This is a genomic window from Neobacillus canaveralius (assembly GCF_047237705.1).
GTDB classification, from domain to species: Bacteria; Bacillota; Bacilli; order Bacillales; family Cytobacillaceae; genus Neobacillus; species Neobacillus niacini_K.
In genome coordinates this window covers 5,353,528-5,468,870 of the sequence record NZ_JBDFLL010000001.1, presented here as the reverse complement: position 1 = coordinate 5,468,870, position 115,343 = coordinate 5,353,528, and the positions used below count along the sequence as shown (strand labels likewise).

The following is a 115,343-nucleotide window of genomic DNA, read 5'->3' as shown; positions in this document are numbered from 1 at the left end:
AGGGTAAGGGTGATATCGGTATCTTCTGCTAGTGTATCCTCTTGAAAATAGCCTGCTTCTTCTACCTCCGTCTTTCTCCATGCACCGATCGCTCCTGGTACAACTGTAATGCAATTAAGCACGGCAAAGGCCCTTCTTTCTAAGTTAAAGCCTGTCACATATTCGATATGCTGCCAGTTAGTCAGGAGGTTCCCCTTATTACCGACCTTTACATTACCGGAAACAGCCGCTACATTTTCGTCTTTAAAATGACTAACAAGCAAGGAGATGGCATTTTCAGCAATGAGTGTATCAGCGTCAAGAGCCACCACAATTTCCCCGTTTGCCTCTTTGAAACCAAGATTAACAGCAGAAGATTTTCCCCCATTTGGTTTTTTAATTAATCTAACAAAAGGTTGGTTGGTATATGCTTCTTGGACCACTAGAGCTGTATCATCCTTGGATCCATCGTCGATAATCAGTATCTCAAAAGCTGGGTAATCGCTGGATAAAATCGAATCAATTGTTTTGCGAATGACCTTTTCCTCGTTATAAGCAGCAATCACAACACTGACAAAAGGGGTAAAGCTAGGGTCAATCTCAGTTTTTTTATATCTTTTTACTTGTTTTCTCGAAAGGATTACTAGGATAAACAACCGCAAGATTCCAATAAGGATAGCGGAGTAAAACAGGAAGATTAATCCTTCGCGCCAGCCTTGTATGACCATAAACACAGCCTTGTCATAGACCAAATAAGGGTTGTCCGGGTCAGTAACGGGCATGATCTGATGATTACTTTTTTCAATGAGATCTGCAACAGTGGTAAATGTATAGCCGCGCTTTTTCAATTCGGTGATAATAATAGGCAGGGCTTTTACCGTGTTGGAGCGGTCGCCGCCTGAATCGTGCAGCAAAATGATATTACCTTCTGGAAGTTGGTCGAGTACCTCATTGACAATTTTATCACTAGAATAACCTTGCCAATCCTCGGAGTCGATTAATTCTCCGACCATGGTATAACCTAACTTCTGAGCTTGTAACATAGGCAGCAATTTGTCACTTGAGTTCGGTTCGGCATCAGCCACATATGGCGGTCGGAACAGAGTCATCGAATGACCTGTAATACCTTGAAATAAACGTTGATTCGCATTTAACTCCATTCTTGTTTGAAACGATGTGATGGATTCAATGTCTGGATGGGTAAAGGTATGATTGCCAATTTCATGGCCTTCATTATGAATCCTTTTAACAAGTTCGGGATGCAACATCGCATTCTCCCCAACGATAAAAAAGGTTCCTTTTATCTGATTCTTGTTTAAAATGTCCAATATTTGTGGTGTATAGGCTGGGTCTGGGCCGTCATCAAAGGTAAGGACCACTTCCTTTGATTCCGATTTACCATACCGACCCACAACTAAAGGCATTGGTATTTTCCTGTAGGTTTCGTTTTCTATCAAACCATGTGCATCCACTTGAATTGTTCGTTTCCCATTTTCTGATGGGGATATCATTTTTAAAATCTCTCCAGACCCTGTATAGTGCACGGTCTTAGGACTGTCGATGGTTTTAAGGGCACTGGAGGGATTGTCCATTTCCTTTGGTTTCTTAATGAAATTCCAGATAGAAGGATCTTCAGAACCGAGACGCCAAACGGCTATTCCGCTGGAGCCTATATTAAAAGCTAATTTCATTTGATTGTAAAATGTAGCAGCATCTAAAAACCAGACCGTATGGTTTTTTCCATCTTTTTTGTAACGTACATACGGGTTGCCTACTTGTTTATTCCAATGGATTTGAAGATTTGTCCCGATTCCCAAATCCATGACATCCCCAAACGTCATTGGATTTGCTGGTTTATTGGAGTTTTCTTCCCAGTCGTAACCGTAGCTTCCCAAACCTACAATCAATTTTTCGGAAGGAATTTGAAGCTGATTTAAACTTTCTATTACCCAATCAGTAGCTGCAACGGGTCCAGGTTGACTGATAGAGTGGTGCTGGTCATATAGCATGACAATCATCCGATCAACATTCGCTACCAAAGAAGCATAGTCATAACTATTGTTATTTGGCGGGACATCCATCGATACCATGAGATCTTGTTGATGAAATGCCTCATAGACCTTTTCCATAAAGTCAGTGAAATTCGCTTTATCTTCTGGATGGATTTCTTCAAAGTCTATGTTGATACCGTCGAAGTCATTGGTTTTCACGTACCCCAACATATCTTTAATAAACAGATCCTCAGCGCCTTCAGTAGTAAATAACTTGTGTAGGATTTCGCCGTCCCATTTATCATTTATAAAATTATTAACTAATGGGAGAATCTCAATATTATGTGATTTTGCTTCTTCAACAATAGAATGGTCAGTGCTGTTTTTAAGGGTTAGGTCAGGAGTAAGCTGCAGCCACTCCGGTATTAATGTTGTAATAGAATCACTATTTTTTTTGAAAGAAGTTTTGCTGTTTTCATCCCAATTGACGTAAAAACCATAGATTTCTTGTTTGTTTGCCTTTTGTGTATTTGCCCCATCCTCAATTTCCTGTATAACAAGCGAAGGATTCGTTTTTTGAATCTGGGAATCAAGCTCTTCTTCAGTGAAATTTGTGTTAACTGGCTCGATTGCGCTCTCTGCTGGGCTCTCATTCAATTGCAGCTCAGGAAATACTGGATTCGTATTTAGGCTTTCAATAAAAATGGTTGATACTAACACTATTAAAATAGCAAAGCCTGCGCACATTCGTTTAATGATTGACCAGCGTCTTTTGGCTGGGTCAAGAAAAACATGCTCCAGATTTTGTTCCCTTTTTTTTAGGCCCAAATTGTAAAACCAGTGGAAGAAAAAATAGCAGACAAGTCCAATCAAGCCTCCAAAGGCACCTGATGTAATGATTTGTGAAGACTGTATTTTATTTTTTAAGGTAGAAAATATCCAGAAATCTTCCAAAAAGCTTAAATCCTGAATCGGTAAATGACGCAGGTTAGGAATAAAAATCGTAATCAACGTGCCAAGGAATAGGGCGATGATATTAAGCCGGAACAATAATGAAAAAATAAACAATAATGGAATTCTTAAATTATCTAAAGGTAAAAAGGCCAGAAAAAAACCAAGTGTACTCGCAACTGCTCCGGCATTCCCCGTAACAGGTGCAAATAATGATTTAACGATCCACCTAAAAATACGATCCATTTTAGACTCCTCCCTCTAGGTGTAATGGCGAAAAATATTTTAGTAGATTGATTAATTTTTCGACAAAAAATGACTAACATAAAAAACTTAGGTAATCGTTTTTAGGTTTTGGGGGTGGATTAAAAAAATTTAAATTTTTTTAATGGAAATTGAGGAGAATTAGAGGGAAAATAAAAACCTCCTTTTTATATTGAACGTTGAACCGTATCATAAGTAAATGATTTTTTTGAAATATTGTATTTGAAGACTTGTAAATTAAGGTTTCCTTTTTATAGGTATTTTGTCAGAGAATATTGAACTGCTTAGTAAAAGATAGTTTTCTGATAAAAGGAGGGATAAAAATTGGAATGGTCTAAATGCAATGAAGATTTCGTAACTGGTAAAATACAAAACTGAAGAGATAGTAATAGAAATAAAGAATCATTCCTATAGGAAAGTATAAAAAGCTAAGAGACACATTGAGTTATTTAAATAGGTGTCTCTTTTATTTTGAGAGGGTATCCTTTACGGTGAACAATACCACAAATGGTATTGCATAGAGTAAGCGAACAGTGCCTAGCTCTAATCGCGTTTTTTATGGGCAAAATGTTTTTAACTCTCCTGTTTAAATCTATAATTAAATTATTCAACAATCTAGAAAAGAGAGTGAAAGATAATGGCAATTTTAAAAAATGATTGGGCTCCTTTATTGGAAGAGGAATTTGAAAAAACGTATTATCAACAATTAAGGGGAAAATTACAGACGGAATATCAAACGAAGGTCATTTATCCCGATCAACATGATATTTTTAATGCGCTCCACTACACATCCTATAAAGATACAAAAGTAGTGATTATCGGCCAGGATCCTTATCATGGCCATGGACAAGCCCATGGTTTAAGTTTCTCCGTTAAACCGGGAGTGAAAATCCCTCCATCATTACGTAATATTTATAAGGAACTTCAGGATGATGTGGGGTGCTCAATTCCTAATCATGGTTACCTAGTGGAATGGGCCAAACAAGGGATATTAATGTTAAATGCGGTCCTCACTGTCCAGGCTGGAAATGCAAACTCTCATAAAGGTCTGGGTTGGGAGTTGTTTACTAATAGAGTTATAGAAATATTGAATCAGAGGGAGACACCTATCGTATTCATCCTTTGGGGGAATTTTGCGCAGCAGAAACAACAATTGATTACTAATTCCCATCACTTTATTATTAAATCTCCTCACCCAAGCCCATTTTCTGCTCATAATGGATTCTTTGGCAGCCGGCCGTTTTCCAAAGCTAATAGGTTTTTGAGGGAAATTGGGAGTAAGGAGATAGATTGGCAAATAAATAATATACAGGGGGAAAGATAATGCAAAATCTATAAAAAAACTAATACAATTAGCGCCCGATATTATATGGATGGTAGTGAAATACTGATTAATCAGGTTCCTGATAAAAATCCAAGGAAGTTAACTCCAAAAGAGTGCGACCGTTTACAAGGATTTCCAAAGAAGTTTTTAATACCAGTTTCAGATACCCAAGCTTATAGGCAGTTTGGGAATTCAGTAGCAGTACGAGTGGAGGAGTTAATAGCCCATAATATGGTTGGTGCAATTGAAAATAGTGTTGGGTTTCAATATATTACTAATCAACAAGAGTTGGTACACAAAAGATAAAAACAAAAAGGATTCCTTCAGTGAGGGAATCCTTTTTGTATTATAAACTCTTATGATTTTTAAAATTTGTACAACCCCAAAAATAGCCATTGTTCCATTTGGCAATTTCCCTAAAACCACTACAACCAATTCTAGTGCAGGATTCTCTTGCTATATTAGTAGTATCTATATGTTGTCCTACTATTATCTGTGTATTTATAAATGAGTTGGCAGATATTGGAATATAATCAACGGGTTTTTTACCTGATATATTAGTTTCTTTAGGTGCAGTAACATGGTTAGTTAATAGCTCCGAACTGGTTAATTGTTTATACTTCCAATAAAAAATATTACTAACCTTAGCACTATTAATTACATCAAATATTCCGTACTTCTTATCGCCGGTAGGATTATCTGCTATATAATGATAAACATTGAATCCTAAATTCATTAACCATCTAAATAATGCTGCCTGACCTTTGTTTATACCATAATGACCGCCACTGTCAGGATACTTAAATTTAATTTCCAAGACTGCAGGCCCGTCATCAAAAATAATAAAAGCATCAAGATTAACAGGGTAAGTATCAAGGCAAACAGTTAAAAAATAGTTGGCAAAGTAACGTTGTAGAGCAACTTCCTCAAGAAGATTTTGTGACTCAAAAAAAGAAATTGCTCTTTCCTGGTTAAAGATATTTCTTGTACTTTCCTCTGCTAAAAGTATATCTCTGTCTTGAGAATTTGAACCGTATTTTTCAAGAAATTCTGATTTGCTTATATAATTGCTCTTATCAATCTGTGTATCAAGGTTATATGGCAATAAATCTAAAAAATATAAATCGTTATTAACTAATAGTACATGGTAACATTGAATATTTTTCTGTGATAGTAACTTATAAATTTCAATATCAGCAGTTAAAGGGAAATAGCTGGATACATGAAACAAAATATATTGGCCAAAGTTAAAGGGGTTTCGAATACTCCACCAGCCTTTACTCATCCAGGGATTCCAATTTTTTGGTGAAGCGATATCTTCCATAAATAATTCTTCTACAACCATACCTTCAAGCAGTTTGTGTTTATCACGCTTTAAGAATTCTCTAATACTATCTTTATCTTTAAAATTAAGATTCATTAGTTCATAACCACCTATAATGATTTATTTTAGGCCGTAAATCTTCAAGTAAGAAGATATATGCAAAAACAATTTAAATTTTAAAAACTGTATTAACAAAATTATACAATTAAACAATAATTTCTAGCTATGGAATTTTTTATTATTCTGTATAAAGTGGACTTCCAATAAATCCTATACCTTTTTACTAGTAAATAATCAGTTTTTAACCTTGGATATATACATTTTTAAAGGAATATGTTTGAAGAAATGACATAAAAAAAGCAATACTAATATTACCTGGGTCTATTTGAAAAATACAAAAACCTATATAATGGAAATATCTTTACAATATGGAGGAATGTAAGTGCTTAGGGATCTAAATGAACTTGCTATGATGACAAGAGAAAATTATAGTAATACATTTTCTAACAACGATTTTAAACTTAGCAGAGATTTTAAAGAAAGATTTAGCCGGGTTATGGAAGTTAAAAATAATGCTATACAGTATTTTGACTATTCTGCTGAGATAACTATCAATACAGGAAATAAAATCTTTTGTCCTAACCAGTGGTTTTACCTAGCTACATTCGTTGTTACATACCTTAATGAGCTTTTTAATTATAAAAGGATATTAGAAGAATTGGCTAATAGTGGTGTAGACGGTATGGCAAGAGGAAGATTTATGGAAAAAGTAAAAAATGTAAAGGGTAAAGATATTGATGAAACTTCTCCTCAAATAAAAGAGGCAATTATCAATTATTTCGGTGAAGACACAATGAGTGCAGATTTTCTATGCAATTTTTTAACAGATTATGATTGGTGGTTAGGCAGCAAGACAATTGACAGAACCGACTTTTTTTATTCCCCAGTACTTAATTTACTAGGGGTTGTGAATGTGAGTCAGAGTTATATTGCAGAGATTGCCTCGTTTTTGGCCTCCGATTCAGAACTGATGAACAGCGCCCTGCATTTACAGGAACAGGAGTTTAGCCGTTCTGATGTCCTTCCGGGTGAAAACTTAATAGTTTATGGTGCACCGGGAACAGGAAAGAGCCATTATTTGCGAGAAAATTTTCCAAACAGTACCAGAGTCGTTTTTCATTCTGAGTATTCATATTATGATTTTGTTGGAAGTTATAAACCTGTTCCGGTTTACTTGCAGACAGACATAACTATTAGAAGATTAAATGGTGAGTCTTTTGGCAATGGTGAGCCAAGAATCGACTATCAATTTGTACCTGGTCCCTTCATTAAAGTATTATTATTTGCTGTACGGAATCCTAATCGTACATTCACTCTTTTAATAGAAGAAATAAACAGAGCAAATGCGCCGGTCGTTTTTGGTGATATTTTTCAGCTACTGGACAGAAAAATAGATGGAAGCAGTGAATATCTTATTCAGCCAAATCAGGATCTATATAATTATTTACTCTCACTTGAGGATATTGGTGATGTTTTTGCAGAAGGTTTATTTCTTCCTGCAAATATGAATATAGTTGCTACTATGAATAGTGCGGATCAGGGAGTGTATGTACTTGACTCTGCCTTTAAACGCCGGTGGAAATTTAAATACATGGCAATTAGAGAATTGGGATTTACACATGAAAATCACTTAATATCTTATGCAGGTGATACATTCCCATGGAGAGTTATTCTTTCGTCTATTAATAAAAAGCTAAAAGATCTTCAAATAAACGAAGACCGTCTAATTGGCCCATATTTTATTAGTCCGGAAGAGATTGAAGATAGCACTAACTTTTCATCGAAACTTTTAATTTATCTTTGGGATGATGTTGTCCGATACAAAAGGAGAGAATTCTTTAATCAGGATATTAAAACATATTCTGATTTAGTTGCAAAATTCTTTAACAATGAGGATATTATGAATATCGCAGAAGATATGTATCTATTGCTTAGTGAAGGACAAATTCAAGCAGAACTGGAAATTGAAGGAGAACAAGAGGATTTAGAAGGCCGCTCGGAAGATGTGATATCGGAATGAGGAAAGGACTCACATATGGCGGTGAAATAGAGTGGCAATAGAAAATTCATACCATATTTTTATTGAATATGAGGAATACCAAAATACTTTTTCAGAAGAACTCACCAGTATCTGGGCGAAAAAAGGCATTTGTGTTTTGCAAAGGGAGAAAATTATATTTAAAGTTACTGGACTGTTGGTTTATAACAACACATTTTTTGTTATTTTTCCGAAATCCTATAAATTACCTGCTTTGGTGTCAGAAGAAAAAAGTCATATTGAGGTATTAACGAAAGTCTTATTAAAATACAGAAAAGAAGCTGTATTAGAACCGCTGGAATCCGAATTGTTAGACGGGAAAAAGGGCCAAAACAGAGGAAACATTATTACAGTGTATCATCTCATTCAAGATTTCCTACAAAACGGATATTTAAAAAAGGAAATTTACGTAAAGGTGCCAAACCAGAACGGTAGGATTGATTGGCCATCAACTATCAACAAAAAACAGCCAGCTTTGTCGGGGAACTCTGTAATATATATGGATCCCATCTATAAGAAAACAAAGGTTGACCAGCAAAATTTATTGTTAAAACTACACAGATATTGTGTTTACCAAGGAATCAAAAAGTATGGTTGGTTATTGGGTTTATCTCCGGATTTTGTTGAACCAGAGAATGATGTACTGAGTAATTATGACTTGAGCTTTATATTGAGCTTTTTGAACAAAGAATTGAATAACACTTTTATTGAGAGAGAAATTAATGTATTAAATCTGCTTGTCCTATATTTTGCTGGAATCAACCCAGAGAACCCTGAAGAAAAACTTGAGACATTGGCTACACCTTACTTTCAAAATGTTTGGGAAGCAATGTGCAGTGTTAACTTTAGTAATCAATATAATTTACTCAAACAATTAATTCCTAAATTAAAATGGGAAATCGAAAGTCATGCACCTGTCCAGTCACAGAGGCCGGATTTAATGATTATAAGGGAAAAAACATTATACATACTTGATGCAAAGTATTATAACATAGAGAAAAACCTTCCAGGCTGGGGTGATATTGTTAAACAGTTGTTTTATGCTTATACTATTTTTACTAATATAAAGGCCAAAAAAAGCGACTTGCCCCACTTAAAATTGCATAATATCACCACAGTTTATAATGCTTTTTTGTTTCCATCGAGTGATTCAGAAGCTATAAGCTATACAGGAAAAGTTGAAGTTGAGGGTAATAACCAGCTTGGTAACATAAAGGCATTTAAGGTAAATACCTTTTTAATGATGAAGTGCTATATAGGGGTAGAAAAAATCTCCTATATTAATAATTTTATTAAAGTAAGCATGGAAATAACTTGAGTTGAGATATTTACCCATTGAATAAAGGCACTTGATATAATTGAAGGAGAAAGTCATCTTCTTAGGCCCTCTCCCTCCTGTATAATAAAAAAATCCATCGTACCAAAATGTTTTAAACATAAAAGCCCGAAATCATTTAATGACTTCGGGCTGCACTTATTTAAAATAATGAACATCCAAATTTGATACTGTTTTAACAAGTAAGGAGCGGTCTAAGAATCGATTGGTATGCTCTGCGCAAAGCGGGTCACCAGAACAAAGTCTTGCTTCATTAAGTGCTTTCCACAGGACATTGTGAAAAAGCCCTCCAAGACTTCCTTCTGCATCAGGAGTAGCTGTATAGATTAATATACCAGCCATACTTTCTAAAAATATCTGATATCGAATTTTTCTGTCCAACTCTGAGGATGGTAACAAGGTAGCTTCTATTAAACGGTTGAAAATGGACTTTATATTCTTTTAGATTAATAAAATGGTAGACAGAAGAATGAATGTTCGGTATAATTGTGTCAAAAAGAGGACAAGCTGTCCTTAAGGAGACACAATATGATTATTCAGGGAATTAAAGAAAAACGAGAACGCTTGGGTCTTACACAAAAAGAATTTTCAGATGCGCTTGGGTTAGGTAGAAATGGTGAAAGAACATTAAGAAGGTGGGAAAATGGTGAGTCCCATCCATCCCCATTAGAGTACAGGAGAATAATGGATTTTCCTGAAGAACCTCGTTTTCCTGCACCTGACAATCCCCGGTTCACGATGATCGATTTATTTGCGGGGATTGGCGGTATACGTTTGGCATTTCAAAGACAGGGAGGTAGTTCTGTTTTTGCATCGGAATGGGATAAACACGCTGTTAAAACTTATAGAATCAATTATGGTGAGGAGCCAAGGGGCGACATTACACAAATTCCAACCGCTGAAATCCCTGAACATAATATTCTTCTCGGTGGGTTCCCTTGCCAACCATTTTCACAAGCAGGCTTAAAAAGGGGTTTTGAGGATACAAGGGGAACCATTTTCTTTGAAATTGCACGTATTCTTAGGGAAAGAAGACCTCAGGCTTTCTTATTAGAGAACGTTAAGCAATTGAGGGGGCATAATAAGGGAAAGACATTAGAAACCATTCTTCGAGTTTTACAGGAGGACCTAGATTATACAGTGTATTATGAAGTACTGCGTGCAGGGGATTTTGGTGTGCCTCAAAACAGGGAGCGAATTTATATTGTTGGTTTTTATAATCCTCTTGGCGGTAGGGATATACCGTTTGCTTTTCCTGAACCAACTTATGAAATTACACGGGTTGGGGACATTTTAGTTAATAATCCGGATGAAAAATATACAATTTCTGATAGGTTATATCAGGGTCATCTAAGAAGAAAAGAGGAACACAAAAAGAAGGGGAATGGGTTTGGTTTTTCATTATTTAACGAAAACAGTCCTTACACCAATACAATAAGTGCCCGCTATTATAAGGATGGTAGTGAGATATTGATTAACCAAGGAGAAGGAAGAAACCCAAGGAAACTAACACCGAGAGAGTGCGCAAGATTACAAGGGTTTCCTGAGGAATTTGTTATACCAGTATCTGATACACAAGCATATAAACAGTTCGGAAATTCAGTAGCGGTTCCAGTGGTCGAAGCAATCGCAAGAAAAATGGTTAATGCAATTGAAGAGAGTGTTGGGTTTCAATATATTACCGACAAGGAGTCAATAACTGCAAGATAATATGCTCCTAATTCCCTTTAAATCGTTGCGGAATAAACTAACATAATACTACAGTGACTAATTAGAAGGACTGGATCACGATACCAGTCCTTTTTTCTAGGGTCAAATCACTTTTAATAAGCTCATGGACTTCCCAAAAAAATTCTTTATTTAGGCTAGGAGTTGTAAGGAGTCAAAAACATCAAGTTCTTTGCTAAAACTTGGATTTATGGCAATGTAATGGAGAACTTTAATATTAAGGTTTAATGCCCATTTTAAATACTATGTTAACGCTCAAAATAGTAGATACTAAAATTTTCAATTCTAGCAATTTCACCAATAAGTCTTTGGTCAAAATCATCGGTTATCGAATCTAAAATTACAACCTTTATATTGTTGGGAGTGGGAGGGGAATTAATAAAGCTATATAATTGACTTCTGTCATTATAAGAATCGGCAATTACCGCAACTATTTCATAAGATTCTTTGATAAGACTTTTTGAGTTTTCTATACTATTTATAAAATCATCTATAGTCTCATTTTCCTTTTGTCTAAAGTATATTACCGCAGTTTCCATGTGATTCACCACTTATTTCACTAATATTAAGTAGTGTTATTATAACTTACCTTTTAACTTAATTAAACCAAAACTAAAATTCTACCGATAATATCCTTATTAATATCTATGGGTTTGATTTTTTAGCCTTATGGGACTTTCATTGATTTACAACCTCCTCATCCGAACATCTCCTATTTAGATTTTTAAAATATGAATTTAAAATCAGGCAGTTACTTTCGTTGGTATTTAAACAAATAAATGGTGAGTCTGTATATGATTTCACATTAAGTTAAATACTATCGAAAAAAGCGATACAAGGGGTTATCATGATAGCACTTAAACCGATTAATTTAAGTTCACCAAAAACAGACATTACGGAAAGATTGACGTCAGCAGAAATAGCAAAACTTTGGGCAACTTATATGGGAAACAGTATGGCAAAATGCATTTTATCGTACTATCTACAACACGTAGAGGATGAGGATATTAAAACCTTATTAGAAAATGCATATCATTTAACTATGGATTTCATGAAGACAACGGAAGAAATCTTTAACCAAGAAAATTTCCCGATTCCTAAGGGCTTTGATGAAAAGGAAGATGTAAACCCAGGTGCACCTCGTTTATTCGAAGATCAGTTCTATGTCCATTACTTAAAATATACTGCAAAAGCAGGAATGAGTATCTATAACGTAGGATATCCACTTGTCTACAGGAAAGATGTAAAAGATTTTTTTAGGTATTGTATGGAGTCCACTATGGATTTAATGGACCAAATCAAAGCAATCTTAATGCATAAAGGATTTATAATGAAACCACCCCTTATTCCGGTTCCAGAAAAAGTTAAATTCATCCATAAGGATTTTTTAAATGGTTTCTTCGGACATGTACGACCGTTACATGCTTTGGAGATTACCCATTTTTACGATAATATTGAGAATAATGTTACAAGTAAAGCACTCATTATGGCATTTGCCCAAGTAGCAAGAGATGAACAAGTTCGGCAATTGTTTGAAAGAGGGAGAGACCTTACACAAACAAATTTAGAACGGTACATGCAAAAACTACACGATGAAAATTTGCCTTCTCCACCTCTTTTAGACCATTTAGTAACAAACTCAACGTTTTCTCCTTTTTCTGATAAGATCATGTTATTTCATAAGGCAGATATGTTTTCCATGAAATTAAGGGCATTTGGAAATTCAGTGGCTGTTAATGGAAGACATGATGTTGGGTTAATTTATACTAGATCGTTTGCAAAAATCTCCTTGTTTTGTGAAGAGGCAGCTAAACTCATGATCGAAAATGGCTGGATGGAGCAGCCTCCGTATGCAGCAGAGAGATAGAATTAAGATAATGATTTATTTCTTTATGATTTTAAGTCATGAAAGTGCCCCAAAAATGAATATTAGTAACAGTTGAAATCGCACTTCAAATACCAATAAAAGCGCTAAGAGTTAAAGTCCTCTGAGCGCTTTTATTGGGACACCTATTCTATTAAATCTACGTTCGCTGAACTTGTCATTATTTATTAAATTTTTTGTACTCATCAATATAGAAAGCTACATAACCGCAATTTGGACATACAGATGCTTTAGCCTTTGCAGAAACACTTTTGAAAAGTCCTTTCCCCTTTTGACTAATCTTAATTCCAGAAAAATCACCTTCAACAGTTACTTTACAATCTGTTATCATTTCAGTTTGGCATTGATGACAGATCCTTTTCATTATTAAATCCCCTTTTAAATCAAATTAAAGCTAAACCGCTTCGTTTCATCTCTTTACAATTTATATACCTATTTTATCATTTAATTACAATTTCACTTAATCCTTTCAAGTTGAAAGTCAATTGACAATCATTTTAATAACCCAAATAACAAGGTGACAATAGTTATTGTCACACTGTTATTTAGTGTGATATATGCTCTGTTATTTTGTGTGTCAAAAATGAATAAACGTTGAAAAGTAAGATTTTTTGAGGTATTAATTGTAGAATACTTATTGAAAAGTATTTTCAAAATTAGGAGAAAAACTAATTAAACGATTAATTAAATCAGGTGGTAAACTAATCAGACGTTTGATTAAGGGGTGTGAGACCTTGGTACAACAGGTTTTGAAAACTAATCAAACGTTTGATGAACAAATTCACCGGTCAAAGGACGGAAGGGACTATCATGAAAAAATTACAAACTTTTACGAAACAGTATCAAAAAGAAATGGGATGGGAAATTTCTGAGGAGAGCTATGCTAAGAGCAGAGATTCTCTTTTAAATAATTACATGCTGCTAACGACGGAGGTTGCCGAGGTAGCAGAGGAGCTGAGGAAAGCTTTTAATTTAACGGCTGCAAATGTTGAAAATGGTATGGACGAAGAACAGGCATTTGAGTTAGCAAAGAATCAGATTAAAGAAAATGTAGGCAAGGAGCTGTCAGACTGTCTGGCTTACATGCTGAAATTTTATAATTTTTTTGGAATCGATGCAGAAGAAAGCTTTTACGCCAAAATGAAAGAAGTTAAACACCGGAAGAATAAGGATTTGGTTAAACCAACGAAATAAAATCATTCACTTGGGACCACGATTTACTTTGAAAATGACCTATTTCAAGCAAGATACAAGAAAGGCTATCCAAATAAGCGATATTCATTACTAATCAAACGATTAATTAAATCGGTTGATAAACTAATTAAACGTTTGATTAAACAGGCTGAAGCCTTGGTACTGCTGCTTCTAAAAACTAATCAAACGTTTGATTAAAACTTTCTGACCGAGATAGACAATGTTACGCGAATTAAAAAGAGATGATCTTAGGTAAGACCACCCCTTTAACAAGTTGTTTAAACTGTGAGTTTCAACAACTGATCATTTTGTTCTACTGTTTCGCTTGTAGTCGCTTTAACGTCAATATATTGATCAGTATTTGTAATAACGACCAATGTAGTTGTTTCATATCCCTCAGCTTTTATTTGGTCCATTTCAAATTCAATGAGCAGGTCGCCTTGCTTGACATGATTACCTTGTTTTACATGTGGTGTAAAGTATTGTCCTTTCAATTTTACTGTATCAAGGCCAATATTAATTAATACCTCAGCTCCATCTTCAGACGTTATACCAACGGCATGTCCTGTAGGGAATTGGGTTGTGACCACGCCATCAACAGGTGAGTAAATTTTGCCCTCTTCCGGTTCAATGGCAATTCCCTTCCCTACCGTTTCGGTTGCAAATAATGGGTCGTTAATAACACGTAATGGAATGACTTTACCTCGTAAAGGACTCTTAATGATTTCCGGCTTTACCCCAAAAATATGTTGGGTAAAACCATCATCAACCTTTGAATTCTTGCCTTCATATCCAAGGAGATACGTTAAAAGGAATCCGATGACAAAAGCAGCGCCAATCCCAATTAAATATTCCCAAACTGGTGTAAACGCTGGAATAGAGAGTACACTTGGAAGGACAAAATCGTTCATCACAACTCCAACACTTCCATTGATCGCACCGCCTATTGCGGCAGCAATGATAACATATATCATGGTTTTGCGATAACGAAGGATGATTCCGTAATTAATCGCTTCGGTTGTTCCCGCCAATGCCCCAGGAACGATTCCACTTGCTGCTAGAGCCTTCAAATCTTTATCAGGTGTCTTCAGAAAAACTGCAATGCCTATTCCCACTTGAGCAAACGGAGCTGCCGCTGCCATGGCAATAATTGGGTCAGGACCAGTTGCGAGATTGACGATAGCTAATGGAATAATGGTCCAATGCAGTCCCATAATCGTCAGGAAAGTCCATGAAGCACCTAAAACTGCCCCTGCTAAAAGCCCGCTTTTTCCGCTTAGGAAACTAATCACCGAACCTAATCCTTCTCCCAAAAGTGTCCCAATAGGACCAAATATAAGCATGGTTAATGGAACGAGAACGATTAATGAGATCATAGGAGTGATAAACATTTGGATATCTTTATAAATAACTTTCTTTAAAAATCGATCTAAACCTGCATAAACAAACATGGCAATAAAGATTGGAAAAACAGTAGAAGAATAATCTGCTAATAAGACGGGAAGGCCAAAAAAGTCGAGAGTCTTCACATCGTTTTCTACAAGGTGCATAATTTCAGGAGTCAGTAAAGAGGCACCAATAACACCGCCTACATATCCGTTGGCACCTAGTTTAAGCGCAATGGAAATCCCGAGAAACAATGGCAGAAAATGAAAAATAGCATCTCCTGCAGCTGATAAAATAATATAGGCACCGCTTTCATTTGACAGCCAGCCGATTGTGTCTAAAACCGATAACATTGCTTTTAAGAGTCCAGCACCAGCGAGAACGCCGATAATTGGGGCGAAACTTCCTGAGATGATGCTTAACACTTTCGCCAATTTCGTTTTTTTCGATTGATCAGGATGATTTTGTTTTTGATTGCTCATAGTTGTTTTCACACTCCCATATCTTTTATCATTTGCTTTAGGTTCCTATTTTAATTTCAACTTAAAAAATACTTTTTACCGCTTTCATTTTCACTGTCATTGATTGAAACGGTCATGCAATATTAGTATAATGAATACAAAAATTTATCAGTAGGATTAATTTGATAATATCTGGACAGAAATAGTTTTTTTGCAACAGTCCATTTGGAGGAAGACACGCTGGAACCATTGAAGATCATCTCAACGGCAATGAAACTACAACATATAACCAATTTAAATACTTATGTATTGAATCAAAAACGGGAGCTTGTTTATTATCAGGAATTGATTTCGATCCCAGCATTCTTGCCAGGTTCAGGGGAGAGGGATGTTTTATTTTTGTATGACAAGGTGGAACAGCGAGGAAAGCTATATTCCTATATAAATGAATGGGACCTTCACTATTTCGGATATTCCTTCAGCCAAAAGGAGGAAGCCTATACCGTTATTATTGGCCCTTATTTTGATAAGACACCGAATCTATTCCTTTTGTCAAAGAATTATCGTCTCTCAAGTACACAACATGAAGATTTAAGGCTGATTGCAAATAAAATCTATATTCTAACTGTGGACCAGGCAAGCAGTTATGGAAGTGTCCTTCAGCAGTTTACAAACATGATGGAGCAGGAATTGGCCCCATTCGTTATTGTTTCTAATAAAATCAGCGGTTCTGTTAATCAGGAGGACCACCTTCACGTAGATGAAGAAGCTGACATAGTTAAATTGAGGTATAAGACAGAAAAAGATTTTATGTATGCTGTTGAACGTGGTGATAAAAATACAGCGTTAGCACTCATCAATTCCAAAAACATGCTGTTTTCCTTTTCGGAACGGTTTCCCAATCAGCCGTTACGCCGACTCAAAAATGTCGCGATAATCTTAAATACCCTGTTGCGTACGTCTGCGAGAAATAGTCAAGTACCGGCAATCATGATTCATCGAATCTCAGAAAAATTTGCTTATGAAATTGAAAATGCAAATCAAGTAGAAACACTGCAGCAATTAGAAGATCGCATGATTGAGGAATATTGCGATTTAGTTATCTCAAACACATTAAGTAATTACACATACATAACTCAACAGGTGATTGAGTACATCCATAGTTTTTATAATAAGCAAATCAATAAAGAAGAGTTGGCAGCAAAGCTGTCTACTCATCCTAGTCATCTCGCCCGAAAATTTAAAGAAGAAACAAAGATGACCTTAACGGCTTATCAGCAGATGTTACGAATAAACCAAGCTAAACACATGTTAAAGACAGAGAATCTATCCGTTGAGGAGATTGCCTGGACGATAGGCTACGAAGATCCTTCTTACTTTGCAAGAGTCTTTAAAAAAGAAACAGGCAAGACTCCCTCCCAATTTCGAGATGAAGATGGAGAATAAGCAAAGTAAATTAGAAAAACAAGTTATAGATCGAATAGGGAGATATATCATGAAATCGCTATTTTAAATAGCGCTCTAAATTTTTCCCTATCTTCTGCTGTAAACGGTTTTGGCCCCTTTGTACGCTTTCCGCTTTTTCGAGCCATCGCACTCAAATAGCGTGTTTGTAATAATTGGTCAATGTTTTCATTTGTATAGCTATACCCAGTATGGTGCAGAACCGTACACCCTTTTGCTAAACCTAGCGAAGCCAGACCATAATCCTGCGTAATGATTATATCTCCCTTTTTTGCTAACTTCATTATCCGATAATCCGCAGCATCAGCTCCAGAATCGACATAAATGGTTTCTACACCAGATGGTTGTTCCGCACTAGAAAAATGAGAAAAGCTAGTAACAAGAATAACAGGAATATCAGCATTCGTACCTTCGGAGATAATAATATCTTTTACCGGACAAGCGTCGGCATCAACATAAATTTTCATCATAACCACTCCTGTAATGATCGTTTAGAAATGCATTTTTGATGGAGGATAAATCGCGATTTAATCATTCCACCTTATTCATTTAATATACCACTATAGAATGAAGAAAAGTATTTCACGGTATTTGGAATACGACATGGAGTGAATTTTTTAGACAATGGACAAATTATCAGTGAAGTTATCAGCTTCGTTGAAGGGGGAAAAAGCATGAATGAAAAAAAACAAGTTGGAGAAAAAGCTGTAGAGTACGTGAAAGATGGGATGGTAGTGGGACTAGGTACAGGGTCAACTGCATATTACTTCATTTCAAAACTCGGCGAATTAGTCCAGCAAGGACTATCCATTAGGGGAGTCCCTACTTCTATGCAGACAGAACAACTGGCCAAAGAGCTAGGCATCCCCCTTGTTTCGTTCAATGAGATTGAGAAAATTGATGTAGCCGTCGATGGAGCAGATGAAGTCGATTCAGAGTTAAATCTCATTAAAGGAGGTGGCGGTGCCCTTTTAAGAGAAAAAATTATCGCTGCCTCAGCTAAAACTTTTATCATCATTGCGGACTCACATAAAAATGTAGATACATTAGGAGCTTTTCCATTGCCAATAGAAGTGGTCCCTTATGGATTTGAAATGACAATAAAGCATATCCAAAATCTTGGCGGGAGAACGAAGTTACGACAGTATCAGGGGAATTCGTTTTTAACAGATAACGGAAACTTTATTTTGGACACCAGTTTTCAAGAAATTAAGCAGCCAAAAGAATTAGAGAAAGATCTAAACCTCATACCCGGTGTAGTTGAGAATGGTTTATTTGTTGGAATGGCAGATGCTGTTATCACCATTATGGATAATTGTATTATAACTCAAGTCCGTAAAGAGCTTTAACTGACTGCCCAAAAAAGGTGCGAAAGTCCACTTTTTCAAAAATAAATGGCTGATGAAATTGACTGAAATTGCTTCGGTAGAATTATCAAAATTATGAAGAAATAAAAGGGGTTCTGCTATGCATTAGTGTAGAAAAATGCTTCAGTCGATACACTTTGTTCCTGTAAAAAGCAACACCAGTCATTGCAATGTCCTTCATAATACGCTATCGTTCTTTAGAGGAAGACGCTTTACTAGAAATTGTAGAAATATTAAGTTTTTGTGGACAAGCTGTCAAAAAGAGTTAAAATAAGCATATATTTATCAAAATTGGAGGAAAAAGCTAATGAAATTTTTTATCGATACTGCAAACCTAGAGGAAATCAAAAAAGCCTACAAAATTGGTGTATTATCAGGAGTAACAACTAACCCTTCCTTAGTAGCGAAAGAGGGCGTTAAATTCGAAGATCGTATTGCAGAAATCCTAAACGCAGTTCCAGAAGTTGAGTCCGTTTCTGCTGAGGTTACACCGAATGCTTTGACTGCTGAGCAAATGATTGCGGAAGCAAACGAGCTTATTAAAATTAACGGTGGCGATAAGAATATCACCATTAAATTACCAATGAATTTAGATGGGTTAGAGGCTTGCCGCTATTTAACAAAAAAAGGTGTTAAAACGAACGTTACCCTTATTTTTAGTGTGAACCAAGCATTGCTTGCTGCACGTGCAGGAGCTACATATGTTTCACCATTCTTAGGTCGTTTAGATGATATTAACGAAGATGGTGTAGAATTAGTTGCAAAAATCGCAAAAATGTTCCAAGTTCAAAACTTAGATTCACAAATCATTGCTGCATCAGTTCGTCACCCTGACCATGTTACACGTGTAGCATTGGCAGGAGCTCATATTGCAACCATTCCATTTAAGGTAATTGAGCAATTATCAAAACATCCGTTAACAGACCAAGGTCTTGAAAAATTTGCTGCTGACTGGAAAACTGTTTAAAAAAGTAAAAGGGGCTATCCAAAAGTCAGGTAAACTGACTTTTGGAAGCTCCTCTTATTTTTATAATAATATTTGCTGTTGACAAATCTAGAAAAAGATATACAATAAAAATATCTCAAATTCAAGATACTCTGATTCAAGACACGGTGTTTTAAGATAGTTGGGAAAGCTGTTAGATATAAGTCGAACAGACAAAAAAACAATAAGGGAGTGTTAATAATGGTGACTTTATATCTATCACCTAGTTGTACTTCATGCCGAAGAGCAAAAGCTTGGTTCGATGAACATCAAATTCCTTACAAAGAAAGAAACATTCTTTCTGAAAAACTCTCAGCTGATGAGATTAAGGATATTCTTCGTTATACAGAAGATGGCACTGATGAAATTATCTCGACAAAGTCAAAAGCTTTTCAGAAACTAAATATCAATATTGACTCTCTATCACTTCGAGAATTGTATAAACTTATCAATGAGAATCCTGGCTTATTAAGAAAACCATTAATTATGGATGAAAAAAGATTACAAGTTGGATTTAATGAAGAAGAAATAAGAAGTTTTCTGCCACGTAAAATGCGTTTATTCCAACTGGATGAAGTCTATAACTTTGAAGGGGCTCATTAAAGAAAAATAGCGATAAAAGCAAATTAATAAGTACGTATTGACAATATCTCGAATTCAAGATATATTGATTAAGGATATTTAAACAGGAGGTGTAAATATGGAACGGATATGCACAAACCAGCCATTTTTGCTGCTAATGCAAACCTCAAAAGCCATACAGGAACGGCTAAGAGATGAAATGTCCAAAAATAATCTAAGTATTACGGAGTTTTCTGTTTTAGAGGTACTTTACTACCAAGGTAAACAAACCATTCAGCAGATTGGAAATAGAATCCTGATCTCAAGCGGATCGATGACGTATGTGATAGATAAACTTGAACAAAAAGGAATCATAAAAAGAAACGACTGTAGAGAAGACAGACGAGTTATTCATATAACTTTAACGGCTGATGGAATGGAAATGATGGATAATATCATGCCGATGTACCAAGACATTGTTGATTCCTTTTTTGTAGATTTAACTGGTGATGAATCACAGTTGTTGGTCAACTATTTAAAAAAGGTTTGGAACAGAGTGAAGTAATAAATTTTTTTAGATTAATATCTCGAAATCGAGATAAATAAAAATTGGAGGAACATAAAATGATGAGTATTGGATTATTGATTATTAGATTAGTGATTGGGCTTTCATTCATGGCTCATGGTGCACAGAAATTATTTGGTTGGTTTGGCGGTTACGGCTTAAAAGGCACAGGAGGCTGGATGGAGTCGCTCGGGTTGAAACCAGGTGTAATGATGGCTCTTATGGCAGGATTAGCAGAATTAATTGGAGGATTATTGTTTACCTTGGGGTCCCTTACTCCTCTAGCTGGAATTATGATTGCAGCTACAATGGTAATGGCAATTGCTAAGGTTCATGCTCCAAACGGTTATTGGTCAACACAAAATGGATATGAATATAATTTAACAGTTATTGCCGTTGTCATTGGAGTAGCATTCATTGGACCTGGACAATATGCGTTGGATGCTTTTTTATTCTAAAACCTCTTGAATTAGAGAATCTCAATTTAGAGCATTTATCGATAATTTAATTTAGAAATAGACATCATACTATAAAAAAGGAGTGTTTTTAAAATGAGCAAGAAAACAATGGGTATTCATCATATCACTGCTATTGTAGGTCATCCTCAGGAGAATGTTGATTTTTATGCAGGTGTATTAGGATTGCGCTTAGTGAAACAAACGGTAAACTTTGATGATCCTGGCACTTATCATCTTTATTTCGGAGATGAAGGAGGAAAACCTGGAACCATCATCACATTCTTCCCTTGGGCTGGAGCCCGTCAAGGTACGATTGGTGACGGTCAAGTAGGAGTAACTTCATATGTTGTTCCTAAAGGTGCCATAGGATTTTGGGAAAATAGATTAGAAAAGTTCAAAGTACCTTTTACAAAAATGGAACGATTCGGTGAGCAATTTTTGGAGTTTGATGATCCACATGGCCTTCACCTTGAAATTGTTGAAAGGGATGAAGGGGAAATAAATAATTGGAACTTTAGCGGGGTAGCACCAGATGTTGCTATCAAAGGTTTTGGCGGAGCCACTCTATTATCTACACAGCCTAATAAAACTGCGGATTTGTTAGAGAACGTTATGGGACTTGAATTCGTAGGAAAAGAAGGAGATTTCGCCCGTTACCGTTCCGCAAGCGATATCGGAAATGTTATTGACCTAAAAATAAATCCAATTGGACGTGGCCGAATGGGTGTGGGAACTGTGCATCATATCGCTTGGCGTGCTAGTGATGACCAAGATCAATTGGATTGGCAAAAATATGTGGCAGCGAATGGTTACGGCGTAACTCCAGTACAAGACCGGAACTATTTCAATGCGATATATTTTAGAGAACATGGGGAAATTTTATTTGAAATTGCAACTGATCCTCCAGGCTTTGCACATGATGAATCTCAAGAAACAATGGGAGAGAAATTAATGCTGCCTGCACAGTATGAACCACACAGAGAACAAATAGAACGCGGTTTGCTGCCATTTATAGTAAGAGAATTAGACTGATTTTACGAAAGGGAATGATTTCTTTGCTTTCAATTGATCCAGCCTCTTTGTCTGAAAGAGAAAATTATAAATTTCTAGTCGGCAGTATTATTCCAAGGCCGATAGCTTTTGTTACCACGCTTTCGAAAGATGGAGTATTAAATGGTGCACCTTTTAGTTATTTTAATATTGTTTCGTCAAATCCCCCGATGATTTCGTTATCGGTTCAGCGAAGAGAGGGGCAGCCAAAAGATACGGCAAGAAATATTCTGGAGTCAAAAGAATTTGTGATTCACATAGTTGATGAACAGAATGTAGAAAAAATTAACCAAACAGCGGCAAGTCTTCCTCCTGATGAGAGTGAAATAGAGTTAGCTCATTTAACATCAGTAGAAAGTGTGAAAGTTTCCGTACCTGGTGTAAAAGAGGCCAAAATTCGAATGGAATGCTCTTTGGAGCATTCCATAGAATTAGGCGGTTTGGATTCTCCAGGGTGTGATTTTTTAATAGGGAGAATTGTTCAGTTTCATATTGAACAGGACATTTATGAAAAGGGAAGAATTGATCCTAAGGGGTTAGCCGCAGTAAGCAGGTTGGCTGGGAATAATTACGCCAAAATTGGTGAGATGTTTGAAAACGTACGACCTAATTAATTTCTATGTTGACTTTAATGTGTGCGTAGGTCACATGAAGGGGAGAGAAATAAATGCAGAAGACAGCAGGTATCCATCATATTACTGCAATGGTCAATGATGCCCAAAGGAATATCGACTTTTATGCTGGCGTGCTTGGGTTAAGGCTTATTAAAAAGACAATCAACTTCGATCGTCCTGAAGTGTATCACCTCTATTTTGGAAACGAGACAGGTGACCCTGGAACGGTTATTACCTTCTTTCCTTGGGAGAAGCAGTTAAAAGGAAGAATTGGAAAAGGGCAGGTTGGAGTAACGAGTTACATTATCCCAAAGGGAAGCCTTCCATTTTGGGAGAGTCGATTGAAAAAATTCAACATTGAAACGCAGGTCTCCATTCGCTTTGGAGAAAAGTATCTTAAATTTCACGACCCAGATGGCTTGCAGCTTGAACTTGTAGAAAGAGATGAAGGACCAATCAATCTTTGGGAATTTGGCGGTGTTCAAGCAGAGACTGCCATTAAAGGGTTTGGCGGTGCGATTCTCTACTCTGCTCAACCACATAAAACAACAGAAGTACTAGAAAATGTGCTGGGATTAGAATGCATTGGTCAAGAAGGTGATTTCCTAAGATTTAAGGCAGAGGGACATCTCGGAAACACGGTCGATATACAGCTGAATCCGACTGTCCGGGGTTTAATGGGGGCAGGTACTGTCCACCATATTGCTTGGAGAGCAAAGGATGAAGAGGATTTACTCAGATGGAGACTACTTCTTCAAGACAAAGGATACTATCCAACTGAAATTCGAGATCGAAATTATTTTAAAGCCGTGTATTTTCATGAAGAAGGGGGCATCCTCTTCGAAATCGCTACCGACCCGCCAGGCTTTTCAGTGGATGAACCGGTTGATGAACTTGGGGTAAAACTGATGCTACCATCTTGGCTAGAGTCAAAACGAGAAGAATTAGAAGAAACCTTACCGCCTGTTGAGTTAAGAGTTCTGGAAGGGGATAAATAATGAAACATATATATAATAAGGGTCAGAATCCTAAAAAACCAACGTTGTTACTGCTTCATGGTACTGGAGGGAATGAATTAGATCTGCTGCCGCTTGCAGGAATGATTGATGATGAAGCAAATGTATTAAGTGTTCGCGGGAATGTACTAGAAAATGGCATGCCTCGGTTTTTTCGCAGATTAGCTGAAGGTATCTTTGATGAGGAAGATCTTATTTTTCGAACAAAAGAATTAAACGAGTTTCTAGATGAAGCCGCCGAAAAGTATGATTTTGACCGCGATAATATTCTTGCAATTGGCTACTCAAATGGAGCAAATATTGCTGCGAGTTTATTATTTCACTATCAACATGCCCTAAAGGGTGCAATTCTTCATCATCCTATGGTGCCGCGAAAAGGAATTGACCTTCCGAATTTAACAGGGAAATCAATATTTATTGCAGCAGGGACAAATGATCCCATTTGTTCACCTATGGAATCTAAAGAGCTTCATTCTTTATTAGAAAAGGCACAGGCGAAGGTAGAACTTCATTGGGAAAATAGAGGACATCAACTAACTAGAGAAGAAGTAGAGGCAGCTGCAACTTGGTATCGACAACATTTTATTACTAAATAATAGAACTTAAAGGGGAATTACGAAAATGTTAAAAAATGAAATTGGAGCTCTTATTTTACGCATTACATTAGGAGCAATATTTTTTATTCATGGAGTTGTAAAATTTCAAGGCGGAATAGAGAACACAGCTGGCTGGTTTGAAAGTCTTGGCTTACCAGGAGTTACGGCATATGGAGTTGCTTTACTCGAAATGATTGGGGGCATCCTATTAATCATTGGATTGGCAACAAGACTAGTATCTGCCTTGTTCGCCCTATTAATGATTGGAGCAACAGTAAAAGTGAAACTTGCAATTGGGTTTTTAGGAAATGGTCAAATGGCAGGTTATGAATTAGATTTAGCGTTTTTAGCTATTGCGATATATCTTGTCATTAATGGTAGCAAGCTATTCTCACTAAGTAAATTAATCTTTCATAGGGATTCAACGAACGCAAAAGCACTTTAAAATAAATAGAAATTTAAAAACAGGTAAATTATAGGTGGTGTTACAAAATGGGTTTCTTATCTAACCCGTATGGAACAAGTGTGACAGTTGGTCAAGATGGTAAAATGATTGAAGATGTTCAAGCTGCTGTAAAACATCAGCAAAGCGTACTGTTACAGTTGCAGAATGGGTAAAAAAAGCGAACCAATAAATTTAAATCAATTAAAAAGCTAATCGGAGCCATTCGATTAGTTTTTTTACATAGAAAATACTTTTAAATTCGAAGGAATAGTAAATAATACCTAAAGAAATAATAGGGAGGATAATATATTTAAAGTATGGTTTTTAGGTCACTTTTAATAAATCTTATCGTGCTAACATTTTACAGTAAAGGAGAAAAACGATGACGATACAAGAACCTTTATTTACGTCCTCTGCAATCGCTGTTGGGGGAATTAGAGGTATTTGAATAACTTATATCGATTAGTTTTTTTGGAGGATGTTTTTATGGAAAAGAAACTGTTGAATTTACTTACTGCTTTGTGTTTAGTTTCCTTGCCGTTTTTATTTAAAGGAACTAAAATGCGAGAAAATCTAGTTATTTTCTTTTCAAAAGGAGTTATTGCGATTCTAATTGATGCTTATGTTGTTGGTACTAAAAAACTAGAATATCCAGTCCGTCCTTTTCCAAAGATTTTTAAGACTAACATCATTTATACAGTATTGTTTTTTCCACTTTTAAGTGTCATATGGGTTAAGCTGTCTTATAACGATAAGTTAAGTAAAATTCTTTTGAAAAGCTTACTATTTAGTGTACCCATGAGTATTGGTCAATGGTTCTTTGAAAAGAATACAAGGTTATTCAAATGGAAAAAATGGTCACCATTTCATACTTTTGCAAGTGTAAATTTTACTTTGTTTATTATAAGAGGTTTAGTTGGGTTATTAAAAAAATTAGATAAAGTAAAGAGTGCATAAATTTATCAAAAAGCAGCGTAAAACCCCTAGCTTTAGATATGGGGATATAAGCTGTTTTTTCTTGGTTAATTAGCTATGGGGATACTCATAGAGAGCTAAATCAAAGGAGAAATGAGGGAGAATGAAATTACTAGTCTTATTTTTACAGAAATACTAGGCTGGACAATCGAGGAAATGGAGGACATGGAACCATCGATTGAAACTGCTAATAAAAAGGGAGAACAACTTGCCTTATTGTATATGGATTCGGACAAGTTCAAAGAAGTAAATGATACTTTAGGGCATGAAATGGGAGATGGGCTCCTTAAAAAATTTGCTAATAGATTAATAAATAATGTAAGGTTAGCAATTATATATAAATCAGGAAATAACTTCTAAGCGTGTTTCATTGACAAGAATACTAGATTAATATATTATTAATTCGAGATATATGATTTGTAAATAATGAGATTAAAGATAAAAAGGAGAAATATATAAATGAATGTTTTAGTAGTCAAAGCAAATAATCGTCCAGCTTCAGAAGCTGTATCAAGTAAAATGTTTGAAACTTTTATGGAGAACTTAGAAGGTGTGAATGTCACAACTTTTGATGTTTTCACTGAAGATATGCCTTACTTTGGCCAAGATTTATTCAACGCTTTCGGTAAATTAGAATCAGGCGAAGAAATGACGGACCTAGAAAAACGTCTTCTTGCTGCAAAACAAAAAGCAATGGATGCTCTAACAGCAGCTGACTTGGTTGTATTAGCATTCCCATTATGGAACTTAACAATCCCAGCACCATTACAAACTTTCATTGATTATGTATACCAAGCTGGTTTTACTTTCAAGTACGATGAAAATGGTCAAGCAGTACAATTAATGACACACAAAAAAGCAATTATCCTAAGTGCACGCGGCGGCGTTTATTCAACACCGGAAGCAGCACCAATGGAAATGGCTGCAAATTATATTAAAAACGTTGTTGGCGGCGTATTCGGTATGGAAATTGTAGACGAAGTTATTATCGAAGGTCATGCTGCAATGCCAGCTCAAGCTGATACGATTATTGCAGAAGGATTAGAAAAAGTAAAAGATGCTGCAAAGAAATTATCACCGGTAGCTGTATAATATAAGGTAAACAAAAAGAAAGGCGCTAGGATATCCAAGCGCCTTTCTTTTTGTCTTTTATTCGAAATGTCGATTAATATTTTGACATGTTTTCATAAGGGGAGAAACAAGCTTTTCCTCATTCCCATAAAAACGTGCAGATGGAAGCGGAATGGAGACTGCACTCAGATTTCCCAATCGGTCTACTACAACAGCCCCGACTGCACATATTCCTTCGATATGCTCTTCTCTTGAAAAAGAAACTCCCACTTTACGAACCGTTTCTAATTCTTTTAACAGTTCATCCCGATTCGTAATGGTTTTATCTGTGTATCGTTTTAGCTCTGTCGGCAGCAGGTTTTCAACCTCAGTTATAGGTAGTGAAGCGAGAATGGCTTTTCCGTTTGCTGTGCAATGCAAAGGAAAAGAGGTACCAGGCTGTGAGGTTGCTTGTAGCGGGTGAGCCGCAATAATTTGATCAACAAATAGTACCTTCCCTTTATCTAATATAGATAGGTCGACCGTTTCATTAATCATATTAGATAGCTGAATTAAAAATGGTCTCAATTCTTCTCTTAAATCACTATGTACAGCGCCAGCAAGCCTCGCAATCTCAGGGCCAAGGCGAAATCCGCTGTTAGCAGATGCCGCTGTAACAAGGTTTTCTTGCTCTAATGCAGCAACAATTCTTTGGACCGTTGACCTGGCCAGGTCTACTTCTTTTGAAATCTGTGAAAGGCTTAATCCTTTTGGGTGCTCTCTAAGCGTCCGCAGTATGTTAGCAGCACGCGTAATAACTTGGATACTTGATGTTTTATTTTGATTTTGGTCATTGTCATTCAAGATATACACTCCATCCTTTAACCGATCTTATATAAAATATAAATTTAAAAATTTCAATATTAGCAAATACAAAAAAAGCCATACAACTATTTATAATAACAAAATTAAGAAGAAAGAATAATTGACAGGTTCTTTAATTATCATCTACACTATAATTAACCGCTACACGGTACAAGTGTACCACATTGTGGTTAATTATATGCTTTATATCTTTGTTAATCTGAATATTAATAAATATGATACTGAAATTATAGGGAAGTTTATTTGAGGGAGAGCGGTTAGAATGAAAAAGGAATTCGGGTTTGCTATTGTCGGAACTGGGCTAATTAGTGCTACGCATTATGAGCAAATTTCAGCGATTGAAGGAGCAAAAGTCGTTGCTGTATATTCCCGAAACGAAGAAAAGGCAAAATCACTTGCGGAAAAAGCAGGTGCAGACTGGTATACCGATTATCAAGAAATGCTAAAGAGAAAAGAGATTGATATTGTATCAATTATTACTCCAAGCGGCACTCATGCTGATATGGCAATAGAGGCTGCTCGTGCCGGCAAGCATGTAATTGTTGAAAAGCCAATGGATATTTCCCTTGAGAAAGCACAGCAAATGATCGATGTATGCCGTAAACATCATGTTAAATTAAGTGTTGTTTCTCAACATCGATTCGATCCATCATCCGTTAAGATTAAAGCAGATATCGATTCAGGCCGATTTGGAAAAATGGTCCTTAGGCAAGCCGCTGTCAGTTGGTATCGTCCTCAAAGCTACTATGATACTAGCAAGTGGCGGGGAACTTTGGAAATGGATGGAGGCGGCGTCTTAATCAATCAGGCCATTCATACGATAGATTTATTTCAGTACTTCATGGGAGAAGTGGAAAGTGTATATGCACATACAGCTGTATTAGCTCATGAAAGAATTGAAGTGGAGGATGTAGCTGTTGCCACGGTGAAATTTAAAAATGGCGGACTAGGTACAATTGTTGGAACCACAGCTGCTTATCCAGGTCTGTCAGCCCGCTTGGAGATGATCGGAACACTTGGTACCGCAGTGATTGAGAATGATCAATTAATGAAGCATTATCTACGAAACCCAAATAATGAAAGTGAGGCTATCAATTTAGCTAGTGTTGAAAATTATGATGGGGAAGATCGTGAACATACTTCAGTTGACCCTGCAGCACTAGATGGTGCTTCCCATCGTTTACAGTTTATTGATATGATGAATGCCATTCGGGAGGATAGAGAGCCGCTTGTAAATGGTGAGGAAGGATTAAAACCGCTAAAAATCATATTAGCTATTTATCAATCCGGACGTACTGGTCAACCTGTAAAAATGGAAGATATTTAACAAGTAATAGAAAAAGTATGCCAAAGTGCGTGCATTAAAAAATGTAATTGTTCCCTTGGACAGCAAAAATGAGGGTTTAAGGGAACAATACTTGGAGTATCGTTCCCTCCAACGGCGAAAGCTAGGGTTCAAGGGAGCGATAGTTGGAGAATCGTTCCCATCAACGGCGAAAACTAGTATTCAAGGGAACAATACTGGTTGGATAATGATCATCCTTTCGCTTTTCCTAACTAAAGTGTGCTATTATTTTCCATAATAACATGTAGGAAAGGATGGACAGGATGTCAATCGAAAGTGTAAAAGCCCATTTCAGGCAATGGGTCAGAGAACAAGATGTGATGGAATTTGACACATCCAGTGCAACAGTGGATTTAGCAGCTGAAACAATTGGAGTTATCCCAGCCCGAATTGCAAAAACTTTATCTTTTAGAGGAGAAGGGGAAAAAGCCCTTTTGATTGTCGCTGCTGGGGATGCGAAAATTGATAACAAGAAATTTCGCCATGCCTTTGGGTTCAAGGCCAGAATGCTGACTCCGGAAGAAGTGCTGGAGCAAACCGGCCATGCAATCGGTGGAGTTTGCCCATTCGGATTAAAAAATGAACTAGATGTTTTCCTTGATGTTTCCATGAAAAGGTTTGATACTCTTTTCCCTGCATGTGGCAGCACCAATTCAGCGATTGAACTAACGAATGAAGAGATTTATCGCTATTCATATGCAAAAGAATGGGTGGATGTTTGTAAAGGTTGGGAAGAACCTGAGCATGAAGAGAAGGTTAGCGTTTTTCAAACCTAGTAATAGATAGTCATTAGGGACAGGATCTGAGCATTCTGTTTGTCCAAGTATAAGTACTATGTACACACACCGCTGTGTTTCTGTAAATATCCTATTCTTATGCTTCTGTTAAACAAAATTACCTGTCATTTCACTGTCCTATTTTTTTTATATAAAATTGCTTGGGTGTCATACCAGCTATCTTCTTAAAGACTCTAGTAAAATGACTTTGGTCATGGAAGTTAAGTATTGTTGAAATTTCTGATATAGAATGATTTGTAAAGGTCATAAGGTTTTTAGCTTCCTCCACCTTTTCACGATGGATAAATTCACTTATAGAAAATCCCACCTCTTTTTTAAATAAAACAGATAAATAACTCGCATTCATTCCCACCAATTTAGCTAGTTGGGATAGTGTGATTTCTTTGTATAGATTGGCGAAAATATAACTCTGGCATGTGCTTACGGGTTTTGAGTATTTATGCTTTTTCTTATTTTCAACTAACTCCGCAAACTTAAGAAGAGACTTTCCTGTAAACTCTCCAACACTTTTGAGATCATTTAATTCCTCAAGGTTTTGTATTAAAGAATCACTAAGGTTATAGGCAATAATTTCGTTAAGCCCGCCTTCCACTGCAGCTCTTGTTGCCAAAGTTATACCAGCAATGGCTAAATTTTTCATATTCCTAATATAACTTCTTTTGGATAGTTGTCCGGATTCCATGTCGTATTGTGTAGTAAGAGTTTGTAAAAGTTCATCTTTCTTCCCTGCTTTAATTAAGCTAAATAACTTCTTCTCGGTTAGCGTATTTATAGTTGCTTTTTCATTTTGCCGCTTTTCTGATATTTGTACAATTGGTTCTTCGATTTTTACCTCATTCGTTTCTTCTAGATTTTGCTTTCCAAATACCTCGGCAATATCCACTTTCTTTCCGTAAATCATGTAATAAAGAGCACAACTCATATGAATAAAATCAATTTTTTTGATGACTGGCAGTGAAAGATAATATATTTTAATTTCTTGCCTTTTTGCCATTTGGTAAAAGTCATTCTCCATACTAATAATCGCTTCATCGGATAATTTCATATTCAGAACTGGTCCGGCAATTAAGAACCCATCGCGCAGACCATTGGTTGGAAGGGAAATGGAGAAATAATTTTCAAGGTATGGACTTTGGAAAAATGCAGGCATATCGGGTTGTTTTTTTTCACTGTGTACTTCGTATAGCCAACTGTTTTTTTGTGTATAAAATGGACTTTCAATATTTTGATTGGGAACTTGAAAGAGTAATGTCCCTTGATGATCGAAAATAAACAAGGGGATGTTAAATAACTCAAAAAAAAGCTTAGTTATATATTCTAAATCATCCAAATTTGTATTTTTCATTTTTCTTCTCCTAAATAAAAAAATCCAAAAATCATGCAATTTTTCCATAAAATATACCATAAGGAAACAAAATCTAGCAATATAATTTCTACATGGAAACGATTTCTTGAAAAAAAGGAGAGATAGGAATGAGTAGAAATATTAAAGCAATCATTTCTCAAATGTCGTTAGAAGAGAAAGCAAGTCTTTGTTCAGGATTAGACTTTTGGCATACAAAAGGGATTGAGCGCTTAGGGATTCCTTCTGTTATGGTTACAGATGGACCGCATGGACTTCGTAAACAGAAGGAAGGATCTGACCATCTAGGGATTTTTGACAGCGTACCTGCAACATGTTTCCCTTCCGCTGTAGGATTAGCAAGTACATGGAATAAAGAATTAATTAATAAGGTTGGAGTTGCATTAGGCGAAGAATGTCAGGCTGAAGATGTAGCCGTTTTACTTGGACCAGGGGCAAACATTAAACGGTCTCCACTTTGCGGAAGAAACTTTGAATATTTTTCAGAAGATCCGTACCTATCCTCTGAAATGGCAGCAAGCCATATTAATGGTGTACAAAGCCAAGGTGTTGGGACCTCATTAAAGCACTTTGCCGTAAATAATCAAGAGCATCGCAGAATGTCCACGGATGCCATTGTTGATGAAAGAACATTACGGGAAATCTATTTAGCAAGTTTTGAAGGCACTGTCAAGAAAGCGCAACCATGGACAGTAATGTCAGCCTATAACAAAGTAAATGGTGAATACGCATCAGAAAATGAATATTTGTTACATGATATTTTAAAAGAGGAATGGGGATTTGAAGGCTTTGTCGTATCAGACTGGGGAGCAGTAAATGAACGAGTGGATGCTCTTTCCGCTGGATTGGAACTAGAAATGCCGGCAAGCAATGGTATCGGAGAACAAAAAATTATTGAGGCAGTAACAAACGGAGAGCTTTCGGAAGAAAAGTTAGATCGAGCAGTAGAAAGATTTTTAACCATTATTTTTAAAGCTGTAGATAATAAAAAAGAAAACGCTGTCTATGATATAGAAGCCCATCATCATCTTGCTAGAGAAGTGGCAAGAGAAAGTATGGTTCTATTAAAAAATGAAGATAGTATCCTTCCTTTGAAGAAAGAAGGTACAGTTGCTGTTATCGGTGAATTTGCCAAGGCCCCAAGATATCAAGGCGGCGGAAGCTCTCATATAAAGCCTACAAAATTAGAAAATATTTTAGAAGAAATTGAAAACGTGTCAGGTGAAAATACCAATGTGTTATTTGCAAAGGGATACCAGCTTGATAGTGATGTTGTTAATAACGAACTAATCAATGAGGCCAAAGAGGTAGCTACTGGTGCAGATACAGTAATCCTTTTTGTTGGACTGCCAGATCGTTATGAGTCAGAAGGGTATGACCGCCAGCATTTACAGCTGCCAGAAAACCATGCTCACTTAATCGAAGCCATCGCAGAAGTAAATCATAATATTGTCGTTGTATTAAGTAATGGTGCACCGATTGAAATGCCATGGATTTCGAAAGTAAAAGGACTATTAGAAGGATACTTAGGCGGACAGGCACTTGGCGGGGCAATCGCTGATCTATTATTCGGTGATGCGAACCCAAGCGGAAAATTAGCAGAAACCTTCCCAAAACAATTAAGTGACAACCCATCTTTCTTAAACTTTCCAGGTGAGGGAAATAAAGTGGAATATAAAGAAGGCATATTTATTGGTTATCGATATTACGACAAGAAAAACCTGGAGCCGTTATTCCCATTTGGGTACGGTTTGAGTTATACAAACTTTGAATATAGTAATCTATCAATTAGTAATAAGGAAATCAAAGATACAGAAACCGTTACTGTGTCAGTAACTATAAAAAATACTGGAAGTGTGACTGGGAAAGAAATTGTGCAGTTATACGTTAGAGACATAGCAAGCACTGTAATCCGACCAGAAAAAGAATTAAAAGGCTTTGAAAAAGTGGAACTCGAGCCAGGTGAGAAGAAAGAAGTAACATTCCTTTTAGAAAAAAGAGCTTTTGCTTACTACAACGTTGAACTGAAGGACTGGCATGTTGAAACCGGAGACTTTGAAATTTTAGTCGGGAAGTCATCCCAGGATATAGCTCTTCGAGACAGCCTGCATGTCCAATCTAGTGTTCTACTTAAGACATCAGTTGATAGGAATACAACAATTGGAGATTTATTATCTGATCCACTACTTGCACCAATCGCTCAGAAGATGCTGGCAAAAATGAATGAGGGCAGCCCGCTGGCAAATGCAGCTCCAGCTGATGGTGCTGAAGCTGATATGATGGCAGCGATGATGAAATATATGCCATTACGAGCTATGGTTAATTTCAGTCAGGGTGCACTTACCGAAGAAATGCTATCAGGGATTATTCAGCAATTAAATAAACATCTGTATGAGGTAACTGTGTAAATCTCTTATAAATCTACCTCGATCCGGGTAACCGAATCGAGGTAGGAAAAAAATTAGCTTGAATCTTTTAAATTAAAAAATTTATTGGAGGAAAAAAACATGAAAACTGCAGTTACCCCATTTAAGCGTCTCGTTTCAGCGTTAACCATTTCAAATCTGGGTCTTTACGTAGCACTTATTCCCCTAATCATGTTATTACTTACTTTAAAACTGCAGGAAATCGCGCCTGACAACGTAGAGAGTTCAATGGGTACCGTTTTATCCATTGGAGCACTTGTTGCTATGATTGCAAATCCAGTGGCTGGTGCAATCAGTGACCGGACTCGTCTAAAATTCGGTCGTCGCCGCATTTGGATTTTAATAGGAAGTATTTTAGGTGGAGCTTCCATTTTAGGAGTAGGCTTAAGTAATGAGGTGTGGCAGGTTGTATTAACGTGGTCAAGTGCACAATTGTTTTTTAACTTTGTCTTAGCTGCCAATAATGCTTTAATTGCTGACCAAGTTGAAGTAACACGACGTGGTTCTATTTCAGGAATTTTAGGTGCTCTTAGTGCAGTGGCAGCCATTATTGGTATTACCTTAGTTAACAGCTTGGGAGAAGGTTTATTAAAATGGATCGTATTAGCTATTATTCCGATTATTTTTGCTCTTATCGCCATTAGTATGATAAAAGATTCAGGCGCAATCGTTTCTAAGGATAAAAGAAAAGAAAAATTTAGTTTTTCAAAAGTTATCCCTAATCCTAGGAAATATCCAGCATTTGGATATGCTTGGTTAGCTAGATTTCTTGTATTATTTGTTTCAGCAGTGGGTTCATTCGGGACATTGTTCATGGCACAACGCTTTCAGTTTTCCCCAGAAGAGTTAGGTAGTAAAGTGGCATTGCTGACGTCAATTAGTACAATTTTGATGATTATATCTAGTATTGGTGGAGGGCTTATATCCGACTATTTCAAACGCCAGAAACCATTTGTTATTGGAGCTGGCATTATAATGGGGGCAACTTTGATTTTACAAGCATTTACCTCCAATTTTACCATCTATCTCATTTTAGCTATTGTGTCAGCCGTTGGTACAGGTGTTTTTATGGGAGTGGATATGGCTCTTCTTACACGAGTGCTTCCAAATCAGGAAGACGCAGCAAAGGATTTAGGGATATTAAATATTGCAAACGCTTTACCCCAATCCATTGTTCCGGCGATATTACCGTTATTAATTGGAATTGGCGGGTATGAATTAGGGTTTTCTGTGCTCGGCGTATTGGGTATCTTAGGAGCGATTGCAGTCATAAAAGTTCCTGAAATGTCATCACAAGGAAAAAAGGCGAAGAACGTAACAGATCAAGCTGCTGAAGTAATCTAAATAATCCTTTCTTTATAAAAAATAAACCCGCTTACTAATGGTGCGGGTTTATTTATTAGACTACGTTTAGGGCTTATTTAAAAATAGTATCTTTACTTGGAGGGAAATGAAGAAATGCTAGGAATATGGAATACAGTTTTACAAACCCCATTTGCAAAAATGAAATTTGTTTTTACTATTGAAAAAGAGGATATTTATACTTTTGCCGTTAAGGAACCCGCTCAGTTAAACATGGTATTTGAAACGGTGGCGGTTGAAGGAGAGAAACTTCAAGCGAGGGGAAAGTACGTACTGCTATCAGAAGAGACAGTAGAGATTACACTTACCTTTACAGATGATTCGTTTAAGGGCTTCATAAATCTTCAACCTTTGGGAAATCTTCCGATTGAGGGTCAAAAGGGAGAAGGAGTCTCTTTAACACACGCACTACTACAAGAGGTAGAAAAATATAGAAAGTCTGAATCGGTAGTTGAAAGAACAGAACAGGAGATTCAGATAGAAGTTGAAACCATTTTAGGTAAAATGACTGTTCAGGAAAAAATCGGACAAATGAGCCAATGTATGGCATCCAATTTTTCCTTTGGGGGAGATGTAGAATCTGAGCCTGCTGAGAAGTTAGTAGCAGAGGGCAGAACGGGTTCTATTTTAGGTGCTTTTGATATTAATAGAGTTTTTGAGTTGCAAAAAACAGCTGTAGAACAATCACGGTTAGGGATTCCTCTACTTTTTAATGCAGATATTATTCACGGTCATCAAACTGTGTTCCCTGTGCCGCTGGCTTGGTCATGCAGCTGGGACATGGAAAGTATAAAGAGAGCGTGTGCCATTGCAGCAAAAGAAGCGTCTGCATCAGGCATTACTTACAATCATGGACCGATGGTGGACATCACACGAGATGCCAGATGGGGAAGAGTGGTAGAAGGTGCGGGTGAAGACCCATACCTGGGATCGTTAATTGCGAAAGCTCAGGTTGAGGGATTCCAAGGAGATAGCCTTCTTAACGAGGAAACAATTATCGCATGTTTGAAACATTTTATTGCCTATGGTGCTGTAGAAGGCGGACGGGACTATAACACTGTGGACATTTCAGAAGGAACATTAAGGAACGTCTATCTTCCGCCCTTTAAAGCTGGATTGGAAGCTGGAGCAGGCTCCGTCATGAACTCATTTAATATCTATCAGGGAATCCCAGTCGCAGGAAGCAAAGGGTTATTAAAGGATCTGTTAAGGGATGAACTTGGGTTTAATGGCATTTTGATTTCAGACTATGGAGCTATAGATGAAATTGCCGTTCACGGTGCTGCAAAAGATCAAAAAGATGCCGCTAAAATGGCTGTTGACGCTTCGATGGATATTGAAATGGTTACGACTGCTTATTTAAATCAGTTGCCTGAACTTCTTGAGGAAGGAAGAATAGATGAGAGTCAGTTGGATGATGCCGTAAAAAGGATTCTTACCTATAAGTTTAAAATTGGAATTATGGATGACCCTTTCCGTTATATTAGACCAGACAAAGAAGAGGAATATCATTTCTGTCAGGAGCATTTAAAAGAGAGCCGGGAACTTGCCAAAAAATCAATCGTACTCCTAAAGAATAATGGCGTTCTTCCTTTAAGAAAACAAAACGGAAAGGTCGCTGTTATCGGACCGTTTGCTAACAGCAAGGATTTACTGGGTCCTTGGCAATTCTCAAGATACAGTCAGCAAACAGTAACGTTAATGGAAGGAATAAAAGAAAAAGCTATTAATAAGGAAAGTCTGCTGTATGCGGAAGGCTGCAAAGTGGATGGTGAGATAGAAGGAGGTTTTGAGGAAGCACTTAGGCAGGCAAAGCAAGCGGAGATCGTCGTACTTGCTTTAGGTGAAAACAGTGAAATGTCCGGTGAGGCAGCTTCGAGAATGGATATTGAGCTTCCTGAAGTCCAAAGACGACTAGCAGAAGAAATGGTCAAATTGGGCAAGCCTACTGTCTTGGTTTTGACCAATGGAAGACCGTTGGTACTTGAATGGTTTGAGAAAAATGTAGATGCAATCGTAGAAACATGGTTCTTAGGCTCCGAAGCCGGTCATGCTATTTCTGATGTACTCTTTGGGGAATATAACCCTTCTGGAAAGCTTACTATGAGTTTTCCATACAAAACTGGACAGGTCCCTGTGTATTACAACCACTTTAAAACAGGAAGACCAGTAACAAATAAAAATCAATCAGAGAAGTTTATATCCAAATATCTCGATGGTCCAAACGAACCGCTTTATTCATTCGGTTATGGTTTAAGCTACACTTCCTTTAGTTATTTAGAAATGGAATTGGATAAACATCTAATGACATTTGATGATGAAATCCAGGCAAGCGTAATCGTAACGAATAACGGAACCCTCTCTGGTGAGGAAATCGTTCAGCTTTATATTCAGGATCTTTACGGAAGTGTTGTTCGTCCTGTAAAGGAACTTAAAGGATTTAAAAAGATCTATTTGAATCCTGGTGAATCTAAGAAAGTGACCTTCACAATAACAGAAGAGCACTTGAAATTCTATGCCTCCGACCTGAGTTTTAAAGCTGAATTAGGAGAATTCAAAGTATATATAGGTACTAATTCGAAAGAATTGAAAGAGGCAGCTTTTGAATTGGTAGAATAAACAATGGAATAGTTATCAGATAGGGGAACTTTTGAAACGCTTATGATTTTCAGAGTATGAGTTGTATTCTACGGATAAAATAGGTACAAGGATTTTTTGGGAAAACAAGTATATTAATTCATCGGTTTAACAGATTAAAGTATAAATTCGAATATCAGATACTACCTAAAAGTAGTGTTTGATGTTCGTTTTTATTTAATCATTAAATTTACTCGGCAGAAAGAATGTGAAATATTACACTTAAACTCCCTCAGTTTAATACGATTTTCTCCCGAATACTCGCTTATTCGCAGGATTTCATACCCGTTTGATTAGGTTTTACGGTTAAATGATATGATATCAGACCATTTTGGCTTCGTGAAGGCATAGTGAAATAAAGGAGTGCATTACTACTCCATATTTTACCATATGATGTACATGCTCCACGCCGTCCCTGGAGGCTTTCCCTCCCATGTCTCAACGGGTCAATTGCCCTATCATTCCTTCGTCATGCCTATCCAAGGGGTGGAGGCCAGTTTTGCTATAGGAATGGGTCTGTGCCCTTATGTTTAAGTAATCTGGTACTCCGTACATATTTTAAATCCTACGAATAAGACAACATTCGGTAAATTTAAGTTTACATTTGATCCAAAAGGGGATGACTAATCTACAATTCGGTAAGTTTATTAGGTGATAATAGTTTAAGTTTATCTGCACTATAAGATTCATTACGTCTAGAAATACCTACAAAAATCCTAGCCAACTTGCCAATTATCTTCATAATTGATTTCATTTTCTTCATTATCTTCATTTTCTTCAATTTAACATTATGAGTGTGTAATGCTTTAAATTCTGGATTATTCGCTACTAGACTCATGGTTGCCAGGAAGAGGAAACGCCTTAATCTCGACCTTCCACGCTTCGAAATAACAATTTGTCCTTTCCACTTACCCGAACTTGCTTCGGCTAAGTGTAATCCCGCATGGCGAAGTAGAGAATTACCATGGGAAAAATTACTTAAATCCCCAGCCTCACCTAATATGCCAGCTAAAGAAATTTCACTTATTCCTTTAATGGTAAGTAACTTCTTAGAGAATGGGATTTTATTTAATTCTTCGGTTACTTGTTTTTCAACTCACTCGAGTTGTGTTACAGATAAATCATATTCCTCTAATAGTTGTTCAAGGTGAAATTTATACGCATCAAGTGCTTGTCTAGTGCCTACGGATCTCCTGGCTACTTGGAGGAGTAATATGGCCTTTCTTAATCTAGGTTGCCTCTTCATGATTGATTTCCAACCTGTGATAACATCATGAGGCTGCATAGTTTCTAATTCCATTGGGGTTGGGAATAATCGAAGGGTTGCGATCGCACCTTTAGCTTTAATATCTTTGAATACCTGTCGTAGTTCTGGGAAAACAATATCTACCCAACGATTTAATTGATTAATAGAACTGACAAAGCGTTTAACAACTACATCACGGTTAGACATAAGAACCCTAAGTTTTTCGAATGCTTCCGATGTGTACCTAACTTCAGAGTAGTAACCGTTCTTTACCATATCAGCGATAACTAAGGCATCTTTTTTATCACTTTTTGATTGAGTATTATCACGATTTTCTTTATTCTTTTTTACTAAATGTGGATTTACCGTTACTACTTCAATATCTTGATTAGAAAGCCATTTTGAAAGATTAATCCAGTAGTGTCCAATAGGTTCCATACCAACGATAGCTTCATCTAGGTTATTTAATCTTTGAAGATTTTTAATCCATTTTAATAAACTAGCAAATCCTTCTTCATTATTTTTGAATGTAAGTGGATCTCCGACAATAATTCCACGGAAATTAACAGCTCGTGCTACATGTAATTGTTGAGCAATGTCCACACCAACAACGAGATGTTTAACGGAAATTCTTTCTATTAGTTGATTTTGATTGTTTTGCATTTTAAACTTCATAGTAGGGTTCCTCCTAAAGTTGTGAGTTAGAGTGGTGTCTATACTCATATCTTACTGAGGAGCCCTATTTTTTTCAAAGTCGAAAAATAACGATCTACAGGAATGCTAAACCAGCCAATAGTGTGTCAATATTTTTCAATAAAATCATAAATCTCTCATGCTATACTGAAAATGTGCATGCCAAATAACCCTCGTTAGTTTGAATTTGGAAGGTTTTGTGTTATTTAATTAGATATAGGTTTTAAGCTATATCTTGGAAAGGCATTTTATTTCTTAGTAGGGCAAATATCCAATGTAAAAGCTTATTTACACAGGCAATGACAGCTACTTTAAAGGTTTTTCCTTCTTCACGTTTCTTATCATAGAACTCTCGTACTTTTTCCTATCACGAGGAATGATTTCATCGCTTTGTTTTGCTCTTGCTACAGTCTAGTATCATAGAGGTTAAGTCGCATGATTTCTATCAGTTTCTGATAGGAAAATATAATTGACAGCGTTATCTTTTTCTGGTATTTTAAAACTAAAGGAACGTAACTGATTATACAGGCGTAACCAAAGAGCAAACACACTATCTATTTTGTGTGCCGCTTTTTTAGGTTGCGTCTTTTTTGTTGTTAATTTACCTAAAAGAGAGGAACTTCACAATGAAGGTCGTTAAAGTTTTTAACAATAATGTCGTTTTGGTAGAAAACAATAATAATGTTGAAGAGATAGTGACGGGAAAGGGAATTGGATTTGGAATTAGGGAAGGTGATGATCTTAAAGATATAAATATTACACAAAAATTTGTATTAGAAAGTAAAGATACAGTACATAAACTAGAAAAGCTTCTTAAACGAATAGAAGTTAAAGATATAGAGCTAGCTAGCGAAATTATACAATTGTATGAAAATGAAATAAGCAATAAAGTGAACGAAACTGCTTTATTAGCATTAGCTGACCATATTGGTTTTGCTATTACGCGAGCAAAGGAAGGGATGATTTTTCGGTCACCCTTAGAGTGGGAAATCAAACAGCTATATTCTAAGGAATACTCAACTGCACTTAAGGCTGTTGGATTAATGCAGGAAAGGACAGGAATTGAGATTCCAGAACAAGAAGCAGCATTTATAGCTCTGCATTTTGTAAATGCTTTAGATACAAATGATAGAGTGGAAGAGACAATCTTTATGACAAAGGTCATCCAGAGTATATCAAATATTATTAAATATCATTACGGCTTTGAGTTTAACGAGAAATCATTTTATTATACTAGGTTTATTACACATATAAGATACTTTATTAAGCGTCAATTAAATAATGAAGTAGTAACAAAAGAGAACTCTTCATTATTAAATGTTATCAAATTACAATATGAATATGACTATAATTGTGCAGTTAAAATTAAAGGTTTTTTAGAAAAACATTACCAATGGAAGATTTCTAATGAAGAAGTAGTTTATTTGACTTTACATTTGTATAAATTATCATCTGAAAAATAGGGTCGTAACTGGTAGAGCAGGCGTAACCTAAAGATTTAGTAAATGATTAGCTTTTATGAGCTAACACTTATTAAATCTTTTGGTTACGCCTTTATTTTTTTAAGGAGAGGAATTTAATTATGAGATATGAGAATGAGAGTAAAGAAATTATTGAGTTAGTTGGTGGGAAAAAGAATATAACCAACTTGGTTCATTGTGCAACAAGATTAAGGTTTAGCTTGAAAGATACTAGCAAGGCTAATAAAAAAGAAATTGAAAAATTGCCTTATGTTTTATCGGTAGTGAACAGTGGTGGGCAATATCAAGTGGTAATTGGCAGTGCAGTTTCGGATTACTTTTCCACTATACAGCAGTTGACGGGTCTTACTGACAGTTCAGATCAAGGGAAGAAAGAAAAGTTTTCACTTAATTCAATTTTTGAAATCGTTTCTGGTGCATTTTCTCCTTTAATACCAGCCCTGGCCGGTTCGGGAATGATTAAGGCTGTTCTTACGGTATTAACACAGCTTAACCTGTTGTCTGACGCTAGTTCTACTTATGCCGTATTAAGTGCTGCTAGTAATGCTATTTTTTACTTTTTACCGATCTTTTTAGGAATTACCCTTGCTAAAAAAATGGGGGGGAACATGTATATCGGTGGTACCATAGGTGCTGCTTTATTAGAGCCATCGTTTACGGGTCTTCTTGAAAAAGGACAAACTGACTTTCTCGGAATACCGCTTGAAGTAGTAAGTTATGCAACAACCATCTTTCCCATTTTTATCGCTATGGCAATTTATGTTTATGTTGATAGGTTCTTGAAGAAGATAATTTTTAAAGATATACAGCTTTTTGCAGTTCCTATGTTAGCTTTAATGATTATGGTTCCATTAACAGCTATTATCTTTGGGCCTTTTGGAACAGATATAGCCAATGCATTAGCTTCGGGTGTTACGTGGTTAATTGATAGCAGTAAAGTATTATCTGGTTTTGTTCTAGGTGGAGGTATGACATTTATGGTAATGTTCGGCCTGCACTGGGGGTTCACGCCAATAACACTTGATAACCTCAATAATCTTGGAGGAGATCCAATTGAAGGGATGGCTGTAGCAGCTGTATTTGCTCAAGTAGGTATCGCAATTGGATTTTACCTAAGAGCTAAAAAACACTCAAAAATGCGTGCTTTAGCAGGTCCAACGGCTATTACAGGTCTTCTTGCTGGTGTAACCGAACCAATTGTTTACGGGATTATTCTACGTTATAAACGCTTATTGCCGATAGTGGCTATTTCTGGTGGTTTTGGTGGAGCAATATGTGGAGTTACTAATGTAACTATGAATGCTTATGTTTTTCATAATGTTTTCTCTATACCAGTCTACACACCAACATTTGGTTATTTAGCTGGAATACTAACGGCTTTAATTTCCGGCGGGTTATTATCTTATTATTTCGGAGTAAAAAAAGAGGAGATGGAGGACTTCTCCTCTGAAAGTAAACCAAATGAAAAGATGCAAGATGTTGAAACAAATGTAACCTTGGTACATTCACCTGTAACGGGGAAAGTCATTCCTTTAGAACAGGTTGAAGATGATGTGTTTTCAAGTGGTGTGGCAGGTAAAGGTGTAGCGGTTATTCCCGAAGATGGAAAGATACTAGCGCCATTTGATGGAATAGTGGTCGTAGCCTTCCCATCCAAACATGCAATAGGGTTAAAATCAACAGCTGGTACGGAATGTTTAATTCATGTAGGTATTGATACAGTAAATTTAGAAGGAAAATACTTTGATGTATTAGTTTCAGCAGGTGATAAAGTAAAACGAGGTCAAGCCATCCTAACTTTCAATAAAGAGCAAATCTTAGCTGAAGGATATAAATTAACCACACCTGTCATTGTTACCGACCCGGAAAGCATGGAACGTATTAGCTATAAGGAAAAGAATGGTGATATTAATCCAAATAATCTGTTATTTACAATTGGTGCATAGGTAAAGGAGGAGCTTGTGATGAAAGATAACTTCTTATGGGGGGGCGCAATTGCCGCCCATCAAGTAGAAGGTGCATGGAACGTAGGGGGAAAGGGAGTAAGCATTGCTGATGTTATGACTGCTGGAACGAAGGATAATGCTCGTAAAATAACAGATGGCGTTATACCTGACACTTACTATCCTAACCATGAAGGAATTGACTTCTATGGACATTATAAAGAAGATGTAAAAATGTTTGCGGAGATGGGCTTTAAGTGCTTGAGAACTAGCATCGCTTGGACAAGAATTTATCCGAATGGTGATGAAAATACCCCAAATGAAGAGGGGTTAAAATATTATGATGAGTTATTTACAGAACTTTTAAGTTATGGAATTGAACCAGTTGTGACATTATCACATTTTGAAATGCCATACCATTTAGTAAAAGAATATGGAGGATGGAGAAACCGTAAATTAGTAGATTTCTTCAAAACGTTTTCTACTACAGTAATGGAGCGGTATAAAGATAAGGTTAAATATTGGCTCACATTTAACGAGATAAATAATCAAAGAATTTTAGATAACCCTATTTATTCTTGGACGAATTCTGGGATTATCTATACAGAGAATGAAAATAAACTTGAAACGATGTATCAGGCAGCCCATTATCAGTTCGTGGCAAGTGCATTAGTTGTAATGGAAGGAAAGAAAATTAATCGTGACTTCCAAATTGGTTGCGTATTAGCAGCAACGCCTAATTATCCATTAACAAGTGATCCAGAGGATATTTTGTTAGCTCAAAAAGAAGATGACCAACAGCTATTCTTTACTGATGTTCATGTTCGAGGTCATTATCCAAAACGTTTCGTAAAAGAGTGGGAAAATAAAGGTTATCAGTTAGACATAACTGAGAAAGATCTAAAAATTCTAAGTGAAGGAACGGTTGATTATATAGGTATTACATACTATCTGAGTAATACTGTTTCTGTTAGACCAGAAGCAAAGCGTTTAAAAGATGCCCTACTAGGAAATGATACGCTTGTTGAAAACCCATATGTTCAGGCAACTGATTGGGGATGGGCAATTGACCCAATCGGTTTCCGATATTACTTAAATATGCTTTATAACCGTTACGAGTTACCGATTTTCATTGTGGAAAATGGTTTTGGTTACTCTGATAAATTCGAGAATGGTCAAATTCATGACAAAGAGCGGATAGTATATTTACAACAGCATATTGCTCAAATGAAATTAGCAATTGTTGAAGACGGTGTTGATGTAATTGGATACACAGCTTGGGGTTGTATTGACCCGATATCGTTTACAACCGGAGAAATGAAAAAACGCTATGGGTTTATTTATGTAGACCGTGATAACGAAGGCAATGGGACGTTAAATCGATATAAAAAAGATTCATTTAAATGGTATCAACAAGTAATAAAAACAAATGGTGCAATCCCACGCGCTTGAGGATTAGTTTCGAAATATAATATAGAGCTTTAAACATAGGGCCCATACCTGCTAACCGTCTAATATCAAAATGAATTACCGTATCTTCAAACCACCCAAAGTTTTTTGTAGTAAGTTCCGGTTTCACTATTAACGCTACTTAATGAATGAAAAAACGTCTCACCCTTTGGGATAACTGGGGTGAGACGTTTTTTTATTCGTTTAAATGCTGTGCAAAACTTATATTAACACTAATGAATCTCTCTAAACATCATGTATCCACTGAAAGTACTCTAAACCAGCATAGTATGAGAAACTTTAAAACTCTTATGGAATGGTTTGCCTTTATCCACAAATGCCTGAACCTGACTTTCCCCTTTTGAAACATCTAGACCAATGAATGGATTCGTTCTAAACTAGAAATTTGCCAGTACCCCTAATTCCTCTATGTAGTGTCGCACTTTAATATTAAATAAAAAAAAGAGCATTGGTTTGCAAAACCAACACTTGTTTAAGATCTTTTCCGTACTATCGAATGAAGGAGGAGCTATCACTCAAATGTGAAGCTCGTCCGATTGATCGAAGCAAAGAATCGTACAGGATATTCAATCCTCCGACAAGTTCTGACAATATTCTCTAATTAATCTGGCCGCATATGTTTGACTGATTTGCAAATCCTTGGCCACGCGCCTAGAGCTTTTATTCACTTTATAGGATTTACGAACCATCTCTTTTTTTGCCAATTCGACTGCCTCATTAAGGGTAGTGGGGGCAGTATTTTCAATTCGGGCCAGTCCTTGGTTATAAATGCCTTCGGGCAGGTCATCGATACCGATGACATCATTGCTTACAATGACAAGCTTTTCTATTAGGTTTTCTAATTGTCTAATATTTCCGGGCCATGAATAATGGGTAAGCCATTCGAGGCAATTTTTAGAAATCAATTTGTTCAATTCAAAGATTCGATTAAATTTGTATAAGAAATTATAGATGAGCGGGACTATATCTTCTTGCCTTTCTCGAAGCGGAGGCATTTTGATATCCACTACGTTCAGCCGATAGTATAGATCTTCTCGAAACATTTTACTTTTTACCATATTGCTTAAATCTTTATTGGTCGCGGCAATAATCCGGATATCGACTGACTTTTCTTTATTGCCGCCAATGGGAATGAATTTTTTCTCCTGAATAACCTGCAGTATTTTAGCCTGAAGAGGCAAAGGCATGTCCCCTATTTCATCAAGAAACACCGTCCCCCCATTCGCGCATTCCAGTATTCCTTTTTTACCGGAACGGTTTGCATTCGTGAAAGAACCAGGTGTATAGCCAAAAAGCTCGGACTCCATTAATTCTGCAGGGATTGCAGCACAATTGATGGTTAAAAATGGGCCGTTCCTTCTATTTCCGTTTTCGTGAATATATTGGGCTAAGAGGCTTTTACCTGTTCCGGACTCACCTAGAATTAATATAGTAGAGTTTGCAGCTGCCACCTTCTTGGCAAACTTCAACACATTTTTCACCTTTTCATTATTTGTAATAATGCTGCTGCCAAATGGATCTTCAGCTTCTTTACTATTTTTTGAATCGTTTTCATTTACTTTCAGCATTTTGTAGCTTTGTAGTTCCCTTGCTGTCGTTACGATTAATTCTACTTCTTTTTGATCATTTAAAATAGGGACGACAGAGGTGAGCAGTTCAGCACCAAGGATTGTGGTTTGTTTAATCGTAATTGGCTCTTTTCTTTCCAGAACATCAGGGAAAATAGAGGGATACCAATAGCCTTTATCAGCTAATTCCATGCTCGCTTTTCCTATAACGTCTTCCTTATTTAACCCATAATGCTTCTTACACGCATCATTTACATAGATAATTTTCTTATCTTTATTTAAAACAAAGATTTCGTCAGAAGAATAATCTAAAATTTTTAAAAGCGCTTCCATATTTAAATCCAAATCGGTTAGAAAATTGGATAATGTCATGAAGTGACCTCCCGAAAATCATAGTCTGAGTTCAATGGAACTCAGATTGAGTTTGGTTGTATTCAGAAAAGTGTTACAATAGGCAAAAGTGTGATTATAATCACATCCACTCTAATAGTAGTCGAAATATTTTGAATTGTAAATAGCCGAAAAAGTGGCGGAAATAGGAAAATATCCTTGGGAAAGTCAGCCGGTGAACACAAATGGACTCACTTTCCCCTTTTTAAAACCTATTAATCTAGGCTTTTTAGATAAAAAGATAGTTGGCACGAAAATTGCAAATAATAAATTATGAAAAATACTTTAAAGGATTTGAATGACAAAAGGAGGAAAGACAAATGAAACCGTTAACAGGGAATACCCTGGAGCACACTCTCCCGTACGAAAATTATGTGAATCCGCAAATATTTGAAGAGGAAAAGAAAAAGATCTTTCAAGACAGCTGGATTTTAGCTGGACATACAAGCCAGGTGGAAAAACCGGGGGATTTTTTTACTTTTGATATAGCAGATCAGCCATTAATCATTAGCAGGGATAAAAACAATGAATTGAATGCCTTTTACAACATTTGCCCGCATAGGGGAACCAAAGTGGAAAAAAACGAGTGTGGAAATAAAAAGGTTTTCACCTGTACTTATCACGGCTGGACATTCCACATGAACGGGAAATTAAATAGGGCGCCAAACTTCGCTACAAATGAATTAGGAAACCATAGCTGTATGCCACAAGTAAAGCTTGAAGTATTCCAGTCCATGATCTTCATAAATTTGAACCCAGAAGCAAGACCAATGGAAGAAACGTACGGAGAATTTATGGCCAATCTGGAAAGATACACCTTCCTGGAGTCTTTGAAAAAGGTTCGGGTAAACCAAAGGATTATTGATGCTAACTGGAAAGCGGTTATTGATAATTACCTGGAGTGCGATCATTGTAAGATTGCCCATCCTGAGTTTTCAAAAACATTTGATATGAAAAATTACCACATCGATTTACATGGCAATTTCTCGTGTCAATATTCAGAGTTAACCAATAAATCGAATGAACAACAAGAAGATCACGCCAATTTCTATTGGGTATGGCCCAACTTGATGGTGAGCATTTATCCTGGAAAAGAAGGAAATATGACAATAAGTCAAATCTTGCCGCTGGCACCAGATAAATCACTTGCCATCTATAGCTACTACTTTAAATCGGATGAAATTAGCAAAGAGCAAGAGGAACTGATTCGTTTTGTAGATCAGGTAAGATTAGAGGATTTCGACCTTGTAGAGTTATTGCAAAAAGGTTTCCATACGAATGCCTTCAAGCATGGAGTGTATTCACCGACTGAGTATGCACTCAAATTTTTTCACAACCTTTATGAAGAAGCTATGAACGTGAAAGAAGGAATGCTTTAACGTAACCCTTCGTTTATATGAAAATAGATTTATATAGAAATATATTACTAGACATATTTGGAGGATGAAAATGAATAATCAAACAGAATTCACTGCAGTTGCAGAACCCAATGTTAAAGGTTACCAAACAGAATTCACAGTTGCGGACGCAATTGTAAAAGAGCTCTTGCAAGCAGGAGTGGAAGCAGTATTTGGAATCGTTAGTATTCATAATATGCCAATCTATGATGCGATCCTTAGGGAGGGAAACATCCGTACCGTTACTGCCCGTGGTGAAAGCGGAGCGGTCAACATGGCTGATGCCTACGCCCGTGCTACAGGGAAATTAGGCGTTGTCATCACTAGTACGGGTACTGGAGCGGGTAATGGTGCAGGTTCCTTGTCAGAAGCATGGAATTCAGGGACTCCTGTTCTGCACATTACTGGGGAAGCAGATTCCAATTACATTGGAACAGACCAACGTTATATTCACGAAGCTAAAGATCAGTTAAAAATGATGGAGGGTGCGAACAAAGCAGCATATTTATTGAAGCGTCCTAAGCAAATCATTCCGTTTATGCGTAAAGCGATCAAAGAAGCGCTCACTGTACCAACAGGTCCGGTAACGGTCTCTATCCCAACGAATTTTCAGGCACAGATTATTCCTAACAATCAATTGATTGAAATGGAAACGCCTCAAAACAAGGAAGTAAAGCTCAACATTCCTGCTGATGTTGTTGAAAGGATTGCCTTAGCAAAAAGACCAATCATTTGGGCAGGAAATGGGGTGATTGCTTCAGGTGCATCAGAAGAACTGCAAAAGCTGGTAGATAAAATTCAGCCTGGAGTCGTTACAAGTGAATCCGGAAAAGGGTCTATCCCGGAAAGCCACCCGCTTTGCATTGGTAACTTTGCGTTTTTCCCTCAAGTGGAGGAACTATTGAAAAAGTCGGATTTACTTGTTAGTGTCGGGGTCCGTTTCCGTGGTAGTGAAACGAATGGATGGACACTTCCGGTACCGGAAAATCATATCAATATTGATTTGAACCCTAATGCCTTTAATCGTAACTTTGATACATTGTATACACTGAACGGAGATGCGAAGGCAGTTTTACAAGAGATTAATAGTCTTTTGGCCAATAAGGAGATCCATCCTGAGGCAGATTATGTTGATGAAGTGAAATCAGTCCGTCAGGCTGTACGTGATGACCTTCGAAGCCAAATTGAGCCTTATGGTGAAGTGGCGGATATTATGCGTGAACAGCTGCCTGAGAATACCGTTTTGGTGACGGACGTAACGATCCCTGGATACACGTGGGGGAATAAATTGTTCGATATTTATGAACCAAGAGACTACCTCTACATGACAGGCGGCGGAATCGGACAAGGATTGCCAATGGCGATTGGCGCCCAAATTGGTCAGCCGGAAAAGAAAGTCGTCCTTATTGCTGGTGATGGTGGATTCATGGTGAATTCAAGTGAGATGATCTCAGCGATACAGGAAGATGCGCCGATTATCATTCTATTATTCGATGATGGGGGATATGGAATCTTAAGATACTATCAAGAAGCGGCATATGGCCGGCGTATATCTGTAGACTTGAAAAACCCTGATTTCGTCATGCTGGCAAAATCAATGGGATTCGAATCCGAGAAAGTTCGCTGTGTTGAAGAGTTCAAAGCAGGATTAGCAAATGCAATCGCAAGCAAAAAGCCTTATATGGTTGTAGTAGATGTAGAGGCAGTTGGAGTATTAGAATACAAGGATTCGGACGAATACATCGCCTCTTTCCGTCCAAAACAGGGATAGATTTTCGCCGTATTTAACGTTTATCCCCACTTCTAAAGCGGGGGGTGTAAGCCATACTGGGAGGTACAAAGCTATGACAAAAGAGTTAAAACACTATATAAATGGGCAATGGGTAGACTCAAGTAACCCGAACAAACTTAATATTATTAATCCCGCTACACAGAAAGTCATTGCCAGGGCACCGAGCGCTACTAAGGAAGAAACAGAAGAGGCAATCAAAATTGCAAAAAGAATGTTTGAAAGTGGTATATGGTCTGATCAATCTCCCGTAGCGAGGGCGGCTGTTTTACTTCAGATTGCAGATCTAATACAGGAAAACCTGGATGAATTAAGAGATTTAGAAGTACAGAATAATGGAAAAACGAAAAGAGAAGCAGAGTCAGATGTTGAAGAGGCCGTGAATACATTTCGTTATTATGCAGGTCTGCTTAATATGCCTAACGGCCAGGTTTATGAAACCTCCGGAAATATGCAGACATTAATCATTAAGGAACCGATCGGAGTTGCGGGATTAATTGTCCCTTGGAATTTCCCCTTATTAATGAGTGTATGGAAGATTGCACCGGCGCTTGCGGCTGGTAATAGTATCCTTTTAAAACCTGCGGAAATTACTCCGATGACAGCAGTAAAATTGTTTGAACTGATCGATCAGTCCGATTTACCAAAGGGAGCAGCTACCCTCATTATGGGAGATGGACCGGTTGTTGGCCAGACGATTGCTGAAAGTGTTGATGTAGATATTGTTTCCTTTACTGGAAGCACAGGAGTCGGCCGCCATATCATGCAGGCCGCGGCCGGTAATATGAAAAAAGTGTCCCTTGAGCTGGGAGGGAAATCTCCGAATATCATCTTTGATGATGCCGATTTGGAAACAGCACTTGATTACTCTTTATTTGGCATTTTCATGGGATCTGGTCAAGTTTGTTCTTCTGGAAGCCGGATTCTTGTCCAAGAAGGACTTTACGATGAGTTTGTTCAGAAATATATACAAAAGGCCAAAAAGATTAGAGTAGGTCCTGGTCATGATGAGCACTCCCAAATGGGGGCTATTGTTAGTGAAAAGCACTTTAAGAGTATTTTAAATTACATCCAGATTGGTAAAGAAGAAGGTGCGAATCTTGCTCTTGGCGGAAGTAGAATCGAGGGTAACGGTTTAGAGGATGGATTTTTCATTGAACCTACGGTCTTTACCGATGTAACGACCGATATGCGGATTGTCAGGGAAGAAATCTTTGGACCAGTTGTTACGATCCAGAAATTCAAAGATGAAGAGGAGGCAATCAAGATTGCCAATGACACAGAATATGGACTTGCAGGTGCTGTTTTCTCTACAGACCAAAACAAAGCCTTACGTATCATTAAAAAGGTTCGTGCCGGGATCACGTGGGTAAACGCCTACCATCTTACAAATATTCAAGCGCCATGGGGAGGATATAAACAAAGCGGTATTGGCCGAAGCCTTAGTACGTATGGGTTGGATGAATACCAGGAAACAAAACAGATTAACATTAATCTGGATCCTGCGCCTATTCGCTGGTTTGAATAGTAACTTATTTTTTTAAGGTATTAACAACATATTCATAGTGTTAATTGAATTTTTAATAGTGGCTGGATGGTGCTTGAAAGAAGAAATTCTTAGGAGGTATGGGAATGTCTAAACCATATTTAATTATTGAGTGGAATGATACACAAACGGACGCACAGGGGTGGCTTGTTGTTCATAATTTCGTGAAAGGATATACAGGCGGCGGTACGAGAATGCATCCGACCGTAACAAAAGAAGAGGTTGAAAGATTGGCTGAAGCAATGGCTTATAAATATGTAGCTAGTGACAGCGGAACGACTGGAGGATGTAAAGCTGGTATTAAGTATGATTATAAAGCTCCAGATGCGTATGCGGTCTTAAGAAGGTTTTTAATTGCCATGATGCCTTATATTGATAGCGGGGTATCTTTAGGAAGTGACCTAGGTACGAAGTACGAAGATGTACTAAAAATCTTTAACGAATTCGGCATCGACATCCCGCTAACCAATTCAATGAAACAAAATCCTGCGATCCTTCAGGGGATCAAGGATTTTGATGGACTGATGAAAACAAGAATTGATGGGTTGCTTTTAAATGATGCTGTCACAGGGTATGGTGTTGCATTTTCAGCCGATGAGGCTTGGAAGTTTAAAAATGGTAAAGACGGCGCGAAGGTTGTCATCCAAGGCTTTGGTTGTGTAGGGGCAAGCTGTGCATTAAAACTTTCCCAATTAGGTTACAACATTGTCGGCATTTCAGATGCGAACTTGTTAGTCACATGCGAAGAAGGATTGGATATTCAAAATCTTATTGACCATAAGAATATATATGGAGAAATGGACCAAGATTATTTTGAACCAAACTATACGGTAAGGCCGAACTCTGAGTGGATCGATGTGGATTGCGATATTCTTATCCCCTGTGCATTAGAGGACGTGATCAACAAGTCTAATGCTGATACTGTTAAAGCGAGTTTGATTGTTGAAGCGGCTAATATACCAGTATCTTCTGAAGGAGATGAAATCATTAAACAAAGAGGAATTGACATCGTTAATGATTTTGTTGCGAACCTAGGGGCAATTAGATTTTACGACGCTGTTATTTTTGGACTGGTCAAACCAGACCCGCAGGCAGTGATGGATGATATTGAAAAGCTATGCCGAAAAAATACCCATCAACTATTTTCAGAAGCGAAGAAACAAAACAGATATCAGCGGGATGTTGCGTATGAAATTTTTAAACCTGAGATCAGTGATTTATTAGAGTGTACAAGCATGTCTGAAAAGGAAGTCGTCAGATAAGCAGGTAATAAAATGGGTCATGATTTACCCTATTTCTTATGCGGATAGAAAAAATACAGGGGGAATTGGATGAAACCAGAACAAGGAAGTCAACCAAAAGAATTAAAACGTTCGATGAAAAGCAGGCATTTATTTATGCTTTCCATAGGGGGAGTCATTGGAACGGGTCTTTTCCTAGGATCAGGGTATGCGATTGGCGAGGCGGGGCCTTTCGGAGCGATTACCGCCTATTTATTCGGAGGCTTGCTTATGTACTTGGTCATGGTTTGTCTTGGGGAGCTATCCGTCGTAATGCCGGTTTCGGGGTCATTTCAAGCTCATGCAGAGCGGTTTATCGGCCCTGCCTCTGGGTTTATGATTGGCTGGACTTACTGGCTAAGCTGGGCCATTTATGTAGGACTAGAGTTTATTGCAGCCGGTTTGCTGATGGCCAGGTGGTTTCCAGATGTACCGGTATGGGTATGGTGTGCCGTTTTCTCCTTACTTTTATTCGGTATCAATGCCTTGACTACAAGAAGCTTTGCTGAGATGGAGTACTGGTTCTCTGCCATTAAAGTATTAGCTGTTCTCTTTTTTATTGTTGTTGGCGGGGCAGCGATCTTCGGTTTGGTTCCTATAAAGGGACAATCGGCCCCCCACCTTTCAAACTTTTTCGGTGACGGATTATTTCCAACAGGTTTCATTGGGGTCTTTATCTCAGTGATGACAGTCGTTTATTCTTTTATGGGTTCAGAAATTATGGGAGTTGCAGCGGGTGAGACAGAGGATCCCGAAAAGAGCATCCCAAAAGCTATCCGGAGTATCATCGTCCGTATTTTACTTTTCTATGTACTGGCCACTTTTGTCTTATCAGCCATTGTTCCTTGGAAACAGGCGGGGGTGCTCGAAAGCCCATTTGTTACTGTATTCGATATGACAGGAATTCCTTATGCGGCTGATATTATGAACTTTGTTATATTAACAGCGATACTTTCAGTGGGAAATACAGGTTTGTTTGCTTGTACGAGAATCCTTTTTTCACTTTCCCAAAGCGGTCAGGCTCCGCTGGCATTCGGTAAGGTAAACAAACGCGGTGTTCCTATGAATGCCTTGCTTGTGACACTCGCCTTTGCTTTGCTTTCCTTGCTTACTAGTATTATAGCTGAAGAAACATTATTTGTTGTCCTGCTTGCGATCAGCGGTGTTGGGGGAGTTGTTACATGGATGGCCATTGCGTTTGCACAGTATAAATTCCGCAAACAGTATATTGCGGATGGCGGAAAGCTTGCGGATTTGAAATTTAAAGTTCCTTTCTTCCCGCTGGTTCCAATTCTCTGCCTTATCATGTGTCTAGGAATCGTCGTGTTTACTGCTTTCGATCCGGCACAGCGGACATCACTGTATATAGGATTCGGCTTTGTTGTCGCCTGTTATGTTTTTTACTACTTTAAATTTACAAGAAAGAAAGTGGCTGCAACCGTCTTAACAAATGGGGAGCCTGATAAGATAGTGCAATAGATTTTAAAAAGTCTTAGTGGTGTATGGGTAAAAAATGGGCAACCAAAGATCAGAAACCTTTCCATTTCAAAGAGGAAAATGGTTTCATAGAGTTTTAATTATCAGAAGGTTCAAATATCGGCTCTTCCAAATAAAACATATCTGTTTACTGTATTACATTTATGTATTCTAAACTGGGATGGTGAAATATGAAGAAGGTTGTTTTTCTATTAACTTTAATACCAGCCTTGGGTTCACTTTTTGTCATTAATCGGGTGGAACCCTATGTATTTGGATTGCCATTTGTCCTTTTTTGGTCTATATGCTGGGTTGGAATGACATCTTTATTCTTGATCGTTGCTAATAAGCTGGATCCAGCGAATAAGGAGGAGGAAGAATTATGAACGCAGCCCTTCTAGTTATCCTCTTTTTCCTGGGATTGTGTATTTGGTTAGGGCTGCAAGCCCGAAAAGGGAAAGAAATGACTATCGAGCAGTGGTCTGTCGGGGGACGGGGTTTTGGAAGTCTTTTGATGTTCTTTTTATTAGCGGGTGAGATGTTTACCACCTATACATTTCTAGGAGCAAGTGGTGGTGCTTATCGATCCGGCATGCCTCCCACCATATACGCTTTTAATTGTTTTTACTTTGTAATCGCTTACTGGCTGCTGCCTCCTATTTGGAAGTATGCGAAGGAAAATAAAGTCCTATCCCAATCAGATTTTTACGAGAAAAAGTATAACAGTCAGGCACTTGGTATTCTCGTAGCGATCATTAGTGTTGTTGCTGTTATCCCTTACTTAGTAATGCAGTTAAAAGGCTTAGGAATTATTGTATCTGAAGCGTCCTATGGTTCTATTTCTCCTCACATGGCAATCGTCGTAGCCGTCATTGCTGTTACCATTTATGTAACAGTATCTGGGATGCACGGAGCCGCATGGACAGCCATTATTAAAGATATCTTAATCTTAGCTGTTATGGTCTTTATGGGATTTTATTTCCCTTTTCATTATTACGGCGGCATTGAGCCGATGTTTCAAGCAATTGATACCGCCAAAACTGGATTTTTACTATTCCCCGAACAAGGATTAAGCATTTCGTGGTTTGTTTCGGCTACGATTATGACAGCGCTGGCATTTTACATGTTTCCACATATGATGGCGGGAATATTCTCGGCTAAAAGTGGAAAATCGCTGCGTATAAATGCAGGGATAATGCCCATCTATCAGGTAATTATCGTTTTTTCTTTGATTATCGGTTTTTCTGGTGTTTTACAAGTGCCAGATTTAAAGGGGCCAGATACTGATTTAGCCTTATTTAAAATGGCAAAATTATCTTTTGACCCGTGGTTTGTCGGGGTCATTGGCGCAGCTGGGGCCATGGCCGCCCTTATCCCAAGTTCTTTGGTATTGACAGCGGTTTCAACAATTCTTTCTAAAAATATATATAAGGCATGGAAACCGAACACAACAGACAGGCAGCTGGCAAAGCTGGCCAAAAGGTTGGTGCCTGTTATAGCGTTGGTAACCCTTTTCTTTACATTTAGTGGAGGGGAATCGATTCTTACGCTATATCTTATGTCTTATAGCTTTATGGTTCAGTTATTTCCTGCTTTGTTTTTTAGCCTTTGGAAAAGGAACCCCGTTACCGTTCAAGGGGCCATCGCTGGAATGATTGTTGGCAGTATCATCGTCATTTATTCAACCATTACAGAAATGTCACTTGCAACGTTATTCCCATCATTTCCAAATGTCATTAAGGATTTAGATCTAGGATTAGCCGTATTAATGATCAATATTGCTGTAACGTTGGGAGTAAGTGTTATAACGAAGAAACCGGTGGTTAGAGCAGATGAAGACACTAATATTAGTAATCTAGCATGAAATAAAAGTAAAAAAGATTAATAGAAGAGTTTAGGAGGATTTCTCAATGCGCCATATGAATTACATTAACGGTCACTGGACAGAACCAACTACAAATGAATATAAAGAGAATCTTAATCCACATAATGGAGAAGGCTTGGGGGAATTCCCATCCAGTGCAGCAGCGGATGTTCACGATGCGGTAGCTGCTGCAAAAAATGCTTTTCCAGCTTGGAAAAAACTCTCCATTCAACAAAGGGCAGCGTATTTGCAAAAGGCCGCGGCTATTTTGAAAGAAAACATAGAGGAAATAGGACGGGATCTAATTAAGGAAGAGGGAAAAGCGTTTTCGGAAGGGATGGGGGAAGCTAATCGCGCAGTAAGCATCCTCGAATATTTTGCGGCTGAAGCACGGCAGCCGCTTGGAGATGTCATTCCGTCTGCGAGTGAGAAAACATTTTTGTATACGACCCGTACACCCCTAGGTCCTATTGGCTTAATTACACCATGGAATTTTCCCATTGCCATTCCAGTATGGAAGATGGCACCAGCACTTATATACGGAAATACAGTGGTGATTAAGCCTGCTGATTTAACACCGAAATCTGTCTATCACGTTATGAAAGCTTTTGATGAAGCAGGTCTGCCAGCAGGTGTCCTTAATTGTGTATTTGGCAGAGGATCTGTTATTGGGAATGAATTGGTGAACCACCCAGATATCAAAGCCATTTCTTTCACCGGTTCGAACCAAGTAGGACGGCAGATTCAAAAACAGGCTGTAGAACACGGAAAAAAGGTGCAGATGGAAATGGGAGGAAAGAATCCGCTAGTTGTTCTAAATGATGCAGATCTTGAAAGAGCGGTTGAAATAGCTGTAGGCGGAGCATTTAAATCTATCGGTCAAAAATGTACAGCAACGAGTCGTGTGATTGTCGAAAAAGGGATCTACGGGTCATTCCGTGATAGGCTTGTAAAGCGTACGAAGGAATTAACAATTGGTAACCCGCTTCACGAGGGAACCGTTATCGGGCCGGCGGTATCAAAAGCACAGCTTGATGGGGTACTCGAAATGATCAAAACGGGGAAATCAGAAGCAACACTGCTTTGCGGTGGAGAAATCCCGGAAGATGAAGAATTAAAAAATGGTTTTTATGTAAAACCAACAATCTTTGAAAACGTGCCTAAAGATGCTCGAATTGCCCGTGAGGAAATTTTCGGTCCCGTTCTTGCATTGTTTAAAGCCAAAGATTACGAGGAAGCGGTAGAAATGGCAAATGATACTGAATTTGGTCTTAGCGCAGCCATCTGCACAAACAACTTAACTTTGGCCCGCCGTTTCGTTGAAGATGCGGAAGTAGGACTTGTACATGTGAACTCGGAAACTTCGGGAGCAGAACCACAAATGCCTTTTGGCGGATGTAAAAATTCTAGTTCCGGCAGTCGTGAACAAGGAAAAGCTGCTATCGAGTTTTATACAGAAGTGAAGACTGTTTATATGGATCCAATGTAATTCTTACTACTCAACAAAGAAAGTCAAAATGGAGAGGGGTCCTTATGAATATGTATGATTTTGCAATAGTTGGCGGAGGAATTGTTGGTTTATCAACAGGGATGGCCATTTATGAGCGTTTTCCCAACGCGAAGGTAGTTGTCATTGAGAAAGAATCCGTTGTTGCGGAACATCAAACAGGGCATAACAGCGGTGTGATTCATTCGGGCATTTATTATAAGCCTGGCAGTTTCAAAGCTCGTTTTGCCCGCAAAGGAAGTAAATCGATGACAGTGTTCTGCCAAACACATGGTATAGACCATGATATTTGCGGAAAAGTAATTGTTGCAACGAAACAAGAGGAATTACCGCTTCTAGAAAATTTATATAATCGAGGGCTGGAAAATGAATTAGCTATTCATAGAATCGGTCCAGATGAATTAAAGGAAATAGAACCACATGTTAATGGTTTAGGAGCAATACGTGTTCCGATGGCCGGCATCGTAAATTATAGACAAGTTAGTGAAAAGTTCGCCGAAATTATCCAAGAGAATGGCGGAGAGATTCGTCTAAATACAAAAGTGGAGAAAATGCAAGAAGAATCGGATCAAGTAATCATTGAGACGAATCGCGGCACATTAAAAGCAGGAATGGTTATTAACTGTGCTGGGCTTCACAGTGATCGTGTAGCACTAGCAACAGGATATAAAACAGATATGAAGATTTTGCCTTTTAGAGGCGAGTATTACAAATTAAAACCTGAAAAGCGTTATCTTGTAAAAAATTTAATTTATCCTGTTCCAAATCCAAAGTTCCCATTTCTGGGGGTCCATTTTACACGAATGATCAGCGGTGAAGTCGATGCGGGACCAAATGCTGTGCTTAGCTTTAAACGTGAAGGATACAGAAAGACAGATTTTAATGCAAAGGATTTAATAGAATCATTAAGCTTTCCTGGATTATGGAAAATGGCAGGGAAATTTGCGAAGGAGGGGCTTGATGAATATATTCGCTCCTTCAGTAAGAAACAATTTACAAAAAGCCTTCAGGAACTGATTCCGGAAATCCAAGAAGATGATTTAATCCCTGCACCTGCTGGAGTCCGTGCTCAAGCATTAAGGAGCGATGGGAATATGGTGGATGACTTCCATATCATTCAAGGGAAACGAACGATCCATGTATGTAATGCACCATCTCCTGCTGCAACGGCTTCAATAGAAATCGGAAAAGAAGTTGTGAATAGAATACCAGAACAAACAAAGTTAAAAGAAGCAATACTCGTTTAAATAATTCCTTCGAGAGGTATGTCAATTATGCTGAATGGAAAGACTATTTTTATTGCAGGTCACGCTCGTCTGCCGCAAGGAATGGCAGCAAAAAGTGTCTTCGATACGTTAACAATCACAGCTGAAGTCGATCGTAAATATGGCGTAATTGTCGAGGCGTCTTGTACTCTAGCAACCGAACATGGGAGCGACTTTATTGGCCGTATATTAAAGGGCGTTAGTCTAAAAGATGGAGTGGAAGGTATAATTGAAGAAATTGAAACTTATTACCGAGGCAAGGCGACAAATGCTCTTGTTGCGGCATTAAAGGATCTAGACCTCCATTTCCATCAAATAAAAACGGAAGAAAAGCAGAATGTTCAAAATGTTTAAAATAATAAATTGACAATCTATCATATACAACGTATACTAAGAGTAGTCGAAATATTATTAATACTTCCACTTCCTGAATAACACCCTTTCAGATCCGTGGATAGATTATTATACTTGGAAACAGGAAATATAAATAACAATTAACTGCTAATTCATTGTGACTCTATTAACCATAGAGCTGTGAAGTGAATATAAGCCAGTTGTACATTGAGTCCCGCTTTTTTTGGGTACTTTGTGCAGCTGGCTTTTTATATTCCTTGGATTTCCATATTTTAACTATCTTACACAAAACTGGAGGAATAAAAAATGGTAATCGCAGAAAAACAAAGAGGGAAATTCGAAACAAAAACAAATAGGTATGAAGTGAAAGTTCATCCGCAAACAGACCGTTTATACCACATTCAACTTTCAAAAAAGGCCATTCAAGGGTTTTTGAATACCGTCAAAGCAGAGGATTATTCTGTCCAGCATTTAGAATATACACCCTATTCTCGTCTTATTGTCTCTTCTATTCTATTAGATCATGTTGGAGAAGAATTCGGCGAGTTACTTCGAAACATCGTTCATGACCGTGAATCTGGCGGATTTACGATTGGTTTGGATGGTGTTACCGAGGATACAGAAGAATACGTTATTTTCTCTACTGCTGTTTCTTATTTGTTAGGTTCATCAAACTTTGATTCCATGTCTGGTAAATATTATGCACGCTTTTCTGTCAAACATACCGATAACAGTGACTCCTATCTCCGTCAAGCCTATCGCTTATTTACCCTTCATACGGATGGGACATTTGTAGATGAGCCGACAGATTGGCTGTTAATGATGAAAATAGTTGAAGAAAATGCACGCGGCGGTGAATCTCGATTATTACACCTTGATGATTGGAAAGACCTTGATAAGTTTTCAAATCATCCATTGGCAAGTCATAAGTTTACGTACAAAGCACCATCTAGTAAAAATGTAGATCAGGAAGTCCAGCGCTTAACCTTCTTCAATTACAATAATAAGCCTGGTGCATGCTTCATCGACCAATTTGTCTATCCTGAAACCATAGAAGAGGCTAAATACCTTCGTGACCTTTCACATTCAATGGAAACCGATGAAAGTGTTACAGAACTCGAACTTCCGGTGGGAGATTTAGTAGTTGTTAACAATATATTTTGGTTACATGGGCGCGCAGCCTTTGAGGTAAATCCCAACTTGAACCGTGAATTACTACGTCAGCGAGGACGTTTTCATCAGTAATCGTTCCGAGTGAAAAGCACCATCGGAATTATGTCAAAAGGCCAATTATCTTTTTCTTGGAGTGATTATGAGTGACACAGTTTAAACATTTATTTAGTCCAGTTGAAATTGGCCATACAGAATTGAAAAATAGGATTCTAAGTACGGCACATCAAACCAATCATGTTAAGAATGGAATCCCTACATTGGATATGACTGCCTATCATGTAGAACGTGCCAAGGGCGGTGCAGGATTACTTATACTAGAAGCCGCCGCTGCACATCCATCGGGAATGCTGACAACCAAAACAATTGCTGGATATGATAAAAAGATTGTCCCTGCTTACCTGGAGCTTTCCAATGAAGTGCATAAATATGGGACGAAAGTATTTTCACAATTATTCCATGGCGGCAGGGAAGTTGTTTCAAGTGAGTACCGGAATGCGGCCTGGGCACCATCAGCGGTTCCGAGCCTCAGGTTCAGTACGATGCCGAAACCGATGAGTATGGAGGAAATTAAAGATGTAATTGAAGGATTTGCCCTGTCAGCTAAATGGGCGAAGGAAGGCGGGCTGGATGGTGTAGAAATCTGCTGCTCACACGGATACTTGCCTGCACAGTTTTGGTCGGTAGAGACCAATCATCGTACCGATGAATATGGGGGATCGTTTGAAAACAGAATGCGGTTTATTGTCGATGTGATGGAGCGAGTCTGGCAGGAAGTTGGGGAGGACTTTACGGTTGGACTCCGTATGAGTGCAGATGAAATGACCATGGATGGAACAACCGTAAAAGATGTCTTACAAATTGTCGAATATTTGGTCGAAAGAGTAAGAGTGGATTTTATTGATATCACCTCCGGAGATTCCAGTACATTTGCCGGATCCACCCATATTGTACCGCCATCTCCCATGAAGCATGGATATAACACACCCTATTCTTTCAAAATTAGAATGGCTGGTGCTGTACCGGTTTTCGTTGGCTCACGTATTGTAGATCCTGCCGAAGGTGAGAAGATAGTGGCAACAGGAAAAGCAGATGTTGTCGGCATGACCCGTGCATTAATTGTAGATCCTTACATGCCTAACAAGGCAAAGTCAGGCAATATTCAACAAATTGATGCCTGTTTAGGCTGCTTACAGGCTTGTATCGGGCATTATCACAATGGTTTAACCATCGGCTGTGTCCAAAATCCCTCAGCAGGCAGAGAAAATGAAGTGCAAACTCTTAAGGAAAGTCTTAGAGACAAGAAGAAAGTTCTTGTGATCGGTGCTGGACCAGCAGGCATGCAAGCAGCGGCTACATTAGATGAACTTGGCCATAACGTTATTCTGGCAGATAAAGCGGACAAAATCGGAGGATTATTGAATACATTAAAAAAGATGCCCTTGAGACATGAGCTTGCTGAATCGATGCTTGATAATTATATGCGGAAAATATCTACTAGTAACGTGGAAGTAACACTTGGAGTGGCTGTACAACCAGAAGATATTAACAAAATTTCACCGGATGCCATTATCTGTGCCACAGGATCAAGACCGTATATCCCCGATATTCCAGGGATTCATGATCACCGTGTCATGACGGTGGAAGAGGTGTTTCATCATCCGAATAACCATATTGGGAAAAATGTTTTGGTATTTGATTTCGCCGGTGATTGGCCAGCCATAGAAGCGGCGATTGATTTGGCGGAAAAGGGGCATATTGTCTCGCTTATTACTGCAAGGCTGCATGCGGGCGAAGGCGTGCCTCAATACTTACGAAATGAATATTTAAAAAAGCTTTATCAACTAAACGTAAAAATTATGCCTCACTATGATTTAGGAGAAATAAATGGCGATACTGTTGTCATAAGAAATCTATTTTCATATGAAAAAGAGACAATGGAAAATTGGGATTCTATTATTCTTTCGCACGGTCGTGTACCAAATAGTGAACTATATGAACAAATGAAGAAATTAGCACCTGAAGTATGGCAAATCGGTGATTGCCTGGCGCCGAGAACAATAGAGGAGGCAACATTTGAGGGTATGTCTATAAGTTTGCGATTAGGAGTCCAAGACAATGGGAATTCTTCTATTTCAACTATTAAAGGGCTTCTAACGAAATAATAGTGTAACCTTCAAAGTTTTTTCAGATAACAGCTTGAATGTATGGGATGAGTAGGAGGTGGGAGTTTTTGAAAGGGGCTTTGGAAGGTATAAAAGTATTGGATTTATCGAGGGTACTGGCGGGTCCATATTGTACGATGATTCTTGGGGATCTTGGAGCAGATGTCATGAAAGTGGAGGCTCCGGGAGGCAGTGATGAAACGCGGGGTTGGGGGCCGCCGTTCCAAAATGGTGTAAGTGCCTATTATTTATGCGCTAACCGAAATAAGCGAAGTATCACCGTAAACCTGAAAACCGAAGAGGGAAGGGAAATCATTCGCACGTTAGCCAAAGATGCAGACGTAGTGATTAATAACTTCAAAACCGGTTCGATGGAAAATTGGGACTTGGACTATGACTCTTTGAAAGCGATCAACCAGAGGCTGGTATATTGCTCCATCACAGGCTTTGGCGAAACGGGACCATATCGGCATTTGCCGGGCTATGATTATATTATTCAGGGAATGAGTGGGCTCATGAGCATTACCGGGAATGATGAAAGTGGTCCAATGAAAATTGGCGTAGCAATGGTTGATATTTTAACAGGTTTATATTCTGCCATTTCAATTGAAGCAGCATTACTGGAAAGGGAGAAATCCGGACAAGGGCAAAAAATAGATATGTCGCTTATGGATACGGCGGTAAGCTCACTCGCCAATGTAGCAAGCAATTATCTTATATCTGGAGCAATCCCAAGAAGACTTGGTAACGACCATCCAAATATTGTGCCATACTCAACATTCAGAGCAATGGATGGAGAAATAATCATTGCAGTTGGTAACAACCGGCAGTTTGCCGCCCTTTGTGAAGTAATGGGAATAAGTGAAATTGCAGCAGATGAACGGTTCCATACCAATGAAGCAAGGGTTAATCATAAACTTGAACTCACGGGCATTTTAGAAAACCGGCTGCAAATCAAACCTGTCAATGAGTGGATGGAGCTGTTTTCGCAGCATAATATTCCGTGCGGTCCTATTACGATGATGGATCAGGTATTTCATCATCCACAAGTATTGGCTCGGGAGATGGTCGTTGAAGTGGACCACCCGGAAGCAGGTTCAGTCAAGCTAGTGGGCTCGCCCATTAAACTGTCAAGAACGAAGACAAAAATAGAACGTCATCCCCCGATTGCTGGGGAACATACAGTTGAAATCTTGCAGCAGGCGGGATATTCACAAGTGGAAATTGAACAATATAAAAAGAATAATATTATCCAAATTTACCAGGAGGCCTATACGCTATGAATTTTGAATTTTCGGAAGAGCAGGTAATGTTAAGAAAGATGGTTAGAAGTTTCGTAGATAAAGAAATTATTCCAAATATGAAAGAATGGGACGAGCAAGGGAAATTCGATCCGATTATTTGGAAACGATTAAGTGAGCTGGATCTTATGGGTGTTTGTATTCCTGAAGAATATGGCGGAAGCGGTATGGATTACAATTCACTCGCCATTGTTTGTGAAGAAATGGAAAGAGGTGATACTACTTTCCGTACCGCTGTATCTGTTCACATCGGCTTAAACAGTTTAACACTACTGCAATGGGGGAATGAGGAACAAAAACAAAAATATCTCGTTCCGCAGGCAAAAGGTGAAAAAATCGGCGCCTTCGGATTAACGGAACCGGGGGCAGGTTCAGACGTGGCAGCCCTTCAGACAACGGCAGTAAAAGACGGGGATGACTATATTTTAAACGGTTCGAAAACGTGGATATCCCTTTGCGATGTAGCGGATCATTTCATTGTGTTCGCCTATACGGATAAATCGAAAAAACACAACGGTATTTCCGCATTTATTGTGGAGCGCACCATGCCTGGTTTCTCATCAAAAGCAATAAAAGGGAAAATGGGTATCCGTTCTGGAAATACAGGAGAGTTATTCTTTGATCATGTAAGGGTTCCAAAGGAAAACCTATTAGGTTTAGAGGGCGAAGGATTTAAAATCGCTATGGCCGCACTTGATAACGGCCGCTTTACCGTTGCAGCAGGTGCTGTAGGCCTGATTATGGCGAGCTTGGAGGAAAGCGTAAAATATTGTCATGAGCGTAAAACTTTCGGCAAAGAAATCGGCCGGCACCAGCTTGTACAGCAAATGATTGCAAATATGGAAGCTGGATTGCAAATGAGCAGCTTACTCGTATATCGTGCCGGTGAGCTTAAAAATAAGGGAGTTCGTAACACAAGAGAAACATCACTCGCCAAATGGCAGGCTTGTGATTTTGCCAACAAAGCAGCTGATGACGCTGTTCAAATTCATGGGGCTTATGGATTTTCAAGCGAATACCCTGTTGAAAGATTCTTACGAAACTCAAAAGCACCTGTTATTTACGAAGGAACGAGAGAAGTCCATACGATTATGCAGGCTGAATACGTTCTTGGTTATCGTGTAGATAAGACGTTAAATAAAATGCTGCCGGCGTGGCCGTATGAAAAAGAAAAAGTTAAGAGCAGGTAAAGGCGTTCACAATGAAAGCATAGAATGAATGATAATAGACTTCCCTTGTTAACGGGGGGAGTCTATTACTATCTTTGATCGAACAGGTAAAATGTCCCTTAACGTCACAGAATTATTGATTTAGAGATTCATATTGTTTATACAAATCCTTTAACGCTGCAATTAGCGCGTGATTGGCTTTTCCTAAATAACCACTTTTTAACTCTTCGAGAGGCATGTCAACCCCATTTCTCAAACTATGGCCTTTTAGCAGTCTTGCAATATAATCTCTCCCATGTTCAGTTGCCAGCGTACATGAGGCATCCACAATAACCCCATAATATTTATCTATTTCTGCCGTAATAGTCAGAGTTTCATAAATACTTCTAGCTGCCATTCCCGAAGGTAACTTCGCATGTCCAGCGATAAATATGGTATTCATTCGAACACTCCCCTAAATGAAGATTTACTTTTAGAATAATATAAAATCGAAAAAATAGTAAGGATAATTACTGCACTCCATATAATATATAAGCGTTGTAGTGAATAAATACTGGAATAGCTTAGTTCCTTTGGGAGCTTGTCTATTTTATTTATTCGAAAACAAATAGCACCGTAACTACGGTGCAAATTGATATGCATTTTACTTTAAATTTTTAGTTGTAATTTCACCTTGGGAACCCGTTATGATTATCCAGGGTTCATCTTTGTAAGTGTTCTTATTTTAGTGGAATCCAAATCTCTGAATAATAATCAGGGCTTGATGGATTTCCATATGAGTAGACTTCTAAATCTGGTGTTCCTGCATGCTGATAATGACTGGATGGAAACCATTCCGAGATGATTTGTTTCCAAGTATTCTGCATAGCATCCGGCATTGCGCCGTGTAATTCAAAGACTCCCCACTTGGAAGCAGGAATCTCAAGTTCCAAAAGACCTTCAGGTGAGTCACCCTTATGCTCTGTACCGATCCAGTAATCCATTAATGGAGAACCAGGTGCGCGTTTATCGACGCATACTCCAAGGACACCTTTTAGTTGACCATTATTTAACTGAAATAATAAATCATTTGTTCCATCAACATGGACATCCTCCCACATTTTAGGGATCCTGGCTAAATTCTCCCCATTTTCACAGGAAAACTCGCGCTTTACACCGACAACTTTAAAACTCTCTTTTTCCACGATTTTGTAATTCATAGGATCTGCTCCTTTCAAATTCACCTGTATGGTCAGGCGGTTATAAGATATCAGCTTTCCCGTGTAATTACGTGCTTGACTAGGAGTTATTCCATGGTGTCTGCGGAAAGCTTTTGAAAAAGATTCGGGAGTGTCGTAGCCATATTTAAGGGCGACATCAATTATTTTACTATCAGATGTAGAAAGCTCTTGTGCTGCAAGTGTTAAACGTCTGCGACGAAGATATTCACCTACAGTTATGTCTGTTAGTACTGAAAAAATACGTTGAAAGTGAAACTCTGACACACTTGCTTGTTTCGCTATACTTTCAATTGGAAAATCATCAAGTAAATGTTCTTCCATATAATCGATTGCTTTCTGTAATGATTCTACCCATCCCATATCGCTCACTCCCTATGTACATAGTAACAACGTCTGCGATTTAAATCCTGTCATTTTCTGCTCTATTCTAACAGATATCATTTTTATTCGAATAATATTTCTGTTAATACTGATATTCTAAGGGTTAGAATTATCCCAACCTTTTCCTTTACTTCTCATTCTTTATTCCTGAAACGAAACTCACAATTTCCTATCTACAACTAAGTGAGGAAATGAAAAATAGTCAATAAGTCACTAAATATTATCCCAATAGGTGCTTAAAGATAATGAGAGTATGATATAAGTGGAGTAATTTTCCATAATCATTATTATCATTTCCAGCTGTTGTAGGTTCCTTAAGCGGCGGGGTGAAAAGAATAGGGGTTATATGATGCGTTTTTACTTGTGCTCGAAATGTATGCAGTATAGTGAGGATATTTCGGGAGAGTGGATCGATGGTAAGTTTTTTTGTGTGAATTGTGCTCCTCATGATTATAAAAATGATGAAGGAGAAAAATAAATACGTTACGAACTGAACCGTCTTTTTTAGAACTTATTAGACAAAATTTGACGAAAGAATTCTTAAATAAACGTTTAATTAAAACTTCTTCCAAGGCTCTTTAACATTAAACTTTTCCTTATTTCCTAGAAAATATTTTGTCGATTGGGGGAGTATCATAATCTTCTATCAATCTACATTCATAGACATAGAATTTGCACTTTCCAATAATCGACGTTTTTTATACTAATCAAACGTTTGGTTAAATATGGTGAGAAATAACCTAATTTAAAGAATATAATTCTTATTAGAAAAAATATGTGTCGAGATATGTAAAGTAAATAACAATAAATCGACATGTCCCTGTAATTCCTATGAAACAACCCTTTGGTAACCTATCATTATTATGCTGATTTTGATTAGGAGACCATAAAATGAGAAGGAAAAAAAGAAGAAGGCTGAAATGGAAAAATATAATAGGTTTATTATTATTTATTATACTGATCTCTGGCGGCCTTTATGGGCTTACCGTTTATAATTCTTTTAATAAGGCTGTAGCAACTATGCATGAACCACTCGATGACAAACAAAGTAATAAGAAGCAGCCTGAGGCATTAGAAAAGAAAGAACCATTTTCCGTTTTAATGCTTGGTGTGGATGAGCGTGAAGGAGATAGCGGTCGTTCTGACACGATGATTGTGTTAACAGTAAATCCAAATAATAATTCTGTAAAAATGCTGAGTATTCCAAGGGATACCATGACAGAGATTATCGGTAAGGGGAAAGAAGATAAAATCAACCATGCTTACGCATTTGGCGGTGTTTCAATGGCGGTAGATACGGTGGAGAGTTTCCTTGATATTCCGATTGATTATTATGTCAAAATTAATATGGAAGGCTTTAAGGATATTATTGATACAGTGGGCGGGATTAATGTCGAGAATGATCTTGCTTTTAAAGTAGAAAAATTTAGTTTTCCTGCAGGTAAGATTCATCTGAATGGCGAGGAAGCATTAGCTTTCATCAGAATGAGATATGATGATCCGAATGGCGACTTTGGCCGTCAAGAACGTCAACGGCAAGTAATTCAAGCAGTAATCAAAGAGGGGGCAAGCGTCTCAAGCTTATCAAAAGCTCCGGATATCTTTCAAGCGATTGGCAGTAATGTCAAAACGAATCTTACCTTTGAAGAAATGATTAGCATTCAAAAGAATTATAAAGAAGCAGGAAAAAACATTGAACAGCTGACCATTATATCAGAAGGGAAAATGATTGATAATATCTATTATGGAATTGTAACAATAGCAGAACAACAGCGCATTCAGGATGAATTGAAAGCTCAATTAGAAATGAATATAGATAGCTAATTTTATTTAGCTTGAAATTCCGAGTAAAGGACTGGCGATTATCATACCGGTCCTTTACTTTTTCTAAAACTATCATTGTAAAGAAGGTTTTTATTTACCGACAGAGAAATAAATCAAATACCTTTAGAGTGGAGATGAAAGAATATGTATATACCAAAATATTTTACTATCAAAGATGAAGAAGTTATCTATGATTTTATTGAAAAGAATAGTTTTGCTGCGTTGTTTTCTCAGCATGATGGAGAACCTTACGCCACTCATCTGCCACTGCTTTTGAATAAAGAAGAAGGTTTTTTATATGGACACTTTGCCCGGCAGAACGAGCAGTGGAAGGATATTGAGGGTCAGAATGTTCTTATCATTTTTCAAGGTCCCCATTGCTATATTTCACCATCCTGGTATGAGACCAACCAGGCAGTACCAACTTGGAATTATGTTGCTATACATGTTTATGGAGAATTGGAGATTATCGAAGATGAGAAGGAAGTATTTGAATCATTGGCAGACATGGTAAGTAAATATGAAAAACCAGATAGTTCCTATCATTTAGAGAACGTTAATGAAAATTATATAAAGGGCATGAGTAAAGGTATTGTAGGTTTTAAAATCAACATTTGCAAAATAGAGGGGAAAGCCAAACTCAATCAAAATCATCCTGCAGCTAGACAAGAACTAATTATTAAGCAACTAGAAGATAGTGATGATCAAAATGATCTACATATAGCACAACTAATGAAGAGAAATATTGAATAAAAGCCCAGATGCGATAATAATTAAGGCGGACAGTAGCATTCACTGTTCGCCTTAATTATTAGGGGAATGATAGGGACTGTTTTTTTACTAATTAATTTCCATACATAGAAGAATGAAAACATAAATATTAATATGAAGGGCAAGAAACATTCTTTAATAAGGAGGTGGGGGAAATTTGGAAGCAAGTGGAAGGAATGGAACCTTAAATCCTTATATCATATCCACTTTTCAGTCACTAGTTCATGCTATCATCCCACCCCATCTTAAACAAAAAGATTATAGTGGAACTGTTCATGTGGCCGGAGCACAGGAATTACATGTTTATGAGTATGTTATTTGGATATTAGATCATTCAATTGCTTTCCCTGTAAAAGAGCAGCTTAAGTTTGCTAATAGTTCCATGTCGAAATCCACTGCTAAATTGCTGGACGTAGGAGCGGCAAGGTTAATCCAAAAGGGGCAGATTCTTTACCCATTAAATGGAACCGCATATCCTAGCGGGGGTCCTTTCTCTGCACTTTCGCCAATAGATAGGTTAAGGGCGATTACCCTAATAGAACGACTAGACATTAATCTTGAAAACTTGAGCATTCCATACAAAAATAACCCGGGACTCGTTAGAAATATGATGGATGTACTAAATGAACTTCCCATGTTTGGACACTATTCAGAATGGACAGCGTATGGAACAACACGACTATTATCTCCTGAATATAGAAGAGTCGAATATTTTCCACCTGGATGGTTCCAGGCCCAATATCCAGGTCCATCCTTTGGATACCGGGATTTTCGGGGGTTCTTAGCAATCATCCAGCACAGGAAGGTGGATCATTAAATGGCTAATCAAGACGTGATTGTAATTGGTGCTGGGGGCGGAGGAGCGGTTATAGCAAAAGAGCTGGGTGAATTGGGATTAAAGGTTTTGGTTTTAGAAGCTGGTCCCTGGTACGGGAATAAAAAGTGGCCCACTCCAAATTTACAGCCTGGAGGAGTATCCAGTTCCACAAAAGATGACTTGGATGTCATGCTCTATAAGCAATTATTAAACAAGTTCGAAATGAATATGAATGATTTAGTTTCAGGAAGGTTTCGATGGGGCCCGGCGGATCGTAGTCGTCCACAATGGTTTCGTAACGCTAATCAAAAAGGCGTAATTTGGCAATGCTCCGGTGTTGGAGGAACCACCCAAACCTATACGGCTAACTGTCCCCGTGCCTATCCAGCGGCAATTGATAATGTCTGGCCGGTTTCTTACCTGGAACTTGTACCATATTATGAAAAGGTGGAAGCGACATTACCGGTGAACTTCGCGGCCACGACGGCAAAAGAAGAATTATTTTATTATGGTGCAAAGAAGGCAGGATGGAATTTGATTCCTACACTGGATGTAACAGGTCCAGGATATAGGCCGCAGCCGAATGCCATTTTGCCTCCCAATGAAAATATCACAAATCCAAACATCACTGACGAACAATTATCCTGGATGGAAGGCTGCACGCTTGCTGGGCACTGCATTAACGGATGTCCACATGGTCCATCTATTGAAAAAATTGCAAAACGGTCCACGAATGTCAGCTATGTGCCACTTGCTTTAAAGACTGGAAATGTTTGTATAAGACCTAATGCCTTTGTTATAAAAATATTAACAGAAAATAACCCGTCAAAAGGGCTGCATGCCATTGGAGTAACTATTAGAGATACCTGGACGGGGGAGCAGGAAGAGCTAAGGGCAGGAATCATTGTGATGGCTTCCGGAAGCATTGAAAGTCCACGGCTTTGGTTAAATTCAGGACTGCCTGATAATCCGTGGGTAGGAAGAGGGTTGGTTAATCATTATATGGATTGGGTATCCGGGATATTTGATGAAAATGATTTAATCCCAATATTGGGAACTTCAGATATTAACCCCTTTGTAGGGAATACATGCGGGGCTAGGATGGATTATCCCGGACTTGGAGCACTGCAGTCGGTTGGGATGAGTCCGGGCTTAACAGCTTCCTTCTATGCGGTGAGTGAGTCTGGATACTCTTTTTTAAACCAGCCTGGCATGAATGATTCATGGGATATAAAGGGGCGTCTATACGGCCATAAATTGGTAGAATCAATGGATTCCTACCGTAGAACGTTAAATATTTTAGTCAGTACCGATGATGAAGTGGACCAGCGGAACGGGGTTACTCTCGATCCGTTAATTCGTGACGAAAATGGATTTGTACCTGTTGTGAGCTACCAGCCAACTAAGCAGTCACGCAGGAAACGGAGTCAACTCGTTAATATAGCAGCAGACCTGTTAAGGAAGGCAGGGGCCAAAAAAGTAATTTGGACAAATTGGCCGGCAGGAATGATGATTCATATAGAAAGTACGATGCGTATGGGCTTCGTCGTTGATCAGGACTGCGAATCATTTCAAGTAAAACGGTTATATATCGCTGACAACAGCGTTCATTTTAATAGTCTTGGTGGAGTTAATCCTACCCTTACGACGCAGGCATTAGCTACTCGAACAGCGGAAAAAATATTTCAGAAGTATTTCCATTAGCATATTCATCTAATAAATGGATAAGCTACCAACATAATAATTAAAGTTTGGTGGGATTTCTTATATGAAAGTATTTGACCTAATTCAAGATATATTTCAACCATTTATGGATGGCGAGAAAAGACCTTTAAATGTGATGGAGGTTTCAAATTTATGGTTTTTTCTTTTAGGTACTGAAACAACGATGCGTAATGAGGAAATTGGCTATAATCTTGCTCAAGACCCGGAATTAAAACAAATTTTAAAGGATATAAGAGAAACCGTGCATATTCCGATTCGAGAAGAGCTTAAAGAGTTCCTCATGAAGGAAGGGGTCCCCTTTCCTCAGACGACGTCGGAAAAACCGATTGGTGATTTTAAGAGTATACCAGAGGGGGCTAAATTAAATGATGAAGAAATGGCTAATTTAATGTCATACAATTTAGCAATGGGAGTTAATTATGCTTCTAAAGGGCTTACTGAATCTATTCGAGCTGATGTTGGATTAATTTTTTCAAAAATTATGTTGAGGAAAACAGCAGCGGGTTTAACTGTAAAACAGTATTTGGATAAACATAAGTGGCTTCGGATTCCCCCTAATTACAAAGCATAGGTTTATAACGTAAATTAAGCCGCAGAAATTATCTGAGGCTTTTTTATTTGAAAAAATTAAATGCCCATTGACATTAATGTTTGGATTAACTAAAATTTATTTATTAATCAATAAATAAATAAGGATGGTAGCAAACGTGGCAGTACGAGAAGATAAAAAAGAAATCATCATAGAAAATGCTGTAGGGGTCTTCGCTGAAAGGGGGTATTATAAAGCCACCACTGCAATGGTGGCAAAGGCTGCTGGAGTGACACAGCCTTATGTGTTTCACTTTTTTGAAAACAAGGAAGAATTATTCAAGGCAGTAATCAATCGTGCTTTTGGACGCATCTATGATACTTTTGCTGAGGTTCAAGCACCTGCGGATGAGCTAATCGAAACGATGGGGCATGCGTTTGAACAAATCATCCAAACACATCGTGATGAAGTATTGATGGTTATGCAGGCACATGCCATTTCTGAGCCCGGGATTCGTGAGCATGTCAGCAGCTTGTTTCTCAGGATTTTTGAATCCTTAACTTTGAAATTTGATAAAGCAGGTATTCCAAATGCAAAGGAAACTGCTGCGCATTTTATTGGAACAGGGCTATTAATAACCTTAGCTGAAGTATTGAATCTGCCGCAATTAACTCATGGGAAAAATCATTGTTAAAAAAGAAGCGGGGCAACTCCCCTTTTTTTGAAGTTTTATTTATTGACTGATAAATAAATAAAGCGGAAATTTTTGTGGTCGATATTTTTTTGAAGTGCTATTTATTGATTGATAAATAAATCAAGGGAAGTAGGGATTTTTATGTGGAAGGTATTGAAAGGTAACCAAATTGAAAATGAACCCTCTGTTAAGCTTTTTGAAGGAGAACGAGCTCTTATAATCACAGGGTTAATAGGTTTTTTACTATCGGCGGGCATTTCTATTTTTATCATTTTTAACGACCCTATCATTGCACCAGAAGGGAATATGAGAGATGCTTTTTCTTTTAATGCTGCTATCGGCATGTTTATTCTATCTATCGCTGCCATCCTGCCCCTTGCGAGATTTGGAGCAAGAAAAAGAAAAGTGGTTCGCTGGCTCTTTATCTTCGCAAGCATATATTCATATACGATTGAAACACTTCAAAACTTTAGAGGCATTAATCCAAGATTTTCACGTGAAGGGACGTTAGTCGATATCGTTGCCGGAATGCTATTTGGGGTTATTTCATTAGTACTTGTAGCACTAACTATTGTGCTTATGGTTCATTTTTTACGTATGAAACAACCTCATGGACGTCCATTACTGATAATTGGGATTCGTTATGCATTTCTCTCAGTCTTAGCAGCAAATAGTGCAGGAATATGGATGATTCTTCTTCAAGACCGCCTTACAGGGGGAGCTGGTAATTTAATTGTTTTACATGGAGTAGGATTCCACGCATTACAAACGTTAATTCTCCCTGCCTGGCTTTTGGAAAAGGCACAGGTCAATGAAAAATATAAAAAGATATTGATTCATTCTGGCAGCATTGCTTGGATGCTCATGGTATTACTGTTAGGGATCCAAACTGCATTGGGGCAATCTGTTTTTGAGTTAAACATATTACCCGTCATTGCATTATTATTTTTCCTAATTTGGTTTGGAACTGTATGTGCAGCTAGTAGGTTTCTGATTAAAAAAAGAAGAGAAATCACCGTCACTGCTAAGGTACTGGATTGACCGAAATAAGAAGGCAGAGATGCTGGAGTGACCGTAAAGACAAATTCAGCGGGTCCTCGGTCACTGCAGCTTCTTGTATAATAATTTATTTTTTCCCCTACTAGTGCAAATATTGCTAAAATAATAAATAGAGTGGAAAGTGGGGGATTTCATGTGCAGACTCAGGCGTTTAAGTTTAAATTAAGCACGGTCATCATTTTCTTCGTTTGTTTAGTGGTACTTGTATCTTTAATGATTACGGATTTATTGATTAGTACTACCGTTAGTGAAAATATACGAAAACATCAGGAAGAGAAGGCGAGGATGGTTTCGAGGTCAATTGCAACCTCTCACCTTATTATCGAGGCATTAGAGGATGACCAAAAATCGATGGAAATCCAAGAGTATACGAAAAGTATTCAAGATGCAACTGACATGATGTTTATAGTCGTTATGGATATGAATGGAATACGGAAATCACACCGGGATCCAGAACAAATCGGGAAACATTTCGTAGGCGGAGATGAATTGGAGGCACTTAAAGGAAAAGAGTATGTATCAAGCTCCAATGGGACATTAGGCGAATCCTTACGTGCTTTTACACCCATCTACAATGTGACTGGTGACCAGATTGGTGTCGCTGCAGTTGGCATCTCCTTGGAAAGTGTAGAAGCAGCCCTGGGTAAAAGCCATCGAAGTATTCTCACAGTTACAGTACTAGGTTTGCTTGTTGGTATCATTGGTGCTGTTTTACTAGCTAGGTATATTAAGAGAATCCTGTTTGGACTCGAACCTTTTGCGATTGCCAAGATTTTTGTGGAACGGAGTACCATGCTTCAGTCTGTACATGAGGGAATCATTGCAGTTGATAATGAACAAACCATTACGCTGGTTAATCGATCAGCGAGGCAAATTTTTAAAAAGGCGGGGCTTCCTAAGGACCCGGTTGGAATGAAAATCCATGAGTATCTGCCTTCAACCAAACTTAATCAAGTTTTGGAGAAGGGAAAGCCTGAACTAGATGAGGAGCAAATGATTAACGGGGTTTCTATCCTGGTCAATCGAGTTCCGCTTTTTGTAAATGGCGAGGTGGTTGGGGCAATCTCAACCTTTAGGGATAAGACAGATATTAATCAATTGGCTGAGCAATTAACAGGTGTGAAAACCTATGCCGAAGCACTCCGTTCCCAGTCGCATGAATTTATGAATCGTCTCCATGTAATCCTAGGAATGGTTCAAATGAAGTGTTACGGTGAGCTATCTGATTATATTCGAACGTTAGTCGGCCACCACAACCAGGAGCTTGGAAACATTGCACAACTTATTAAAGACCCTGCACTGGCTGGCTTTCTTATGGGGAAATTAAGTTATGCCAGGGAAGAGCAAGTGGAGTTTAACATAGAGGTTCATACGACCATACCTGAGCCGGCAAACCCTATGATTACCCATGAGTTAATCACCATTCTTGGTAATTTATTAGATAATGCGATTGAGGCTATGGCTGATTCTATCGATAAAACACTTGATGTTACCCTTCATTATTCGGAAAAACTTTTAACAATGGAGGTTTTGGATTCAGGACCCGGAATTCCTGAAGAGATTCAAAGGAATATACTTAAAAAGGGGTATTCCACAAAAGGGGAAAACCGTGGCTTTGGCCTTTTTCTCGTTACAAAAAGCATTGAAAACTTAGGCGGAGAAATGACCATTGATTCTAAATCTTTGCTTGGAACAGAGATTCATATAACCATTCCGTATGAGGTTAAGGGGGGAAATCATGATTAAGGTTCTGATAGTGGAAGATGATCCGATGGTAGCTGAATTTAATAAACGTTATCTAAAAGAAATAAAAGGTTTTAGTTTATCTGGCATTGTTCATAAGGTAAAGGATGCCAAAGAGTTTCTTGAAAAGGAAAGGGTTAACCTCATTTTGCTTGATGTCTATATGCCAGGTATGAATGGTCTCGAACTGCTTCATTATATTAGAGAACGTAAGATGGCAGTCGATGTTATTCTCATCACAGCGGCAGCAGACAGAGAAAAAATACAAACAGCCTTGCGGCTTGGAGCAGTCGATTATTTAATCAAACCATTTGAGTTTGAGAGGTTTAGTCAGGCAATGGAGAGATACAAAGATAAAACTGCCTTATTTGAGAAAAAACAAGTTTTTAAACAGGAAGATCTAGATGAAGGGATTCTTCAGGGAGATCAAAGCCCTTCTAGGGAGATGACACAAACTTTACCCAAAGGGTTAACCAATAGTACGCTGCAGATCATTATTAATGTGATTAAATCGAAGGATGGAACCCTTTTTTCTACCGACGAGATTGCCGAAAGTACATATATTTCGAGAGTGTCAGTGCGAAAATACTTGAAATATCTAACCCAGCTTGGAGTTTTAGAGGAATCATTAACTTATGGAATTGGCAGACCGGTTTATTTTTACACATTAAAGAAGGACAAGCTAAATCAAGTATCTATGTATCTATGAAAAAGTGGCGATTGCCACTTTTTGTTTTTTCAAGAATATAGGGCTACGCCCACCAAGCCGGAAAGTAGAATGACATAAACTGGATTCCAGCGAAGTTTTAATAAAGCAAAAAGGGATAGTCCGAAGATGATAACTAAGCTTAGTGAACGGAAGGATAAATCAATGGTAATCAGGTTATTGGCTAGTACAAATTTAATTGCAGCAAAGATAATTAAACTCGTTACTAAAGGTTTTAAACCATAGAACATTTTCTCAACCACTGGATTATGGTGCAATTTTAAGAAAAAGGCTGCAACACAAATTACCAAGATTAGCGAAGGAAGTAAAATGGCAATTGCCGATACGAAAGCACCGCTTATGCCTGCTGCTGTATATCCTATTAAAATGGCACTATTAGAAGCAACAGGTCCAGGCGACATACCAGCAATTGCTATGATATTCGTCAACTGTTCTGAAGATATCCATCCGTATTCTGTTACAGCTGATTCAATAATAGGGATCATTGCATAACCACCGCCAAATGAGACAAATCCCATAATAAAAAAGGTTTGAAAAAGTTCCCACAACACCATTCCGTTCACCTCCTTATTCTTAAATCCCGGCACCCATGTAATATTCAGGGTCGTTTGCTGGGTCTTCTTCTTTACTATTCTTCATTTCAATCAAATAGCCTAACTTTTTCTTAATGGAAACGACGATTAATCCCGTGAGCGCTGCAAGAAAGATTGCTACAATTGGATGGATGAAAAATAGAGCTGGAACTCCCGCTGCCATAATGAAAAATGTAGTCTTATCAAATATCGCTGTTTTTGCTATTTTAATGGCAGCATACACAATGATTGCAACAATCGTAACGCGTATAGATACAAAGGCTGCTTCTAGCTTTGGATTATCAGCCATGTAAAAATAGGAAACTCCTAAGCAGAGAACGATTAAAAAAGTTGGCAGCGAAACACCAATCATAGCGGCTAAAGTTCCTCTTATCCCGCCAATTTTATAACCGATAAAGGTCGCTGAATTTACAGCAACAGCACCTGGAACTGTTTGAGATAAAGCAATAACATCCGTAATCTCTTCAGTTGTTAACCATTTTCTCTTTTCTACTATCTCTTTTATAATTAAGGGAACCATCGCAAATCCCCCGCCAAACGTCACAGGACTAATCTTAAAAAACGTCCAAAAAATCTCAAATACCAACTTCCATTCAACACTCATAAAAATCCTTCTCTCCACAAAAACTAAAGAAAGCGTGCTTTCTATGTATCTTGCACCATATATAAAGGTACCAAAATAAATAAGATGGGTAAATGGCAACAAATGTAATTTGGTGACCAACTTGGTGACAGGCACCGCCCGTGGACACTGTCCGCCTCAGGCGGACAGTGAAGGAAAGGGGAGAAGGGAATAAATGAAAAATGTGAGCCGGAGGGCTCACATTTTGTAGGGTTAGGCTGTGATTTGTTTTTTGCTTGATACCTCTTGGGTTGGTTTGAATTCGCCTTCTGTTTTGGAAATGACGACGGTGGCTACGCCGTTTCCGATGAGGTTTGTGATGGCGCGTGCTTCTGACATGAATCGGTCAACACCTAGTATAAGCGCCATTCCTTCTACAGGTATAGAAGGGAATACGGCCAGAGTGGCTGCTAGTGTTACAAAACCTGATCCTGTTACGCCTGCTGCTCCTTTTGAAGTCAACATTAGTATGGCAAGAAGCGTGATTTGCTGCCAAATACTTAGGTCCACTCCGTAGGCCTGAGCGATGAAAAATGCTGCCATCGAGAGATAAATGGAAGTTCCATCAAGGTTAAAGGAATAACCTGTTGGGAGTACTAAACCTACCACTGGCTTTGAACAGCCATATCTTTCTAACTTTTCCATCATTTTTGGCAGCGCAGCTTCAGAGGATGAAGTTCCGACTACCAAAAGGATTTCTTCCTTTATAAAAGCAATGAATTTGAAGATACTGAACCCGAACATTTTAGCAATACCGCCAAGAACGAAAACAATGAATAAAGCCATTGTAATATAAACGGAGCCCATCAATTTGCCTAGATAGAATAATGATTCAACTCCAAATTCTCCAATCGTGTAAGCCATAGCACCAAATGCTGCATATGGAGAAACCTTCATAATGATATTAACGATTCCGAAGAACACCTCAGCCGTTTTTTCAAAAAACTCAAGAACAGGTTTTCCTTTTTTACCTAAGTGGGCCAAAGAAGCTCCGAACAATATAGCTAAGAGAAGTACTGGTAATAACTCTCCATTTGCAAAAGCGCCTATAAAGCTATCAGGAATAATTGATAATACGAAATCCATAAACCCGTGACTGGTTTCGGCTGCTTTTTCTGTGTATTGGGAGATGTCGCCTTTTCCTGCTTCTGCGTCAATTCCTTTTCCGGCCTTAATAATATTAGCCACAATAATTCCGATTGCTAGAGCGATGGTGGATACGATTTCAAAATAAAGTAAAGCCTTACCGCCAATTTTACCAACTTTCTTTAAATCTCCCATACCTGCGATTCCAATGACGATGGTCAGGAAGATAATTGGAGCGATTACCATTTTCACTAGTTTAATAAAAATATCTGCAATAACCTTTAGTTGTGAGCCAATCTCAGGAAAAACAAATCCGACTGCAATACCAAGAAGAATTCCCAGAATTACCTGGGTAGTGAGACTCTTAAAATTAATTTTCATTCTCCACGCCTCCTATTTATGATTTTTGAAAACGATATCATTTTATTGAATTATCAATATATTATAATTCTGTGAACAATTAAAATAGTTTAAAATACTTTATAAATCGTTTTGTAATTAAAGTAAGCAGAAAGAGTCGTAAATAGTTTTTGATGGTAGGATAATGGAGGAGGCTGCTGCCATAGAAAAAGCTGCCTTAGGCAGCTCGTCTGAAAGATTATTGCTCCTTTTTACTTGCTGAGTCCTGAATAGAAACATTCTTCGGTCGTTCAGGATAACCTGCCTTGCCTGAATCATCCGGACCAGTTAGCTGGTTTCTTTGATTAAGGACCTTACCTGTAAATTCAATTGGATTATTTTTTGGCATTATTTACACCTCCATGAATAGTATGGTTGAAAAGTAAATGACAAATTCAACGATATTGTTTAGATTAAATCTATAGTTAAAGAGTGGGGGAGAAAAAATGACCGTACCAAAACATATCGTTTCTGCTGCAGCCATTGTTTTAAATGAAAAGAATGAGTTATTACTGATTAAAGGTCCGCGAAGAGGCTGGGAAATGCCTGGTGGTCAGGTAGAAGAAGGGGAATCCTTAACGGACGCTGTAATAAGGGAGACCAAAGAAGAATCTGGAATCGATATTGAGGTAATTAAGTTTTGTGGAATCTTTCAAAATATAGAGGTATCCATTTGTAACACATTATTTTTAGGGAAACCTGTGGGCGGGGAATTAACAACCAGTCCGGAGAGTTTAGAAGTAGGCTTCTTTCCAGTAGAGGAGGCATTGGAAATGGTCACTTGGAATAATTTTAAGCAAAGAATTGAGTATTGTTTAGATGAGAAAATGCATCCCTTTTATATTGGCTTTTGAAGATACATATAAAAAGTTAAAGCGGCACCTTCAACAGGTACCGCTTATTACCCACCGAAAAATAAATCGAGGATATTGGAAGCCTTTGATGAGTTCTTATTATAAAACTCGGAATACCCACAGTTTTTACAGAAGATAACGATAAACGTGTTGTGTTGAACATCGAATAGTTTTGATAATCCAGTCCCAGTCATGGCAACTTCTTTTTGTCCTGTTTCTCTAGACCCACATTTGATACATCCTTTTTCGCTCATTGAAATCCCCCCTGATATGAACCTTTCCCTTTATTTACGAAATGGATATCCAAAATGTTTCATAATAATCACACATTTTAGCTTGTACCATCACATGAAAAAAGGTAAAATGCAATAAAACTAGAAAAGAGGGATGAACGTGGCATTTGATGTTTCAATGTTAGGTATGGGGTATTTCAGCCTAGACGTCTGCAGCCGTTGATAAAAGTCCAAGTGAAATGGTAATCACTGACGATAAAGAGGAAACTTTCTACATAGTATCACGAGAAGTTTACGAAGATGGACCTAAGCAAGAAGGATACAAAATCATCGTTAACGAAGGAGAATAATATCTCTATTAACAAAAGAAGCGTAGATTAACACGCTTCTTTTTGTTTTGTAAAACTAATCAAACGTTTGATTAAAATTTGTAATAAAAGAATAGACCTCTAGGAAACCCTATATACAGGGAGGGGTTTTGCTATTGATTTTTTCTACAAAAGGAGATGCTCATAAGGTTTTTCTGCGTTTGAGAAGTACTGTGCAAAATGGCGCTGCCATCAAAGATTTGAAGGAATATCAAGAAATTGAAGATATCCAAACGCTTTACAAGTCGCTTGACAGCAATACCTTGCAATTAATTCATTACAGAATGATAAAAGAATATAACGGATCGGGAATGATTCCTATTTTGGTTTCCTCTGCGCCCTGGTTGTTACTTTTATTTTCAAAGCAATTATCTACCTATTTATTTCATGAGGGAAAATGGTTATGGGCTGGTTTTAGTATCCTTTACATTATTGTGCTTGCGGCCAGTGTGATTATCCACTTCCGCGAAAAAGCATGGGCCGCTTTTCATATGGAAATCATTCAGGATATATTAAAAGAAAGAAAAAATGACAAGGGGCAATCAGTTTAAGGTCCCTGTCATTTGCTTCCAGAATTAAACTTTTTTTATTTATTGAATATCTGATATAGTAGTCTTTAAGAAAGATAGGGGAGAGGAAGATTACACAATGAAATGTTTCTCAATCGATTTAGACGGTACTTTGTTAAATTCTGAACATGATATATCTGAAGCCAGCCTGCAAACTATGAATGAATTACTTGAAGAAGGTCATTCTGTTATTTTGAACACAGGACGTGCTTATGGCGATGTCATTAAAATAAAAGCGTTAGAAAATTTACAGATTCCTATTTTTTGTGTCAACGGGTCTGTTTTATTCTCGGAAGCAAGAGAGCTGTTATATGAGGCTACTATACCGCATGAAATGTATAAAGAGATTTTTTCTATATTAAAGGGATTAGGTGTTGGAATATTAGTCTATACCAATTATGGGGGATTTCCATCCACTTTACCCCCGCTTCATAAAAAAAGCAAAGAAGAACTCAATGTGCTTTTTGAAGAATTCAACTATGATGAAATTCTTGAAAAAGATCAGTTGAAAATTTATAAATTAATAGCTTTAACACACCATGATGAATTAGAAAAAGTCGAAGAGGTTAAGAAGGCTCTTGAGGGTAAGTTTGAAATTTCAATGGCTTCTTCATTCCCAAATAATGTGGAAATCACTTCAAATGAAGCACATAAAGGAAAAGCATTATTGAGATACCAAAAAATGATGAATCTAGACTTTGAAGAAATTTATGCATTTGGTGACGGTGGTAATGACCTTGCTATGTTCGAGGTAGCAACCACTTCGGTTGCAATGGCAAATGCTCCGCTTCATGTGCAGCAAAAAGCGGACATCGTTACAAAATCAAACGATGAAGATGGCTTTGCCCATGCAGTTCGTCATTTGCTTAATCTCCATACCGAAATACTAGTAAAGTAAGAAAAAGCCTAATTTCCCATAGATTAGGGAAATTAGGCTTTTTTTCGTTTTAATTTGTTACTGGCTTTTTCAAGAAGCCCATTAATAATGCAGACACAATAGCACCAATCACAACTGCTAATAAATACAGTAACCAGTTGCCGTCTACTAGAGGCATTACAAATACTCCGCCGTGTGGGGCACGAAGACCAATATTAAACATCATCGATAGACCCCCGGCAATGGCTGAACCTGCCATGACGGAAGGGATTACGCGAAGTGGATCAGCGGCCGCAAATGGAATTGCACCTTCTGTGATAAAGGATAATCCCATAATATAGTTTACTTTTCCAGCTTCTCTGTCTTGCTTGTTGAACTTATTTTTAAACAATGTAGTTGCAATCGCAATGGCTAATGGAGGAACCATACCAGCAGCCATGATGGCAGCCATTGGCGCATAAACTCCATTTGCTAACAATCCTGTACCAAACACATAAGCAGCTTTGTTAACCGGGCCGCCCATATCAAATGACATCATTAATCCTAAAATAATACCAAGTAAGACAGCGTTCCCTGTACCTAAACCTGATAACCACTCAGAAATGGCTGTATTTAATGCACCTACAGGTTTATTGACAACAAACAACATGATAAATCCGGTTAAAGCGATACCTAGTAATGGATATAAAAGAATGGTTTTAATTCCTTCTAAGGATGCAGGCATACCAGACAATACCTTTTTCAAACCAACAACTAAATAACCTGCTAAGAAACCTGCAACAAGTCCGCCTAAGAAGCCTGCGCCGCCGCTTGCAGCCATCATTCCTCCGACCATACCTGCTGCAAAACCAGGACGGTCTGCAATACTCATGGCAATAAATCCTGCTAAAATTGGAACCATTAAGGCAAACGCATTTCCTCCGCCAATGGTCATTAGTGCTTCAGCTATTGGATGATAGGTTGGATCATCTGGATTTGCTGCATTAATACCGAACATAAAGCTGATAGCGATTAAGATACCGCCGCCGACAACAAACGGAAGCATGTTGGAAACACCGTTCATTAAGTGTTTATAAATAGTCGAACCGATTCCTCTGCCTGTTTGTTCGCTTTCCTGACTGGATTTTCCACTGCCGCTATAGATAAGAGCGTCCTGCTTTAATGCTCTTTCTATTAATTCCTTTGGTTTACGAATCCCGTCAGCAACGGGTGTTTCTAATACATGCTTGCCATTGAAACGATTCATTTCCACTTTTGTGTCCGCTGCAACAATAACAGCAACAGCATTCTCAATTTCTTCTGCTGTTAAAACATTTTTTGCTCCTCCAGAACCGTTTGTTTCAACCTTAATATCAACACCCATTTCAGCTGCTTTCGCTTTTAGTGAATCGGCAGACATGTATGTGTGGGCAATACCTGTTGGACAAGCTGTTACTGCAACAATAAATTGTTTCTTACCAGCCATGGATTGTTCTTCTTCTTTTTCTTCCTGGTCATGGGAGTTAATAATTGTTAAGACCTCATCAGCACTATTAGCTTCTAAAAGCTGTCTACGTACTTCATCTTTTAAAAGAATCGTTGAAAGTCGAGAAAGTGCCTCTAAATGTGTATTATTTGCTCCTTCAGTAGCTGCAATCATAAAGAACAGGTGAGAAGGCTGACCGTCAAGAGATTCATAGTTTACACCAGCTGTTGATCTACCGAACGCAATCGCAGCATGCTTAACAGCGTTTGTTTTTGCATGGGGGATGGCAATACCTTCCCCAATCCCTGTTGTGCTTTGTTCTTCTCTTTTAATAATGGCTTTTTTATATTCTGAGCGATCGTTTAACTTACCTGCATTGTCTAAAACACTTACCAACTCTTCAATGGCATCGGTCTTTGTTGTACTAGTTATTGAAAGGTTGATTGTTTCTTTGGTTAATAGCTCTGTAATCCTCATCATCATTCTCCTCTTAGGTTTGACTTTTCTACTTGTACTTGAGGGAGCAAGCCTTCCATTTTTTCGCGTGTGCATAATCCGATTGAAAATGCAGTCGCACTGCCAGCTGCCACACTAAAACGAAAAGCTTCTTCTATTGATTTTGTTTTTTCATAGGTTGCGATAAAACCGGCTACCATCGAATCCCCTGCACCCACTGAGCTTTTTACATCGCCTTTTGGGCTAGTGGCAATGAAAGCTTGGTCCTTATTAATCAGGACAGCTCCTTTTTCGGCAAGAGACACAATTACGTTTTCGGCGCCTTGTCTTACAAGCTCTTTTGCATAAGGAATGACTTCTTCACAAGAGTTGATCACTGTATTGAATAAGTCACCCAGCTCGTGATGATTTGGTTTTATTAGGAAGGGGTTTAATGGAAGTACCTTCTTAAGTAATTCACCTTCCGCATCGACAACGAATTTCGTGCCAGTTTCATTACATAGTTTCACAAGCTCTTCATACGTACTTTCCGGCATAGTAGATGGAATGCTGCCAGCGAGAACAAGAATATCTTCGCTTGTTAGTTCTCTGATTTTTCCTTTTAAGGCTTCCAAGTTTTCTTTTGTAATGTTAGGGCCTTTTGCATTTATTTCTGTTTCTTTATCCGATTTAAGTTTTACATTTATTCGAGTATCTTCCGTGACATTCACAAAGTCTGTGTGAATTCCTTTGGATGTTAGGAATTTTTCAATGTATTCACCGGTGAAACCACCTAAGAATCCAAGAGCATGACTGTCAACGTCTAATCTTTTTAATACTTGAGATACATTAATTCCTTTTCCGCCTGGTAATTTGGTTTCATTTTTTGTTCGGTTTAACTCACCAAGCGTTACCTGGTCTACCTCTACGATATAATCAAGTGATGGGTTTAAAGTAACGGTATAAATCATGATGTAACCACCTTAATTTTAGTTTTGCTGTGATAGTGCTCCTGTATATCAGGATCTAGTTCATTTGTGATAATCGTGGCAAGATGTAAGTCAGCAATTTTTGCAAAGGCAATCTCTGAGAACTTGGATTCATCCGAAATCACAAATGCCTCACGCGATAATGACATCGCTAATTTTTTGACCATTGCCTCTTCAGGGTCGGGTGTGGTATAGCCAAATTGTGAGTGGATTCCGTTTACTCCCATAAAACACTTATCAAAACGATAATGCTCTAGACTATCTAATGCCCCGCGCCCGATTAGGGCTTTCGTTGATGGCTTAGCATAGCCGCCTATTAAAAAAGTTTTTATATTTTTGTCTAGTAGTTCATTTACGTGTGTTAATCCGTTTGTTACAACCACGATGTTCTCTGGAAGGGAAGGGATCATTTCAAATATAGTTGAACCTGCATCTAAATAAATACAGTCTCCTTCTTCCACTAAGCTTCCAGCGTAATGTGCGATTTGACGTTTTGGTTGAAGGTTTTTGGAGGATTTCTCAATCATGCTTGGTTCCTGCAGTTTTCCTTGAAGCCTTGCAGCCCCACCATGAACCCTCTTGAGAAACTTTCCTTGTTCCAACTGTATAAGATCTCTACGGATCGTTGACTCAGAGGAATTTGTTAATTCCACAAGTTCTTGAAGTTTAACAGAATTCTTTACCTTTAATGCTTCTAATATAATTTGATGGCGTTCTGGCTCTAACATTATTACCGCCTCCTAAAACGCTTTCATGATTGTTACTAACCTCATTTTACAATTGAAAACTGTAAAAATCAATCAAAAAGATTCAAAAGAATTCTTTTTCGTTCAAATAACACCAAATAAAAAAGGATGCCTCTTAGCATCCTTGTATCATATAGTATTTCCAAATTAATTTAAAATGGTTCTCTAATATTGTATCGACGTAAAATGGTCTCAATCCTCATGGCGGTACTCAAGTTTCCTAACACGCGAACTCTTCCAGTAAGCAGCGCCATCGTTCCGCTTTGTTTTCCTAATAAAAATTTTTTGAAATTATCGTACGATAACTGCATGGTGCAGGTTGGGGAGGTTTCTATTCCTTTTTTAATGGTTAGTTTTCCATCTTTAAAATAATGCTGATAGGTTCCTTTTTCTTCTCCATAAACATCATACTGTACGACAGCATCAAAACCTTTAATGGGACTGGGATTTTGATTGAAGATTTCTTCGATTCTTTCCATTAGGTCTTCTAAAGAATAATCTCTTATTGCTTTTGCCATTTAGCAATTCCCCCTAGAATTAGTAAAACCAAAGCATATTTCATAGTTTAATAATACTAATTGGGAAGTGTTAAGGTGGTGAACGTTTTACGAACTTTTTAGATTTTTTACGCTTTTAAGATTTTAGTTAAAAATATAGATATATTTGAAACCTTATTGAGTATAATACGTATATGTACAGTAGCGGAATTGAAAAAATTTTTATAGATAGGAAGAATAAAATTTGGGCACAAATATAATGGTAGTAGCAAATTATATCTATGATATTTATTATTGGTTAATTTTGATTAATATTTTTGGTTCTTGGTTCCCGCAATTTCAAACATCCAAAATAGGGTCGTTGGTTGGCAGGCTGGTTAACCCTTACTTATCAATCTTTAGGAAGTTTATCCCGCCGCTGGGTATGATTGATTTCTCTCCAATCATTGCGATATTTGCCTACAGCTTTATTGGGAGATTTGCTTTAGCGGGTCTTAGCCAATTGTTAATCATGGTCGGTGCATTTTAATAAAAAACGTACTAGAAATAGGGCTTTACTTACCTTCGTAAGTAAGGCCCTATTTCTGTCTTTTGGGTATCACTCAAATGGTAAAATAAGTTAAACTTAAAATAGTAAGATGCAAAGGGGAGATTATGATGAAGTCAGCTTTAATACTTGGGGGAACGCAATTTGTTGGCAAGAGGCTGGTACAATTATTAATCGATGAAGGGGTAGAGGTTACAGTCGCAACAAGGGGTTTCGCGTCCGACGCCTTTGGAGATCAAGTTTCTCGATTGATTATAAACCGTGAAGATGCACAGTCTTTAGAAAAAGCTTTTAAGGATAGGGCCTGGGATGTGGTTTTTGATCAATCCTGCTATTCCTCACAAGAAGCTCTTGATACGCTGAATGAACTAAAAGGAAAAGTTCAAAAGTATATCTTTACATCGAGTCAGGCAGTTTATGATTTTGGAACCAATCATGTGGAGGAAAGTTTCAATCCGTTCGTTTACAAGCCTGTTTTAAAATCCAGAAGAGATTACATAGGGTATGTTGGATATCAGGAAGCAAAACGAGCAGCCGAAGCGATCCTTTTTCAGAATGCTGACTTCCCGGTGGTTGCGGTACGTTTTCCGATTATTATTGGAAAGGACGATTATACGAATCGTTTACAATTCCATGTAGAGCATGTGAAAGAAGGAAAGCCGATGTTCATTGAACATCCTGAGTTTAGATATAGTTTTATTGACTCAGGCGAAGCAGCTTCATTTTTATTTAGCATTGCAAAGTCCGATTATCAAGGTCCCGTTAATCCAGGCTCTCCGGAAGATATCAGTTTAATTGAATTAATGGAGCTTATTGAAAATCTAATTGGCACGAAAGCCATAATAAGTGATGATGGTAATCCATCTCCTTATAATCTTCCTGGGGCGTGGTCAGTCAATACAAGTCTTGTAAAATCAATGGGGTACCGTTTCGTATCATTAGATAGTCTTTTAAAATCTTTAGTTCGTCACTATTCATAAAGGGGGAATACCATGAGTATTCAGAAAGCTACATTAAATGAACTTAATTTTTTAACAGAGTTATTTGATTCCTATCGGGTGTTTTATAAACAGGAATCTGATATCGAAGGGGCAAGAGCCTTTTTAAAAGAAAGATTAGTTAATGAGGATTCGGTCGTTTTCATTGCTTATGATGAGAGTAATCCGGTTGGCTTTGTTCAGTTATATCCGGCTTTTTCTTCTGTCAGTATGAAACGGTCTTGGATTCTTAACGATTTATATGTAAATGCATCTGCTCGTAAAAAGGGTTTTGGGGAGAAGTTAATAAAAAAGGCGATTGAATTTGCAGAGGAAACAGGTGCAAAAGGATTATCATTAGAGACAGGTCATGATAATGTCACTGCACAGAGCCTTTATGAAAAAATAGGGTTTAAGAAAGAGTCTAACTACTTTTACTATTTTTCATTGTAAAAGATATGGTTGTAAATTTCAGGAATTAACACAAACTACTCCTAGAGGGAATATATCCATCAAAAAGGAGGTAGTTATAATGAATAATAATGATCAAGATACAACGATTATATCTAACGATGCGCTGCGCGGAAAACCTTATCTGGATATTGACCGCGTCATTATAGAAGGTAACCCAAATAGCACTACTCATAATAAAAAGGAAAAGTGAGCATCTTTTATTTTTAATGTAATTTAAATTGACTTTTTCGAATTTATTGAATAATATATGGTTAAATTTATTTAATAAAGGCAAAGAAGAGAAAAAGTAGAATGACATGGTTTTTTCACAGAGAGCTTCGGTAGCTGAAAAGAAGCAAAAACACTCATTTGAACAATGGTCTCTGAGCTTCGTACTGAACATACTTTATTGTATTAGTAGGCTGCGACGAGTTTTGACACTCGTTATCTATGTCACAGTATAAGAGTAGATTTTTGTTACTCCGTACTTGCTAAGGCAAATGGTGTGAGCTATTTGCGAAATAAGGTGGTAACACGTGGATATCAAACCTCGTCCTTAACTTTTACAGTTAATGGCGGGGTTTTTTTATTTTTTCAAGGCTGTGTTAACTTGGCTGTTGATTTGCGCTCCTGGCGCTACGCTTTCCGCGGGCTCGCCCTGAGCCTCCTTACAGCTTCGCGCCTGCGGGGTCTCACTCAGCTCGTTCATCCCGCAGGAGTCGAGCGCCTTCCGCTCCAATCAACAGGTTCTAAAATCACTAGTCTTCTTTAACACAGCCATTATTAACTAGGAGGTTTTACGATATGAGTATTTTTATTGGAGGAGCATGGGCTTATGCGAACGGTTCTTTGCATCTTGGTCATATTTCAAGTTTGCTGCCAGGGGATATTTTAGCGAGATACTACCGTTTGAAAGGGGAACAAGTACTGTATGTTTCAGGAAGCGATAGTAATGGAACACCCATTACCATCCGCGCGAGACAAGAGGGAGTTGCACCTCGTGTAATTACAGATCGTTATCACCAGGAATTCCTCGATTGTTTTACAAAATTAGGATTTTCATATGATTGCTATACTCGAACGGACACTGAACATCACCACAAATTGGTTCAGGAGATTTTTTTAGATCTGCTTGAAAAAGGTCATATTTATAAAAAGGAAATTGAACAAACCTATTGTGAGGAATGCGCCCAATTCTTGCCGGAACGATATGTAGAAGGAATTTGTCCTGTTTGCAAAGAACCATCACGCGGGGATCAATGTGATCATTGCTCGACTATCTTAGAGCCCCTTGAGTTGCTGAATAGCAGATGCAAAATATGCGGACATCCCCCTACAACAAGATTCACGGAGCATTTCTATTTTGCCTTAAGCTCATTTCAGGCTCAATTAGAAAACTATGTACAAAAGGCGGAAAATAATAGGATTTGGCGGGAGAATGCTGTTTCTCTTACGAAGAGATATTTAAAGGAAGGTTTACAGGACCGAGCCGTTTCGCGGGATTTACCTATTGGAGTAAGTGTGCCTGTTGCTGGATATGAAGACAAGAAAATTTATGTTTGGATAGAAGCTGTTTCGGGATACTATACAGCCAGCAAGCTTTGGGCAAAGGAATCTGGCAAAGATGATTCAGCGTTTTGGAAATCATCTACTAATTCCTATTACGTTCATGGGAAGGATAATATTCCATTTCACTCTCTTATTTGGCCGGGGATATTAGCTGGACTCGAAAAGGAACCATTACCTACACATATTGTTTCCAATGAGTATTTGACTCTGGAAAAAAAGAAATTGTCGACCAGCAGGAATTGGGCTGTATGGGTTCCTGATATTTTAGATAGATACGATCCTGATTCTATCCGGTATTTCTTAACGATAAACGCACCAGAGAGCAGGGATGCAGATTTTTCGTGGAAGGAATTTATTTATAGTCATAACAGTGAATTATTAGGGGCATATGGGAATTTTGTAAATCGGACGTTGAAATTTATTACAAAGTCATTTGATGGTGTGGTTCCCGATAAGGTCATAACTTTAACTATTCAGGAGAAAGTCAATCATTTGTATGAAGAAACAGGACAATTAATTGAAGAAGCCTCTTTTAAACAAGGGTTAGAGAAAGTCTTCGAGCTAGTTCGGTTTTCTAATAAATACTTTGATGAACAACAACCGTGGAAGCAGGTTCATGAGAATGAGGAATCTTGCAAACAAACGCTGACAAATTGTGTTTATCTCATTGCTAATATAGCGCATATTTTAACACCATTTCTTCCCTTTTCGAGCGAAAAAGTTAAGGATATGCTCAATATTTCAATAACGAACTGGAAGCCTTTTTTTGTTAAACCAACCGTTATCACAAATGTCGAGCCGTTATTTGAAAGAATCGATCCATCTAGAATCGGAGAAGAGCTTGAAAAGTTAAACAAAAAAGCCCATAAACTTGCTTAATTATTATCTATCTTTTTTGAATTTTAGTAATATAGTTGGTATATGTAAAAGGAGGACGTCCCATGGAAATTAGACAACTAACCTCTTCAGATGCAGAAAAATACTGGAATCTTAGATTAGAAGCTTTACAGCTGGCCCCAGAGGCCTTTTTAACGAGTTATGAAGACGCTATAAAAAGAGAAAATCCGATTGCTCAGGTTGAAAGTAATTTTAAGACAGAAGGCAATTACACTTTTGGGGCGTTTGAAGCTGATGAGCTAATTGGTGTTGTAACTCTCCTACAAGAAAAGGCCGAGAAAATCCAGCACAGAGCAAACATCTTTGCGATGTACGTCACTCCAAAGAAACAAGGAGCAGGTGTAGGAAAAGCATTGCTCACGGAAGCGATCAATAAAGCAAAATCAATAGAAGCAATCGAAAAAATCAACTTATCCGTGGTTGCAAGCAATGAACCAGCGAAGAAGCTTTATACGAAACTTGGATTTAAAGTATTTGGACTTGAAGAAAAAGCGATGAAATTGAATGGAATTTATTTGGATGATGAACATAGGGTGCTGCATTTAAAATGAACAAACTTACTATTAGACAAGCAGCAATACAGGATTTATCAAAACTAGTACCTATTTTTGACGACTACCGTGAGTATTTCGGGCAGCAAAAAAACCCAGCACAGGTGGAACAGTTTCTATTCGAAAAATTTGAGCACCTTGAATCGGTCATTTTTATTTCACAGCTGCAAGATGAAGTGGTGGGATTTGCACAGCTCTATCCAGTCTTTTCTTCGTTAACCCTCCAACGTATTTGGCTGCTAAACGACTTCTTTATAAACGAGGAATTTAGGGGCAGTGGTGTTGGAACACAGCTTTTTGCCGAGGGAAGGAATTTACTCTATTAACAAGGTCGAAAGGTATAGAACTTTCGGTCGAACATACAAATAAGAAGGCATGGGCGTTTTGGGAGAAACAAGGATTTAAGTTAGATGAGGATTTTCGTTTTTATTTTTATAAACTATAAATAGAGGTGTATTTTATATGGTACAAAAAGAGCAGGGCAGCCTTGCTGCTGAAATAAGTGGAGATGGGTCGTTTAAACGGCAAAAAAATAGATTTAATACACCGTTTGGATTCGGTGAAGGCGAGCTTCCTATAGAGGCAGGACGATATCGTCTATTATGGTCAGCAGTCTGCCCTTGGGCACATCGATCAGTGATTGTCAGAAGAGTTCTTGGCTTAGAAGAGGCAATCAGTTTAGGTACGGCAAGCCCGATGCGGCCTAAACTTTCGCATGTTGACTGGGAGTTTTCTTTAGATGAAGACGGGGTAGACCCCGTACTTGGCATTCGCTATATGAGTGAAATTTATAAGAAGACTGAACCTGATTATGCTGGCAGGCCAACGGTACCTGTGATGGTGGATGTAAAGGAACAAAAGGTTGTGAACAATGATTATTTCAAGCTAACGAACTATTTAGAAACAGTCTGGTCTGACTTTCATAAAGAAAATGCCCCCAATCTATACCCGGAGTCTTTGCGTGGAGAGATTGATGCATTAAATGATGTCATCTTCCATGAAGTAAACAATGGAGTATATAAGTGTGGCTTTGCTCAATCTCAGGAAGCTTATGAACAGGCGTATGATACTCTATTTGCAAGATTAGATGAATTAGAGGAGCGTTTATCAAAACAACGTTTCTTATTTGGTGACTTTATTACTGACTCAGATGTACGGCTATATGCCACATTAATTCGCTTCGATGCGGCTTACTACTCAGCATTTAAGACAAATCGAAACCGAATTATTGATTTCCCACATCTTTGGGGTTATCTAAGAGATTTGTATCAAACTCCAGGTTTTGGTGATACCACTGATTTTGACGCAATTAAGAGACATTATCATCTCTCGAATCACATAGCTAGCAATGATCAAAAAGGTCATAATGGGATTTTGCCAAAAGGACCTGACCTTTCTGGGCTTAATACCGAACATAATCGTCAGTATTTAAGTAATAAAATAGAAAAATTTTTAATTGATTAGGAGAGCAGCTATGATCATTCGAGAAGCTTTGGAAAAGGAATTACCTTATATACGAGAGCAAAGAGTCAGCGCTTATGTTGAACATGCAGCAAAAATTCCTGAAGGTCATTGGCTGGCTCTAAAGCAGGCAATTTTATCTGAGGGTGATAGACTTCCAGGTGTGGAGAGAATAGTAGCTGAAATCGATGGGGAAATTGCAGGAAGTGTGGTTTTGTTTCCAGCTAATATTGATGCTTATGAAGGAAGTGTAGATGTACTGGATTATCCGGAGATTAGGATGCTGGCTGTTTCGCCAGAAATGAGAGGTAAGGGTGTTGCTTCTGCTTTAGTTGCTGAATGTATTGAACGGGCTAAAGCGCGGGGATATCAGGCAATTGGGCTGCATACCGGGGAATTTATGGAAACGGCAATGAAATTATATGAAACAATGGGATTTGAACGATTGCCACAATACGACTTTGAACCTGCTGATGATGGGATTATTGTAAAAGCCTATCGACTTTCTCTTCCTAAAGATTAAGGAGATGCCGTCCAATCTAAATAACCGAGAGCTTAGAGGAGATTCCCTAGCTCTCGGTTATTTCTTTGCTTCTGGCACCATTTTTATTTTATAGATAAAGTAATAATATTTATAAAACACAATCATCACAAGCATGAGCCGTATGAAAAAGCTATCTAGGATAAAAAAAGGAATGGCGATCATCACGTCAGCAAATAACAAAATCGTCAATTTTTGTTTTAATGTCATGGCCCTTTCTTTTACAAACGTCTCTAAATGACGTTTATAAAGAGTTGTCCCTTTAAACCAGTGCTCGAATCTTTCAGACCCCTTCACGAAGCAGTAGGATGCTAAAAGAAGTAATGGAGTTGTCGGTAACACTGGTAATACAAGACCCAAAACGCCTAAGCCGAGTGCGATAAAACCGATGATGATATAGAGGAATTTAATGATTTTACTCATGTTTGCTTCCCTTTCTGTCTCTTTTATCTATATTATATCATGTAAAAAAAGAAAGTTTTTTGACAGATTAAGTACATAAAAACCGTTTCAACCACCGTTATGATAAAATAGTGATGTCAAGTTAATGGGGGTTGATCAGATGACTTTCTATCAATTTATTGTCGTTTTACATATTTTTTCGGCGATTATGGGAATGGGTCCTGGGTTTATCTTAACGACCGTGGTAAAGTCGGGGAAAAACATGACAGAGTTAAGGCATTCCTATGCCATTCGACATAAACTTCATATTTTTGTAATGGTAGGCGGTACGCTTGTACTCATTACAGGTTTAATCATGGGATTCATGAATCCAAGCCTGTTTCGTATGGGCTGGTATGTAATAAGTCTTGTGCTCTTTTTAGCAGCACTGGCAATTGGGCCACTTGTCCTATCACCTAGATCTAAACCGGTTAAGGTTTTGTTAGCATCACAAAAGGGCGAGGATATTCCTGAAGAGTATTATCGTTTATCAAAAATACTGTTCCGCTATGAACATTTGGAAAATGCGATTTTTATCGTCATTATCGCATTGATGATACTAAAACCATTTTAATTAAACGCTGCAGGTTGCTCTAGTATGAATCAGATGCTTATAGTGACTGGAAAATGAAAAACGTAGGGGTTCCGGTAACTATAAGAGGCTTATAGTTACCGAAAGATGAAAAGGTTAAGGGTTACGGTAACTATAAGAGGTTCATAGTGACCGGTAGATGAAAAGTGTAGGGGTTACGGTAACTATAAGAGGTTCATAGTGACCGAAAGATGAAAAGTGTAGGGGTTCCGGTAACTATAAGAGGTTCATAGTGACCGGTAGATGAAAAGTGTAGGGGTTCCGGTAACTATAAGAGGCTTATAGTTACCGAAAGTGAAAAGTGTAGGGGTTCCGGTAACTATAAGAGCTTCATAGTGACCGAAAATTGAAAAGGTCAGCATTTTCGGTCACTAAAGCCACTAAAAGGAAACATAAAAGGTATGGTCATCCTCGACCATACCTTCTTAAAACTCAAAAAGCGGAAATAAAGATAAGATATCACTTCACCAATTCGCTTTTTAAACGATGTGTAGTTTTAATCACCATTTACCATATCCAATTACCTTTAGGAGAAACAAAAACAGGCTGGTAAGATTTTTTTATCTCACCAGCCTGAGGAATTAATTATTCCTTAGAGAAAACGTATTAAACCCACCAGAATGGGTCCCTTCTATCGTCTCTTCGACGATTACATCTTCTTCTATCGTCTCTTCTGTCGTTTTCCTCACGAACGATGACTCTATCAGCGCGGATAATAACTTCATCAGCGTTAATGACAACACGTCTATCTTCTCGTCTGTCATCTCTTCTATCATCGTTTCGGTCCATAGCACCAGCTACATCTCCATCGTTATTACGGCATCTTCTGTTGCGGTCTTGTACACCTGCAACATCATCGTCACGACGTCTTCTTCTAGACATTCAAATCCCTCCTTTCACACTCGTACTATAAAATATGCTTGTACAAAACTATGTGATTGGACAAATTAAATATTTTTTACCAGAAGGATGCAGAAGGAATTTTGTTTTAATTTGTTGAAATAAGGTAAAAATAGAGAATTGTCAGGATGGATGAGAGGAAGGTCAAAAATGGATATAGTAGAAAAGGCTTTACAGCTTGCAAGTAAAAGTCATGAGGGACAATATCGGAAAAATACGGATATTCCCTATATATCACACCCAGTTGCGGTCGGGATGATGTTATTAAAGAGCGGGTATAGTGAGGAAATCGTTGCAGCTGGAATATTACATGACACTGTTGAGGATACGCCGATAACACTTGATGAAATCAAAAGGGAATTTGGAGCAAAAATTGCTGAAATCGTTGAAGGCAGTTCAGAACCTGATAAATCACTTCCATGGAAGGCCAGAAAGCAACATACGATTGAATTTTTAAAGACTGCTTCCAAGGATATACGGGCTGTGGTCTGTGCAGATAAACTTCATAATATTCGTTCCATCATAAGAGATTATGAACACGTTGGAGAAGAGGTTTGGAGTAGATTTAATGCTGGTAAAGAGCAGCAAAAGTGGTATTACACAAATGTTGTAGATAGTTTAGGTGTACAATCTTCATTTGATTTACTAATAGAATTACGTAAAGAGGTAGACAAGCTTTTCGGGAGATGATATTTGGATGAAGGATTACAAGGTTCATACATATGAAGAAGCAATAGACGTAATAAAAGAGATTGGGTTTCTGCCTTTGGCAAAGCTTATCCCTGATTATCCTTCGCTAGACGGTATAACATTGAAAGAGCATTGGTATACTGGTTCTGAGCTGGATCCATGGATGTGGCGTGCGAAATTTCCTGGAGATGGAGCAGCAGCTTATGGAAAGTTTGTTAAAAAGAAATCCGTATTAATCTCTCCTGAATTGCTACCATTGATTCGTGTGATTTTGGGATCTTCACTTTCAGTAAAAGAACGGTATCTAGATGGGCTAATGTCAAGAGAAGCTGTCGAACTGTATACGCTGATTAGCGAGAACGAAGGTATAGATACAAGAGTTCTAAGAGTCGAGGCAGGAATGAAGGATAAAGAGAAGAAGAAGCCATTTGATTATGCCTTACTTGAATTGCAGGGCTCTATGGATATTGTTGTTTCAGGGACCAAGGCAAAGACAAACGAAGCTGGAGAGAAAAACGGCTGGAGCAGTACTTCATTTGAGACAATGGAATTCTGGGCACAGAATCATAGCATTAAGGACAGCACCTTCAAAGTGGAAGATGCTAAAATGATGTTAAAAGATCATTTTGCTGCCAGCTGCAGTTCGGAGGCAATGAAATCTATTAATAAAATATTTGGGTTATAGAGGAAATCGTGCTGATTTCCTTTTTACGTATTTTTAGCCAGCCGAGATACTAGCACGTCCACATTTCCCTACAATTTCATATTTTAATAAAAAGGAGATGAAAAATATGAGTTGTAGAAGGAAAGTGTTTCCGTTCTGTGTTTTTCCGGGGTATAGATGGTGTGGACCTGGCTGCAGCGGTCCAGGAGCACCTATTAATGATGTAGATTCCTGCTGCTACAAACATGACCTTTGTCTTACGCGTGGAAACTCCCCTTGTTACTGTGATAAAAAGTTTATGGATTGCCTTCATTCCAAAAGAAATCCCCTTACCAAAAAGGGCAGACAAGCGAATGTCATGTATAATTTTATGAAGCTAAAAACCAGTTTCACATGTGGTCATCAGAACAGATGCTAGACCAATCAATACTTGGTACACGCTTTTTTTTCTAAGGTAAGAATCCACTTATAGAAACCTAGTAAGATAAGCAGCAGTATAGGGTCAAGGATAGCCGCATGCCACAGTTTCCACCAGCCGTAATGAAAATATCCCCAAGGTTCAGGCAACAGGGTAATAACTTCATAGATTAAAATTGCAATTACAAAACAAGTAAAATATATTAGTTGTTTCATCCGCCCCTTTTTATATGGGAACCAATTTAGAAAAAACATATTTACTGGCGGAATGAGGAATACATGTGGGAGAATTCCTAGCCAGTCTAAATCTTTTTCAAAGTACCAGTAAGCATGATATTTGAATTCAATAAAAAGGTCGAAAAGCACTTGTAAGGCAACCGTAAATAACCAAATATGTAGAATTTGGTTCCCACTTAGTAATTTATTTGTTTTAAAACCCAAAAAATTAAAGGCGGCAAGTGCAATTAAAAGTCCTATCATGGAATTTCCCTTTTTTATTTCTTAATGTGCCCATCCATGTATGTGTTATGCAATAGGGTTGATAATTCGAAGAGTTTCAAAATAAAATTTTTAACTATTTTACAATATAATTTTCCTAATAATATGAATGATATAATAGTTGATAGAGTGTAGTTGGGAGATGAAATCATCGAATGTTAAAGAGATTTGAATCACTTAATGAGCTTAAGATACGCATTTATTTATGGGTTGTACCCTGTATTGTTATTTCCCTCATCTCTAATACGCTTCTACAAAAAGTAGATGGCGTAAACGTATTCGATTTTACTATTAATAACATTCTCTCAGTCTGGTTTATCATTAGTTGGTTTTTCCTATACAAAAGAATTTTTGTTCAATTTTTAGAATACTCCAATTTGGCATTAGTTAGTTATTATCATGTTACGACTTTTTTTGATGCGGTACGCAACTATATGGTTGTAGATGGAGGATCTCTTGGAGATTTTATCATCTGGATGCCAATTATCACCTTGTTCTTTTTCCTAACCCTGGGTACAAAACGAGGGTTATACTACTCCATCGTCATATTTCTTACAACCTTTGTTATGGGTATCGTGTATTTACACGTTCTTTCCTCAGAATCGATTGATTCGCTGGGTCAGTATTACTTTGCTAACCTAGTTTACATTATTGTTCTCTATTATGCTCAGCATGTCTTTAAGACTTATGCAGACCTTGAAATGTTTAAAAAGCACGCCTATTACGATTCATTAACGAGAATAGCCAATCGTCTGTTGATTGATGAATGGCTTGAAAAGAAACTCAAAGCTTTCGAGGACAGGAGAGAAGGTTTTTCAATCATTTTCTTTGATATTGATCATTTTAAGTCAGTGAATGACAACTATGGGCATAAAATTGGTGATGAAGTCCTCGTAGAGTTAGCGAAACTCATCCAGCACCATCTTACAAAACGAGAGCCTTTTGGACGGTGGGGCGGGGAAGAGTTCATTATCATCTCTAGTACGTCAGGGGAAGAAACTGTTAAGCTTGCGGAGGATCTAAGGAAAGTTGTGGCTAACCATCATTTCAAAGTGGCGGGAAACCTTACAGCAAGTTTTGGGGTTACCCAGTCTAAACCAGGTGACAGTATCGATTCTTTGTTGAATCGTGCTGATAAAGGATTATATCAATGTAAGCATTGTGGAAGAAATCACGTTAGCTTTATTAAGTAAAGGTTAGTGCCAGCACTAACCTTTTTTTGCGCATTTTATGTTTTTGTGTATTTTTAATAGGCAAAAAAGGAGCCTGGTACATGGGTACCAGGCTAAATTATGGGAAGTTTTAAGAATTAAGTTCCTTAAACCTTAAGACTCAAATAAGTTATCTTTATAATAGGGAAAACATTTGTAGAAGTTATAGAGAAGTTATGTGGAATTTGTGAAGATGACATGATAATAAGCCAAAAAAAAGGATTGGTACCCGGGTACCAATCAAATTATGGGAAGTTTTTAAGAATAAGGTTCCTAAAACCTAAGTCTCAAATAAGTTATCTTTATAATAGAATAAACATTTGTAGAAGTTATAGAGAAGTTATGTGGAAATTGTGAAGATGAAATTTTTTTCTTACTGAGTGAAAATGGATTAAATATCTAATAATAAATTGACGGGTTAAATTTATTATTAGGAGATGTATTGAATGAAACATTTATCAAAAATCTTTGTTTTGTTTCTCTCATTTGTATTAATCTGCCCAGTATTGACAAATGCTGAAGGGAACGAACGGGCTGAGCGACAAACGCAGCCACTTAGTCAAAAAACTGTCCAGCTTAGGGTTGATATGAGGGAACTTTGGAAGGAACACGCCTTTTGGACAGAAAAGTTTGTAACTAGTTACATAGCAGGTCTAGAGGACCAAAAGCCAGTGCTAACAAGATTATTGAAAAATCAGGACGATCTTGGGAATGCAATTAAACCTTATTATGGAGAGGAAGCAGGTAACAAGCTTGCACAGCTGTTAAGAGGACATATTCTAATTGCCGGTAAGGTAGTAGCAGCAGCGAAAAGTGGAAATCAGCCTGATTTCAAAAAATACAGTGATGAATGGTTTAAAAACGCAGATGATATTACAAACTTTTTAAGTGCTGCAAATCCCAATTACAATAAAAAAGAATTAAATGAAATGATGTATATGCATTTAAGATTCATTACAGAAGGTGTGGCGGCCAAACTTAATAAGTCTTGGAATCAGAACATAACTGCATTAGACAAAAATCAAAATCATCTAATGCATATGGCGGATTTCCTTACAAACGGAATTATCAAACAGTTCCCAAATAAGTTTTAAAAAATGGAGCCCCAACTTAGCGGTTGGGGCTCCATTTTTTAATGCGGTAAAAATGCAAGCTGATAAAAGAACAATACAGCGAAAACATATAGAAGTGGATGAACCTCACGCCATTTTCCTTTAGCTATTTTCAGCAGCGGATAACTGATGAAACCTAGTGCAATTCCGGTGGCAATGCTCGATGTTAGCGGCATGGCCAGAATCACAAGAAATGCCGGAAAAGCTTCATCTAATTCGTTCCATTTAATTTTTGCAATGCTTCCCATCATCATACTGCCGACAATGATAAGGGCAGGAGCGGTAATGGCAGAAATCCCTGAAACAGCACTGACAAGAGGTCCAAAAAATGCCGATAGAATAAATAAAACAGCAACTGTTAGGGAAGTTAACCCTGTCCGTCCTCCTGTGGCAACTCCTGATGTGGATTCAATAAAAGCTGTTGTTGGGCTTGTACCAAACATGGCTCCGATAGATGTTGCAACAGAGTCGGAAAGTAATGCTTGACGGGCACGTGGGAATTTTCCATTTTTCATTAAACCAGCCTGATTTGCAACACCAATCATTGTTCCGGTGGTATCAAAGATTGTTACTAAAATGAATGAAAAGACCACTGCATATAAACTATGCCCAATGACATCACTTAAAGCTGTAATAGGGTCTCCTACAATTAACCCTTCAGGAAGGGTTGGTAATGAAACAAAGCCTTGATCAAATGAAAGTTGGTTCGTAAAAAAGGCAATGAATCCTGTAATAATCATTCCCAAAAATAGAGCACCATTGATTCGCAGCACCATCAGAATGAGTGTAACTGCTAAACCGATGATTGCCAGCAGTGCTGAAGGAGATCTTAGATCACCTAATCCAACAAGGTTGGTAGGATGAGCAATAATAATGTGTGTAAGTCTCAGACCTATAAAAGCAATAAATAAACCTATACCTGCTGTAATCCCATGTTTGAGGTTATCTGGAATCGCATCGATTAATTTTTCTCTTAAGGGTGTTAAAGATAAGATGACAAAAATAATACCGGCGATAAAAACAGCTGCAAAGGCTGTTTCATAGTTAATATTGTGCCCGCCGCCAACGACAGAATAGGCGAAGTATGCGTTAAGCCCCATACCTGGCGCAATGGCAATTGGATAATTTGCAAACAATGCCATCCAAAGTGTCCCAACAACTGCAGAGATAATCGTTGCTGTGAAGACTTGTTCAAATGGAACACCTGCATCAGCAAGAATGACTGGGTTAACAACAACAATGTAGACCATTGTAAAGAAGGTTGTAATACCCGCGAGTAGTTCTGTTTTTGTATTTGTTTGGTTTTCTTTTAGTTTAAACATAAGGTTCCTCCAAAACACGAACATTTATTAATAACCTTTATATAATATTCGTTTTTAATGAGATTTTCAAGCATTCCTTGAAAAAATAAAACAGCCACAATCTTTAAATGTGACAAATATATATTTAACCCCAAACTTCATCAAGAGTTTCCCGAAACAATTGATTCAAAACATCAGTAGGATCTGATTTATTTAAAGACACTTCCCTTACATATTGCTCTAAATGCTCAATCTCAGTTTCAACGATGTGATTGATGAACTCAGTTCTAGGATTTGGATCGAGAACTTCTCCAGCCTTTTTAAGCTTGATTATATCGCCAAGTACTATTCTAAGTTCATGGGATGGAAGGATATCCTCGGTCAGTTGAGTAAATTTAATAGGGGGAAATGCATGGTGCTTTTCTATCCACTTAGCCGCGAACAGTGGCCGGAATATGTTGAAATATCTTTTTATTTTAACTTCCCCTCGATTTAAATAATCTCTATAATTACCTTTTGCCATTTTTAAATAATGATGAATGCTAGCAATGGGAGAAAAGATTTGACTTTCTAACTTTTTCATTTTATTGATGGCAGAGTACTCTTGGTAGTAAACGATATTTGAATGAAGCCATTCCAGCAGCGGCGGATTCGATTTGCGGAATAACCGTAATGCTTTGGCTAGCTCCCAGCCATTCAAGTCTAGAAGTTTGTCTACTTGGATTGAGATTTTATCATGCTTCGGGACTTCCAGCACGTCGCGCCTTTGGTCGATTGAGAGATACCATTCCTTTTTATGAACATAAATAAATCGGACATCATAGTCGCTATCTTTAGAGGGAAAACCCCAGGCTCTGCTGCCTGATTCACAGGCATAAAGGATTTTAACATCATACTCTTTTTCGATCTGTTTAAGGACCAATAAGATGTGTTCTTTCAATTTGATACCTCATTTACTTATTTTGTAACTTTCTTAAAAAAATCAATTTACCATGATTAATGTCATCTTAGCACTTTGAGAGCCATTCTCCTAACCACTGTATAGGAGGGTCTAGGGAATAACGTCCTTATTGTTGAATATATAACAATAGGGCATTAATCCTTTTTTAGTTTTTAAAGGCTGTGTTAAACTAGGCTGTTGATTTGCGTTCCAGGCGCGAGCGGTTCGCGGGCCCGCCCGTGAGCCTCCTCGGTCGTTCCGACCTGCGGGGTCTCACTCAGCTCGTGCATCCCGCAGGACATTGAATTTCATCCGCGAATCCGCCCACGCACGAAGAAAATGCGATAGCATTTTCGAGGAGTCGAGCGCCTTCCACTCCAATCAACAGGTTCTTAAATCAACAGTATCCTTTAACACAGCCTATTTAAGAGGAGGAGATGAGATGGTATCGAGGCAATTGATTATCTATTTCCTGCTTTGTATAATTGCAATTTTCATGGTTAGGGAATTTTCATTTAATCCTGAGTCCTTTTCTAGTAGCCGTAATTCAGTCATCTTTATTTTTCCATACGTATTGTTGACATTTTCCCTTTTTGGGTATGAATTGTTTCTAAAACTTAAGTATGCTTCATTTAGAGTAGGTACTTGGCGGAAAATGATTATATGTTCCTTTATCGTCATCCTTGCAGCAAGTGTGTTAGAATTTGTATATTTTTCCGAGTTGATTCATAAGTTTAGCAGACCGCCTACAAGGGTAGAATCGCGAATTTTCAGCTATACATGGTTAAACCAATACACAAATACGGTCTTTGTTAACTTTTACACCTTCCTCATGTATGCTTCTACAGTTACGTTCTGCACATCATTAATAACGTTGGTTAAAAAGTAATCGACTATTATCATGAAATCCTTCCGTTTTACCTCAAAGCAATATCTATAATGCCATTTTTTTTAATCTTTTAATCTTTAAAAAAACTTTCTTCCTAAACACAAATGTTTTTTGTTGTTGTTCTTATGAGATTTGCCATATAATAGGGTTATAAAATGTTCACATAATTGTCAAATTTGTTTTATTAATATAATTGAAAATTGTTAAACATAATCGGTAGATATGGAGGGAACGGGAATGATTAGAATGGCTGTTGCTGGTGTCTTGGGTTTTGTTTTAATTTTTATAGAATCGATGATCGTGATGAAAATTAAAGGGTATCATGGAATCGAATTTGGCGGGTTAGCCCCATTTATTAATGTTTGGGCGATGAATTTCTTTTTAGTATTTGCTATCCTTACGCAAATCACTAATTGGTATCAGGATCGTACAGGATTTGAAAATGCAGAAGAAGATAATATTTATTAATAAAAAAAGTGCCTCTATCAACATGTGATGGAGGCACTTTTCGTTATGCGTGTTGTTTTGCTGATTCATTACCTTTGAAAACAGTTTTACGGATGAATGGAACCACCCAGCGGTCAAGACCAAAACGACCTGCGTTGTATCCAGCTGTTAGGATGATGAAGCCTAAGAAAATGTCAGTTGGATTATGAGATACAGTTCCTGCTAAGAAGAAAGAAAAGTTCATTACTAGACCAAAGAACATCGCTGCTGTTGTTAAACATCCTAATAAAAGTCCTAAACCAATTAATGTTTCGCCCCAAGGAACGATGGTGTTGAAAACATCAATGTTTGGAAGTGCAAAGTTACTTAAGAAATCAACATACCAACCATAAAGCACATTTCCTTCTGGACCTGATACTGGTTTCGCGATTGCACCTTTTAAGAAGCCAGAAGCGTCGAACCCGCCGCCTGTTAATTTTCCTAAACCAGCTGTGAACCAAGAATAACCAAGGTATAAACGAATGACAGTCAAAATAACTGCAGAAATTTTATTTTCTCTTAAAAATTTGTTAAACATAAAGCATTCCGCCCTTCAAAAATTAGTTTGTATTTGATAGTTACACTATATAAGATTTTACGAGTTAACAACACGAGCATAGTGATAAGTTCACACTTTGTTAAAAATGTTTTGTCAGAATCTTGAACAACTTGTTGAAAATTACTTTGCAGCTGTTAGGCTGTTGCTTTTGCTTTGCTGCCTTCAGTTTTCATTGTTTTACGGATGAATGGAACTACCCAGCGATCTAGACCGAAACGACCTGCATTATAGCCAGCAGTTAAGATGATGAAACCTAAGAAAATGTCAGTTGGGTTATGAGATACAGTACCAGCTAGGAAGAAAGAGAAGTTCATCACTAAACCAAAGAACATTGCTGCTGTTGTTAAACATCCTAATAAAAGTCCTAAGCCGATTAATGTTTCGCCCCAAGGGACGATGTGGTTGAAGAAATCAATGTTTGGTATTGCAAAGCTATCTAAGAAGTGAACATACCAGCTATAAACCATGTTGCCATCTGGACCTTTTACTGGATTAGCAACCGCTCCTTTTAAGAAACCAGAAGCATCGAACCCGCCACCTGTTAATTTTCCTAAACCTGCTGTAAACCAGGAATATCCGAGATATAAACGTAAGACTGTCAATATTCCAGCCGCAATTTTGTTTTCTCTTAAGAAATTCATAAACATTATAAAGCCATCTCCTTGTTAAATATGTTTTAAATATTTATTACACTGCTAATATAACAAATTAATCTTGAATTGAGGATAAATTGATCACTATTTCACATATCTGTAAAAAAGATTTGAACAAATTGTTAACAAGGGTTTAATACCACTGAAATCACAAGTTTTTTAAAAGGTTCTTGTTAAAACTAATATCATTAGTTATAATTTAACTAATGATATTAGTTAAGGGGGTTTGGGATTGTGAGATTGCTCAATAACGGTTTTTTATATCAGGTAACTTTTATGGCAAGTGTTTTTCCGGTTAATTGTTATTTGGTCGAGGAAGAGTATGGATTAACTTTGTTGGATGCAGCCCTGCCATTTAGTATGAAGGGAATTTTAAAAGCATCAGAAACAATTGGAAAGCCGATTACAAAAATAATTTTGACTCATGCACATGAGGATCATGTGGGTGCGCTTGATAGGTTAAAGGAAGCACTGCCAGATGTACCTGTCTATATTTCAGTGAGGGATAACAGAATAATGAATGGTGACACATCACTTGATAAGCACGAGCACCAAACACCGATTAAGGGAGGTGTCCCCAAACAATTGAAGACTAGAGCTAATGTACTTTTAAAAGACGGAGACCTGATCGGATCGTTGGCAGCAATTGAAACCCCAGGACATACACCGGGCTCGATGTCTTTTATTGATACCCGCACGAAAGCCTTAATTGCAGGGGACGCCTATCAAACTAGAGGTGGGATAGCAGTTGCAGGAGACGTAAAGCCGTGGTTTCCATTTCCAGCCTTTGGTACATGGAGCAAGGAGACTTCTTTAGCAAGTGCAAAAAAGTTAGTGAGCTACCAACCTGTGCTTCTAGCAGTCGGACATGGTGAAATGTTGGAGAATCCAATCGGGGAAATGGAAAAGGCCATTAACCGTTTTGAACAGAAATTAATAGTAGGGAGTTAGAGATGGATGTCACCAAGACCAAAGGTTGGACTTGAATTAACAGAGATTTTGGAAGCAGCAGCGGAGTTAGCGGACCAATTTGGAGTGCAAGAAGTTACCTTGGCAAATCTAGCGAAGAAATTAGGAATCCGTCCGCCTTCTTTATATAACCATTTTGATGGACTGGGCGGATTAAGAAAAGAATTGGCCATTTATGGGATAGAACGGCTATATGAGGTATTAGCCCAAGCAGCGATTGGTGTCGCAGGAGACGAAGCTGTAATCATGCTAAGTAAAGCTTATGTTAATTTTGCCCGAAAGCATCCTGGGATTTATGAGGCAACGTTGATGGCACCGGATATGGAGGATGAGGATGTTCAGATTGCGGGTTCTAAGATAGTTGAGCTCACCCTCCGCGTTTTACAGGCTTATAAATTTGAAGGGGACACTGTTTTACATGCAGTCAGAGGCATCCGGAGCATTTTACACGGGTTTTCTTCATTAGAAAAGAGTGGTGGCTTTAAGATGGCGTTAGATTTGGATGAGAGTTTCCAGATGATCATCAAAGCTTTTATTAATGGGATACGGAATCAGTAGAGGACGTAAGCATAGAATTTCCATTATTAGTTAAGAAAGGCTTGCCAATTGGTGAGCCTTCTTTTTGTTAAAAATGTTATAATAATTCTATTAATTAATTTCAAAGGAATGAAATTTATGCGGAAATTTGAGAAACTAGGTTTAGTATTGGATGTTGAAACGACTGGATTAGGTCCGACTACCGACGAAGTAATAGAACTTGCACTGAAATTATTTTCTTATAGAACAGATACAGGTGAGATTCAGGAAATTATTGAGGAAGATTCTTTCTTGCGCGAACCACTTACCAGTTCTGCAAGAAGGAACTATGACCGTGCATTCCAAATTCATGGTATTCCCTATGAAATGGTAGCAGGGAAGAGTTTTATGGATGGTAAAATAAAAACTTATTTCCATCGTGCAGATACTGTATTTGCGCATAATGCTTCCTTTGACCGAAGCTTTCTATTTCATATGTATCCAGAAGTGAATGATTTAAAGTGGTACTGTACAATGCGCGGTGTTAAATGGAAGAACTATGGTTTTCCAAATGGTAAACTTCTAACCCTATTACAGGCGCACCAAATTACAAACCATCAAACACATAGAGCACTTGACGATATTACATACCTCATGGACCTGCTCAGAAAAACCAGTCCGAATGGAAATCTCTATCTTCAAGAAGTACTCGAAAATGGACCAATGAGAAAATACCAGCCAGCAGCCTCGCGAACCAAAATGGGATCATAATAGGCAAAAACGAAACAGACCAAATCTCAGCGATTTGGTCTGTTTTTTTGTGGAGTGTCCGTGTTTCAACTGTCCACCTGAGGTGGACAGGCACCACAACTGCACCACTATAAATATCTTTCTTCGATGATTTTGCAATGGTGCATTTGGTGGCCTGCGATGATGTAGGCGATGGATCGAGTTGTGATTTCCATTCCGTTTGCGTTGCCTTTGTTTTCCCATGCTTCAGTGGGAAGGTTTTGGATTAGGGTGATGGTTGCGTTTCTGACTGCTTTGAAGTCTTCTAGGATCGTTTTCACGGATAGGTTGTTTGTTTGTGCTGCCTGGACATATTGGTTCTCTTCAAACCCAGCTAAAGGTGTTTGATCGCCCCGGCCCACACGCAAAAGGCGGTAGCTCATGATTCTTTCGGTGTCGGTTATATGGCCGAGTACTTCTTTGATACTCCATTTGCCTGGTGCATATGATTTTAAACTGACTTCTTCTGAAATACCTTCGAAAAGAGAAACTGTCTTTTCAAGATTTACTTTTAACAACTCTACTAAGTCACTTTCAGGAACTAGGTCAACATAGGGTACATAATAATCGGGATATTCATTTTTTTCTGGACGTTGGAACATAAGATTCTCTCCTCCTATTTTTAAACTATACAGCAAGCCTACCATAATATTTGTAATAATTGAATAATTGGAGGCAGGATTAATGGTGCAGAAAACTGACAGTATTTTTAATGAAAAATTTTTTATAACCGCTTACAAATTATTATTGACGAATATTGTCGAGGGTGATATTCTATGTATACAGTTAGTTTGTTAGTTCACTAAACAAATTAATTGGGAAATTTAAACACTCTCGAGAAGGTAAAAAATAGTATTAAGTATTTTTGTAAAGGGATTCAGAAAAATAAGCCTAAAATTGTCTTAGCAATTATTAAAAGGGTTTTCATTATTATTTTAGAAAGATTTATTAGGAGGGTTAAAGATGGCTAGAGCATTGCAACAGAAAGTAGAAACCCCACAAAATGTTGGGCAAGCAGTACGTCCATTTGGGATGAAAGATAAGATGGGTTATTTATTCGGTGATTTTGGAAACGATTTCTTCTTTATTCTAGTTGCAGCATTCTTAATGGTATTCTATACAGATATTTTCCATATCAATCCAGCTCAAGTAGGTCTATTATTTATGATTGCACGTCTTTGGGATGCTTTTGCTGATGTAACATGGGGCCGTTTCATTGATACTAGAAAGGCTACAGCTCAAGGTAAATTTAGACCATGGATCTTTAGAATGTCATTTCCGCTCGTTATCTCAGGAATCTTGATGTTTGTACACATACCTGGCATGTCTAATGGATTTTATCTTGCTTATGCATATATAACGTATATTATCTGGGGAACATTATATTCTACTGTTAATATTCCTTATGGCTCAATGGCTTCTGTTATCACAGCTGATCCTGTTCAACGTACAGCGTTATCAAGCTGGAGAACATTAGGTGGTAACCTAGCAGGTTTAATTATAAACGTGGCTGGCCCAATGATTTTATTTGTAAACAATAGACCGGATGCGAATCGCTTCCTAATCGCTGCATTACTTTTCGGCGGTCTTGCAATTGCTTGTTACATGGCTTGCTATAAATTATCTGTTGAACGTATTACACTGGATGAAAGTAATAAACAAAAGGTGAACTTAGGCACAACAATGAAGGGCCTTGTTAAAAACAAACCATTAATGGTGTTCCTTGTTGCAGCTTTAACATTCATGATTGTGTTTATGTTAATTGGTACGGTTAACGTATATCTATTTAAGGATTATTTCGGAAATGCGAAAGCGTTAAGTATGGTTGGTTTACTTCAATCAGTTGCAGTATTCGTGGCAATGCCATTTGTACAGCCGTTAGTAAAGAAATTTGGTAAAAAAGAAGTGGCTTCAGGCGGTTTATTATTAGCTGCTCTTGTATATGCAGTTTTATATTTCCTTCCAAGCTTATCAGCAATGCAATTTATCGGTGTTTTAACAATTGCAATGGTTGGTTACGGTGTTTTTAACCTTGTTGTTTGGGCTTTTGTTACTGATGTAATTGATTATCATGAATATTTAACTGGTTTGCGTGAAGATGGAACCGTTTACTCCATTTATTCAATGGCTCGTAAAATCGGTCAAGCGGTTGCTGGCGGTGTTGGTGGTGCAGTAATTGCAGCAGTAGGTTACACTGCTGGTGCACAAACACAAACTGAGGAAACTTTACAAGGAATTCATACACTTGGCACTTTAGTACCTGCAGTGGTACTGGGTGTAGTATTCTTACTGATTGTGTTCTTATATCCATTAAACAAAAAGCGCACTGAACAACTTGCAATTGATTTAGCTGAAAAAAGAAAAGCATAATATTTAATTAAAGATAAGGTTGTTATGTCTGTTTCATAACAACCTTATCTTTTTTTGCAATATTGAGCTGTATAAACTAGTCGATAAATATATGCTGATTCCACATCTATGAACGGTTGGGGAATGTATTCCTAATAAAGAAACTCGCCAATTTGGCGAGTTTTACTTATATACCATAACGATGCCAATACGACTGTCGTTTCGGTACGTATTTTACGGTACCCTTTCTGAAGTTGAAAGGGGGTTCTTTGTTAGATTAACGAACTATAGATTAAATGTTAACGCTTGCATTTTTATTTGATTGGCTAAATTTTAGATTCAACATCGGAACCTCTAAGAAATGTTTAATTGCAAGAGCACAAGCTCCAAGAACAGCAGAGTTTCTGCCAATTGAAGAAATCTGTAATGCACGGTAATGGCTAATAGAAGAATTCAAATTTCCTCTTATTTTATCGAGAGCATTCGGATACATCCGTAGAAGCTCGCTATCAAGCACAAGCACATCCGGATTGTACATGTTTATCATATTATTTAAACCAATAGAGAGGTAGAAAATAAATTGTTCCATCAATTGATGTACTTCTTCGTCATCCCCATCCAGCCATTTTTGGATATCTTCGTAGGTAACAGAATTCATTTTCCTTGTTTCTAATAAATGCTTGAATAGTGCATTTTCTGATGCATATCTTTCCCAGCAGCCTTTATTCCCGCAATTGCATTGTATTCCATTTGGGACAACAATCATATGGCCAATCTCGCCAGCAAACCCGTCATGTCCGCGAAAGAACTCGTTGTTCATCATCATTCCTAAACCAATACCGGAATAAAGAGTGGCTGATAATAAGTTATCTGTCTCATGATGCACATATACCCGCTCAGCAAAAGCACTTAGGTTCGCATTGTTTTCTATAAACACGTTGATGTCGATGTGTCTTTCAATATCATTCTTAAGAGATATATTATTCCATCCTAACCGTGGTACATAGTGAATGGTTTCATCTTTTCCAACTAGACCATGAATGGCAATAACAATTCCAATAATTCCATATCGACTGTAAGCGTATTCAGATTTATAGGCTTTTATATGCTCAACTAAGAGATTCAATATCTCTCTGTAGTCAGTCGTATTTGTTTCAATCCTTTTGGAGTTGATAGGAGTTCCCGTAAGATCAGAAACCGTAAATGAAATATGGTCAAAATCAAGGTCAATGCCAAGAGCATAGCCTGCCTCACTGTTAATAGAAAGCATAATAGGTTTTCTTCCAACTGTATAATGCTCAAGTTGTGTTTCTACTATAAGATCTTCTTCTATTAAATCAGCAACCTGTGCTGAGATGGTTGCACGTGTAAGTGCGGTAACTTTTGATAAATCTGCCCTAGATATTAAACCTTCTTTGACAATCTCTCTAAGAATAATCGAGCGATTGATTTTTTTTATATATGACGCGTCACCGGTAATCATTTGCATCCTCCATTCGAGCCGCTTTTCTACTATAACAATAGTATAACAGGTAATCTCATATAGGTCTCTGTCGATTAGCAAAAAATTATAAACTGCCAATTGACTTAACAAAATAAACGTGATAAGTTAGTAATGTAATTAATTTGTTTACTAAACAAATTAAGAAATATCTTTTCTTGAAATTATTTAATAAATTTGTAAGGGTTTACAGAAAATAGTAGTTATTGGAGGGTATCGAAATGAAAAACTTTTTAGAAAAAGACTTCTTGTTAGATACAGAAACATCCATAAAGTTATTTGAAAATGCAGCAGAGGGGTTACCGATTTTTGATTTCCACTGCCACCTAGATCCACAAGAGGTTTGGGAAAATAAGTCATATGAGAGTATTACTCAACTATGGCTAGGCGGAGACCACTATAAATGGCGTACAATGCGTATGAACGGTATTGGCGAGAAATACATTGCTGGTGATGGTTCTGATTGGGAGAAATTCGCTGCTTGGGCAGAAACGGTGCCAAACCTAATCGGCAACCCGCTTTATCATTGGACTCACATGGAGTTGAAAATGTTCTTTGGAATTGAAAAATTACTAAGCCCATCAACTGCACGGGAAATTTACGATGAATGTAATGAAAAGCTAAAAACTTCAGAATACACAGCAAGAGCTTTTATTGCGAAATCAAATGTGAAATTTATTGGGACAACAGATGATCCTAATTCCACATTGGAATACCATCGTTTATTAAACAATGATGAAACTTTTGCTCCCATTATTGCACCAACTTTCCGTCCAGATGGAGCTCTATTCATCGAGCGTCCTACATTTGTAACTTGGATTGAGAAATTAGAAGAGGTTTCAGGAATTAAAGTAGATTCAATAGAAGGTTTCTTGATTGCACTTGGGCAGCGTGTTGATTTCTTCCACGAAAATGGCGGTCGTGCGTCTGACCATGATATTCAAAAAATGGAATATGTAGAAACCACTAAGGAAGAAATTGAGGTTATTTTCAAAAAAGGGTTGCATGGTGAACAGCTTTCTAATGAAGAACTAATCGCTTACCGTTGGTTCCTTTTAACTGAGCTTGGAAAAATGTATGCTGAAAAACAGTGGGTCATGCAGCTTCATATGGGTGCATTAAGAAATAACAATACAAAAATGAAAGAGCTAATTGGTCCAGACACAGGATTTGATTCTGTCGGTGAATCAAATTTTGCTGAAGGTATATCTAAATTCCTTGATACTCTTGAACAACAAAATGCTTTACCAAGAACAGTATTGTTTAACCTTAACCCGAAAGATAATCCAGTTCTAGCGGGTATGATGGGGAACTTCTATGAAGAAGGCGTTCCTGGTAAAATTCAATTTGGTTCTGGCTGGTGGTTTAATGACCATATCGATGGAATGGAAAGACAAATGAAGGATCTTGCAAACGTAGGTCTGTTGAGCCATTTTATTGGTATGCTGACTGATTCACGCAGCTTCCTTTCCTATGCGCGACATGAATACTTCCGTCGTATTCTTTGCAATCTATTAGGTGAATGGGTAGAAAGAGGACTAGCGCCTAATGATATGGCATTCCTTGAGCAAATGGTTAGAAATATTGGATACAAAAATGCGGAAAAGTATTTCTTAGAGCGTTAATTCAGATACTGTTACTGGACTTCATGATGTAGAATTGTTATGTTTATACTATTATGTCGAAAGTCATCTAGCAATATCATGAAGTGTTTGACAAAAGTACGAGTGAACATTGCTAAATAGGACTAGGGAAGAAAGAGGGATAAAAATGTCTAAACAACAAATTGGTGTCGTAGGGTTGGCAGTCATGGGTAAGAACCTTGCTTTAAATATTGAAAGCCGCGGTTATTCTGTCGCTGTTTTCAACCGTTCTTATGACAAAACAGAAGAATTTCTAAAAAACGAGGCTGAAGGAAAAAACTTTGTAGGTGCACGTACTGTTGAAGAATTTGTAGATTCTTTAGAGAAGCCTCGCAAAATTTTATTAATGGTTAAAGCAGGTACGGCAACGGATGCTACAATTGACTCCTTGAAGCCATTTCTTGAAGAAGGCGATATCCTGATTGATGGCGGAAATACATTCTTCCAAGATACAATCAGACGAAATAAGGAACTAGCAACTGCTGGATTCCATTTCATTGGAACAGGTGTTTCAGGTGGAGAGGAAGGCGCATTAAAAGGTCCTTCTATCATGCCTGGAGGTAAAGAAGAAGCGTATAACCTTGTTAAACCAATCTTAGAAGCCATTTCTGCAAAAGTAGAGGGCGATCCTTGTTGTACGTATATTGGTCCAAATGGTGCAGGTCACTATGTGAAAATGGTTCATAACGGAATTGAATATGGTGATATGCAATTAATCTGTGAAGCCTATTTTATTTTGAAAAATGTACTTGGTTTAGAAGCGCAAGAGCTTCATGAGGTTTTTGCTGAATGGAATAAAGGTGAATTAGACAGCTATTTGATTGAAATTACAGCTGATATCTTTACAAAAGTTGATGAAGAAACAGGTAAGCCAATGGTTGACTTAATCCTTGATACTGCTGGTCAAAAGGGTACAGGAAAATGGACAAGCCAAAATGCTTTAGACTTAGGTGTTCCACTTCCAATTATCACTGAATCTGTATTTGCCCGATTTATTTCTGCAATGAAGGATGAGCGTGTTAAGGCAAGCCAGGTTCTTAATGGACCAGAAGTTAAGGCATTTGAAGGCAATAAAGAAGAATTAATCGAAGCAATTCGTAAAGCATTATATATGAGTAAAATTGTTTCTTATGCACAAGGTTTTGCACAAATGCGTGCTGCGTCTGAAGAATATGATTGGAATCTTCGCTACGGCGATATCGCAATGATTTTCCGCGGCGGTTGTATCATCCGTGCGCAATTCCTACAAAAAATTAAAGACGCGTATGATCGCGATCCTGAATTAAGAAACTTATTATTAGATCCTTACTTTAAAGAAATCGTTGAAAATTATCAGCAGCCATTACGTCAAGTTCTTGCTGTTGCAATTGAACGTGGTATCCCAGTACCATCATTTGCGAGCGCAATTGCTTACTATGACAGCTACCGTACTGAAACACTTCCTGCGAACCTGCTTCAAGCACAACGCGACTATTTTGGTGCACATACGTATCAACGTATTGATAAAGAAGGAGTATTCCACACAAACTGGATGGAATAATGGTTCTGTAAAAAACACCTGCAAAAGGAGACAAAAACCAGCTTTAAAAGCTGTTTTTGTCTCCTTTTTATTTGTCTGGAAACTGTAGTAAAAAAGCAATATCAGTCAAATAATAAAAGATATTGAGCAGTTTTAGAGAATGTTTTTTGTGTTTATCTGCAATATAATATAAATATGTTAAGTGAACAAACTATTATGTTAACGCTTACTTATAAGGGTGTGGAAGCAATGGAAAAGTTAACTAGCTCTTCATTTAGAAAAAGAATAATGGATGAGTGGATCTACGGTTTCTACCGTATTCAAGGAGTTGACTTTTACAACTTTAATTTTCACTCACATCAAGAATATGAGATTTACTTTTTTCATTCAGGTGATTGTAAGTATTTAATAAACAATCGGATATACGAGTTGCAGCCTGGTGATATCATCCTTTTAGACGGTATGACTTTGCATAAAGCAAATCCAGGAACAGACAGTACGTATACAAGAAGTATGATTCATTTTTCACCTTTATGGCTGCAGGAATCATTAATTGGACTTGGAGTTCCTAATTTGTTGGATCCGTTTAAAAAACTTCATAATTGCTTCCTTCGTACAGGCTATGATGAATTTGGACAATTTGTTGATGGCAGGATTAAGGAAATAGCCAGTTCGCTCACTCATATTGATGAAGAAATGCAGCGGACAGGTAAGAAAAATGATTTTATCGAGGCTGAAGTAAAACTTGAGTTGATTCAATTATTGATGGGGATATATAAAAGAAGTCAAAATGAATTGTCTCAAGTGACGAGTAAAAGGTCAGAAAAGGAACTTCATGCAGAGTCTATTGCCTCTTGGATTAACGATCATTATTCTGAAAAAGTCAGTTTAGACAGAATTGCAGCGGAACTAAGTCTAAGTAAGTATTATGCATCACATGTCTTTAAAGAAGTTACTGGCTTTACAGTGATGGAATACGTAATGGCTTGCCGGCTTAACCAGGTAAAGTATTTGTTGGAAATGGAGCCTGATCAATCACTAACAGATGTTGCACGGACAACAGGATTTGAGAGTGTAGCCCATTTCAGCCGTTTTTTTAAAGAGAAGGTCGGCACCACTCCTTCACAGTATCGAAAAACAAAACGCAGGTAGCCATAAGGAGGAAAAAAATAAATGAATCAAGATTTACTGATTTCAGGATTTTCAGATGAAATCTCATCTGACTTTGATACCCAGCTTGAGGTTGTCTCAAATTTAGGAATGAAATATATCTCGTTACGTGGCATTGATGGGAAAAATATTGGTGATTTTACAGTAGAGGAAATTAAAGAAACTGTTCAGCCGAGGCTTCAAAAAGCTGGAATTAGCGTTTCATCCATTGGATCACCAATTGGAAAGGTATTTATCAATGATGAAGAAGGCTTCGCGAAACAAAAGCTTATGTTGGACTCGCTTTGTCAAATTAGTAACTTTCTAGATTGTAAATATATAAGAATCTTCAGCTTCTATATTCCTAAGGGTGAGGATGC

The 115,343-nt window shown here is 37.8% G+C and carries 108 protein-coding genes, 4 pseudogenes and 1 other annotated feature (2 of these 113 only partly in view); of the genes and pseudogenes, 80 read left to right on the top strand and 32 right to left on the bottom strand.

Translation table 11 applies throughout. From position 1 onward, the window contains the following. Positions 1-3,167, bottom strand: the 5' portion of a protein-coding gene (locus tag ABC255_RS26785; RefSeq protein WP_412998169.1) for a polysaccharide deacetylase family protein. Its footprint begins 538 nt before the window's first position; the window shows 3,167 of its 3,705 coding nt (coding positions 1-3,167); it begins with the start codon at positions 3,165-3,167; its stop codon lies beyond the left edge, outside the window. Between the two features lie 655 nt (positions 3,168-3,822). Between ABC255_RS26785 and ABC255_RS26780 the strand changes: the two genes are divergently transcribed. Both ABC255_RS26780 and ABC255_RS26775 read left to right on the top strand, forming a co-directional pair. Beyond that, positions 3,823-4,509 (top strand): uracil-DNA glycosylase, encoded by a 687-nt coding sequence (locus ABC255_RS26780; protein ID WP_412998168.1) that lies wholly within the window; start codon positions 3,823-3,825, stop codon positions 4,507-4,509. 6 nt (positions 4,510-4,515) lie between these two features. After that, positions 4,516-4,815 (top strand): DNA cytosine methyltransferase, encoded by a 300-nt coding sequence (locus tag ABC255_RS26775; protein WP_412998643.1) that lies wholly within the window; start codon positions 4,516-4,518, stop codon positions 4,813-4,815. A gap of 40 nt (positions 4,816-4,855) precedes the next feature. Here the strand turns inward: ABC255_RS26775 and ABC255_RS26770 are convergent, their stop codons facing one another. Then, positions 4,856-5,929 (bottom strand): hypothetical protein, encoded by a 1,074-nt coding sequence (locus ABC255_RS26770; protein ID WP_412998167.1) that lies wholly within the window; start codon positions 5,927-5,929, stop codon positions 4,856-4,858. Positions 5,930-6,275: 346 nt separating this feature from the next. Here ABC255_RS26770 and ABC255_RS26765 point away from each other — a divergent pair, with 346 nt between their 5' ends. After that, a complete protein-coding gene (locus ABC255_RS26765; RefSeq protein WP_412998166.1) occupies positions 6,276-7,913 on the top strand; it encodes an AAA family ATPase in 1,638 nt (545 codons plus the stop codon). 31 nt (positions 7,914-7,944) lie between these two features. Beyond that, positions 7,945-9,249, top strand: coding sequence for an LlaJI family restriction endonuclease (locus ABC255_RS26760; protein WP_412998165.1), 1,305 nt, complete (start codon positions 7,945-7,947; stop codon positions 9,247-9,249). A 156-nt stretch (positions 9,250-9,405) separates the two neighbouring features. On the opposite strand, the gene ABC255_RS26755 is transcribed toward ABC255_RS26760, so the two are convergent. Continuing rightward, complete coding sequence (locus tag ABC255_RS26755; protein ID WP_412998164.1) at positions 9,406-9,648, bottom strand: hypothetical protein; 243 nt, start codon at positions 9,646-9,648, stop codon at positions 9,406-9,408. Positions 9,649-9,795: 147 nt separating this feature from the next. On the opposite strand from ABC255_RS26755, the gene ABC255_RS26750 reads away from it, so the two are divergent. After that, entirely contained in the window at positions 9,796-10,977 is a 1,182-nt protein-coding gene (locus tag ABC255_RS26750; protein ID WP_412998163.1) for a DNA cytosine methyltransferase, read from the top strand. A gap of 266 nt (positions 10,978-11,243) precedes the next feature. Here ABC255_RS26750 and ABC255_RS26745 read toward each other — a convergent pair whose 3' ends face one another. Beyond that, complete coding sequence (locus tag ABC255_RS26745; RefSeq protein WP_412998162.1) at positions 11,244-11,534, bottom strand: hypothetical protein; 291 nt, start codon at positions 11,532-11,534, stop codon at positions 11,244-11,246. Between the two features lie 308 nt (positions 11,535-11,842). Between ABC255_RS26745 and ABC255_RS26740 the strand changes: the two genes are divergently transcribed. Further along, complete coding sequence (locus ABC255_RS26740) at positions 11,843-12,862, top strand: DUF3231 family protein (RefSeq protein WP_412998161.1); 1,020 nt, start codon at positions 11,843-11,845, stop codon at positions 12,860-12,862. A gap of 178 nt (positions 12,863-13,040) precedes the next feature. On the opposite strand, the gene ABC255_RS26735 is transcribed toward ABC255_RS26740, so the two are convergent. Beyond that, on the bottom strand, positions 13,041-13,244 hold the full coding sequence (locus ABC255_RS26735) for a hypothetical protein (protein WP_412998160.1): 204 nt from the start codon (positions 13,242-13,244) through the stop codon (positions 13,041-13,043). 446 nt (positions 13,245-13,690) lie between these two features. On the opposite strand from ABC255_RS26735, the gene ABC255_RS26730 reads away from it, so the two are divergent. Beyond that, positions 13,691-14,074, top strand: coding sequence for a hypothetical protein (locus tag ABC255_RS26730; protein ID WP_412998159.1), 384 nt, complete (start codon positions 13,691-13,693; stop codon positions 14,072-14,074). Positions 14,075-14,352: 278 nt separating this feature from the next. Here ABC255_RS26730 and ABC255_RS26725 read toward each other — a convergent pair whose 3' ends face one another. Next, complete coding sequence (locus ABC255_RS26725) at positions 14,353-15,942, bottom strand: glucose PTS transporter subunit IIA (RefSeq protein ID WP_412998158.1); 1,590 nt, start codon at positions 15,940-15,942, stop codon at positions 14,353-14,355. 249 nt (positions 15,943-16,191) lie between these two features. Here ABC255_RS26725 and ABC255_RS26720 point away from each other — a divergent pair, with 249 nt between their 5' ends. After that, on the top strand, positions 16,192-17,367 hold the full coding sequence (locus ABC255_RS26720) for an AraC family transcriptional regulator (protein WP_412998157.1): 1,176 nt from the start codon (positions 16,192-16,194) through the stop codon (positions 17,365-17,367). A 47-nt stretch (positions 17,368-17,414) separates the two neighbouring features. Here ABC255_RS26720 and ABC255_RS26715 read toward each other — a convergent pair whose 3' ends face one another. After that, complete coding sequence (locus ABC255_RS26715) at positions 17,415-17,852, bottom strand: YaiI/YqxD family protein (protein ID WP_412998156.1); 438 nt, start codon at positions 17,850-17,852, stop codon at positions 17,415-17,417. A 207-nt stretch (positions 17,853-18,059) separates the two neighbouring features. On the opposite strand from ABC255_RS26715, the gene rpiA reads away from it, so the two are divergent. From rpiA to ABC255_RS26645, 14 genes and pseudogenes are all read left to right on the top strand, one after another. Beyond that, positions 18,060-18,734: a ribose-5-phosphate isomerase RpiA gene (rpiA, locus tag ABC255_RS26710; RefSeq protein WP_412998155.1), complete on the top strand. Its 675-nt coding sequence runs from the start codon at positions 18,060-18,062 to the stop codon at positions 18,732-18,734. 325 nt (positions 18,735-19,059) lie between these two features. After that, positions 19,060-19,719 (top strand): fructose-6-phosphate aldolase, encoded by a 660-nt coding sequence (fsa, locus tag ABC255_RS26705; protein ID WP_289341346.1) that lies wholly within the window; start codon positions 19,060-19,062, stop codon positions 19,717-19,719. 219 nt (positions 19,720-19,938) lie between these two features. Further along, on the top strand, positions 19,939-20,340 hold the full coding sequence (gene spxA / locus ABC255_RS26700) for a transcriptional regulator SpxA (protein WP_412998154.1): 402 nt from the start codon (positions 19,939-19,941) through the stop codon (positions 20,338-20,340). 97 nt (positions 20,341-20,437) lie between these two features. Then, positions 20,438-20,863, top strand: a complete 426-nt coding sequence (locus tag ABC255_RS26695; RefSeq protein ID WP_412998153.1) for a MarR family winged helix-turn-helix transcriptional regulator — start codon at positions 20,438-20,440, stop codon at positions 20,861-20,863. A 59-nt stretch (positions 20,864-20,922) separates the two neighbouring features. Continuing rightward, positions 20,923-21,321, top strand: coding sequence for a DoxX family protein (locus tag ABC255_RS26690; protein ID WP_412998152.1), 399 nt, complete (start codon positions 20,923-20,925; stop codon positions 21,319-21,321). A 93-nt stretch (positions 21,322-21,414) separates the two neighbouring features. After that, the gene (locus ABC255_RS26685; protein WP_412998151.1) at positions 21,415-22,353 is read left to right on the top strand and encodes a ring-cleaving dioxygenase; all 939 of its coding nucleotides are present in this window, start codon (positions 21,415-21,417) and stop codon (positions 22,351-22,353) included. Positions 22,354-22,376: 23 nt separating this feature from the next. Next, positions 22,377-22,985, top strand: coding sequence for a flavin reductase family protein (locus ABC255_RS26680; protein WP_412998150.1), 609 nt, complete (start codon positions 22,377-22,379; stop codon positions 22,983-22,985). A gap of 53 nt (positions 22,986-23,038) precedes the next feature. Then, the gene (locus ABC255_RS26675) at positions 23,039-23,983 is read left to right on the top strand and encodes a ring-cleaving dioxygenase (protein WP_412998149.1); all 945 of its coding nucleotides are present in this window, start codon (positions 23,039-23,041) and stop codon (positions 23,981-23,983) included. Further along, a complete protein-coding gene (locus tag ABC255_RS26670) occupies positions 23,983-24,597 on the top strand; it encodes an alpha/beta hydrolase (RefSeq protein WP_412998148.1) in 615 nt (204 codons plus the stop codon). Before ABC255_RS26675 ends, ABC255_RS26670 begins: the two co-directional genes overlap by 1 nt. A gap of 25 nt (positions 24,598-24,622) precedes the next feature. Further along, the gene (locus ABC255_RS26665; RefSeq protein WP_412998147.1) at positions 24,623-25,042 is read left to right on the top strand and encodes a DoxX family protein; all 420 of its coding nucleotides are present in this window, start codon (positions 24,623-24,625) and stop codon (positions 25,040-25,042) included. Between the two features lie 62 nt (positions 25,043-25,104). After that, a pseudogene (locus ABC255_RS26660) lies at positions 25,105-25,232 on the top strand (NAD(P)H:quinone oxidoreductase, type IV); the annotation flags it as partial. A 296-nt stretch (positions 25,233-25,528) separates the two neighbouring features. Continuing rightward, entirely contained in the window at positions 25,529-25,999 is a 471-nt protein-coding gene (locus ABC255_RS26655) for a CBO0543 family protein (RefSeq protein WP_412998146.1), read from the top strand. A 111-nt stretch (positions 26,000-26,110) separates the two neighbouring features. Then, complete coding sequence (locus tag ABC255_RS26650) at positions 26,111-26,377, top strand: diguanylate cyclase domain-containing protein (protein WP_412998145.1); 267 nt, start codon at positions 26,111-26,113, stop codon at positions 26,375-26,377. A gap of 99 nt (positions 26,378-26,476) precedes the next feature. After that, positions 26,477-27,109 (top strand): FMN-dependent NADH-azoreductase, encoded by a 633-nt coding sequence (locus ABC255_RS26645; protein ID WP_412998144.1) that lies wholly within the window; start codon positions 26,477-26,479, stop codon positions 27,107-27,109. Positions 27,110-27,166: 57 nt separating this feature from the next. Here the strand turns inward: ABC255_RS26645 and ABC255_RS26640 are convergent, their stop codons facing one another. Next, complete coding sequence (locus ABC255_RS26640; RefSeq protein WP_412998143.1) at positions 27,167-27,931, bottom strand: IclR family transcriptional regulator; 765 nt, start codon at positions 27,929-27,931, stop codon at positions 27,167-27,169. A 283-nt stretch (positions 27,932-28,214) separates the two neighbouring features. Between ABC255_RS26640 and ABC255_RS26635 the strand changes: the two genes are divergently transcribed. Further along, positions 28,215-29,279: a Gfo/Idh/MocA family protein gene (locus ABC255_RS26635; RefSeq protein ID WP_412998142.1), complete on the top strand. Its 1,065-nt coding sequence runs from the start codon at positions 28,215-28,217 to the stop codon at positions 29,277-29,279. A gap of 281 nt (positions 29,280-29,560) precedes the next feature. Further along, positions 29,561-30,073, top strand: a complete 513-nt coding sequence (locus tag ABC255_RS26630) for a YbaK/EbsC family protein (protein ID WP_412998141.1) — start codon at positions 29,561-29,563, stop codon at positions 30,071-30,073. A gap of 130 nt (positions 30,074-30,203) precedes the next feature. Here the strand turns inward: ABC255_RS26630 and ABC255_RS26625 are convergent, their stop codons facing one another. Further along, a complete protein-coding gene (locus ABC255_RS26625; RefSeq protein WP_412998140.1) occupies positions 30,204-31,439 on the bottom strand; it encodes a helix-turn-helix domain-containing protein in 1,236 nt (411 codons plus the stop codon). A 128-nt stretch (positions 31,440-31,567) separates the two neighbouring features. On the opposite strand from ABC255_RS26625, the pseudogene ABC255_RS26620 reads away from it, so the two are divergent. The 3 genes and pseudogenes from ABC255_RS26620 to ABC255_RS26610 all read left to right on the top strand — a co-directional run. Then, positions 31,568-33,662 (top strand): annotated as a pseudogene (locus ABC255_RS26620) (glycoside hydrolase family 3 C-terminal domain-containing protein); the annotation flags it as partial. A gap of 302 nt (positions 33,663-33,964) precedes the next feature. Next, positions 33,965-35,227 carry an MFS transporter gene (locus ABC255_RS26615; protein ID WP_412998139.1) on the top strand — a complete coding sequence of 421 codons (1,263 nt, stop codon included), beginning with the start codon at positions 33,965-33,967 and terminating at the stop codon, positions 35,225-35,227. A 114-nt stretch (positions 35,228-35,341) separates the two neighbouring features. Next, the gene (locus tag ABC255_RS26610) at positions 35,342-37,864 is read left to right on the top strand and encodes a glycoside hydrolase family 3 N-terminal domain-containing protein (protein ID WP_412998138.1); all 2,523 of its coding nucleotides are present in this window, start codon (positions 35,342-35,344) and stop codon (positions 37,862-37,864) included. A gap of 646 nt (positions 37,865-38,510) precedes the next feature. On the opposite strand, the pseudogene ABC255_RS26605 reads toward ABC255_RS26610, so the two are convergent. Together ABC255_RS26605 and ABC255_RS26600 are read right to left on the bottom strand one after the other, a co-directional pair. Then, positions 38,511-39,803 (bottom strand): annotated as a pseudogene (locus ABC255_RS26605) (IS110 family RNA-guided transposase). Positions 39,804-40,044: 241 nt separating this feature from the next. Further along, positions 40,045-40,245 (bottom strand): annotated as a pseudogene (locus ABC255_RS26600) (IS110 family transposase); the annotation flags it as partial. Positions 40,246-40,447: 202 nt separating this feature from the next. Here ABC255_RS26600 and licT point away from each other — a divergent pair. The 3 genes from licT to ABC255_RS26585 all read left to right on the top strand — a co-directional run bounded on the left by licT (position 40,448) and on the right by ABC255_RS26585 (position 44,697). Then, entirely contained in the window at positions 40,448-41,284 is an 837-nt protein-coding gene (gene licT, locus ABC255_RS26595; RefSeq protein ID WP_412998137.1) for a BglG family transcription antiterminator LicT, read from the top strand. 119 nt (positions 41,285-41,403) lie between these two features. After that, the gene (locus ABC255_RS26590) at positions 41,404-43,248 is read left to right on the top strand and encodes a beta-glucoside-specific PTS transporter subunit IIABC (RefSeq protein WP_412998136.1); all 1,845 of its coding nucleotides are present in this window, start codon (positions 41,404-41,406) and stop codon (positions 43,246-43,248) included. Between the two features lie 18 nt (positions 43,249-43,266). Further along, complete coding sequence (locus ABC255_RS26585) at positions 43,267-44,697, top strand: 6-phospho-beta-glucosidase (protein WP_412998135.1); 1,431 nt, start codon at positions 43,267-43,269, stop codon at positions 44,695-44,697. A gap of 584 nt (positions 44,698-45,281) precedes the next feature. Here the strand turns inward: ABC255_RS26585 and ABC255_RS26580 are convergent. After that, positions 45,282-46,655 (bottom strand): sigma-54 interaction domain-containing protein, encoded by a 1,374-nt coding sequence (locus tag ABC255_RS26580; RefSeq protein WP_412998134.1) that lies wholly within the window; start codon positions 46,653-46,655, stop codon positions 45,282-45,284. Positions 46,656-46,993: 338 nt separating this feature from the next. Here ABC255_RS26580 and ABC255_RS26575 point away from each other — a divergent pair, with 338 nt between their 5' ends. From ABC255_RS26575 to ABC255_RS26510, 14 genes are all read left to right on the top strand, one after another. Then, a complete protein-coding gene (locus tag ABC255_RS26575) occupies positions 46,994-48,052 on the top strand; it encodes an aromatic ring-hydroxylating oxygenase subunit alpha (RefSeq protein ID WP_412998133.1) in 1,059 nt (352 codons plus the stop codon). Positions 48,053-48,122: 70 nt separating this feature from the next. Continuing rightward, entirely contained in the window at positions 48,123-49,841 is a 1,719-nt protein-coding gene (locus ABC255_RS26570) for a thiamine pyrophosphate-binding protein (RefSeq protein WP_412998132.1), read from the top strand. Positions 49,842-49,914: 73 nt separating this feature from the next. Then, entirely contained in the window at positions 49,915-51,387 is a 1,473-nt protein-coding gene (locus ABC255_RS26565; RefSeq protein ID WP_412998131.1) for an aldehyde dehydrogenase family protein, read from the top strand. A gap of 104 nt (positions 51,388-51,491) precedes the next feature. Continuing rightward, the gene (locus tag ABC255_RS26560; protein WP_412998130.1) at positions 51,492-52,667 is read left to right on the top strand and encodes a Glu/Leu/Phe/Val family dehydrogenase; all 1,176 of its coding nucleotides are present in this window, start codon (positions 51,492-51,494) and stop codon (positions 52,665-52,667) included. Between the two features lie 69 nt (positions 52,668-52,736). Beyond that, positions 52,737-54,164 (top strand): amino acid permease, encoded by a 1,428-nt coding sequence (locus tag ABC255_RS26555; protein WP_412998129.1) that lies wholly within the window; start codon positions 52,737-52,739, stop codon positions 54,162-54,164. A 188-nt stretch (positions 54,165-54,352) separates the two neighbouring features. Further along, positions 54,353-54,547 (top strand): DUF3311 domain-containing protein, encoded by a 195-nt coding sequence (locus tag ABC255_RS26550; protein WP_412998128.1) that lies wholly within the window; start codon positions 54,353-54,355, stop codon positions 54,545-54,547. Beyond that, positions 54,544-56,025, top strand: a complete 1,482-nt coding sequence (locus tag ABC255_RS26545) for a sodium:solute symporter family protein (RefSeq protein WP_412998127.1) — start codon at positions 54,544-54,546, stop codon at positions 56,023-56,025. The genes ABC255_RS26550 and ABC255_RS26545 overlap by 4 nt, the downstream gene beginning before the upstream one ends. A gap of 46 nt (positions 56,026-56,071) precedes the next feature. Then, a complete protein-coding gene (locus ABC255_RS26540) occupies positions 56,072-57,514 on the top strand; it encodes an aldehyde dehydrogenase family protein (protein ID WP_412998126.1) in 1,443 nt (480 codons plus the stop codon). Positions 57,515-57,564: 50 nt separating this feature from the next. Next, positions 57,565-58,779, top strand: a complete 1,215-nt coding sequence (lhgO, locus tag ABC255_RS26535; RefSeq protein WP_412998642.1) for an L-2-hydroxyglutarate oxidase — start codon at positions 57,565-57,567, stop codon at positions 58,777-58,779. A 27-nt stretch (positions 58,780-58,806) separates the two neighbouring features. Beyond that, positions 58,807-59,151: a DUF3870 domain-containing protein gene (locus tag ABC255_RS26530; protein WP_412998125.1), complete on the top strand. Its 345-nt coding sequence runs from the start codon at positions 58,807-58,809 to the stop codon at positions 59,149-59,151. A gap of 306 nt (positions 59,152-59,457) precedes the next feature. After that, the gene (gene glaH / locus ABC255_RS26525) at positions 59,458-60,396 is read left to right on the top strand and encodes a glutarate dioxygenase GlaH (protein ID WP_412998124.1); all 939 of its coding nucleotides are present in this window, start codon (positions 59,458-59,460) and stop codon (positions 60,394-60,396) included. Positions 60,397-60,467: 71 nt separating this feature from the next. Beyond that, positions 60,468-62,486 carry an oxidoreductase gene (locus tag ABC255_RS26520; RefSeq protein ID WP_412998123.1) on the top strand — a complete coding sequence of 673 codons (2,019 nt, stop codon included), beginning with the start codon at positions 60,468-60,470 and terminating at the stop codon, positions 62,484-62,486. A gap of 68 nt (positions 62,487-62,554) precedes the next feature. Continuing rightward, positions 62,555-63,769 (top strand): CaiB/BaiF CoA transferase family protein, encoded by a 1,215-nt coding sequence (locus ABC255_RS26515; RefSeq protein ID WP_412998122.1) that lies wholly within the window; start codon positions 62,555-62,557, stop codon positions 63,767-63,769. Further along, positions 63,766-64,977: an acyl-CoA dehydrogenase family protein gene (locus tag ABC255_RS26510; RefSeq protein WP_412998121.1), complete on the top strand. Its 1,212-nt coding sequence runs from the start codon at positions 63,766-63,768 to the stop codon at positions 64,975-64,977. The genes ABC255_RS26515 and ABC255_RS26510 overlap by 4 nt, the downstream gene beginning before the upstream one ends. A gap of 112 nt (positions 64,978-65,089) precedes the next feature. Here ABC255_RS26510 and ABC255_RS26505 read toward each other — a convergent pair whose 3' ends face one another. Further along, complete coding sequence (locus ABC255_RS26505) at positions 65,090-65,398, bottom strand: DUF3870 domain-containing protein (protein WP_412998120.1); 309 nt, start codon at positions 65,396-65,398, stop codon at positions 65,090-65,092. 277 nt (positions 65,399-65,675) lie between these two features. Continuing rightward, positions 65,676-66,536 (bottom strand): AraC family transcriptional regulator, encoded by an 861-nt coding sequence (locus tag ABC255_RS26500; RefSeq protein WP_412998119.1) that lies wholly within the window; start codon positions 66,534-66,536, stop codon positions 65,676-65,678. Between the two features lie 912 nt (positions 66,537-67,448). Between ABC255_RS26500 and ABC255_RS26495 the strand changes: the two genes are divergently transcribed. From ABC255_RS26495 to ABC255_RS26455, 9 genes are all read left to right on the top strand, one after another. Beyond that, positions 67,449-68,381 carry an LCP family glycopolymer transferase gene (locus tag ABC255_RS26495; RefSeq protein ID WP_412998118.1) on the top strand — a complete coding sequence of 311 codons (933 nt, stop codon included), beginning with the start codon at positions 67,449-67,451 and terminating at the stop codon, positions 68,379-68,381. Positions 68,382-68,525: 144 nt separating this feature from the next. After that, positions 68,526-69,134, top strand: coding sequence for an FMN-binding negative transcriptional regulator (locus tag ABC255_RS26490; protein WP_412998117.1), 609 nt, complete (start codon positions 68,526-68,528; stop codon positions 69,132-69,134). Positions 69,135-69,309: 175 nt separating this feature from the next. After that, positions 69,310-69,969, top strand: a complete 660-nt coding sequence (locus ABC255_RS26485) for a hypothetical protein (protein ID WP_412998116.1) — start codon at positions 69,310-69,312, stop codon at positions 69,967-69,969. Continuing rightward, positions 69,970-71,673: a GMC family oxidoreductase N-terminal domain-containing protein gene (locus tag ABC255_RS26480; protein ID WP_412998115.1), complete on the top strand. Its 1,704-nt coding sequence runs from the start codon at positions 69,970-69,972 to the stop codon at positions 71,671-71,673. A 64-nt stretch (positions 71,674-71,737) separates the two neighbouring features. Further along, positions 71,738-72,265, top strand: a complete 528-nt coding sequence (locus ABC255_RS26475; RefSeq protein ID WP_412998114.1) for a DUF3231 family protein — start codon at positions 71,738-71,740, stop codon at positions 72,263-72,265. Positions 72,266-72,401: 136 nt separating this feature from the next. After that, the gene (locus ABC255_RS26470) at positions 72,402-72,917 is read left to right on the top strand and encodes a TetR/AcrR family transcriptional regulator (protein ID WP_412998113.1); all 516 of its coding nucleotides are present in this window, start codon (positions 72,402-72,404) and stop codon (positions 72,915-72,917) included. A gap of 153 nt (positions 72,918-73,070) precedes the next feature. Continuing rightward, positions 73,071-73,958: a hypothetical protein gene (locus tag ABC255_RS26465; RefSeq protein ID WP_412998112.1), complete on the top strand. Its 888-nt coding sequence runs from the start codon at positions 73,071-73,073 to the stop codon at positions 73,956-73,958. 153 nt (positions 73,959-74,111) lie between these two features. Further along, a complete protein-coding gene (gene dcuS / locus ABC255_RS26460) occupies positions 74,112-75,722 on the top strand; it encodes a DcuS/MalK family sensor histidine kinase (protein ID WP_412998111.1) in 1,611 nt (536 codons plus the stop codon). Next, positions 75,715-76,428, top strand: a complete 714-nt coding sequence (locus ABC255_RS26455) for a response regulator (RefSeq protein WP_412998110.1) — start codon at positions 75,715-75,717, stop codon at positions 76,426-76,428. Before dcuS ends, ABC255_RS26455 begins: the two co-directional genes overlap by 8 nt. Before the next feature lie 29 nt (positions 76,429-76,457). Here the strand turns inward: ABC255_RS26455 and ABC255_RS26450 are convergent, their stop codons facing one another. From ABC255_RS26450 to ABC255_RS26435, 4 genes are all read right to left on the bottom strand, one after another. Then, positions 76,458-77,000, bottom strand: coding sequence for a chromate transporter (locus ABC255_RS26450; RefSeq protein ID WP_412998109.1), 543 nt, complete (start codon positions 76,998-77,000; stop codon positions 76,458-76,460). 19 nt (positions 77,001-77,019) lie between these two features. Next, positions 77,020-77,643, bottom strand: a complete 624-nt coding sequence (locus tag ABC255_RS26445; RefSeq protein WP_412998108.1) for a chromate transporter — start codon at positions 77,641-77,643, stop codon at positions 77,020-77,022. Positions 77,644-77,874: 231 nt separating this feature from the next. Next, the gene (locus tag ABC255_RS26440) at positions 77,875-79,128 is read right to left on the bottom strand and encodes a dicarboxylate/amino acid:cation symporter (protein ID WP_412998107.1); all 1,254 of its coding nucleotides are present in this window, start codon (positions 79,126-79,128) and stop codon (positions 77,875-77,877) included. 217 nt (positions 79,129-79,345) lie between these two features. After that, the gene (locus tag ABC255_RS26435; protein WP_412998106.1) at positions 79,346-79,495 is read right to left on the bottom strand and encodes a hypothetical protein; all 150 of its coding nucleotides are present in this window, start codon (positions 79,493-79,495) and stop codon (positions 79,346-79,348) included. A gap of 97 nt (positions 79,496-79,592) precedes the next feature. On the opposite strand from ABC255_RS26435, the gene ABC255_RS26430 reads away from it, so the two are divergent. Further along, positions 79,593-80,000: an NUDIX hydrolase gene (locus ABC255_RS26430; protein ID WP_412998105.1), complete on the top strand. Its 408-nt coding sequence runs from the start codon at positions 79,593-79,595 to the stop codon at positions 79,998-80,000. Positions 80,001-80,047: 47 nt separating this feature from the next. Here ABC255_RS26430 and ABC255_RS26425 read toward each other — a convergent pair whose 3' ends face one another. Next, positions 80,048-80,254: a zinc ribbon domain-containing protein gene (locus ABC255_RS26425; protein ID WP_412998104.1), complete on the bottom strand. Its 207-nt coding sequence runs from the start codon at positions 80,252-80,254 to the stop codon at positions 80,048-80,050. Positions 80,255-80,717: 463 nt separating this feature from the next. On the opposite strand from ABC255_RS26425, the gene ABC255_RS26420 reads away from it, so the two are divergent. Together ABC255_RS26420 and ABC255_RS26415 are read left to right on the top strand one after the other, a co-directional pair. Then, entirely contained in the window at positions 80,718-81,152 is a 435-nt protein-coding gene (locus tag ABC255_RS26420) for a hypothetical protein (protein ID WP_412998103.1), read from the top strand. A 97-nt stretch (positions 81,153-81,249) separates the two neighbouring features. Continuing rightward, positions 81,250-82,068, top strand: a complete 819-nt coding sequence (locus tag ABC255_RS26415) for an HAD family hydrolase (protein WP_412998102.1) — start codon at positions 81,250-81,252, stop codon at positions 82,066-82,068. A gap of 49 nt (positions 82,069-82,117) precedes the next feature. Here the strand turns inward: ABC255_RS26415 and ABC255_RS26410 are convergent, their stop codons facing one another. The 4 genes from ABC255_RS26410 to ABC255_RS26395 form a co-directional block, all read right to left on the bottom strand. Beyond that, a complete protein-coding gene (locus ABC255_RS26410; protein WP_412998101.1) occupies positions 82,118-83,989 on the bottom strand; it encodes a PTS fructose transporter subunit IIABC in 1,872 nt (623 codons plus the stop codon). A gap of 2 nt (positions 83,990-83,991) precedes the next feature. Beyond that, a complete protein-coding gene (gene pfkB, locus ABC255_RS26405) occupies positions 83,992-84,918 on the bottom strand; it encodes a 1-phosphofructokinase (RefSeq protein WP_412998100.1) in 927 nt (308 codons plus the stop codon). After that, positions 84,915-85,664, bottom strand: coding sequence for a DeoR/GlpR family DNA-binding transcription regulator (locus ABC255_RS26400; protein WP_412998099.1), 750 nt, complete (start codon positions 85,662-85,664; stop codon positions 84,915-84,917). Before ABC255_RS26400 ends, pfkB begins: the two co-directional genes overlap by 4 nt. Before the next feature lie 170 nt (positions 85,665-85,834). After that, on the bottom strand, positions 85,835-86,200 hold the full coding sequence (locus ABC255_RS26395) for an SCP2 sterol-binding domain-containing protein (RefSeq protein WP_412998098.1): 366 nt from the start codon (positions 86,198-86,200) through the stop codon (positions 85,835-85,837). Positions 86,201-86,423: 223 nt separating this feature from the next. On the opposite strand from ABC255_RS26395, the gene ABC255_RS26390 reads away from it, so the two are divergent. The 9 genes from ABC255_RS26390 to ABC255_RS26350 all read left to right on the top strand — a co-directional run bounded on the left by ABC255_RS26390 (position 86,424) and on the right by ABC255_RS26350 (position 93,157). Further along, positions 86,424-86,708: a YggT family protein gene (locus ABC255_RS26390; RefSeq protein ID WP_412998097.1), complete on the top strand. Its 285-nt coding sequence runs from the start codon at positions 86,424-86,426 to the stop codon at positions 86,706-86,708. A gap of 128 nt (positions 86,709-86,836) precedes the next feature. Beyond that, positions 86,837-87,706: an NAD-dependent epimerase/dehydratase family protein gene (locus ABC255_RS26385; RefSeq protein ID WP_412998096.1), complete on the top strand. Its 870-nt coding sequence runs from the start codon at positions 86,837-86,839 to the stop codon at positions 87,704-87,706. 12 nt (positions 87,707-87,718) lie between these two features. Further along, complete coding sequence (locus ABC255_RS26380) at positions 87,719-88,156, top strand: GNAT family N-acetyltransferase (RefSeq protein WP_412998095.1); 438 nt, start codon at positions 87,719-87,721, stop codon at positions 88,154-88,156. Positions 88,157-88,235: 79 nt separating this feature from the next. Continuing rightward, positions 88,236-88,367 carry a hypothetical protein gene (locus tag ABC255_RS26375; protein ID WP_412998094.1) on the top strand — a complete coding sequence of 44 codons (132 nt, stop codon included), beginning with the start codon at positions 88,236-88,238 and terminating at the stop codon, positions 88,365-88,367. A gap of 74 nt (positions 88,368-88,441) precedes the next feature. Continuing rightward, positions 88,442-88,717: a binding site (T-box leader), on the top strand. Between the two features lie 243 nt (positions 88,718-88,960). Beyond that, positions 88,961-90,604: a methionine--tRNA ligase gene (metG, locus tag ABC255_RS26370; protein ID WP_412998093.1), complete on the top strand. Its 1,644-nt coding sequence runs from the start codon at positions 88,961-88,963 to the stop codon at positions 90,602-90,604. A 62-nt stretch (positions 90,605-90,666) separates the two neighbouring features. Continuing rightward, positions 90,667-91,173, top strand: coding sequence for a GNAT family N-acetyltransferase (locus tag ABC255_RS26365; RefSeq protein WP_412998092.1), 507 nt, complete (start codon positions 90,667-90,669; stop codon positions 91,171-91,173). After that, complete coding sequence (locus tag ABC255_RS26360) at positions 91,170-91,499, top strand: GNAT family N-acetyltransferase (RefSeq protein ID WP_412998091.1); 330 nt, start codon at positions 91,170-91,172, stop codon at positions 91,497-91,499. The genes ABC255_RS26365 and ABC255_RS26360 overlap by 4 nt, the downstream gene beginning before the upstream one ends. 136 nt (positions 91,500-91,635) lie before the next feature. Continuing rightward, positions 91,636-92,637, top strand: a complete 1,002-nt coding sequence (locus ABC255_RS26355; RefSeq protein ID WP_412998090.1) for a glutathione S-transferase family protein — start codon at positions 91,636-91,638, stop codon at positions 92,635-92,637. Positions 92,638-92,647: 10 nt separating this feature from the next. Then, a complete protein-coding gene (locus tag ABC255_RS26350) occupies positions 92,648-93,157 on the top strand; it encodes a GNAT family N-acetyltransferase (RefSeq protein ID WP_412998089.1) in 510 nt (169 codons plus the stop codon). A 57-nt stretch (positions 93,158-93,214) separates the two neighbouring features. Here the strand turns inward: ABC255_RS26350 and ABC255_RS26345 are convergent, their stop codons facing one another. Continuing rightward, on the bottom strand, positions 93,215-93,598 hold the full coding sequence (locus ABC255_RS26345; protein WP_412998088.1) for a DUF454 family protein: 384 nt from the start codon (positions 93,596-93,598) through the stop codon (positions 93,215-93,217). Between the two features lie 139 nt (positions 93,599-93,737). Between ABC255_RS26345 and ABC255_RS26340 the strand changes: the two genes are divergently transcribed. After that, entirely contained in the window at positions 93,738-94,190 is a 453-nt protein-coding gene (locus tag ABC255_RS26340; protein WP_412998087.1) for a DUF2269 family protein, read from the top strand. A 624-nt stretch (positions 94,191-94,814) separates the two neighbouring features. Here ABC255_RS26340 and ABC255_RS26335 read toward each other — a convergent pair. Beyond that, positions 94,815-95,090: a hypothetical protein gene (locus ABC255_RS26335; RefSeq protein WP_412998086.1), complete on the bottom strand. Its 276-nt coding sequence runs from the start codon at positions 95,088-95,090 to the stop codon at positions 94,815-94,817. A gap of 168 nt (positions 95,091-95,258) precedes the next feature. Between ABC255_RS26335 and ABC255_RS26330 the strand changes: the two genes are divergently transcribed. Further along, positions 95,259-95,798 (top strand): HD domain-containing protein, encoded by a 540-nt coding sequence (locus ABC255_RS26330; RefSeq protein WP_412998085.1) that lies wholly within the window; start codon positions 95,259-95,261, stop codon positions 95,796-95,798. Positions 95,799-95,805: 7 nt separating this feature from the next. Beyond that, positions 95,806-96,483 carry an AlkZ-related protein gene (locus ABC255_RS26325; RefSeq protein ID WP_412998084.1) on the top strand — a complete coding sequence of 226 codons (678 nt, stop codon included), beginning with the start codon at positions 95,806-95,808 and terminating at the stop codon, positions 96,481-96,483. A 402-nt stretch (positions 96,484-96,885) separates the two neighbouring features. On the opposite strand, the gene ABC255_RS26320 is transcribed toward ABC255_RS26325, so the two are convergent. After that, complete coding sequence (locus ABC255_RS26320; RefSeq protein ID WP_412998083.1) at positions 96,886-97,359, bottom strand: hypothetical protein; 474 nt, start codon at positions 97,357-97,359, stop codon at positions 96,886-96,888. Positions 97,360-97,532: 173 nt separating this feature from the next. Between ABC255_RS26320 and ABC255_RS26315 the strand changes: the two genes are divergently transcribed. Then, positions 97,533-98,570 (top strand): GGDEF domain-containing protein, encoded by a 1,038-nt coding sequence (locus ABC255_RS26315; protein WP_412998082.1) that lies wholly within the window; start codon positions 97,533-97,535, stop codon positions 98,568-98,570. Between the two features lie 464 nt (positions 98,571-99,034). After that, positions 99,035-99,682, top strand: coding sequence for a glycosyltransferase (locus tag ABC255_RS26310; RefSeq protein ID WP_412998081.1), 648 nt, complete (start codon positions 99,035-99,037; stop codon positions 99,680-99,682). A 38-nt stretch (positions 99,683-99,720) separates the two neighbouring features. On the opposite strand, the gene ABC255_RS26305 is transcribed toward ABC255_RS26310, so the two are convergent. Together ABC255_RS26305 and ABC255_RS26300 are read right to left on the bottom strand one after the other, a co-directional pair. Next, a complete protein-coding gene (locus ABC255_RS26305) occupies positions 99,721-101,022 on the bottom strand; it encodes an NCS2 family permease (protein WP_412998080.1) in 1,302 nt (433 codons plus the stop codon). A 124-nt stretch (positions 101,023-101,146) separates the two neighbouring features. Further along, a complete protein-coding gene (locus tag ABC255_RS26300; protein WP_412998079.1) occupies positions 101,147-101,941 on the bottom strand; it encodes a nucleotidyltransferase domain-containing protein in 795 nt (264 codons plus the stop codon). 442 nt (positions 101,942-102,383) lie between these two features. Between ABC255_RS26300 and ABC255_RS26295 the strand changes: the two genes are divergently transcribed. Together ABC255_RS26295 and ABC255_RS26290 are read left to right on the top strand one after the other, a co-directional pair. Then, positions 102,384-102,830 (top strand): hypothetical protein, encoded by a 447-nt coding sequence (locus ABC255_RS26295; protein WP_412998078.1) that lies wholly within the window; start codon positions 102,384-102,386, stop codon positions 102,828-102,830. A gap of 237 nt (positions 102,831-103,067) precedes the next feature. Then, positions 103,068-103,298 carry a hypothetical protein gene (locus ABC255_RS26290; protein ID WP_412998077.1) on the top strand — a complete coding sequence of 77 codons (231 nt, stop codon included), beginning with the start codon at positions 103,068-103,070 and terminating at the stop codon, positions 103,296-103,298. A 43-nt stretch (positions 103,299-103,341) separates the two neighbouring features. Here the strand turns inward: ABC255_RS26290 and ABC255_RS26285 are convergent, their stop codons facing one another. Together ABC255_RS26285 and ABC255_RS26280 are read right to left on the bottom strand one after the other, a co-directional pair. Further along, on the bottom strand, positions 103,342-103,854 hold the full coding sequence (locus ABC255_RS26285) for a DoxX family membrane protein (protein ID WP_412998076.1): 513 nt from the start codon (positions 103,852-103,854) through the stop codon (positions 103,342-103,344). 155 nt (positions 103,855-104,009) lie between these two features. Next, the gene (locus ABC255_RS26280; RefSeq protein WP_412998075.1) at positions 104,010-104,522 is read right to left on the bottom strand and encodes a DoxX family membrane protein; all 513 of its coding nucleotides are present in this window, start codon (positions 104,520-104,522) and stop codon (positions 104,010-104,012) included. A 240-nt stretch (positions 104,523-104,762) separates the two neighbouring features. On the opposite strand from ABC255_RS26280, the gene ABC255_RS26275 reads away from it, so the two are divergent. The 3 genes from ABC255_RS26275 (at position 104,763) to ABC255_RS26265 (ending at position 106,784) form a co-directional block, all read left to right on the top strand. Continuing rightward, positions 104,763-105,479, top strand: a complete 717-nt coding sequence (locus tag ABC255_RS26275; protein ID WP_412998074.1) for an MBL fold metallo-hydrolase — start codon at positions 104,763-104,765, stop codon at positions 105,477-105,479. 6 nt (positions 105,480-105,485) lie between these two features. Further along, positions 105,486-106,055, top strand: a complete 570-nt coding sequence (locus tag ABC255_RS26270; RefSeq protein WP_412998073.1) for a TetR/AcrR family transcriptional regulator — start codon at positions 105,486-105,488, stop codon at positions 106,053-106,055. 117 nt (positions 106,056-106,172) lie between these two features. Further along, positions 106,173-106,784: an exonuclease domain-containing protein gene (locus ABC255_RS26265; protein ID WP_412998072.1), complete on the top strand. Its 612-nt coding sequence runs from the start codon at positions 106,173-106,175 to the stop codon at positions 106,782-106,784. Between the two features lie 107 nt (positions 106,785-106,891). On the opposite strand, the gene ABC255_RS26260 is transcribed toward ABC255_RS26265, so the two are convergent. After that, entirely contained in the window at positions 106,892-107,404 is a 513-nt protein-coding gene (locus ABC255_RS26260) for a DinB family protein (RefSeq protein ID WP_412998071.1), read from the bottom strand. Between the two features lie 361 nt (positions 107,405-107,765). Here ABC255_RS26260 and ABC255_RS26255 point away from each other — a divergent pair, with 361 nt between their 5' ends. Beyond that, positions 107,766-109,172 (top strand): MFS transporter, encoded by a 1,407-nt coding sequence (locus tag ABC255_RS26255; RefSeq protein ID WP_412998070.1) that lies wholly within the window; start codon positions 107,766-107,768, stop codon positions 109,170-109,172. Between the two features lie 271 nt (positions 109,173-109,443). Here the strand turns inward: ABC255_RS26255 and ABC255_RS26250 are convergent, their stop codons facing one another. After that, on the bottom strand, positions 109,444-110,634 hold the full coding sequence (locus ABC255_RS26250; RefSeq protein ID WP_412998069.1) for an ROK family protein: 1,191 nt from the start codon (positions 110,632-110,634) through the stop codon (positions 109,444-109,446). A 239-nt stretch (positions 110,635-110,873) separates the two neighbouring features. On the opposite strand from ABC255_RS26250, the gene uxaC reads away from it, so the two are divergent. From uxaC to ABC255_RS26230, 4 genes are all read left to right on the top strand, one after another. After that, the gene (gene uxaC, locus ABC255_RS26245; RefSeq protein WP_412998068.1) at positions 110,874-112,277 is read left to right on the top strand and encodes a glucuronate isomerase; all 1,404 of its coding nucleotides are present in this window, start codon (positions 110,874-110,876) and stop codon (positions 112,275-112,277) included. 145 nt (positions 112,278-112,422) lie between these two features. Next, a complete protein-coding gene (gene gndA, locus ABC255_RS26240; protein ID WP_335531916.1) occupies positions 112,423-113,835 on the top strand; it encodes an NADP-dependent phosphogluconate dehydrogenase in 1,413 nt (470 codons plus the stop codon). Positions 113,836-114,009: 174 nt separating this feature from the next. Further along, positions 114,010-114,966, top strand: a complete 957-nt coding sequence (locus ABC255_RS26235) for an AraC family transcriptional regulator (protein WP_412998067.1) — start codon at positions 114,010-114,012, stop codon at positions 114,964-114,966. A 21-nt stretch (positions 114,967-114,987) separates the two neighbouring features. After that, positions 114,988-115,343 carry the beginning of a sugar phosphate isomerase/epimerase family protein gene (locus ABC255_RS26230; RefSeq protein ID WP_412998066.1) on the top strand. The gene runs 532 nt beyond the window's last position, so only the first 356 of its 888 coding nucleotides appear in the window; it begins with the start codon at positions 114,988-114,990; its stop codon lies off the right edge, out of view.

Coding starts and splice junctions, on each gene's coding strand:
- ABC255_RS26780 (WP_412998168.1), top strand. CDS start 3,823: ATGGCAATTTTAAAAAATGATTGGGCTCCTTTATTGGAAGAGGAATTT.
- ABC255_RS26770 (WP_412998167.1), bottom strand. CDS start 5,929: ATGAATCTTAATTTTAAAGATAAAGATAGTATTAGAGAATTCTTAAAG.
- ABC255_RS26750 (WP_412998163.1), top strand. CDS start 9,796: ATGATTATTCAGGGAATTAAAGAAAAACGAGAACGCTTGGGTCTTACA.
- ABC255_RS26745 (WP_412998162.1), bottom strand. CDS start 11,534: ATGGAAACTGCGGTAATATACTTTAGACAAAAGGAAAATGAGACTATA.
- ABC255_RS26740 (WP_412998161.1), top strand. CDS start 11,843: ATGATAGCACTTAAACCGATTAATTTAAGTTCACCAAAAACAGACATT.
- ABC255_RS26735 (WP_412998160.1), bottom strand. CDS start 13,244: ATGAAAAGGATCTGTCATCAATGCCAAACTGAAATGATAACAGATTGT.
- ABC255_RS26730 (WP_412998159.1), top strand. CDS start 13,691: ATGAAAAAATTACAAACTTTTACGAAACAGTATCAAAAAGAAATGGGA.
- ABC255_RS26725 (WP_412998158.1), bottom strand. CDS start 15,942: ATGAGCAATCAAAAACAAAATCATCCTGATCAATCGAAAAAAACGAAA.
- ABC255_RS26720 (WP_412998157.1), top strand. CDS start 16,192: ATGAAACTACAACATATAACCAATTTAAATACTTATGTATTGAATCAA.
- ABC255_RS26715 (WP_412998156.1), bottom strand. CDS start 17,852: ATGAAAATTTATGTTGATGCCGACGCTTGTCCGGTAAAAGATATTATT.
- rpiA (WP_412998155.1), top strand. CDS start 18,060: ATGAATGAAAAAAAACAAGTTGGAGAAAAAGCTGTAGAGTACGTGAAA.
- fsa (WP_289341346.1), top strand. CDS start 19,060: ATGAAATTTTTTATCGATACTGCAAACCTAGAGGAAATCAAAAAAGCC.
- spxA (WP_412998154.1), top strand. CDS start 19,939: ATGGTGACTTTATATCTATCACCTAGTTGTACTTCATGCCGAAGAGCA.
- ABC255_RS26695 (WP_412998153.1), top strand. CDS start 20,438: ATGGAACGGATATGCACAAACCAGCCATTTTTGCTGCTAATGCAAACC.
- ABC255_RS26690 (WP_412998152.1), top strand. CDS start 20,923: ATGATGAGTATTGGATTATTGATTATTAGATTAGTGATTGGGCTTTCA.
- ABC255_RS26685 (WP_412998151.1), top strand. CDS start 21,415: ATGAGCAAGAAAACAATGGGTATTCATCATATCACTGCTATTGTAGGT.
- ABC255_RS26675 (WP_412998149.1), top strand. CDS start 23,039: ATGCAGAAGACAGCAGGTATCCATCATATTACTGCAATGGTCAATGAT.
- ABC255_RS26670 (WP_412998148.1), top strand. CDS start 23,983: ATGAAACATATATATAATAAGGGTCAGAATCCTAAAAAACCAACGTTG.
- ABC255_RS26665 (WP_412998147.1), top strand. CDS start 24,623: ATGTTAAAAAATGAAATTGGAGCTCTTATTTTACGCATTACATTAGGA.
- ABC255_RS26655 (WP_412998146.1), top strand. CDS start 25,529: ATGGAAAAGAAACTGTTGAATTTACTTACTGCTTTGTGTTTAGTTTCC.
- ABC255_RS26650 (WP_412998145.1), top strand. CDS start 26,111: ATGAGGGAGAATGAAATTACTAGTCTTATTTTTACAGAAATACTAGGC.
- ABC255_RS26645 (WP_412998144.1), top strand. CDS start 26,477: ATGAATGTTTTAGTAGTCAAAGCAAATAATCGTCCAGCTTCAGAAGCT.
- ABC255_RS26635 (WP_412998142.1), top strand. CDS start 28,215: ATGAAAAAGGAATTCGGGTTTGCTATTGTCGGAACTGGGCTAATTAGT.
- ABC255_RS26630 (WP_412998141.1), top strand. CDS start 29,561: ATGTCAATCGAAAGTGTAAAAGCCCATTTCAGGCAATGGGTCAGAGAA.
- ABC255_RS26625 (WP_412998140.1), bottom strand. CDS start 31,439: ATGAAAAATACAAATTTGGATGATTTAGAATATATAACTAAGCTTTTT.
- ABC255_RS26615 (WP_412998139.1), top strand. CDS start 33,965: ATGAAAACTGCAGTTACCCCATTTAAGCGTCTCGTTTCAGCGTTAACC.
- ABC255_RS26610 (WP_412998138.1), top strand. CDS start 35,342: ATGCTAGGAATATGGAATACAGTTTTACAAACCCCATTTGCAAAAATG.
- licT (WP_412998137.1), top strand. CDS start 40,448: ATGAAGGTCGTTAAAGTTTTTAACAATAATGTCGTTTTGGTAGAAAAC.
- ABC255_RS26590 (WP_412998136.1), top strand. CDS start 41,404: ATGAGATATGAGAATGAGAGTAAAGAAATTATTGAGTTAGTTGGTGGG.
- ABC255_RS26585 (WP_412998135.1), top strand. CDS start 43,267: ATGAAAGATAACTTCTTATGGGGGGGCGCAATTGCCGCCCATCAAGTA.
- ABC255_RS26580 (WP_412998134.1), bottom strand. CDS start 46,655: ATGACATTATCCAATTTTCTAACCGATTTGGATTTAAATATGGAAGCG.
- ABC255_RS26575 (WP_412998133.1), top strand. CDS start 46,994: ATGAAACCGTTAACAGGGAATACCCTGGAGCACACTCTCCCGTACGAA.
- ABC255_RS26570 (WP_412998132.1), top strand. CDS start 48,123: ATGAATAATCAAACAGAATTCACTGCAGTTGCAGAACCCAATGTTAAA.
- ABC255_RS26565 (WP_412998131.1), top strand. CDS start 49,915: ATGACAAAAGAGTTAAAACACTATATAAATGGGCAATGGGTAGACTCA.
- ABC255_RS26560 (WP_412998130.1), top strand. CDS start 51,492: ATGTCTAAACCATATTTAATTATTGAGTGGAATGATACACAAACGGAC.
- ABC255_RS26555 (WP_412998129.1), top strand. CDS start 52,737: ATGAAACCAGAACAAGGAAGTCAACCAAAAGAATTAAAACGTTCGATG.
- ABC255_RS26550 (WP_412998128.1), top strand. CDS start 54,353: ATGAAGAAGGTTGTTTTTCTATTAACTTTAATACCAGCCTTGGGTTCA.
- ABC255_RS26545 (WP_412998127.1), top strand. CDS start 54,544: ATGAACGCAGCCCTTCTAGTTATCCTCTTTTTCCTGGGATTGTGTATT.
- ABC255_RS26540 (WP_412998126.1), top strand. CDS start 56,072: ATGCGCCATATGAATTACATTAACGGTCACTGGACAGAACCAACTACA.
- lhgO (WP_412998642.1), top strand. CDS start 57,565: ATGTATGATTTTGCAATAGTTGGCGGAGGAATTGTTGGTTTATCAACA.
- ABC255_RS26530 (WP_412998125.1), top strand. CDS start 58,807: ATGCTGAATGGAAAGACTATTTTTATTGCAGGTCACGCTCGTCTGCCG.
- glaH (WP_412998124.1), top strand. CDS start 59,458: ATGGTAATCGCAGAAAAACAAAGAGGGAAATTCGAAACAAAAACAAAT.
- ABC255_RS26510 (WP_412998121.1), top strand. CDS start 63,766: ATGAATTTTGAATTTTCGGAAGAGCAGGTAATGTTAAGAAAGATGGTT.
- ABC255_RS26505 (WP_412998120.1), bottom strand. CDS start 65,398: ATGAATACCATATTTATCGCTGGACATGCGAAGTTACCTTCGGGAATG.
- ABC255_RS26500 (WP_412998119.1), bottom strand. CDS start 66,536: ATGGGATGGGTAGAATCATTACAGAAAGCAATCGATTATATGGAAGAA.
- ABC255_RS26495 (WP_412998118.1), top strand. CDS start 67,449: ATGAGAAGGAAAAAAAGAAGAAGGCTGAAATGGAAAAATATAATAGGT.
- ABC255_RS26490 (WP_412998117.1), top strand. CDS start 68,526: ATGTATATACCAAAATATTTTACTATCAAAGATGAAGAAGTTATCTAT.
- ABC255_RS26480 (WP_412998115.1), top strand. CDS start 69,970: ATGGCTAATCAAGACGTGATTGTAATTGGTGCTGGGGGCGGAGGAGCG.
- ABC255_RS26475 (WP_412998114.1), top strand. CDS start 71,738: ATGAAAGTATTTGACCTAATTCAAGATATATTTCAACCATTTATGGAT.
- ABC255_RS26455 (WP_412998110.1), top strand. CDS start 75,715: ATGATTAAGGTTCTGATAGTGGAAGATGATCCGATGGTAGCTGAATTT.
- ABC255_RS26450 (WP_412998109.1), bottom strand. CDS start 77,000: ATGGTGTTGTGGGAACTTTTTCAAACCTTTTTTATTATGGGATTTGTC.
- ABC255_RS26445 (WP_412998108.1), bottom strand. CDS start 77,643: ATGAGTGTTGAATGGAAGTTGGTATTTGAGATTTTTTGGACGTTTTTT.
- ABC255_RS26440 (WP_412998107.1), bottom strand. CDS start 79,128: ATGAAAATTAATTTTAAGAGTCTCACTACCCAGGTAATTCTGGGAATT.
- ABC255_RS26435 (WP_412998106.1), bottom strand. CDS start 79,495: ATGCCAAAAAATAATCCAATTGAATTTACAGGTAAGGTCCTTAATCAA.
- ABC255_RS26430 (WP_412998105.1), top strand. CDS start 79,593: ATGACCGTACCAAAACATATCGTTTCTGCTGCAGCCATTGTTTTAAAT.
- ABC255_RS26425 (WP_412998104.1), bottom strand. CDS start 80,254: ATGAGCGAAAAAGGATGTATCAAATGTGGGTCTAGAGAAACAGGACAA.
- ABC255_RS26415 (WP_412998102.1), top strand. CDS start 81,250: ATGAAATGTTTCTCAATCGATTTAGACGGTACTTTGTTAAATTCTGAA.
- ABC255_RS26410 (WP_412998101.1), bottom strand. CDS start 83,989: ATGAGGATTACAGAGCTATTAACCAAAGAAACAATCAACCTTTCAATA.
- pfkB (WP_412998100.1), bottom strand. CDS start 84,918: ATGATTTATACCGTTACTTTAAACCCATCACTTGATTATATCGTAGAG.
- ABC255_RS26400 (WP_412998099.1), bottom strand. CDS start 85,664: ATGTTAGAGCCAGAACGCCATCAAATTATATTAGAAGCATTAAAGGTA.
- ABC255_RS26395 (WP_412998098.1), bottom strand. CDS start 86,200: ATGGCAAAAGCAATAAGAGATTATTCTTTAGAAGACCTAATGGAAAGA.
- ABC255_RS26385 (WP_412998096.1), top strand. CDS start 86,837: ATGAAGTCAGCTTTAATACTTGGGGGAACGCAATTTGTTGGCAAGAGG.
- ABC255_RS26380 (WP_412998095.1), top strand. CDS start 87,719: ATGAGTATTCAGAAAGCTACATTAAATGAACTTAATTTTTTAACAGAG.
- ABC255_RS26375 (WP_412998094.1), top strand. CDS start 88,236: ATGAATAATAATGATCAAGATACAACGATTATATCTAACGATGCGCTG.
- metG (WP_412998093.1), top strand. CDS start 88,961: ATGAGTATTTTTATTGGAGGAGCATGGGCTTATGCGAACGGTTCTTTG.
- ABC255_RS26365 (WP_412998092.1), top strand. CDS start 90,667: ATGGAAATTAGACAACTAACCTCTTCAGATGCAGAAAAATACTGGAAT.
- ABC255_RS26360 (WP_412998091.1), top strand. CDS start 91,170: ATGAACAAACTTACTATTAGACAAGCAGCAATACAGGATTTATCAAAA.
- ABC255_RS26355 (WP_412998090.1), top strand. CDS start 91,636: ATGGTACAAAAAGAGCAGGGCAGCCTTGCTGCTGAAATAAGTGGAGAT.
- ABC255_RS26350 (WP_412998089.1), top strand. CDS start 92,648: ATGATCATTCGAGAAGCTTTGGAAAAGGAATTACCTTATATACGAGAG.
- ABC255_RS26345 (WP_412998088.1), bottom strand. CDS start 93,598: ATGAGTAAAATCATTAAATTCCTCTATATCATCATCGGTTTTATCGCA.
- ABC255_RS26340 (WP_412998087.1), top strand. CDS start 93,738: ATGACTTTCTATCAATTTATTGTCGTTTTACATATTTTTTCGGCGATT.
- ABC255_RS26335 (WP_412998086.1), bottom strand. CDS start 95,090: ATGTCTAGAAGAAGACGTCGTGACGATGATGTTGCAGGTGTACAAGAC.
- ABC255_RS26330 (WP_412998085.1), top strand. CDS start 95,259: ATGGATATAGTAGAAAAGGCTTTACAGCTTGCAAGTAAAAGTCATGAG.
- ABC255_RS26325 (WP_412998084.1), top strand. CDS start 95,806: ATGAAGGATTACAAGGTTCATACATATGAAGAAGCAATAGACGTAATA.
- ABC255_RS26320 (WP_412998083.1), bottom strand. CDS start 97,359: ATGATAGGACTTTTAATTGCACTTGCCGCCTTTAATTTTTTGGGTTTT.
- ABC255_RS26315 (WP_412998082.1), top strand. CDS start 97,533: ATGTTAAAGAGATTTGAATCACTTAATGAGCTTAAGATACGCATTTAT.
- ABC255_RS26310 (WP_412998081.1), top strand. CDS start 99,035: ATGAAACATTTATCAAAAATCTTTGTTTTGTTTCTCTCATTTGTATTA.
- ABC255_RS26305 (WP_412998080.1), bottom strand. CDS start 101,022: ATGTTTAAACTAAAAGAAAACCAAACAAATACAAAAACAGAACTACTC.
- ABC255_RS26295 (WP_412998078.1), top strand. CDS start 102,384: ATGGTATCGAGGCAATTGATTATCTATTTCCTGCTTTGTATAATTGCA.
- ABC255_RS26290 (WP_412998077.1), top strand. CDS start 103,068: ATGATTAGAATGGCTGTTGCTGGTGTCTTGGGTTTTGTTTTAATTTTT.
- ABC255_RS26285 (WP_412998076.1), bottom strand. CDS start 103,854: ATGTTTAACAAATTTTTAAGAGAAAATAAAATTTCTGCAGTTATTTTG.
- ABC255_RS26280 (WP_412998075.1), bottom strand. CDS start 104,522: ATGTTTATGAATTTCTTAAGAGAAAACAAAATTGCGGCTGGAATATTG.
- ABC255_RS26270 (WP_412998073.1), top strand. CDS start 105,486: ATGTCACCAAGACCAAAGGTTGGACTTGAATTAACAGAGATTTTGGAA.
- ABC255_RS26265 (WP_412998072.1), top strand. CDS start 106,173: ATGCGGAAATTTGAGAAACTAGGTTTAGTATTGGATGTTGAAACGACT.
- ABC255_RS26260 (WP_412998071.1), bottom strand. CDS start 107,404: ATGTTCCAACGTCCAGAAAAAAATGAATATCCCGATTATTATGTACCC.
- ABC255_RS26255 (WP_412998070.1), top strand. CDS start 107,766: ATGGCTAGAGCATTGCAACAGAAAGTAGAAACCCCACAAAATGTTGGG.
- ABC255_RS26250 (WP_412998069.1), bottom strand. CDS start 110,634: ATGATTACCGGTGACGCGTCATATATAAAAAAAATCAATCGCTCGATT.
- uxaC (WP_412998068.1), top strand. CDS start 110,874: ATGAAAAACTTTTTAGAAAAAGACTTCTTGTTAGATACAGAAACATCC.
- gndA (WP_335531916.1), top strand. CDS start 112,423: ATGTCTAAACAACAAATTGGTGTCGTAGGGTTGGCAGTCATGGGTAAG.
- ABC255_RS26235 (WP_412998067.1), top strand. CDS start 114,010: ATGTTAAGTGAACAAACTATTATGTTAACGCTTACTTATAAGGGTGTG.